The sequence below is a fragment of the Beggiatoa leptomitoformis genome (assembly GCF_001305575.3).
GTDB classification, from domain to species: Bacteria; Pseudomonadota; Gammaproteobacteria; order Beggiatoales; family Beggiatoaceae; genus Beggiatoa; species Beggiatoa leptomitoformis.
In genome coordinates this window covers 1,845,490-1,960,832 of sequence record NZ_CP012373.2, presented here as the reverse complement: position 1 = coordinate 1,960,832, position 115,343 = coordinate 1,845,490, and the positions used below count along the sequence as shown (strand labels likewise).

Annotated in this window: 98 protein-coding genes and 1 other RNA gene (2 of these 99 only partly in view); 42 read left to right on the top strand and 57 right to left on the bottom strand. The window is 41.6% G+C overall.

Annotated features, from left to right (window positions below; genetic code table 11):
- The 4 genes from AL038_RS08205 to purM form a co-directional block, all read right to left on the bottom strand.
- Positions 1 to 4,465: the 5' portion of an ExeM/NucH family extracellular endonuclease gene (locus AL038_RS08205; RefSeq protein ID WP_062151607.1), read on the bottom strand. Its footprint begins 2,003 nt before the window's first position; 4,465 of the gene's 6,468 nt are visible here — the first part of the coding sequence; it begins with the start codon at positions 4,463 to 4,465; its stop codon lies off the left edge, out of view.
- 206 nt (positions 4,466 to 4,671) lie between these two features.
- Entirely contained in the window at positions 4,672 to 5,295 is a 624-nt protein-coding gene (gene folE, locus AL038_RS08200; protein WP_083991470.1) for a GTP cyclohydrolase I FolE, read from the bottom strand.
- A 193-nt stretch (positions 5,296 to 5,488) separates the two neighbouring features.
- Positions 5,489 to 6,103, bottom strand: a complete 615-nt coding sequence (purN, locus tag AL038_RS08195) for a phosphoribosylglycinamide formyltransferase (protein ID WP_062151604.1) — start codon at positions 6,101 to 6,103, stop codon at positions 5,489 to 5,491.
- Positions 6,103 to 7,146 (bottom strand): phosphoribosylformylglycinamidine cyclo-ligase, encoded by a 1,044-nt coding sequence (gene purM, locus AL038_RS08190; RefSeq protein WP_062151601.1) that lies wholly within the window; start codon positions 7,144 to 7,146, stop codon positions 6,103 to 6,105. Before purM ends, purN begins: the two co-directional genes overlap by 1 nt.
- Before the next feature lie 524 nt (positions 7,147 to 7,670).
- On the opposite strand from purM, the gene AL038_RS08185 reads away from it, so the two are divergent.
- Entirely contained in the window at positions 7,671 to 8,990 is a 1,320-nt protein-coding gene (locus AL038_RS08185; RefSeq protein WP_062151598.1) for a hypothetical protein, read from the top strand.
- Positions 8,991 to 9,012: 22 nt separating this feature from the next.
- Here the strand turns inward: AL038_RS08185 and AL038_RS08180 are convergent, their stop codons facing one another.
- The 10 genes from AL038_RS08180 to ndk all read right to left on the bottom strand — a co-directional run bounded on the left by AL038_RS08180 (position 9,013) and on the right by ndk (position 22,726).
- Positions 9,013 to 9,933 (bottom strand): hydroxymethylglutaryl-CoA lyase, encoded by a 921-nt coding sequence (locus AL038_RS08180; RefSeq protein ID WP_062151595.1) that lies wholly within the window; start codon positions 9,931 to 9,933, stop codon positions 9,013 to 9,015.
- A gap of 10 nt (positions 9,934 to 9,943) precedes the next feature.
- Positions 9,944 to 13,732 (bottom strand): PAS domain S-box protein, encoded by a 3,789-nt coding sequence (locus AL038_RS08175; RefSeq protein ID WP_062151592.1) that lies wholly within the window; start codon positions 13,730 to 13,732, stop codon positions 9,944 to 9,946.
- 211 nt (positions 13,733 to 13,943) lie between these two features.
- Positions 13,944 to 15,092: an outer membrane protein assembly factor BamB gene (bamB, locus tag AL038_RS08170; protein ID WP_062151589.1), complete on the bottom strand. Its 1,149-nt coding sequence runs from the start codon at positions 15,090 to 15,092 to the stop codon at positions 13,944 to 13,946.
- Between the two features lie 5 nt (positions 15,093 to 15,097).
- A complete protein-coding gene (locus AL038_RS08165; protein WP_062151586.1) occupies positions 15,098 to 16,144 on the bottom strand; it encodes a tetratricopeptide repeat protein in 1,047 nt (348 codons plus the stop codon).
- Positions 16,145 to 16,244: 100 nt separating this feature from the next.
- Entirely contained in the window at positions 16,245 to 17,531 is a 1,287-nt protein-coding gene (hisS, locus tag AL038_RS08160) for a histidine--tRNA ligase (RefSeq protein ID WP_062151583.1), read from the bottom strand.
- Positions 17,532 to 17,680: 149 nt separating this feature from the next.
- Positions 17,681 to 18,808 (bottom strand): flavodoxin-dependent (E)-4-hydroxy-3-methylbut-2-enyl-diphosphate synthase, encoded by a 1,128-nt coding sequence (gene ispG, locus AL038_RS08155; protein ID WP_062151582.1) that lies wholly within the window; start codon positions 18,806 to 18,808, stop codon positions 17,681 to 17,683.
- A gap of 15 nt (positions 18,809 to 18,823) precedes the next feature.
- Entirely contained in the window at positions 18,824 to 20,209 is a 1,386-nt protein-coding gene (locus AL038_RS08150) for a RodZ domain-containing protein (RefSeq protein WP_062151579.1), read from the bottom strand.
- On the bottom strand, positions 20,206 to 20,991 hold the full coding sequence (gene pilW / locus AL038_RS08145) for a type IV pilus biogenesis/stability protein PilW (protein WP_066246110.1): 786 nt from the start codon (positions 20,989 to 20,991) through the stop codon (positions 20,206 to 20,208). Before pilW ends, AL038_RS08150 begins: the two co-directional genes overlap by 4 nt.
- A complete protein-coding gene (gene rlmN, locus AL038_RS08140; protein ID WP_062151573.1) occupies positions 20,988 to 22,115 on the bottom strand; it encodes a dual-specificity RNA methyltransferase RlmN in 1,128 nt (375 codons plus the stop codon). The genes pilW and rlmN overlap by 4 nt, the downstream gene beginning before the upstream one ends.
- Positions 22,116 to 22,291: 176 nt before the next feature.
- Entirely contained in the window at positions 22,292 to 22,726 is a 435-nt protein-coding gene (ndk, locus tag AL038_RS08135) for a nucleoside-diphosphate kinase (protein WP_062151570.1), read from the bottom strand.
- Between the two features lie 757 nt (positions 22,727 to 23,483).
- Between ndk and AL038_RS08130 the strand changes: the two genes are divergently transcribed.
- The 6 genes from AL038_RS08130 to AL038_RS08105 all read left to right on the top strand — a co-directional run bounded on the left by AL038_RS08130 (position 23,484) and on the right by AL038_RS08105 (position 28,001).
- Positions 23,484 to 23,870: a hypothetical protein gene (locus AL038_RS08130; RefSeq protein ID WP_062151567.1), complete on the top strand. Its 387-nt coding sequence runs from the start codon at positions 23,484 to 23,486 to the stop codon at positions 23,868 to 23,870.
- Between the two features lie 79 nt (positions 23,871 to 23,949).
- Entirely contained in the window at positions 23,950 to 24,162 is a 213-nt protein-coding gene (locus AL038_RS08125; protein ID WP_145917074.1) for a hypothetical protein, read from the top strand.
- 5 nt (positions 24,163 to 24,167) lie between these two features.
- Positions 24,168 to 24,914, top strand: coding sequence for a HesA/MoeB/ThiF family protein (locus AL038_RS08120; RefSeq protein ID WP_062151564.1), 747 nt, complete (start codon positions 24,168 to 24,170; stop codon positions 24,912 to 24,914).
- The gene (gene glk / locus AL038_RS08115) at positions 24,911 to 25,879 is read left to right on the top strand and encodes a glucokinase (RefSeq protein WP_062151561.1); all 969 of its coding nucleotides are present in this window, start codon (positions 24,911 to 24,913) and stop codon (positions 25,877 to 25,879) included. Before AL038_RS08120 ends, glk begins: the two co-directional genes overlap by 4 nt.
- A 9-nt stretch (positions 25,880 to 25,888) precedes the next feature.
- Positions 25,889 to 26,980, top strand: a complete 1,092-nt coding sequence (locus tag AL038_RS08110; RefSeq protein ID WP_062151558.1) for a type II secretion system minor pseudopilin — start codon at positions 25,889 to 25,891, stop codon at positions 26,978 to 26,980.
- Positions 26,931 to 28,001 carry a hypothetical protein gene (locus AL038_RS08105; RefSeq protein WP_062151556.1) on the top strand — a complete coding sequence of 357 codons (1,071 nt, stop codon included), beginning with the start codon at positions 26,931 to 26,933 and terminating at the stop codon, positions 27,999 to 28,001. The genes AL038_RS08110 and AL038_RS08105 overlap by 50 nt, the downstream gene beginning before the upstream one ends.
- A gap of 60 nt (positions 28,002 to 28,061) precedes the next feature.
- Here AL038_RS08105 and AL038_RS08100 read toward each other — a convergent pair whose 3' ends face one another.
- The 3 genes from AL038_RS08100 to glnK all read right to left on the bottom strand — a co-directional run bounded on the left by AL038_RS08100 (position 28,062) and on the right by glnK (position 31,265).
- On the bottom strand, positions 28,062 to 29,498 hold the full coding sequence (locus AL038_RS08100; RefSeq protein ID WP_062151553.1) for an ammonium transporter: 1,437 nt from the start codon (positions 29,496 to 29,498) through the stop codon (positions 28,062 to 28,064).
- 90 nt (positions 29,499 to 29,588) lie between these two features.
- Entirely contained in the window at positions 29,589 to 30,878 is a 1,290-nt protein-coding gene (locus AL038_RS08095) for an ammonium transporter (RefSeq protein WP_101539215.1), read from the bottom strand.
- A 48-nt stretch (positions 30,879 to 30,926) separates the two neighbouring features.
- On the bottom strand, positions 30,927 to 31,265 hold the full coding sequence (glnK, locus tag AL038_RS08090; protein WP_002690718.1) for a P-II family nitrogen regulator: 339 nt from the start codon (positions 31,263 to 31,265) through the stop codon (positions 30,927 to 30,929).
- A gap of 436 nt (positions 31,266 to 31,701) precedes the next feature.
- Here glnK and AL038_RS08085 point away from each other — a divergent pair, with 436 nt between their 5' ends.
- The gene (locus AL038_RS08085) at positions 31,702 to 32,313 is read left to right on the top strand and encodes a 3'-5' exonuclease (RefSeq protein ID WP_062151551.1); all 612 of its coding nucleotides are present in this window, start codon (positions 31,702 to 31,704) and stop codon (positions 32,311 to 32,313) included.
- A gap of 60 nt (positions 32,314 to 32,373) precedes the next feature.
- On the top strand, positions 32,374 to 32,718 hold the full coding sequence (locus tag AL038_RS08080; protein ID WP_062151548.1) for an FKBP-type peptidyl-prolyl cis-trans isomerase: 345 nt from the start codon (positions 32,374 to 32,376) through the stop codon (positions 32,716 to 32,718).
- Between the two features lie 129 nt (positions 32,719 to 32,847).
- On the opposite strand, the gene ssrS is transcribed toward AL038_RS08080, so the two are convergent.
- The 6 genes from ssrS to AL038_RS08050 form a co-directional block, all read right to left on the bottom strand.
- A non-coding RNA gene (gene ssrS / locus AL038_RS08075) (6S RNA) lies at positions 32,848 to 33,026 on the bottom strand.
- A 61-nt stretch (positions 33,027 to 33,087) separates the two neighbouring features.
- A complete protein-coding gene (locus AL038_RS08070) occupies positions 33,088 to 33,402 on the bottom strand; it encodes a cell division protein ZapA (protein ID WP_062151545.1) in 315 nt (104 codons plus the stop codon).
- Positions 33,399 to 33,608 carry a TIGR02449 family protein gene (locus AL038_RS08065; RefSeq protein ID WP_062151542.1) on the bottom strand — a complete coding sequence of 70 codons (210 nt, stop codon included), beginning with the start codon at positions 33,606 to 33,608 and terminating at the stop codon, positions 33,399 to 33,401. The genes AL038_RS08070 and AL038_RS08065 overlap by 4 nt, the downstream gene beginning before the upstream one ends.
- An 89-nt stretch (positions 33,609 to 33,697) precedes the next feature.
- Positions 33,698 to 34,498: an MlaA family lipoprotein gene (locus AL038_RS08060; RefSeq protein WP_062151539.1), complete on the bottom strand. Its 801-nt coding sequence runs from the start codon at positions 34,496 to 34,498 to the stop codon at positions 33,698 to 33,700.
- Positions 34,499 to 34,785: 287 nt separating this feature from the next.
- On the bottom strand, positions 34,786 to 35,184 hold the full coding sequence (locus tag AL038_RS08055) for a GFA family protein (protein WP_062151537.1): 399 nt from the start codon (positions 35,182 to 35,184) through the stop codon (positions 34,786 to 34,788).
- Between the two features lie 183 nt (positions 35,185 to 35,367).
- The gene (locus AL038_RS08050) at positions 35,368 to 36,579 is read right to left on the bottom strand and encodes a tryptophan--tRNA ligase (protein ID WP_101539216.1); all 1,212 of its coding nucleotides are present in this window, start codon (positions 36,577 to 36,579) and stop codon (positions 35,368 to 35,370) included.
- Between the two features lie 390 nt (positions 36,580 to 36,969).
- Between AL038_RS08050 and AL038_RS18790 the strand changes: the two genes are divergently transcribed.
- From AL038_RS18790 to kdpE, 7 genes are all read left to right on the top strand, one after another.
- Positions 36,970 to 37,098, top strand: coding sequence for a hypothetical protein (locus AL038_RS18790; RefSeq protein ID WP_272898045.1), 129 nt, complete (start codon positions 36,970 to 36,972; stop codon positions 37,096 to 37,098).
- 306 nt (positions 37,099 to 37,404) lie between these two features.
- Positions 37,405 to 37,494, top strand: a complete 90-nt coding sequence (gene kdpF, locus AL038_RS08045; RefSeq protein WP_062151531.1) for a K(+)-transporting ATPase subunit F — start codon at positions 37,405 to 37,407, stop codon at positions 37,492 to 37,494.
- 5 nt (positions 37,495 to 37,499) lie between these two features.
- Complete coding sequence (gene kdpA / locus AL038_RS08040; RefSeq protein WP_201800143.1) at positions 37,500 to 39,293, top strand: potassium-transporting ATPase subunit KdpA; 1,794 nt, start codon at positions 37,500 to 37,502, stop codon at positions 39,291 to 39,293.
- Positions 39,294 to 39,305: 12 nt separating this feature from the next.
- The gene (gene kdpB, locus AL038_RS08035; RefSeq protein WP_062151526.1) at positions 39,306 to 41,393 is read left to right on the top strand and encodes a potassium-transporting ATPase subunit KdpB; all 2,088 of its coding nucleotides are present in this window, start codon (positions 39,306 to 39,308) and stop codon (positions 41,391 to 41,393) included.
- Positions 41,394 to 41,455: 62 nt separating this feature from the next.
- On the top strand, positions 41,456 to 42,034 hold the full coding sequence (gene kdpC / locus AL038_RS08030) for a potassium-transporting ATPase subunit KdpC (protein WP_062151522.1): 579 nt from the start codon (positions 41,456 to 41,458) through the stop codon (positions 42,032 to 42,034).
- A gap of 13 nt (positions 42,035 to 42,047) precedes the next feature.
- Positions 42,048 to 44,789 carry a two-component system sensor histidine kinase KdpD gene (gene kdpD, locus AL038_RS08025; RefSeq protein ID WP_062151519.1) on the top strand — a complete coding sequence of 914 codons (2,742 nt, stop codon included), beginning with the start codon at positions 42,048 to 42,050 and terminating at the stop codon, positions 44,787 to 44,789.
- Positions 44,782 to 45,474, top strand: a complete 693-nt coding sequence (gene kdpE, locus AL038_RS08020; RefSeq protein ID WP_062151516.1) for a two-component system response regulator KdpE — start codon at positions 44,782 to 44,784, stop codon at positions 45,472 to 45,474. Before kdpD ends, kdpE begins: the two co-directional genes overlap by 8 nt.
- A gap of 96 nt (positions 45,475 to 45,570) precedes the next feature.
- On the opposite strand, the gene AL038_RS18785 is transcribed toward kdpE, so the two are convergent.
- A complete protein-coding gene (locus AL038_RS18785; protein WP_272898044.1) occupies positions 45,571 to 45,705 on the bottom strand; it encodes a hypothetical protein in 135 nt (44 codons plus the stop codon).
- Positions 45,706 to 46,169: 464 nt separating this feature from the next.
- Between AL038_RS18785 and ccmI the strand changes: the two genes are divergently transcribed.
- Complete coding sequence (gene ccmI, locus AL038_RS08015) at positions 46,170 to 47,390, top strand: c-type cytochrome biogenesis protein CcmI (protein WP_062151513.1); 1,221 nt, start codon at positions 46,170 to 46,172, stop codon at positions 47,388 to 47,390.
- Between the two features lie 152 nt (positions 47,391 to 47,542).
- Here the strand turns inward: ccmI and AL038_RS08010 are convergent, their stop codons facing one another.
- Entirely contained in the window at positions 47,543 to 50,560 is a 3,018-nt protein-coding gene (locus AL038_RS08010; protein WP_062151510.1) for a DEAD/DEAH box helicase, read from the bottom strand.
- 840 nt (positions 50,561 to 51,400) lie between these two features.
- Here AL038_RS08010 and dapC point away from each other — a divergent pair.
- The 4 genes from dapC (at position 51,401) to rapZ (ending at position 55,979) form a co-directional block, all read left to right on the top strand.
- Entirely contained in the window at positions 51,401 to 52,606 is a 1,206-nt protein-coding gene (gene dapC, locus AL038_RS08005; protein ID WP_062151505.1) for a succinyldiaminopimelate transaminase, read from the top strand.
- A 12-nt stretch (positions 52,607 to 52,618) separates the two neighbouring features.
- Positions 52,619 to 53,443 carry a 2,3,4,5-tetrahydropyridine-2,6-dicarboxylate N-succinyltransferase gene (gene dapD, locus AL038_RS08000; protein WP_062151502.1) on the top strand — a complete coding sequence of 275 codons (825 nt, stop codon included), beginning with the start codon at positions 52,619 to 52,621 and terminating at the stop codon, positions 53,441 to 53,443.
- Between the two features lie 253 nt (positions 53,444 to 53,696).
- A complete protein-coding gene (locus tag AL038_RS07995; protein ID WP_062151495.1) occupies positions 53,697 to 54,878 on the top strand; it encodes a phosphoglycerate kinase in 1,182 nt (393 codons plus the stop codon).
- Between the two features lie 252 nt (positions 54,879 to 55,130).
- Positions 55,131 to 55,979, top strand: coding sequence for an RNase adapter RapZ (gene rapZ / locus AL038_RS07990; protein WP_062151492.1), 849 nt, complete (start codon positions 55,131 to 55,133; stop codon positions 55,977 to 55,979).
- 3 nt (positions 55,980 to 55,982) lie between these two features.
- Here rapZ and AL038_RS07985 read toward each other — a convergent pair whose 3' ends face one another.
- The 4 genes from AL038_RS07985 to AL038_RS07970 all read right to left on the bottom strand — a co-directional run bounded on the left by AL038_RS07985 (position 55,983) and on the right by AL038_RS07970 (position 58,899).
- Positions 55,983 to 56,369, bottom strand: coding sequence for a hypothetical protein (locus tag AL038_RS07985; RefSeq protein ID WP_062151490.1), 387 nt, complete (start codon positions 56,367 to 56,369; stop codon positions 55,983 to 55,985).
- Between the two features lie 2 nt (positions 56,370 to 56,371).
- On the bottom strand, positions 56,372 to 57,307 hold the full coding sequence (locus AL038_RS07980) for a hypothetical protein (RefSeq protein WP_062151487.1): 936 nt from the start codon (positions 57,305 to 57,307) through the stop codon (positions 56,372 to 56,374).
- An 18-nt stretch (positions 57,308 to 57,325) separates the two neighbouring features.
- Complete coding sequence (locus AL038_RS07975) at positions 57,326 to 57,841, bottom strand: hypothetical protein (protein WP_062151484.1); 516 nt, start codon at positions 57,839 to 57,841, stop codon at positions 57,326 to 57,328.
- Positions 57,842 to 58,059: 218 nt separating this feature from the next.
- Positions 58,060 to 58,899, bottom strand: coding sequence for an urease accessory protein UreD (locus tag AL038_RS07970; RefSeq protein ID WP_062151480.1), 840 nt, complete (start codon positions 58,897 to 58,899; stop codon positions 58,060 to 58,062).
- Positions 58,900 to 59,210: 311 nt separating this feature from the next.
- Between AL038_RS07970 and AL038_RS07965 the strand changes: the two genes are divergently transcribed.
- Entirely contained in the window at positions 59,211 to 61,343 is a 2,133-nt protein-coding gene (locus AL038_RS07965; protein ID WP_062151477.1) for an OmpA family protein, read from the top strand.
- A 149-nt stretch (positions 61,344 to 61,492) separates the two neighbouring features.
- Here AL038_RS07965 and AL038_RS07960 read toward each other — a convergent pair whose 3' ends face one another.
- From AL038_RS07960 to AL038_RS07945, 4 genes are all read right to left on the bottom strand, one after another.
- Positions 61,493 to 62,149, bottom strand: a complete 657-nt coding sequence (locus tag AL038_RS07960; RefSeq protein ID WP_062151474.1) for a Tll0287-like domain-containing protein — start codon at positions 62,147 to 62,149, stop codon at positions 61,493 to 61,495.
- Positions 62,150 to 62,407: 258 nt separating this feature from the next.
- Positions 62,408 to 62,971, bottom strand: a complete 564-nt coding sequence (locus tag AL038_RS07955) for a YceI family protein (RefSeq protein WP_062151471.1) — start codon at positions 62,969 to 62,971, stop codon at positions 62,408 to 62,410.
- A gap of 39 nt (positions 62,972 to 63,010) precedes the next feature.
- Complete coding sequence (locus AL038_RS07950; RefSeq protein ID WP_062151468.1) at positions 63,011 to 63,574, bottom strand: YceI family protein; 564 nt, start codon at positions 63,572 to 63,574, stop codon at positions 63,011 to 63,013.
- Positions 63,575 to 63,591: 17 nt separating this feature from the next.
- The gene (locus AL038_RS07945) at positions 63,592 to 64,122 is read right to left on the bottom strand and encodes a cytochrome b (RefSeq protein WP_062151465.1); all 531 of its coding nucleotides are present in this window, start codon (positions 64,120 to 64,122) and stop codon (positions 63,592 to 63,594) included.
- Positions 64,123 to 64,549: 427 nt separating this feature from the next.
- Between AL038_RS07945 and AL038_RS07940 the strand changes: the two genes are divergently transcribed.
- Genes AL038_RS07940 through gabD form a run of 3 tightly spaced genes read left to right on the top strand, consistent with a single transcriptional unit; the run spans position 64,550 to position 67,555 of the window.
- Complete coding sequence (locus AL038_RS07940; protein ID WP_062151462.1) at positions 64,550 to 65,197, top strand: dienelactone hydrolase family protein; 648 nt, start codon at positions 64,550 to 64,552, stop codon at positions 65,195 to 65,197.
- A gap of 24 nt (positions 65,198 to 65,221) precedes the next feature.
- Complete coding sequence (locus AL038_RS07935; protein ID WP_201800142.1) at positions 65,222 to 66,079, top strand: M23 family metallopeptidase; 858 nt, start codon at positions 65,222 to 65,224, stop codon at positions 66,077 to 66,079.
- Between the two features lie 21 nt (positions 66,080 to 66,100).
- The gene (gabD, locus tag AL038_RS07930; RefSeq protein ID WP_062151459.1) at positions 66,101 to 67,555 is read left to right on the top strand and encodes an NADP-dependent succinate-semialdehyde dehydrogenase; all 1,455 of its coding nucleotides are present in this window, start codon (positions 66,101 to 66,103) and stop codon (positions 67,553 to 67,555) included.
- Positions 67,556 to 67,628: 73 nt separating this feature from the next.
- Here gabD and AL038_RS07925 read toward each other — a convergent pair whose 3' ends face one another.
- The 6 genes from AL038_RS07925 to AL038_RS07900 all read right to left on the bottom strand — a co-directional run bounded on the left by AL038_RS07925 (position 67,629) and on the right by AL038_RS07900 (position 75,656).
- On the bottom strand, positions 67,629 to 69,266 hold the full coding sequence (locus tag AL038_RS07925; RefSeq protein ID WP_083991466.1) for an adenylate/guanylate cyclase domain-containing protein: 1,638 nt from the start codon (positions 69,264 to 69,266) through the stop codon (positions 67,629 to 67,631).
- A gap of 75 nt (positions 69,267 to 69,341) precedes the next feature.
- Positions 69,342 to 69,725: a response regulator gene (locus AL038_RS07920; RefSeq protein WP_062151456.1), complete on the bottom strand. Its 384-nt coding sequence runs from the start codon at positions 69,723 to 69,725 to the stop codon at positions 69,342 to 69,344.
- Positions 69,726 to 69,903: 178 nt separating this feature from the next.
- Positions 69,904 to 71,814: a sensor histidine kinase gene (locus tag AL038_RS18525; protein WP_062151453.1), complete on the bottom strand. Its 1,911-nt coding sequence runs from the start codon at positions 71,812 to 71,814 to the stop codon at positions 69,904 to 69,906.
- Positions 71,815 to 72,240: 426 nt separating this feature from the next.
- Positions 72,241 to 73,353 carry a tRNA guanosine(34) transglycosylase Tgt gene (tgt, locus tag AL038_RS07910; RefSeq protein WP_062151450.1) on the bottom strand — a complete coding sequence of 371 codons (1,113 nt, stop codon included), beginning with the start codon at positions 73,351 to 73,353 and terminating at the stop codon, positions 72,241 to 72,243.
- Between the two features lie 179 nt (positions 73,354 to 73,532).
- Positions 73,533 to 74,987 carry a glycogen synthase GlgA gene (gene glgA, locus AL038_RS07905; RefSeq protein WP_062151447.1) on the bottom strand — a complete coding sequence of 485 codons (1,455 nt, stop codon included), beginning with the start codon at positions 74,985 to 74,987 and terminating at the stop codon, positions 73,533 to 73,535.
- Positions 74,988 to 75,098: 111 nt separating this feature from the next.
- Entirely contained in the window at positions 75,099 to 75,656 is a 558-nt protein-coding gene (locus tag AL038_RS07900; protein WP_062151445.1) for an OmpA family protein, read from the bottom strand.
- A 346-nt stretch (positions 75,657 to 76,002) separates the two neighbouring features.
- Here AL038_RS07900 and AL038_RS07895 point away from each other — a divergent pair, with 346 nt between their 5' ends.
- The 7 genes from AL038_RS07895 (at position 76,003) to AL038_RS07865 (ending at position 82,493) form a co-directional block, all read left to right on the top strand.
- The gene (locus AL038_RS07895; protein WP_062151442.1) at positions 76,003 to 77,190 is read left to right on the top strand and encodes an aspartate aminotransferase family protein; all 1,188 of its coding nucleotides are present in this window, start codon (positions 76,003 to 76,005) and stop codon (positions 77,188 to 77,190) included.
- Positions 77,191 to 77,207: 17 nt separating this feature from the next.
- On the top strand, positions 77,208 to 78,134 hold the full coding sequence (gene argF / locus AL038_RS07890; protein WP_062151439.1) for an ornithine carbamoyltransferase: 927 nt from the start codon (positions 77,208 to 77,210) through the stop codon (positions 78,132 to 78,134).
- Between the two features lie 82 nt (positions 78,135 to 78,216).
- Complete coding sequence (ppa, locus tag AL038_RS07885) at positions 78,217 to 78,765, top strand: inorganic diphosphatase (RefSeq protein WP_062151435.1); 549 nt, start codon at positions 78,217 to 78,219, stop codon at positions 78,763 to 78,765.
- 251 nt (positions 78,766 to 79,016) lie between these two features.
- A complete protein-coding gene (locus AL038_RS07880; protein ID WP_236839497.1) occupies positions 79,017 to 80,069 on the top strand; it encodes a nucleotidyltransferase family protein in 1,053 nt (350 codons plus the stop codon).
- Positions 80,062 to 81,138: an N-acetylneuraminate synthase gene (neuB, locus tag AL038_RS07875; protein WP_062151429.1), complete on the top strand. Its 1,077-nt coding sequence runs from the start codon at positions 80,062 to 80,064 to the stop codon at positions 81,136 to 81,138. Before AL038_RS07880 ends, neuB begins: the two co-directional genes overlap by 8 nt.
- Positions 81,138 to 81,776 (top strand): acetyltransferase, encoded by a 639-nt coding sequence (locus AL038_RS07870; protein ID WP_062151427.1) that lies wholly within the window; start codon positions 81,138 to 81,140, stop codon positions 81,774 to 81,776. The genes neuB and AL038_RS07870 overlap by 1 nt, the downstream gene beginning before the upstream one ends.
- 24 nt (positions 81,777 to 81,800) lie before the next feature.
- Entirely contained in the window at positions 81,801 to 82,493 is a 693-nt protein-coding gene (locus AL038_RS07865) for an acylneuraminate cytidylyltransferase family protein (RefSeq protein ID WP_062151425.1), read from the top strand.
- 482 nt (positions 82,494 to 82,975) lie between these two features.
- Here the strand turns inward: AL038_RS07865 and ychF are convergent, their stop codons facing one another.
- A complete protein-coding gene (ychF, locus tag AL038_RS07860; protein WP_062151423.1) occupies positions 82,976 to 84,067 on the bottom strand; it encodes a redox-regulated ATPase YchF in 1,092 nt (363 codons plus the stop codon).
- Between the two features lie 143 nt (positions 84,068 to 84,210).
- Positions 84,211 to 86,046 (bottom strand): response regulator, encoded by a 1,836-nt coding sequence (locus tag AL038_RS07855; protein WP_062151421.1) that lies wholly within the window; start codon positions 86,044 to 86,046, stop codon positions 84,211 to 84,213.
- Between the two features lie 395 nt (positions 86,047 to 86,441).
- Between AL038_RS07855 and AL038_RS07850 the strand changes: the two genes are divergently transcribed.
- On the top strand, positions 86,442 to 89,903 hold the full coding sequence (locus AL038_RS07850; protein WP_062151419.1) for an InlB B-repeat-containing protein: 3,462 nt from the start codon (positions 86,442 to 86,444) through the stop codon (positions 89,901 to 89,903).
- 142 nt (positions 89,904 to 90,045) lie between these two features.
- Positions 90,046 to 90,936, top strand: coding sequence for an alpha/beta hydrolase family protein (locus tag AL038_RS07845; RefSeq protein ID WP_062151414.1), 891 nt, complete (start codon positions 90,046 to 90,048; stop codon positions 90,934 to 90,936).
- 139 nt (positions 90,937 to 91,075) lie between these two features.
- On the opposite strand, the gene rluD is transcribed toward AL038_RS07845, so the two are convergent.
- Positions 91,076 to 92,083, bottom strand: coding sequence for a 23S rRNA pseudouridine(1911/1915/1917) synthase RluD (gene rluD / locus AL038_RS07840; protein ID WP_474117484.1), 1,008 nt, complete (start codon positions 92,081 to 92,083; stop codon positions 91,076 to 91,078).
- Here rluD and AL038_RS07835 point away from each other — a divergent pair.
- The 3 genes from AL038_RS07835 (at position 92,082) to AL038_RS07825 (ending at position 96,449) form a co-directional block, all read left to right on the top strand.
- Complete coding sequence (locus tag AL038_RS07835) at positions 92,082 to 92,855, top strand: outer membrane protein assembly factor BamD (RefSeq protein WP_083991465.1); 774 nt, start codon at positions 92,082 to 92,084, stop codon at positions 92,853 to 92,855. The two genes, rluD and AL038_RS07835, sit on opposite strands and share 2 nt — an antisense overlap.
- 126 nt (positions 92,856 to 92,981) lie before the next feature.
- Positions 92,982 to 94,202, top strand: a complete 1,221-nt coding sequence (locus tag AL038_RS07830; RefSeq protein ID WP_062151409.1) for a response regulator — start codon at positions 92,982 to 92,984, stop codon at positions 94,200 to 94,202.
- Positions 94,203 to 94,244: 42 nt separating this feature from the next.
- Complete coding sequence (locus tag AL038_RS07825; protein WP_062151404.1) at positions 94,245 to 96,449, top strand: primosomal protein N'; 2,205 nt, start codon at positions 94,245 to 94,247, stop codon at positions 96,447 to 96,449.
- A gap of 11 nt (positions 96,450 to 96,460) precedes the next feature.
- On the opposite strand, the gene AL038_RS07820 is transcribed toward AL038_RS07825, so the two are convergent.
- The gene (locus tag AL038_RS07820) at positions 96,461 to 97,471 is read right to left on the bottom strand and encodes a vWA domain-containing protein (protein ID WP_062151401.1); all 1,011 of its coding nucleotides are present in this window, start codon (positions 97,469 to 97,471) and stop codon (positions 96,461 to 96,463) included.
- A 134-nt stretch (positions 97,472 to 97,605) separates the two neighbouring features.
- Here AL038_RS07820 and AL038_RS07815 point away from each other — a divergent pair.
- A protein-coding gene (locus AL038_RS07815) for an IS1 family transposase (RefSeq protein ID WP_414635091.1) occupies positions 97,606 to 98,309 on the top strand; the annotation gives its coding sequence in 2 pieces (ribosomal slippage) (positions 97,606 to 97,885 and positions 97,885 to 98,309; 705 coding nt in all).
- Between the two features lie 259 nt (positions 98,310 to 98,568).
- On the opposite strand, the gene hprK is transcribed toward AL038_RS07815, so the two are convergent.
- The 12 genes from hprK to AL038_RS07755 form a co-directional block, all read right to left on the bottom strand.
- The gene (hprK, locus tag AL038_RS07810) at positions 98,569 to 99,546 is read right to left on the bottom strand and encodes an HPr(Ser) kinase/phosphatase (RefSeq protein ID WP_062151398.1); all 978 of its coding nucleotides are present in this window, start codon (positions 99,544 to 99,546) and stop codon (positions 98,569 to 98,571) included.
- Positions 99,547 to 99,555: 9 nt separating this feature from the next.
- Positions 99,556 to 100,056 carry a PTS IIA-like nitrogen regulatory protein PtsN gene (gene ptsN, locus AL038_RS07805; protein WP_062151395.1) on the bottom strand — a complete coding sequence of 167 codons (501 nt, stop codon included), beginning with the start codon at positions 100,054 to 100,056 and terminating at the stop codon, positions 99,556 to 99,558.
- Positions 100,057 to 100,238: 182 nt separating this feature from the next.
- On the bottom strand, positions 100,239 to 100,565 hold the full coding sequence (gene hpf / locus AL038_RS07800) for a ribosome hibernation-promoting factor, HPF/YfiA family (RefSeq protein WP_062151392.1): 327 nt from the start codon (positions 100,563 to 100,565) through the stop codon (positions 100,239 to 100,241).
- 24 nt (positions 100,566 to 100,589) lie between these two features.
- Complete coding sequence (locus AL038_RS07795; RefSeq protein WP_062151389.1) at positions 100,590 to 102,146, bottom strand: RNA polymerase factor sigma-54; 1,557 nt, start codon at positions 102,144 to 102,146, stop codon at positions 100,590 to 100,592.
- 114 nt (positions 102,147 to 102,260) lie between these two features.
- Complete coding sequence (gene lptB, locus AL038_RS07790; protein ID WP_062151385.1) at positions 102,261 to 102,986, bottom strand: LPS export ABC transporter ATP-binding protein; 726 nt, start codon at positions 102,984 to 102,986, stop codon at positions 102,261 to 102,263.
- A complete protein-coding gene (lptA, locus tag AL038_RS07785; RefSeq protein ID WP_066246109.1) occupies positions 102,986 to 103,489 on the bottom strand; it encodes a lipopolysaccharide transport periplasmic protein LptA in 504 nt (167 codons plus the stop codon). Before lptA ends, lptB begins: the two co-directional genes overlap by 1 nt.
- Positions 103,476 to 104,039: an LPS export ABC transporter periplasmic protein LptC gene (gene lptC / locus AL038_RS07780; protein WP_062151378.1), complete on the bottom strand. Its 564-nt coding sequence runs from the start codon at positions 104,037 to 104,039 to the stop codon at positions 103,476 to 103,478. The genes lptA and lptC overlap by 14 nt, the downstream gene beginning before the upstream one ends.
- A gap of 98 nt (positions 104,040 to 104,137) precedes the next feature.
- Positions 104,138 to 105,997, bottom strand: a complete 1,860-nt coding sequence (gene rpoD, locus AL038_RS07775; protein WP_062151375.1) for an RNA polymerase sigma factor RpoD — start codon at positions 105,995 to 105,997, stop codon at positions 104,138 to 104,140.
- A gap of 202 nt (positions 105,998 to 106,199) precedes the next feature.
- Positions 106,200 to 107,951, bottom strand: coding sequence for a DNA primase (gene dnaG, locus AL038_RS07770; RefSeq protein WP_062151372.1), 1,752 nt, complete (start codon positions 107,949 to 107,951; stop codon positions 106,200 to 106,202).
- Between the two features lie 64 nt (positions 107,952 to 108,015).
- Positions 108,016 to 108,465: a GatB/YqeY domain-containing protein gene (locus AL038_RS07765; protein WP_062151369.1), complete on the bottom strand. Its 450-nt coding sequence runs from the start codon at positions 108,463 to 108,465 to the stop codon at positions 108,016 to 108,018.
- A 178-nt stretch (positions 108,466 to 108,643) separates the two neighbouring features.
- Entirely contained in the window at positions 108,644 to 108,859 is a 216-nt protein-coding gene (gene rpsU / locus AL038_RS07760; protein WP_062151366.1) for a 30S ribosomal protein S21, read from the bottom strand.
- Between the two features lie 257 nt (positions 108,860 to 109,116).
- Entirely contained in the window at positions 109,117 to 109,860 is a 744-nt protein-coding gene (locus AL038_RS07755; protein ID WP_083991464.1) for a TVP38/TMEM64 family protein, read from the bottom strand.
- Between the two features lie 104 nt (positions 109,861 to 109,964).
- Here AL038_RS07755 and ald point away from each other — a divergent pair, with 104 nt between their 5' ends.
- Together ald and infA are read left to right on the top strand one after the other, a co-directional pair.
- Positions 109,965 to 111,080, top strand: coding sequence for an alanine dehydrogenase (gene ald / locus AL038_RS07750; RefSeq protein WP_062151360.1), 1,116 nt, complete (start codon positions 109,965 to 109,967; stop codon positions 111,078 to 111,080).
- A gap of 274 nt (positions 111,081 to 111,354) precedes the next feature.
- Entirely contained in the window at positions 111,355 to 111,573 is a 219-nt protein-coding gene (gene infA / locus AL038_RS07745; RefSeq protein ID WP_002682723.1) for a translation initiation factor IF-1, read from the top strand.
- Positions 111,574 to 111,583: 10 nt separating this feature from the next.
- On the opposite strand, the gene AL038_RS07740 is transcribed toward infA, so the two are convergent.
- A complete protein-coding gene (locus AL038_RS07740) occupies positions 111,584 to 112,063 on the bottom strand; it encodes a low molecular weight protein-tyrosine-phosphatase (protein WP_062151357.1) in 480 nt (159 codons plus the stop codon).
- A gap of 45 nt (positions 112,064 to 112,108) precedes the next feature.
- Positions 112,109 to 113,032, bottom strand: coding sequence for a DMT family transporter (locus AL038_RS07735; RefSeq protein WP_062151354.1), 924 nt, complete (start codon positions 113,030 to 113,032; stop codon positions 112,109 to 112,111).
- A 208-nt stretch (positions 113,033 to 113,240) separates the two neighbouring features.
- On the opposite strand from AL038_RS07735, the gene AL038_RS07730 reads away from it, so the two are divergent.
- Together AL038_RS07730 and AL038_RS07725 are read left to right on the top strand one after the other, a co-directional pair.
- On the top strand, positions 113,241 to 114,389 hold the full coding sequence (locus AL038_RS07730; RefSeq protein ID WP_062151351.1) for an SPFH domain-containing protein: 1,149 nt from the start codon (positions 113,241 to 113,243) through the stop codon (positions 114,387 to 114,389).
- Positions 114,390 to 114,690: 301 nt separating this feature from the next.
- Positions 114,691 to 115,343, top strand: partial view of a PilZ domain-containing protein gene (locus tag AL038_RS07725; protein ID WP_062151347.1) — the 5' portion only. It continues 10 nt past the right edge of the window; the window shows 653 of its 663 coding nt (coding positions 1-653); it begins with the start codon at positions 114,691 to 114,693; its stop codon lies off the right edge, out of view.

The following is a 115,343-nucleotide window of genomic DNA, read 5'->3' as shown; positions in this document are numbered from 1 at the left end:
AACCTGAGAAACTCGCGCCACCTGTGGGTGTTGCCTGCAAATTCACGGTGCTTGTACTGACATAGGTTAAGCAGTTTGTACCACAACTTGTTCCCGCAGGTGTGCCACTACTGCTAATTGTTCCCGTTCCTGTGCCTGTTGTTGTAAGGCTTAATTGATAGGCTACCGTGGGGGTTAAACCAATCACAACAGGGTCGTGGTCAGAAGAGCGATAACCATCAGCAGCATACAAACTGGTTAGTTGTCCTGCCGATTTGTACTCTGTGTTGTAATCTAAAGAAATAGGTTCATCTGCATTAATGTGCCAATCTGTTACGCCATTAATTTGTGGGGTTAGTGAAGCACTGCTTAACGCATGGTCTAAATAGCCCCATAAACCATCATATTGATAACCATAGGCATTAACACCACTGTGTTCGGTGACTAAATTGGTATAACCCGCTGCTTTAATTAACGTGATGGGGTCTTCTTCAGCATAAGAATTTAAATCACCAATGATTAATATATCATCATCGCCACTGTTGACTTTTACTGTGTTATCAATGAAATTCAACAGGGTTGTGGCTTGTGTTTGTCGTTTTGCATTCCAACAACTTTGTCCATCGCCACTGTCTTCATTTGCTGTATCTGTGCCTGTTGTAGGACAACTGCCTTTAGATTTAAAGTGATTGACAATAACCGTGAATTTTTCTATTCCAACTTGAAAGGTTTGTGCTAGAGGACGACGGTCAAAAATTGCATCCGTGCTAGTCATCGCTGCCCCTGCGGGGGTAACAACAGCGGATTTATAAATCAAGGCAACTTTAATTGCATCCGTTCCCATCACGTTGACTGTACTAAGTGCTGTATCAGGGTCGATAAAACTGTAGGTATCTGCTCCCATTGCACTATTTAAACCATTAACTAAATCTTGTAACGCACTGCTTGCATCATAGCCATCGTTTTCCATTTCCATAATACCCACAATATCAGCGTTAATTGCTTGAATTGCCGCAATTGTTTTTGCCCGTTGACGCGCAAATTCTGTCGCATCAGTTGCACCACGGCAATTATCATTATTCGCGGTACCGCCTACGCCTAGCGTACATGCTGTAAAGGTATTAAAGTAATTTAGGACATTGAAACTAGCCACTTTTACCGTTCCACCAACGCTTGTAGGGGTTGCCGTGCGTGGGTTACTGGCGATAAAACTGACGCTAGCGGTGGGTTGTACACGATATAAGTTGTAGTTGTAATTTAAAATTCCTGATAAACCTGTCACGGTATCGCCACCACGAATTGAATGACTGGCACTTAAGCCATGTGGTGCAGGGTCTGGGTTTTGGCTGGTTAGACCGTCATCTAAGGTAATTTGATTGAGCAGGTTTTGCGCTTGTAAGGTACTCGCGTTAACACCCGGTGTGGTGACATTCGTTGGCTGTGACAATCGCCCATTTGCGGACAGTAATATTTCACCATAACGTCCTAAAGTGTAATTACTGGAAACATACAATGTTTGCGAGAAAATCACTAACATGCCTTCAAACCGTTCTAAATAATCCACTCCTGCGATGGCTGATGGAACAGGAAGTGTAACCGTTGAGGCACTGGGTAAGCTGTTTCCTGTACTTAAAACGTTAATGCTTAGTGTGCCCCCTAATTGGGTTTGATTGCTGTATTCGCTAATCGTGCCTGTTACTCGTACTTTATCGCCAACACTCACAGCCGTTGTACATGTATTGCAATAAACAAAAATCCCTTCGGACGTTGTCACATCTGCATCAATATCGGCATCTTCTTCTTGAACATAAAAACCTTTGCCCTCAGTACTGCCTTGAAAATCACCAACAACAATCCCTTCTATTACTTGCGTTCCTGTAAGGCTGGTAGCCGCACCATTACCTTGTAACGTATGAATTTTACTGATAACAGGCGGTGTGCCTAAATTCACAATTTCGCTACGGAATTTTTTATGATTACTATTGGGTAAATCTTTCGCAATCGTCCCATCGGCGTAATAAATCATGTCTCCTGTGTCGATTAAAAATTGCACGTCTTGATTATCCCAAGCGGTTAATGTTGCACCTGTGGGTAATGCCACAATGGTTTCATAACTGCCATCGGTAATAATGGGTAAATTCGTACTGCGTTCATCAGGTGTATCCAGCGCATTGCCTGACCATGTGTAAAGTTTAAAATTGCCCGTCCCATCCGCAGAGCCTGCAATCAGTAAACATCCGGCTGTGTTGCATTCCATGCTCCGAATACCCCGTCCGCCCAATTCCAATTGAATCGGTGCGCCAAACGTGGCAGAGCCTGATACACCACCCGACGCATCGCCAAGCGTTGTAAAATTTGTTACGGGGATAATTAAGGCTTTGGTGCGTGTGTTGGTAGGAACGATAGGGGCGCGAAAAGCAAGATAAACTGTATCTGTACTATTTGGGGCAATGCTAAAACCTTCTATATTAAAACCGCCCGTTGTTTCAGGAATAACCCCTGCGGCCGCACTGGCACTAAGACCGAAGAAATTTGCACCTAATCCGTGTGCATTGCTACTGTCCCATGCGATTAAATCGTCTTCAAGATATTTATAATAATGCTCAAATGTCAGTGTGGCAGTTGTGCCTGTACCGCTTAATGTTGTTGTAAATAACCGTTCACGATTGGGTTTATCATTTCCCGAACTGTTATTACTGTGTGAACCTAACCAGTAAAGGCTATTCCCAACACGGGTGGAGGCTTCAATATCCACTTCTGAACTGCCACTTAGACCTAAACTGCTGGTGAAATCAAAGCTCGCGACAGGTAATCCTGAATTAGCACGATTGTATAAACGAATCGTTTGGTCTTCATCATCAGCAACCAGCATGTAATCCGTGTCTATGGCTATTGCGCTGGAGGCATCTGCTTTGCCACTGTGAAAACGGGTTGTGGTTGGTGTTGTTGAGGCAGCCGAAACCGCATAATTCAATACATAATCAGCCATATTTGTGCCATCACTAACGGTAACGGTAATCGTGCTATAACCAACACCAACGGGATTAATTTTTACATTGACGGCGGCTGTACCACTACCTGCAATGGTTAAATTGGTATTGGGAACAACACTGCTGTTACTACTACTCGCCGTTACGCTGGTTGTAGCAATGCCATCACTATCAGCAATAATAAAATCAATCCCTGCGTTTTTAACTGCGTCAGTGCTATCGTTCAGTGCGGCTGTAATGGCAAAAGGAGAGGCAGGCGCGATGCTGACACCACCATCAATATAATCATCTGTATTCGTACCAAAACTAATACTAGGTGCTGTACCTACAGGAGCGGCAATGGTCGTAAAACTAATTATCTGATTAGTTGCCATATTATCGGCTGTACCGTCTTTATCTGTCACTTGTCCTGCAATAACGGTTACGGTACAACTTGTTGTATTAGGTAGCGTCGTACTGGGGGTTAAGATAACCGTACTGACGTTATTGGCAGGTAACCCAGTAAAAGATTGCGCCGTTGCAGTAGGACACTCTACTGTCACCGCAGCAGCCGTTAAATCAACGGGTTCGTCAAAGTTTAAGGTGATGGTACTGCTGGTTGCGACATTGGTCGCACTGTCACTAGGGACTGATGAAATAACTGTAGGGGCGGTATCGGTTGTTGCGAGTGTAATAGCAGTTGTAATATCGCTTAGAACAGAACTTGTTGACAAAGTAATCGATGAACCTGTACGTGCCGTTGTCCATGTTGCTGTATTTGTATTGTAAACCCCTGTTAGTTTCGTAAACCCAGAACCTGCTGGGTCTGAAAAAATAAAGGTATTTGTACCATTGCCAAATGTACCTTGTGCATTATCATATAAGTCATTGGTAGGTAATGTATAACCCCCAGTTGCGGGTTTTGCAGAACCGACACCTGTTCCAAAAAAAACCGCATCTACAGGGACTGTGCTAGCAGTAATACTGCTCACTGCGACATCAAAAATAGCAATCCCATCTGCATTTCCGCCGCCATTGCCTAACACGCCACTAGATGCGGCTGTGCCGAAGCTGTTGCCTGCGGTGGTTGCGGTGTTAATTGCGTTTAGCCATGTTGCACTAGAAATATCCGTACTACCGCTGCCATTAATCAGTTTGCCAGAACCACCAACATAGACAATGTCGCCCGCGTTCAGTGTACCTGTCGTGAGGTTAAACCCATAAGTGAGCGCGCCACCTGCTACCCAGCCGTTGCTGGTTGCCGTGCCATTGTTGGTAAAAACAACGGCGTGGGGGGTGACAGAAAAATCAATGTTTTCAACAGCAATTAGTTGGACATATTCATAAGGGCTATCTGTACTTTGCGGATTAGCAAGATAGCCTGAAATCAGCAGTTTAGGCGCGGCCATTGCTGATTGGGCTAAGAATCCAAAAATAATCAGGGTGTAAATACTAAAGGAAGTGATGTATTGCCTAATTTTGATAACCCATGAATCAGGGTATTGTGTTCTACGCATGATGGAGTCTCCTACACTACAATTTAAGTCTTTGCTATCACATGATAGATATGGACTTTCGGGAGCATCGCACTATACGGATTTTCTGTGACAGGATAACGAAGTATGGATTTAACGATATTGACATTTATAAAATGATTTTTTTGATGAGATGTGTAGCGATAAAGACGTAGTCAGTCACGTCTTTATCTAACAGAAGGGGGAAATTAAAGGCTGGAATTAGAAGAGGCTATTAGGGAGAGAAACTCTGCGCGGGCGGCGGGATTTTGGCGGAAAGTCCCAAGCATTGCAGAAGTGGTGGTGCTGGAGCTTTGTTTTTCGACACCACGCATAATCATGCACATGTGGCGTGCATCCATTACCACACCAACGCCATAAGCACCTGTACATTCTTGAATCGCAAGGGCAACTTGATGGGTCAGTTGTTCTTGAATCTGTAGGCGACGGGAAAACATGTCAACAATACGTGCAACTTTAGACAGTCCTAATACCTTGCCGCAGGGTAAATAACCAACATGACATTTACCAAAAAAGGGAAGTAGGTGATGTTCACATAAACTATAAAATTCAATATCACGAACGAGTACTACTTGGTCACTGTCTGATTCAAACAATGCGTCATTGACGATAGCATTCAAATTTTGTTGATAACCACTGGTTAGCCGCAATATCGCTTTAGCAGCGCGTTCAGGGGTTTTTAACAAACCATCACGTTCAACATTTTCCCCTACGTTTACAATGATATTACGATACATTGTAGTCAGATTTTCAACAGCATTTTCGCCCACAATATATTGTGATTTTTTGTTTTCTGGCGTTTCTTGGGACATATATCACTACCTTTCAGTGGTTAGTATCAATTTAAAGCGTAGGGTGATAAAGAATACAGTAAGAAACAATAAGGGTAGTTCCTTGTATCTATTTGTGTGGTTATCACTCGTTTCACCTGTATATTTTTATGTGGTGCAATCATGTTCTTAAGGGTGGAAAACGTGTTTAATACTTTATTGCTTTGCAAGAAATCTAGTTAATCGGTTTGTTGTCTAAATAGGCTGTTTGTGCTTGCAGGTATAAGCGTTGTTCGGCAAACCAATGGATAACTTGTGGATAAATCTGATGTTCTATGTCTAATACCCGTTGGGCGAGTTGTTCTTCTGTATCATCAGGATACACAGGGACACGTCCTTGTAAAATAGGTGCGCCACTGTCCAATTCGGGGGTTACAAAATGTACGGTTGCACCATGTTCTGTAACACCTGCTTGTAAGGCTTGGCGATGTGTGTGCAAGCCTTTAAATGCGGGCAGAAGTGAAGGATGAATATTAATCAAGCGTCCTGCATAATGCTGAATAAAATCGGGGGTTAAGATACGCATAAAACCAGCTAAAACCACCAATTGTGCTTGATAGTGGTCGATACAGTTTTGTAACGCAGTATCGAAGGTGTCACGGTTGGCAAATTGTGTATGGTCTATGATTTCGCAGGGAATACCTGCTTGGGTTGCAATGTGTAGCCCTTGTGCATGAGGGCGATTGCTGATAACGGCGCGAATGTCCACTAAAGGGTCAGCCGCGTCGATTATCGCTTGTAAATTACTGCCTCGTCCTGAGATTAATACGACAATTGCAAGTTTTTCCATCATGTCCCAGCATGTAATACGATGGTTTGTTGCGGGTCTGTGACGATTTCACCAATATGCCACACGGTTTCCCCTGCATCATGTAAACATTGCATGGTTGCGTCTAAATCAGTTTGTGCGACACAAACAATCATGCCGATACCACAGTTGAACGTGCGGTACATTTCTTCGTCGGTAATATTGCCTTGTGTTTGTAACCAGTCAAAAATAGGTGGACGATGCCAGCTATTGGTATTGATTCGCGCACATAGACCTTCAGGAATAACGCGCGGCACATTTCCCGTTAAACCCCCGCCTGTAATATGGGCAAGTGCGTGAACAGGTAGTGTACGAATGAGTTGCAACAGTGGTTTAACGTAAATGCGCGTCGGTTCGAGCAAGGTTGCGCCTAGGGTTCGACCATAAAAGTCTTGATGAACATCGGCATTGCTTAAGGCAAGCAATTTGCGCACAAGAGAATAGCCATTGGAATGTACACCGCTGGAGGCAAGTCCAATCAACGCATCCCCCGCTTGTACTTGGCTACCGTCAATAATCTTAGCTTTTTCTACTACAGCAACACAAAAACCAGCTAAATCATAATCTTCTCCGTGATACATTCCCGGCATTTCCGCCGTTTCACCGCCAACTAATGCCGCCCCTGCTAATTCACAGCCTTTGCCGATGCCTGAAATCACATGGGTTGCCGTTTCTACGTCTAACGCGCCTGTCGCATAATAGTCAAGAAAAAATAGGGGTTCTGCGCCAGAAGTCAGCACATCATTAACACACATGGCGACTAAATCTATGCCAATCGTGTCATGTTTGCCTAATTGCATGGCGAGTTTTAATTTTGTACCAACGCCGTCTGTACCAGACACTAAAACAGGTTGGCGATAGCGGTCTAAGGGGATTTCAAACAACGCGCCAAAACCACCAAGCCCCCCCAGCATTTCAGGGCGATGGGTACGACGGGCGATGGGTTTAATGCGTTCAACGAGTGCGTCGCCATTATCAATGTCGACCCCTGCATCACGATAAGTTAAGGAGGTTTGATTTTTCACGGTTTTTTTTGGAGTGTGTCTATTTAAGAGTAAGGGGAATGATGAATATAGTGGTAAGTCACTTTAAACTGCTTTGTCATCACTGACAACCGTTGTGCAGGTGCAAGTTGTGTATTGCTACGTTTTTATGTTCATATTGTCTATAAGGGCAAATTTAAACGAATTGGTATCGGATTTACTCTGTCATTCGGTGAAATATTTCTTGATAGTGTTAAATAGAACAGGATAAACACCATAAACCGCTTGCAAAAGTAGTTATGGATAACATTATTTTTCGCTTAAATTTTTGCAAGCCGTCTAATATTTGTCTAAATTAGGATTGTCAGTATTAGCCCGTATAAAAAGGGTTGCATTGATAATGCTATAAATTCTGTTAATTCTGATGCGGACAATCGCGTAATCAGGAAAATGATTCACTTTTATTTTTTTAGCACTCGCTTATTTTGCAATCGCCCTTTTCATTTCCCAATAATAAGCGGGAATTTTAAGCGGTTAAATCTTATTTTGTTTGACGATATGACTATATGACGCATAAAAAACATTCTGCGGTGTTAAGCATTGCGGGTATTTTACTTTTTTCTATGATTTGTTTATCAACTATTCACGGTTTAACAGGCTTCGTAAGCCCATTAGGTGCGGGGATTTGTGCATGGTTGGCAGGGATTTTATTATTTAAACGGGTCTCTCGTCAGCAAAAATATCAAGTTTGGATTATTTTAACGATAGGCTTTATTTGTATGTTCTTTAGCTTATCACAAGGCAAGACAGCAGTTTTAGTGGCTGCGGTTTCTATTAATCAAGCGGTATTGGCAATGTTGGCTGCGGTCGGTTTTTTGCGCTTGGTAACACAACCACGCTTACATAAACATGAAACCTTGCCTACAGGAAAAGCGGCGTTGTTACGGACTTTGTATGGTGTGCATCTCTTTGGTTTTTTTATTAATATGTCTGTATTGGTTATTATGGGCGACCGTTTGGCAGCCCATCAAACTGGTTTAAGCCGTCAACAAGCTATTATTTTATCACGCGCTTTTGCAATGGCGGTTTTATGGTCGCCTTTTTTTGCAGCGATGGCGGTTATTTATCTTTATATTCCGCATATTAATTTTTTATTACTGATGGCAATGGGATTGCCCTTAGCGTTGTGTGGATTGTGGTTGACAGGACATGAGCTAGTGAGTGAAGCAGAAAGCCAGCATTTTGTTGGTTATCCTATGCACTTTGCCTCTTTGTGGGTACCGTCATTACTAGCGGTTTGTGTTGTGTTGGTGCATTTTCTTTTTCCGCAATTACCTGTTTTAACGTTGATTACGTTGTTACCCATTGTATTAGTTGTTATTGTTTTAAGTTTACAACAGGGATTACCCGCCACTTTTCATCAGATTTTTATGCACATTACCCATAATTTACCAACAATGTCAGGCGAATTATTGTTATTTCTGGCGGCGGGGGTGATGGCAGCAGGCATTAGTAGTGTTTTGCAAATAACGATGATTCAATTACCGTTGAGTCATTTTGGACTGTTAGAAGCAACGTTATTGTTGTTCGTTATTTTATTGATTGCCCTGATTGGTGTGCATCCATTAATTAGCATCACTACGTTAAGCAGTTTATTTTTACCTATTCCGCATGACCCTAATTTGTTGGGTATGACTTTTTTGATGGGCTGGGGGTTAGGGGTTTCTGGTACGCCTTTTTCTGCAATGCACTTGATGATGCAAGGGCGTTTTCATCTGAGTAGTTATTTAATAACTCGTTGGAATATTCGTTTTACGTTAAAGATGATAGCATTATCATTAGTTGTATTGTACTGCTATGATTTAGTTAGCTATTATTTTATTTAATAGTGCAGAAATAGGGTTGATGTTAAGCGTTTTGATTTGGATAATCGGTTATACACAAAGCGGTTGCGACTTTAGCGCGTGAGGGGCGTTGCAAATAATGGCTAATAAATTGTCCTGCTTGACACAAGGCGGTTAAATTTACGCCTGTTTCAATCCCTAAGCCATTGAGCATGTATAAAACATCTTCTGTTGCAACATTGCCCGATGCTCCTTTTGCATACGGACAGCCACCTAATCCTGCAACTGAGCTGTCTATAACGCTGATTCCCATGGTTAATGCGGCGTATAAATTGGCAAGGGCTTGTCCATAAGTATCATGAAAATGGGCAGCCAGTTGTGATAAGGGTATCTGTGTCGCAACGGCTTCTAGCATTTGACAGGCTTTTGTGGGCGTGCCTGTGCCTATGGTGTCGCCTAATGAGATTTCATAACAACCCATGTCATATAAGCGCGTAGCGACTTCTGCAACGGCTTGAGGGGATATGGTTCCTTCATAAGGACAGCCTAACACGCAAGAGACATAACCGCGCACCCGAATATTTTCTTGTTGGGCGCGTTGACAAAGGGGGTTAAAACGCGCGAGGCTTTCTTGAATTGAGCAGTTAATATTTTTTTGTGAAAAACTTTCAGAAGCTGCCGCAAAAATGGCGACATCGGTTGCACCCGCCGCAACAGCCATGTCAAATCCTTGTAAATTTGGGGTTAAAACAGGATAGCTGATGCCTTGTTGATGCGTTATTCCTGTTAAAACAGCGGTATTATCACGCATTTGTGGTACCCATTTGGGGGAAACAAAGCTGGTTACTTCAATAACAGATAACCCAGTCGCGCTGAGACGGTTGATAAATTCAATTTTTTGCGCAGTTGGTACAAATTGGGATTCATTTTGTAACCCATCACGCGCTCCAACCTCTACTAACTTAACAAATGTAGGTAATGACATGATATAAATCCTAGCGGGGTAGGGAATCGGGGAGTGGTGTTTTTAATACGGCTAAAACTCTTTCATATTCAAAATTATCAATGCATTCTCTTAAGACAGTTGACAGTTGCGGATGGGTGTCATTGAGCGTGGTCAGTAATGTATCTAATTGGTCTAAATCCACGCTATACAGTGCATCTTGTAAGGCGGCTTGCATCATCACGGGTAAATCGTATAGCGTTCCTAGTTGCGCAGTTGTTGCTTGATTATCCCGAGAAGGCGTAACACCTTGTTCAGCGTAGCGATATTTTACTCCCAAGTATTGGGCTAATTTTTCAAAAATAATTTCTTCCCTAAAGGGTTTGGTGACAAAATCATCACAACCTGCTTCTAACATTGCAGCACGTTCTTCTTCAAATGCCCCTGCGGTTAAGGCGATGATAATGGTTTGTTGGGCGGTTTTACGGGCTTTAATACTGCGCGTTGCTGCAACACCATCCATCACAGGCATACGAATATCCATCCAAATTAAATGCGGTTGCCATTTTGCCCAAATAGCCACGGCTTCTTGTCCATTAGCCGCTTTTTGTACGGCAAAACCCAGTGGTTCAAGTAAACGACAGATAAGTTCACGATTTTCCCAGCGGTCTTCTACCACTAGCAGACGGTAAACGGGTTGTTCGGGTGCAAGCCCTATAATACGGCGTGTGGTTTCCTTAAAGGGAACATCGCTGGCATCAATTAGGGTTACATTGATTTCAAAGGAAAATATTGTGCCTTGTCCAAGCCAGCTTTCTACGGTGATTTCCCCTTCCATCAAACGGACAAATTCTTGGCTGATACGCAGACCTAAACCCGTTCCCTCTTGTGCTTGTTGTCCTGTGCTGGTTTGTCCAAACGCCTTAAATAGGTGTGTAATTTCGTGTTTGGCAATACCCGGTCCTGTGTCTTTCACTTGAAAGTGTAAACGGGCTTTGTTGTTGGTTGCGGGTGCGTTGACATGAGAAACGGTTAGGGTAATATCCCCTTGATTGGTAAATTTAATTGCATTTCCGAGTAGGTTGATTAGCACTTGACGGAGTTTATTTTCATCGGTACGAATATAATGCGGTATGTTGTCAGCTATTTGAAATATAACGTTTAAATCTTTATTAATGGCTTGTAAATGGAATAGGTCGTGTAGTCCATCTAGCAGGTGGTATAAATCGAAGTTTTGTTCGTTTAACATCATTCGTCCTGCTTCAATCTTTGACATGGCTAGTACATCATTGATTAAAGCAAGTAGGTGTTCTCCACTGCGATTAATAATTTCTAAATTTTCTTGTAGGTTTGGGGTGATGTGGGGGTCACGTTGCATGAGTTGTGAGAAGCCGAGAATGGCATTCATGGGGGTGCGTAATTCATGGCTCATATTGGCTAAAAAGGCACTTTTTGCTCGATTTGCCGCTTCTGCTTGGTTTTTAGCTTGTCGCAGGGATTCTTCAATTTGTTTGTGTTCAGTGATGTCGGTAAAGGTGCGTACAAATCCGCCATCCACAATAGGAAAATGTCCCATTTCTATCACTCTGTCGCCAATAATGGGCATTTCTATCGTAAAACTGTCCATTTGTTGAGTGTTGAGTTCGGTATCTTGTAAGAGGTGTTCTTTTATGCCGTGGTGTTCGTTCCAGTTACGCACAATCTCGGCAAAATTTGGGCGATGTTTTAAAAATTCGGCGGGAAATTTGAGCAGTTCAATAACACGTTGATTATAAGCAACTAGTCGCCATTGCTTATCCACCATTAAAATACCTTGTCCCATGTTTTCTAAGGTCGCTTCTAAAATGGCGGTTTTTTGTGCAATGCTTTCTTCGGCGTGTTTACGAATGGTAATATCTTCTGCAATACAGAGTATATATAAGGGGTTATGCTGTTCATCAAAAATAGGAACTTTGACAGGTTGTAAAATTCGATGTCCTAAATTGGGGCTGTCTATTTGGGTTTCAGCAATTTCTAGGGCTTGACCATAATCTAGTACAATTTCATCGCTTTGTGTTAATTTGTTGGCGAGTGTGATGGGCATACAATCGTGTGCCATTTTGCCTAGCACGGTTTCTGCGTTAAATCCAAAAAATTGTTCACAGGCTTTATTCCACGCAACAAATTCAAAACCACAATCACGAATATCGCGAACAAAAACGGCGACGGGTAGGCTGTCTATTAAGGTTTGTAAAAATTGTTGATTTTTTCTTAGGGCTTCTTCGGCTCGTTGACGTTTTTGTTCGTTGTGAAAGGCTTCTATTAATTGGCTAAAGGTGCTGATAATCGGTTCTAAGCTGTCGGCGAGTTCTTCGCTGTAGTTTGTTATGCGATTGTGTAGCCCTAACATGCCGATGAGATGTTCACCGCGATAGAGGGGTAAGCCTAAAAAGTTGTGAACGGGGGGGTAATGACGTGGAAATTCATCAGCTTCTGTCGCGTATTCGTTGATAATCATCCGTTCGCCTTGTTGGATGACTAATCCTAATGGATTGTCTAACTTGCGGATTTGATGCCCGGCTAAAGCAAGCGGTTGAAAATGGGCTGATAGTTCATTTTGTTTAATCAGGTAGCCTATGGCATGGCATTTTAAATAGGGTTGTCCAATCGTGTCATAGACGACATCTGCAATAAAACCAAATTCGCTTTCTGTGAGTTCTAAAATGCGTTGGAGCATGGTTTCAAAAACCAGCGGTGATTCATTGCTGCGAATGAATAGGGAAAGTATTTGACTGATAAGGGAAAGTTCTGCCGTTCTTCTAGCAACCCTTTGTTCTAGCTCTATATTTAGTCGTTTAATCTCTGCTTCGGCTTTTTTCTGTTCGGTAATATTGACAACTTGGGTAATTAAATAAACGGGTTTGCCATTAATATCGCGTTGTAACGTGGAGCTAATTGCTGCCCAGACAATATGCCCATCCCGATGTACATAGCGTTTTTCTAGTGGGTGTGGACTGATGCTATATTCTAAGACTTGCATAACCCATTGTTGTCCACCGTTGTTGTCTTCGGCATGTGTAAAATCGGCTTCGTTTTTGCCAATAACACGGTTAGCGGGATAACCAAGCATCATACAAAAGCTGTTGTTAGCTTGTTGAATTAGACGGTCTAGCCCCGTTAGTGTCATGCCGATGGGGGCGTTTTCAAAGGCTTTACGAAAGCGGTTTTCACTTTCACGTAGGGCAACTTCGGCTTGTTTGCGTTCGGTAATATCTTGAATATGGGTGATTCTATAGCTGCTATTGGGGGGTAAAGAGGAGCTGATAGCTGCCCAAATGGTATGTCCTGTTTTATGTAAATATCGTTTTTCGCCAATAATGATAGGGTGTGGCGGGGATATGGTTTCAAAGAGTTGTCGATTGAGTTCTATATCTTCGGGATGGGTAATATCAAAAATAGTTTTGCTTAGTAGTTCTTCTCTGGAATAGCCCAGCATTTGACAAATTGCATTGTTTGCTTGTAGAAAATGGTGCGTTTTGTTGTCAACTAACGTAACGCCAATCGGCGCGTTTTCAAAAATTGCCTGAAAACGATTTTCACTTTCGAATAAGGTATCTAGGGTATCTTGTTGGATAAGTTTGAGAATATGTGTGTTGCCATGCTCTTGTCTAATCCAATATCCGAGCAAGAGGTGCAAGGCAATGACACTGCTTAGGCAGGTTATCATTAACCATTGATAGGGTTGTTCCCAGTGTATAAAGCTGAGTAACCAGCTAGTGCTTAAGAGTAAAAAAAGTAGTGTTTGAAAGGCAAGCAGATGGCGACGGGTAGGTGGTGAGGTAAAGACAGTGAAAAAAGACATGCGTGTCATCTGTTATGAAGAGGGGTTTAAATAAATAGTTATGTATATAACCCTTTGCTTATCATTCTAGTCCTGCTCGACGATAGGAGGCTGTAGGGGATTTTAACTATACGTGCTGGTTTTAAACCCTTCACTGAGAATTAAGAAGGATATAAAAACACAGATAGCATCGTTTAAAGTGATGTTATCTGTGTTGTAATCTTCAACTTAATCATTTGTTTTCTAGTAGCAGTAATTCACCACCACTGGTATAAACGATTAACTGTTTGTCGATAACGATGGGTGATGTAAGAATTCGCGCGCTACCTGTTTTATAACGTGCAACAAATTGTCCATCATCACGGCGTAAATAGTGTAGATAACCTTCTAAATCACCAACAATAACGTATTCACCCATACTAACGGGTGCGGTTAAGGCTCGGGCTTGGAGTTTTTCTTGTTTCCATAAAGAAGCACCTGTATGACGGTCTAATGCCCAGACATGACTCCGTTGGTCACTGACATAAACAGCTTTATCATCCACGCCAATGCCTGCATAAGAAGGGACTTCACGTTGCCAAACAAGTTGTCCATTGTACAAATTAATAGCAGCACTACGTCCTTGATAGCTCACTACATAGATGGTGTCATTGATAAGTTTAGGGTCGGCATCTATATCAACCATCCGTTCTAGTTCAGAACGTCCTTGTGGCATAGCAACCGCAGATTCCCACAATGGTTTGCCTGTGTTGACATCTAACGCGGCAAAATGTCCATTATCAAATCCCACTAACACAGCCTGTGCTAATAAAATAGGGTTGCTGTTCCCCCGCAAACTTAAGGTTGGCACTGTGCGTTCTTGTACCCATAAGGTTGCACCGTTTTGCGTATTTAAGTTGTAAACTTTGCCGTCTATTGTGCGTACAATTACATGGCTGTCATCTGCTTGTGGTGTGGATAATACTTCGCTGTTAAGTTGTACACGCCACTTTTCCGTACCATCTGCCATCGCTAACGCAATAACATCGCCTTTATTACTGGCGACAAATACGCTGTCCAGATTTGTTCCTACACCGCCAGAAATAACAACATCTAAGCGTTTTTCCCAGTGGTTTTGCCCTGTTTTTAAGTCAAACGCGCTGACATAACCTTTAGGCGATGCAGCAAATACTTGATTATTATAAACAGCAGGTTGGAGTTTTAAATAACGCTCGTCGGCACCACTGCCCACATTGGCTGACCAGATTTCGGAAACGGTTGTCGCGGGGGTAAAGTCTTCTAACTTGGCGGGGGTTTCTGCATTATCTTTATCACCAAAAATAGAGCAGGCATTAAGCGAGACAAGTAACGCGCATAATAGGGTTAAGCGTGTCCTTTTCATAGCAATTATTCCTGCGTCGTTGGCGTTGGTGTGGCGGATTCAGGGGTTGCAGAACTGTTTGTGTCATCGTCTGCATTATCGCCAAAAGTAGAGGAATAAATATTACCGTTGGTAATGGGAGTCGTCAGGCGTTTTTGTGCAGTATTTGTTACAGCATTACCAGTGGCTGATTCTACGTTGGGTTGTCCTTGAATCATGGGGGGTAATTTCACCTCTTCTTTGGTAATAGGGGTTACTTCTACCGCTGTATTTGAGGCAGGAATCGTTAAGACTGCCTCCGTAGATGTATTAGGTGTTGCAGTGGCAGGTTTTATTTCTAAGCTGGTTTTCGTTGCTGTATTTGGATTACCTAAATCGGATTGTAAGGCATCAGGTAATTTGGGTTCTGGTAAGGTAGGGAACGGTGCTGAGATAACTTGCTCACCTGATAAGCCTAAGTTGTCTAACTTGATTTGAATATATTGTTTAATCGTTGGGGATAAATCTTGATTTTCTAAAGCATTAGTATATGCCGTTTTTGCAGCATCCAGTTGGCCTGCTAAACTGGCAATATCACCGCGTAATTCAGCATAAGCTGCGCCAAATTGACCAACAGCTATACCATCAATGAGCTTTCTAGCGTCATCTAACTTATTTTCTGCAACAAACAATTGTGCTTTACGCAGGCGGGCAATATGAATAAAGGCGGGTAAAGTCGGTTGCGTTAAAATCCATTGTAACCGTTCATGCGCAGCAGTCAGGTTGTTTGCTTCTACTTCTTCAGCCGCAATTTGAAAAGCCCCTAAGATGGCATAAAGGCTATCACCATGTTCTTTTTGTAACCGCTCTAACGTTTCACGACTACTGTCTAATTGCTTTTTTTCTACCGCTTCAACCAGTTGTTCGTAAGTCATGGAAGACATTTCGGCGGTTTGTGCAACATAACTTTCCCAAGCACGCCAACCGAATAGTAGCCCAAAACCAATGGCAACACCAATTAAAATAGAGCTACCATTTTCTCTAAACCATTGTTTAATCGCTTCAATTTGTTCTTGTTCAGATTGATATTCCACTATGATTCCCTTTATTTTCTATTATCTCAGTGACTAATAGTGTCAGCAAAGAAGGTCGGTTGTATTTAATATGGTCAATGGATTAGATAATTTGGCTATTTTATAGCAAAGTACGCAGATGGTCAGCCAATTCTGCTTGTGCAAACGTCGCTTGTGGGCGTTCATCACGCAGGTATTTGACGGTGACTTGTTGTTGTGCCACTTCATCATCCCCCAACACTAGCGCGATTTTTGCGCCGCTTTTATCAGCGCGTTCAAATTGTTTTTTAAAATTGCCCCCACCACAATGCGCTAATAAATGTAATTGGGGTAGGTGGTCACGCAACTGTTCCGCAAAACGAATCCCGTTTTCCATCGCCGCTTGTCCCATCATGACTAAATAAACATCTGGGTTGGCATTGTCAGGGATAAAGCCGTTTTTTTCCACTAACATTAATAGGCGTTCTAACCCCATCGCAAAGCCAATGGCTGGGGTTGCACGTCCACCGATTTGTTCTACTAAGCTGTCGTAACGCCCACCCGCACAGACTGTCCCTTGTGAACCCAATGCCGTTGTAACCCATTCAAATACAGTACGATTATAGTAGTCTAGCCCGCGCACTAAGCGTGGATTAATTTGGTATTTGATATTTGCAAGGTCAAGCCGTTGTTTTAGTTGTTCAAAATGGGTGGTTGAATCGGTATCTAAATGGTCGATTAATTTTGGCGCATTTTGAATCAGGGGCTGCATTTCAGTATTTTTGCTGTCTAAAATGCGTAATGGATTGGTATGTAGTCGCCGCTGGCTGTCTTCATCGAGTTGTGCTTGGTGAGCAGAAAAATAGTTAATTAAACGTTCTCGATAAGCACTGCGGGCTTCGGCTGAGCCTAATGAGTTGAGTTGTAAGGTTAAATCTGTCAACCCTAATGCCTTGAAACAACGGGCTGACATGATAATTAATTCTGCATCTATGTCCGCGCTGGCAATGCCGTAGGCTTCTGCACCCAGTTGATGGAATTGTCGATAACGCCCTTTTTGTGGTTTTTCATGGCGAAACATTGCGCCGTTGTACCATAAACGTGGGGTTTGTCCATAAAATAGGCTATGTTCTATGCCTGCTCGCACGCAGGAGGCAGTATTTTCTGGACGTAAGCTTAGGCTTTCAACATCGCTGTCCCCTTCTTCTGCACGGTCAATAAAGGTGAACATTTCTTTTTCAACAATATCTGTTACTTCACCGATTGAGCGACTGAATAATTCAGTTTTTTCTAAAATAGGGGTACGAATTTCTTGATAACCATAGCTTTCAAACACACGGCGAATCGTTTTTTCTACGGCTTGCCAGTAGGGTGTTTGGGTGGGGAGGATGTCGTTCATCCCACGTACAGATTGAATCGACTTAGACAAGGACAACTCCTACAAAATACGTTATGAAATAAGTGGAGAATAACGCGATGGCTAATAAGTGTTTCATTATTCGCCGTTGATTAAAATACAAATGCACATAGTCTAAAAATCTATGTGCATTCGTTTGAGATTATTTGCGTTTGGTAAAATTAGGCAACACTTTTGATTGGAACGATGCGCGAGGAGGAGGCTGGTGTAGTCTCTTTTGCCAATCGTTCGCGGATAATCCTTTCTAATTCATCAACTAAATTATCATTTTTTAGTTTATGTGTCGGATTACCATCAATATAAAGTAGATGGTTGGGCATACCGCCCGCTAATCCAACATGTACCGCTTTTGATTCGCCCGGTCCATTAACGACACAGCCAATAATGGCAACATCTAGGGGGGATAAAATATCTTCTAAGCGGTTTTCTAGCTCGTTTACGGTCTTAATCACATCAAAATTTTGGCGTGAACAGGAGGGACACGCAATCAGGTTAATGCCTTTACTGCGCAAGTGTAGGCTTTTGAGAATATCAAACCCAACTTTGATTTCTTCCACAGGGTCAGCCGCGAGGGAAATGCGTATTGTATCGCCAATGCCTTCGGCAAGTAACATACCTAGCGCAATTGATGACTTGACAGTACCTGAACGCAAACCGCCCGCTTCGGTGACACCGAGGTGTAGCGGTTGGTCGATTTGTTTGGCTAGTAGGCGGTAAGCATCAACTGCCATGAAGACTTCAGAAGCTTTAACGCTGATTTTGAAGTCGTGAAAATTTAATGCGGCTAGGATTTCGGCATGACGCAATGCGGATTCAACAATTGCTTCTGCACAGGGTTCTGGGTATTTTTTCTGTAAGTCTTTTTCTAAAGAACCCGCATTAACACCAATACGAATAGGGATGCCTTTATCGCGCGCGCTTTCTACCACGGCGCGAATGCGGTCTTCTTTACCAATATTACCCGGATTAATCCGTAGGCAATCCACTCCTAACTCGGCAACACGCAAAGCGATTTTGTAGTCAAAATGAATATCCGCAACCAATGGAACAGCCACTGCTTTTTTGATTTTACCAAAGGCTTCGGCTGCATCCATGCTAGGCACGGAAACACGTACAATATCAGCCCCAACTTTTTCTAGCCGCTGTATTTGGGCGATAGTTGCATTAACATCACAGGTTTCTGTATTGGTCATACTTTGTACAGAAATGGGTGCATTACCACCAATAAGGACGTTGCCAACACGTATTTGACGAGAAATCCGACGGTTAATTTTTACTTCGCTGTGCATGTTGCTAAACCAGAATTATTCAAAAGACGGACGAGTTGTTGCTTGTTCACGACTGAGTGTGGATGTCGTATGACTGTTGCTGTTGTTAGTAGGCGCAGGTGTCGTTGTTGGGGCCGTCCCTAGACTGAAGCGACGTTGTACTTTAACAGGTGTGCTGGTGCTATTGATAGTTTCACCATTGTATTCAATAGTGATTCCGTGTGTGTTACCCACTTTAAATTTGAATGGGGGTGTCCCTGTTAATTCTTTTTCTGAACCTGATGCAGCTGTCCCACCAAACAATATTTTGTTGCTACTGTCACGAACTTCAATCCATGTGCCTTGGGCAAATTTTAATTTCATGACATTTGGATTCAATGTGGACGTGCTTGTTTCTGTAGGCGCGTTAGGTTGAATAATAATAGGTGTTGCGGGTGCAATCGCAGACGTTGGGGGCGTAATCGCTAATGGAATAGGAATTGATGTAGTTTTACCATCCGTTGCGGTAGCTGTTGTATTTTCTGTGTCACCACCTGTTTCTGAAGGCGGATTGTATTCACCACTAACGGTATCTGTTGCTGTATTGCCACTGAGGGGTACGGGAATGGGAATTGCCGTGCCGTTTGCGTCAATAACATTTGCGGGTAATGACGCATTTTCATTGTTGGTGTCAGCCTCGTTACTTGGCGAGCCAGAAGAGGGTAAGGAAATTTCTGGATATATGCGCCATAATGCCATTAGTATCATTAGGATACAAATAATAATTACGGTGCCGACAATGACCCACGAGTCACGACTGGTCATTTGTTTGCGTTGTTTAACTTGGGGTCTAAGCGGTGGTGTATTTGATAAAGAGGGTTCTGCTTGTCCAAAGGACTCTAAGAGTGGTTCAGCAGGGATTTCAAGGAGTTTAGCATAGCTGCGTATATATCCACGCACAAAAACCCGTGAAGGTAAGCGTGTGTAATCGTCTGCTTCTATGGCTTGAATCACGCTGTAATTTAAATAGAGACGGTCTGCAACGCTTTCTACACTTAAATTGTTCTGTTCGCGCATATAACGTAATTGCGCCCCAGGTTTCATTTGGCTAAAGTCAGGTATGTCCATAACCGCAGATGGTGTATCTGTTTTATTTGTTTCTGTTGTCAATGGTTGGACATCATCCATTGTTTCGACAATAGTGGGTTGAGAATCAGCTTGCGTTTCTCCACTGGTCGTCAACACTGCTGGCACATCATCAGTAAAATCGTCTTGGTCGTCTTTATTGATACTGTAAAGACGAGAGGCTTGGTTAGTCGGATTCATATCAACCTCTTGTGATAGCGGTAGTGAATGAGTTGCTGATAGTGGGCTGTCTAAATTAGTTTCATTGGTTTCTAATTTAACGGCTTGTGGAGATAAAGGATAAACCCGTCTGTTCATTGTCTTTCTGATTGGTTAAGTAGCTGTGTTTGTTCTGAATCGGGGAATTGTGAACGAAGTTGCATGGCATAGCTTGCTTCTGCATTTTTGTCTTGTAATGCACGTTCTATTTGTATCCCTAACCATAGGGTTTGTGGCGTATGTTTAGCAATTGCGAGATAGCGTTTTAAATACTCGCGGGCATTTGTGTACTGTTTTGTCTCATAATACAGGCTGGCTAGGTGATACAGAGCAAGTGGAAATTTCTTATTTATTTCTATGGTCTTACGTAAATAAGTTTCTGCTTTATCGTAGTTACGGCTGCGCGAGGCACATAATGCGGCATTAATATAAGGGATTTCAGGTGTTCTATAAACGGGGTTTTCTAGGGCTTTCATAAAAGCAGCATCTGCCTCTGCCCATCTATCTTGCTTGCAGAGAAATTGCCCATAGTTATTTTGTGCATCTGAATCTTGTGGATTTAGGGCAACGGCTTTTTCGTAGTGTATCTTCGCGTATTCTGTTTGCCCAATCCGCTCGTATAAAACGGCAATGGCATTGTGCGCATCAGGATAGTCTGGGTCAATACTCAATGCTTTTTTAAGTCGGTCTAGGGCAATGTCATAGTCCCCGCGTTGTCCGCGTTGCATGTATTGCACACCCAGTTGCAGGTAAATTTCGGCTTTTTCGTTACTTTTGTATTTTTCGCCGATGGCATTTTCTGTCGTTGTTACTTGATTACTACAGGCGTTGAGTAACAGCATGAATGTTATCAGTAATACCTTAAACGGATAGAGCCTCATCCGCAATGCTCCTGTTTAATCGGTATAATTGGAACACGTTTTAGTTGACGACGACTGCGGTCTTGTACTTTTCCAGCGAGTTGTCCACATGCCGCATCAATATCATCTCCTCGTGTCTTTCTTGTCAATGTAATCATCCCCGCTTGAATCAAAATATCACGGAAAGCATTAATTGTGGCAGGGTCTGACCGTTCAAAATGGGTTTGTGGAAAAGGATTAAAGGGAATGAGATTAACTTTTGAAGGAACATGGCTGAGTAATTTAACTAAAGCACGTGCATGTGCAGGTGTATCATTAATTCCTTTTAGCATCACGTATTCAAAGGTGACTCGACGACGGCTGTCCTCTTCTACATATAGCCGACAGGCTTCTAATAATTCGGCAATAGGATATTTTTTATTGATAGGAACGAGTGTGTCACGTAATTCGTCGTTTGTCGCGTGTAGGGAAACCGCTAAATTAACGGGGCATTCGGCTTTTAATCGCAATAATGCAGGCACAACACCTGCCGTACTGAGGGTGATGCGTCGCCATGATAATCCATAGCTAAAATCATCCATCATTAGCTGCATTGCTTTAACAACATTAGTAAAATTGGCTAAAGGTTCGCCCATTCCCATCATGACAACATTACTGATAACGCGATCGTAGTTGGTGTCAATCTGACAGCCTTCTTTACGCAAAGCATGTTCGGCTAGCCATAATTGCGCAATAATTTCGCCTACGGTTAAATTGCGGTTAAAACCTTGTTGTGCTGTTGCACAAAAACGGCAATCTAATGCACAACCTACTTGTGAGGATATACACAGTGTTCCACGGTCATCTTCAGGGATGAAAACAGACTCAATGCAGTTACCATCTGCCAGTTGAAGCAACCATTTTCGAGTGCCATCGGTAGATTTTTGCGCAGTAATGACGGTTGGTAAGGTGATATGTGCTATATCAGTTAGTCGTTGACGTAATGCCTTACTAAAATTTGTCATCTCGTCAAAATTTGTAACACCTTGCTGATGTATCCATTGCAATAGTTGTGTTGCACGAAACGGCTTTTCTCCTAATTGTTCAGTAAAAAAAGTCGTCATGTCTTGACGGTCAAAATTTAATAAATTAACAGCAGTTTCCATAAGCACTTCATCTTGCTGTGATATTGCAGATACATATCACGTAAATAAAAAACAAATAAAACGAGTATAAACAGGGGATACTGGTTATACCCGTTTGTTTTTACCCGAGAAAATTTCCTATCTTATGCTGTTTACTAGCATAGCGTTATTGGGAGTAGAATCTACGGGAGTATTACTTAGCGAGCGCGTTGTTTATAAATTTCGGTATCCGTAAAAAAATAAGCGATTTCAATTTTTGCATTGTCAGCACTATCGGAACCGTGGGCAACATTTTCATCGACTGTTTCGGCAAAATCAGCACGAATTGTGCCTGGTGTTGCCTTTTTCGGGTCGGTAGCACCCATTAAATCACGATTTTGTTGAATGGCATTTTCCCCTTCGAGAACTTGTACCATTACAGGACCAGAAATCATGAAATCAACTAAATCTTTAAAAAAGGGTCTTTCTTTATGTACTGCATAAAAACCTTCTGCTTGTTCACGGGTCAAATGCAACATTTTTGCTGCAACAATCCGTAAACCTGCTTTTTCAAAGCGAGAATAGACTTCTCCAATAATATTCTTTGCAACACCATCTGGTTTAATAATAGATAAAGTATGTTCAATTGCCATTTATAATCACTCCCATAATCTTGAAAAGGAAATTATACGCAGGTTTGAGGTGAGTTGCGACTGTTTAGAAAGACATGCGATGGGGTAAGAACAGAATCGGATTAAAATTATTTCTGCTCATAATAACATGATATAAATCATATATTATTTTTTAATACGATAATATGACACCCTAGATGAAAAAAACTTAACTCATTAAAGTAAAAGTTTAAATAATGCATTGCATAAAAACATCTATGGAGAGGGATGAATGCGTAGATATGCTTATTCAGTCATTGCGCAGAGAGGATTAAACTTGTATGGGCTGGAGATTTTTTTAGACATTTTTAGAGAGTGCCATCAAAAAATTTCCCCCATCGTATGCAAATAAAAGCATAATTTACTTGAAGTTTTATACTTTCTTTATTTACAGGGAAATTTTAAAGAGAGGTTATATCTGTTATCTAATGATGCACCTTTAAGATTAAGCAGAAATGACTAAAAAACAGCCTAACACCTAAAGATTAATGATGAATATTTTAAAAACTATAAAGTAATCAATGATATTGTTGTAACAGACACTCATAATCTTAAATTTAGTACAACCACTAAGTGCTACCTAAAGTAATCCTGATACCATGCAATAATTAACAATTTATTCACTTATAAAACAAAGTAATAACTTCTAAGTTATTATTTTGAAAACATACTACATAAATAATTAATTTATTGTGTGTTTACCTCTCAATCCCGACCAGATTATAGTGGAGATGTACTAATGCGTTATTATTCAATACTAAGTAAAGTAAGCATTCTTGTTCTGTCACTAGGATACATATCCTTCCACATATCAACTATAGAGGCAAAACCCTATAGTGAAATTGCTCAGCAACATGCTCAGGAATGTCGTAGCAATGCTTATGAGGTACAGAAAAACTTACTATTGCTTGATAGAATTACCTTACCAGAAGCAGAACTACAAGCAACCATTACAGCCCGCACAGCTATCACAGAAGACCAACTAGGCACAAGCCTTTGTTATTATGAAGTACAAGGGCGCAGTGGCAAACAGTATAACGTTTGTATGTTACATGACGGTGCAAACTGGATAAACTGTAGTCTTTATGAGGACTTGGCGTTGAATGATGCACATCTTTCATTATAGTAGGAACTTAAGTTTTACCGTTTTTATGAAGATGAGTAACACCTATACTCAATCATAAAGTGGCTTTATCAAGTATTTTGTGAACACACAACCGCTGCTATTTCGTGTTATCTTCAATCATATTAATATTAATTATTGTGGTAGTGGCGAGTTCATTGCTTGTGCGCATGGATATTGTCGGCTGATTGCATTTCTACCGCTGTATAATCAACAAATTCGCCACTACGCTCTTGCAGAAAACAAGGCGATTTTAGTCAATATTAAAATCCCACGTAAAATAGCTCAAGGTTAAACGCAATGGATGATAACCAACTACTCCGTTATAGCCGTCAAATTCTTCTGCCACAAGTAGGCATTACAGGACAAGAACGACTACAACAAAGTAAGGTGTTAATTATTGGCATGGGGGGATTAGGCTCACCCGCTGCCATGTATTTAGCCGCTGCAGGCATTGGGCAATTATATATATGTGATTTTGATACTGTTGAACTCTCTAATTTACAACGTCAAATTATTCACAACACCGCAGATATTGGACGTTTAAAAGTAGAATCGGCTAAGACTAAATTACAAGCCCTAAACCCGCTCATTCAAATTACATCCATCGCCCACCAACTGACAGAACATGCGTTACTAGAAATAGTGCAACAAATGGATGTCGTTCTTGATTGTACAGACAATCTAACCACCCGTTTTGCCATTAACGCCGCTTGTGTCAACGCCCATAAACCACTTGTATCAGGTGCGGCTATCCGTTTAGAAGGACAAATTGCTGTTTTTCACACCGATAAAAATAGCCCTTGTTACCGCTGTTTATTCAACCATGAAATAGAACCGATAGAAACCTGTAGTCAAACAGGCGTTATTGCTCCCCTCTTGGGTATATTGGGCAGTATGCAAGCACTAGAAGCAATGAAATTACTCATGAATATTGGCGAACCATTAATAGGACAAATGCTGCTATTTGACGCGATGAGCGCGGAATCCTGTTATGTAAAACTCATCAAAAATCCTCACTGTCCTCACTGTGGACAACTATCATGATTCTTGCAGGGGATATTGGTGCAACCAAAACGCTACTGGCTTTATATGATGAAAATACAATGTCTTGTCAATACCAAGCCAGTTATGTGGGACAGGCATATAATGATTTTTACAGCCTTTTAGATGACTTTTTACAACGGACACAACCAAACCTAACTGCACTTTGTTTAGGAATCGCAGGTCCTGTTATCAATGGTCACTGCCAAACCCTAAACTTGCCTTGGAGTGTCAATATTTCCCAATTACAAACGCAAACAAACTGCCAACAAATAAAGTTACTAAATGATTTAGAAGCAATGGCTTATGGCATTCAATATTTATCTGCCGACGAATACTATTCCCTAACCCCATCTCTGGTGAAACGCCAAGGTAATATTGCCTTAATTGCCGCAGGAACAGGACTAGGAGAAGCCTTTTTATATTGGGATGGTACACGACACCATGTCATTGCTAGCGAAGGCGGACATGTTGATTTTGCACCACGCAATGACTTAGAAATTGAACTGTTACGTTTTTTACAACAACGATTTAATCATGTCAGTTATGAACGCCTCCTTTCAGGTGCAGGTCTGCAAGTGATTTATGATTTTCTAAAAAATCAAGGCTACGCTCAAGAATCACCTATTATTAGTCAACAATTACAACAAGCAACTGACCCTAGCGCGTTAATCTCACACTTCGCCCTGACAAACAGCAGTACATTATGCAATAAAACCCTAGAAATTTTTACCAGCCTTTACGGCGCAGAAGCAGGCAATATGGCGTTAAAATGTCTAAGTTATGGCGGGGTTTATTTAGGCGGCGGTATTGCACCCAAAATTTTAGCAGAACTACAAAAACCTTATTTTTTAAATGCTTTTTATGAAAAAGGACGTTACCGTGTCATTAACGAACAAATTCCTATTTATATTATTTTAAATCAGCAAGTTGTTCTATTAGGTGCAGCATGGCAAGCAATGCGTTAAATCACCAACATGAAAACCTACCGTCTATTACCGCACAAACAACAAGGATTTATTCTTGTTCTAACCCTATGGATTATTGCAATTGCGACCCTTGCCGCCAGTGCTTTTGCGGTATGGACTGAACAAGCGGTGAATCTTGCGCAAAATATGCAGGCAAATATTCAAGGTGAAGTCGATATGCAAAGCACACAATCGACATTGCTATATTTGTTAAATACAAGAACATATAACATGGCGGGTTTAACAGTTCCCCCCTTAAAACCCGTTGTTACCGAAACGAAAGCAAAAGCCGATGTCAGTATTGAAGATGATTTTACTTTTAGCGAAGTTACGCATACAGAAATAACCCTAAATGACTGTGTTTATCAAGGGCTTGGTTCAGCACGCTTTGCTTTACAAGATGAAGCGGGACTCATTAATGTCAATTGGATATCAGACACGATTTTATATCGGTTTTTAGGCCTACTGGGGATTGAGGCAGAATTACGAAATCCCTTATTAGACAAGTTAAAAGACTTTACAGACTTAGATGATTTACATCGCTTAAATGGTGCAGAAAGTTATCAGTATGCAGAACAACATTTACCCCCACCGCCAAATCATCGTTTACAAACCCCCTCACAAGTGAAACAAATTTTAGGCTGGAAAGACCTCAATTACTTATGGGAATCAGGTGTATGGGAACAAAACACCTCTACTTCACAAAATGGCTTGCCCAACATTAATAATGCCCCCCCACTTGTTCTACAAGCTGTTTACGGTTTAAACACCGAAGCAGTTGCACGAATTTTAGCGGCTAGAGAAGACAAGCCTTTATCCTCTTTAAACTTGGTTACCACATTGACAGGTATTCCATTATTTATGGAAGAGGAAGATATGATATATTTCGCCAGCCCTTACTTACGCCTTACCCTGTGGCACGCACAAAGCCAACGATTACGCCAAATTCATTTATGGATGAACCCCTTTATCGAAAAAAACATGCCTTGGCAGGTACTTTATGCCGTAGAATTACCCCCTTTTGCCTCCTATAGTCAAGCTACTCCCAAGTATGTTGAAACGCCTCTTTTTGCCACAACGCTACCAGCAAACCCATCATAATGTTATTACACCAACCCTCACCAGTAACGGACGGCGTGAATGGGTGATGGGACGCAGTCTATGCCATTATCGTTTATTTGATTTACAAGAAGTTCCATCTCATCGTTGGGATGCCGTACTCACACATAAAATTCGTCAGTGGAGTCCATTTAATCAATATCAACAATATATTGCATGGCAAGGTGCGCATGTGCAAGTTTGGGTATGGGAACAAGCCCGCCACCAACAAGCCTTAGTGGATAATGCGATTAAACAAATCCACTCGCTACCCGAAACAGTGTTATACCCGCGCCCAAAAATGGATGGAATACGTCTATTATCCTGTTTAGAAGGGGTAGAAGGACAAATCTGGCAAGCGGGTTTATTGGTAGGAAGCCGTTGGTGGGAAACATCGCCGACATTGTTGGATTGGCAACGATTCCAACGCGCACACGGTCTCGCATTAAGTGATCACGTCCCTGCTGTGGAAACATTCCCTTTTTTAGACAAAACATGGGCAAAAACACATCAACTATTTTCAGGCGCGCTGTTACGACAAGAACGCCTATGGTTTTTGTTAGGCAGTGCATTACTGTTGACGCTGGCAATGTGGCAAGGAATCAGTATTTGGAAATGGCAACAAGCAACTATTTCTATTCAAACGGATATTGATGCCTTAATGGGACAATCAGCCCCCATTCTTGACGCACGAACCGCAACGCTTGCAGATAAACAACGCTTAGAACGCTTGCTTAGCTTAAATAGTCAACCTACACAATTACTGTTACTCACACAAGTTGCCGAAAAATTACCGCAAAAGGTGAAATTAGTTGATTGGTTTTATCAAACAGGCACATTAAAGTTTGCAATTGAAGCAACTTCTATAGACCCCCGCTTTTACGTAGAAACTTTTCAAAATATTCCCCTTTTTCGTGAAGTACAAACCGAATCAGGACGCACAGCGAATCAACTGATTATCAGTATGCGAGTAGAAGCTGAAAAACCTAACCTTGCACAAGCTGATAAAACGCAAGGGCAATAAAAAACCTGTCAGTTTTAAGAACCTGACAGGTTGTGTTACTACAGGACTAACTTGAAACGATTAAGTACGAGAATATGCCATCTCGCCATGTAAATTCACATCTAAACCACTTTGCTCAGATTCATCATCTACACGCAAGCCAATGGTTAATTTGATGATAAAGGCAATAATAAACGTACCTACCAATGCCATACCAATGGCAATACCAACACTGATAAACTGCGTGGTTAATACGCTCATTTCTCCGCCATACATTAACCCTTTACCCAAAGGATTGATGCTAGGATCGGCTAATACACCTGTTAAAACAGCACCCCAGACACCGCCAACACCATGAATACCAAAGGCATCTAAGGTGTCATCATAGCCCAATTTGTGCTTGAGACGAATCGCGATTAAACACACGATGGGAACGGTCACGCCTAAAATTAATGCACCCGTAACGTTTACAAAACCAGCCGCAGGTGTAATAGCAACCAAGCCAGCAACTGCACCCGATGCGAAACCCAATGCCGTTGGCTTCCCATAAACTAAAGACTCTAATAACAACCATGTTAAGGCGGCTGTACCGCAAGCAATTTGAGTGACAACAAACGCACTAACGGCTAACTCATTAGATGCAACGGCAGAACCTGCGTTAAAACCAAACCAGCCAAACCACAACAATCCCATGCCAACTAAGGTAAAGGGTAAATTGTGAGGACGGACATCGTCATTATGGTTAATTTTCCGTTTACCTAAGATAATGGCAAGCATTAAACCCGAGAAACCTGAAGAAATATGCACAACCGCGCCACCCGCGAAGTCTAATGCACCCATATCAAATAAATATCCACCTTGCCCCCAAACCATGTGTGCTAAGGGTGCATAAACAACCAAACTCCAAATACCCATAAAAATAACAAAACTGCCAAATTTCATCCGCTCAGCAACCGCGCCAGCAATCAGCGCAACGGTAATAATGGCGAACATCATTTGGAATACCATAAATAATTGATGTGGAATGCTTGTCGCGTAAAAATCATGCGGTGTTAAACCCACATTCTTTAACAACATCCAATCAATGCCACCAAAGAAGGGATTATTCGGTTGGAAGGCAATACTATAACCAATAACAACCCATAATACAGAAATAAGACCCATAGAAACAAATACTTTCATGAACATATTCAGCGCGTTTTTAGTACGCACTAAACCGCCATAAAATAAAGCAAGTCCCGGTGTCATCAATAAAACAAGGGCTGCGGATGTCATTATCCATGCAATATCGCTTTTATCCACTTTAGGGGCTTCAGCAACAGGGGCAGGTGCAGGAACGGCTGTTTCTACTGGCGTTGCAACGGTTTCTGTTGGTGTTGGTGCGGGAGTTGCTGTTGCCTCTGTTGTTACTGCTGGTGTGGTAGGAGCAGGGGCAACGGGAGGGTCATCTGCTAATGCGACATGACTAAGTAAAACAAACAAGAACATGCCTGATAGTTGTAATAACGTCTTTTTCATTAAAAAACTCTCCTTACTAAAGTCAAGATAAACTGGTCAATCATCAACTGAATATAAATAGAGGAAATAGATATTTTTTCCTACAATGACTTACTTATGCATAAACTCTGGGTAGGCTTCTAAACCACATTCTGATATATCCGCACCTTCGTATTCTTCTTCTTCTGACATACGAATACCAATGGTGAATTTTAAGATAGACCATACAATCAAACTGGTAACAAATACCCAACCAAAAATAGATAAAACCCCAATAAATTGTGCTGAGAATTTAGCACTGGTGTTTGTAATAGGGACTGCTAATAACCCCCAAACTCCCGCAATACCATGAACAGAAATTGCACCAACAGGGTCATCTACCCGCATTTTGTCTAAGGTCACAATTGAGAAGACAACCAACACCCCCCCCACTGCACCAATCATGACAGCAAAAGAAGCTGTAGGCGTTGAGGGTTCTGCGGTAATAGCAACTAAACCCGCTAAAATACCATTCAAAATCATACTCAAATCAGCTTTACCAAACAAAATACGCGCCACTAAAATTGCAGCAACCAAACCGCCACAAGCAGCCATATTTGTATTAACGATAACGGCAGCAACTGTATTTGCATCGGCAATCGTGCTGAGTTTAAGTTGTGAACCCCCATTAAAACCAAACCAACCAAACCAGAGAATCATTGTGCCTAATGTTGCAAGCGGTAAGTTTGCCCCAGGCATTGGATTAACTTGTCCATTAGCACCGTATTTACCTTTACGTGCACCTAACAACAGTACACCTGCTAATGCCGCTGTCGCACCACACAGATGCACAATCCCAGACCCTGCAAAATCTTTAAAAGAGGCATTACTTAAAAAAGGAATAGCTTCTAACCAACCGCCACCCCATTTCCAATAACCTTGAATGGGATAAATAAAGCCTGTCATGACAACGGCAAATACTAAAAATGCCCACAATTTCATCCGTTCAGCAACCGCACCTGAAACGACTGACATAGAAGTTGCCACGAAAACAACTTGGAAAAAGAAATCTGCTTTCAACGCATACGCTTTACTAGCTGTTCCCGCTAAGATACTTTCGGCGGTTTGTTCACCACCCAGTAAAAACGTAAAATGAGGCAAAATACCTGCAATAATGGTATTTTCTCCTGGATACATAAGGTTATAACCAACCAACATATACATAATGCAGGCAACGGCATATAACGTAATATTTTTAGTTAAAATCTCGGCTGTATTTTTAGCGCGGACAAGCCCTGCTTCTAACATCGCAAAGCCTGCTGCCATAAACATAACGAGAATCCCCGTCATTAACAGGTAAAAAGTATCCAGTGCATAACGTATCTCAATAGACGTGGACGCACCCGCGACTTCTAAAGGCATTATTAAACTCCCTACGGATATTCAAGAATAAATAAAGGGATATATTTGTTACAGCGCGTCGCTTCCTGTTTCGCCTGTACGAATTCGAATGGCTTGTTCTAAATCAAACACAAAAATTTTACCATCACCAATTTTGCCTGTATTTGCAGCTTTTGTAATTGCATCAATAACTTGCTCAACCAAGTCATCTTGAATAGCCGCTTCAATTTTTACTTTAGGTAGAAAATCAACGACATATTCTGCACCGCGATATAATTCAGTATGACCTTTTTGCCGTCCAAATCCTTTTACTTCTGTTACAGTAATGCCCTGTACACCGATATCTGATAAAGACTCGCGCACATCGTCAAGCTTGAAAGGTTTGATAATGGCAGTCACCATCTTCATGGGTATTTCCTCCTAACGGTAAATAAAATAAAAGAAAAATTAAATGCTCTCACATGAGCCTATTTTCACAATTGCAATTACATTTTCACAATTCTTGCATCTTTTTTGATAAAACCTGCAAAGAAAATGTGCCAATATGTTACAGCAGAAACAGCAAAACAACGAATAGTAACGTAAAAAAAGCGATTTTTTTGATAAAACCAGATACCGCTTACAATCCATAATTTTGTGCGATAAACGCAGAATACCGTTTACCTATAATTGAGGTGTTTACACAAATACAATAACTATGCCATGCTTTATTTTTATTTAAAAACATTATATTATAACTGTTTATCGTCTAAACACAGCAAATAGGCAAATATTTTTTGCACTAAATAAGTGCATAAAAACTTTTAAACTGCACTATAATAAAACACACAAACATGGTTGCATCATGCACATCATTATTATTGATTTTGAGACAACGGGTTTATCTCCACAACATGGTGCGCGCCCCACTGAAGTGGCTGCTGTACGAATTAAAAATGGTCAAATAACTGACCATTATCAAAGTTTAATGAATGCAGGTGTTTCAATTCCAGCCTTTATTGAAAACTTGACAGGCATTAATAATACAATGATTCGTACAGCCCCCCCTGTTCACCAAGTAATGCACGAATTAGCAGAATTCATCGGTGATACCCCACTCGTAGCACATAATGCGGTTTTTGATAGCAAGTTTTTAGATATTGAGTTAGCACATATTGGTTTACAGCGACGACAAGAAATGTTGTGTTCCTTGTTGTTAGCACGACGATGCTATCCACACGCGCCCACCCATAAATTAACAGATTTAATAAAATATATAGGGTTACCATCTGATGGTCACGCACATCGTGCTTTAGCCGATGTACAAATGACCGCACGTTTATGGTTGCACATGCTGGCGCATTTATGCTGTACTTATCACTTATCTCATGTTCCCCTGCCTTTGTTGGCACAAATTCAGCGGATACCTGTTCACTCTTTAACGCGTTTTATGTCCCATTACTGCAAGGGCGCATGATGAACAGGGTTGTAGAAAGTTTCTATAAACACTTATCAATTTAATCAAGGAATACATAGCATGGCTGAAATAACAACAGCAAGTGGTTTAATTTATGAAGATACTGTCGTTGGGACAGGCGCGGAAGCGGTTGCAGGTAAAAAAGTCTCTGTCCACTATTCAGGCTGGCTAACCAATGGTCAACCGTTTGATTCTAGCAAACAACGCAACGAAGCATTTCAATTTATATTAGGTGGGCGACAAGTTATTGCAGGATGGGATGAAGGTGTTCAAGGCATGAAAATTGGGGGAACACGTAAATTAACAATTCCACCACAACTAGGCTATGGCGCGCGAGGTGCGGGCGGTGTCATTCCACCTAATGCAACGTTAATTTTTGAAGTAGAATTATTAGCGATATTGTAAGAACTGTTAGGGTGCGGATACTGCGCCCTTTTTTTTAGTATTTTAATACGTTAATAAAACGAAGATTAGAGGATTGATTTAAACGGTCAACTGCAGAATGATGAAGGGATAAACAAGAGGAAAAGCATCCACCTACCTATTTTGCTACGGCGACATCTCTGAACCGGGTGGTTCAAGTGGGTACGTCGAGCGACCTTTCAGGCTTCCCATGACAAGATGGGCATGCACAACAAGATCATTTAACTCTCTATTCCCAAGATGTGAAGTTAGGTTCAAGAGTTTTTAAAGCCCTCACAACACGGGCAGGGGATGCCGAAAACGTTACATTTTGCTTTGCTTCTCAGATTGAGAGAAGCCTTGATTTCAAGACTACCGCTTTATTTCATGTAAGGCAAGATTAATTTTTTCTTGTAGCGAGTTTATCTGATTTTTTAAGCCGTTATTCTCCGTCTCATACCCTTGCTTATAGCGAAAATACTCATGAATAATATTGAGTGCGCTTACTACAACGATACGTTCCGTACTTACGACCTTGCCACCATCACGGACTTCTTTCACCTTTTTATTTAGGTAATTAGCAGATGCAATTAACGTTTCTTTTTCCTCTTCAGGACAGGCAACAACATAATCTTTATCTAAAATATGCAAGCTGACAGGAATTGTTTTGCCGCTATAACTGCTCATACATTTATTTCCAAAGTTTTTAAGCGTTCAATCATCGCCTCAACACGATTTCGCGCTAATTGGTTTTTTTCCAATAACACTGTCCGTTCTTCTAGCAAACGGTCTTGTTGTTGACGCAATTGTCGATTTTCTTCTGCCAATTGCACACAAATGGCTAATAATTCATCCAGATGGTTTTCAAATAATCGTAGATCAGCGTTTTCCATTGCGTTCTGGCTTCTTGTGATTTTTCTAATTGAGGGAATTAACCGCAATTTTATAGGCTAAAAAACACTTGTTGCCGCTAGGAGAAAAATTATTTCTTCGATGGCGGAGTGCTAGTTTTTGGTTCGTTTTTATTATCTTCTATATCACTAAACAAATCATCTAATTCCTCAGAAGACTCTTGTTTTGGTGGGTTACCATCATAAACCAAGAATCGGCGACTTTGTAAATAAGCATTACGCAAGTAGATGTATTGGTCTAATGCACCTTGGTCAACCACTTTTTCAACACCAATCAAGTCTGCTCGTTTATCAACGGCACTGACAACATTTGTTACTGCAATAAAGCCATTTGTTTTATCACCATTGCCAACATACCAGCGCGGGTCTAAGGCTAAATCACCCACCCAGCCAACTGTGTCACGGGTGGAACTAGGACCAAAAAAGGGTAAAACAATATATGAACCATCGCCAATCCCCCAATAACCCAATGTTTGCCCAAAATCTTCATAATGTTTAGGAAAACCAAACGTTGTGCCAACATCTAAAATACCAAAAATACCAATGGTTGAATTGAATAATAACCGCATGGTGTCAGAGGCTGCCTGCGGTACTTTCAGTTGCAATACATCATTAACCACAACAACGACATCACCAATATTGCTAAATACATTAGAAATGCCTTGATTTAAGGGCGTTGGTGTAATTTCCCGATAAGTCATCGCAACTGGACGTAAAACAGCATCATCAATCGCTTGGTTAAATGCATAAATTTTACGATTCATAGGTTCATAAGGATCAACATCATTGGTTGTAATACCCGTACAACCTGCAAGGCATAATGTAGCGAACGATAAGGAAAAAGATAAGGGACGTATATGAGCGGTCAGCATAAAATCAGCACTGTAAGGGAAGTAATATTAATAGGTTCTTCATGCAAAAAGCATAAAGTATTGCTTATAAATGTTCAATGCAGAGAAATTTATTCATACCTACGTGGTTTTTGAATAACGCATATTGTTTCATTTATCTTAGCGAAAATAATCACACAAGCGATGTTAAATGCAGAATACGCAAGTCATCTTATTGCAGTGTATAGACAAAATAAAATAAAAAAAGAGCCTGACATCAATTAAAACAAGCACAAGGCTTGACTTTATATTTTTGGTCAATGAAAAAATTATAAAATCTCTTCTGATTCTTGTGCTAGTCCATCATTCAGTATGATCCACGGCAGCTTATTATTAACCCAAATATGTCGATTGGGTGCATATAGTGAGGGATTATCTAAAGAAGTTACGCTAATATCCAAGGTATCAGATGCAAGACGTGTATAAAGACTTAATTGCGTACCGCAATGAGAACAAAAATAGCGTTCACATTCTGGCGCGGAGCGATACATAGCAGGTTCACCTTGTGTCCATTGAAACGCGGTTAATGGAACACTCGCCCACGTAATACTTGTTCCACCACTGACACGCCGACAAATAGAGCAATGACAAATAGCGACATCTGTCAATGTCGTTTGCTCAATGTGATAACGAATTTCTCCACAATAACAACCGCCTAATATGCTCACCTATTTACGCCTCCGCCGAAAAATAATTAAAAAAATACACTGTTTGAGCAACAACGTTTCGGTAGAAAGGACGGGTTTATTCGTCCTTACAGAATAGATTTCTTACAAACGGACAAAAAAATAAACAATGGATAATACAGCTTGAAGCGGTACTATCCATTGTTTGCAAACGGTCTCATCACCTTAACGATATGATAAACCCATTACCTGTCTTACTTCCTCTAACGTTTCACGAGCGACAGCACGGGCTTTTTCACAACCTTCCGTCATAATCGCACGAACAGTTTCAGGCGATTCTTGATAACGTTTACACTTTTCTTGAATTGGGGCAAGTTCTTTTATAATGCCTTCAATCACAGGTTGTTTACACTCAATACAGCCGATAGTTGCACTACGACAGCCCTCTTGTACCCATGCTTTCACATCATCAGGTGAATAAACTTTATGCAACTGCCAAACGGGGCACTTTTCAGGTTCACCCGCATCAGTCCGTCGGACACGGGCGGGGTCTGTTGGCATTGTGCGGACTTTTTGTTCTACGTTTACAGGCGTTTCACGTAAGGTAATCGTATTGCCATACGATTTAGACATTTTCTGTCCATCCAACCCCGGCATTTTTGACGTTTCTGTTAATAACGCCTCTGGTTCGGGTAAAATAGTTCGTGTTTCACCCTCTAAAAAGCCTAATAACCGTTTTTTATCGCCTAAGCTAATATTTTGCTGAGCGTTCACTAACACTTGTGCCGTGCTTAAGGCTTCGCCGTCACCTTGCTCCTGATAACGTTTACGTAACTCATTATATAAATTTGCATTTTTCTTACCCATTTTCCGTGTAGCCTCTTTGGCTTTTTCTTGAAAATCGGGTTCACGTCCGTAAAGAAAATTAAACCGTCGTGCCAATTCACGTGTAATTTCCACATGGGCCACTTGATCTTCGCCAACAGGAACAAGCCCTGCTTTGTAAATTAAAATATCTGCACTTTGCAACAAGGGATAGCCTAGAAAACCATAGGTTGCGAGGTCTTTATCTTTAAGCTTCTGCTGTTGGTCTTTATAAGTAGGCACTCGTTCCAACCAACTTAACGGTGTGGACATAGACAACAATAAATGCAGTTCTGCATGTTCGGGTACTTTAGATTGAATAAATAAGGTCGCTTCACTGGGGTTAATTCCAACAGAAAGCCAATCAATAAGCATATCCCATACACTTGGGGCTATTAAGCTGACATCATCATATTGCGTGGTCAATGCGTGCCAATCAGCGGCAAAGAAAAAACAGCGGTATTCATATTGCAGTTTTATCCAATTTTTCAGCACACCATGATAATGTCCTAAATGTAATTGACCTGTTGGTCGCATGCCAGACAGTACCCTTTGTGAAGTAGCTAAACTCAACCCTATTCTCCTTAAAATCAATACAACAAAATGTGAATACCCTACGCCAATTTTACCAATTAAATTATTTGTACAATCAAAGTGGATAATAAATTGATTTCCATAAGCAGCATTGTAATGGATAGTCCTTCCACTTTAAACGTGTATCCCGCTGCCAACGTATTCAGCATAATACCCATCAGCGGTTAAAGACATCAGAACCAGAACAAGAAATATACGAAAAACGGTAATACTTTAAAGAACCAGTGATATTAAAATAAGAAAACTGAAAATTACAGAATGATCGTTAAGAAGCTGATTTGTCCAAGCTGCAAAGCGACACCGTAAAATACAGAAAAACCCGCTCAGGCAGTAGAAATTAACGAGAAAATCGACGGGCGCGTCGAAAAAATGCGCTTTAACAAAGAAAAGACTACGATTAAATACAATGACAGCCTGACATTAAGCGGCATTAAATTACACAGTTATGAAAGTGCCATTGCTTATTTTGTTGTCTATGAATTAATGCGCGGTGCTTAATCTTTTCTTGTGTCTCCGCTTTGTGGAGAATCAGAACAATTCGGCATTATCTAACGCTACCATTGCACTATTTTCCCCATTCCTTAACTTCTCAGAATATTCCCGCCCAATTTTTACATTTCCTTTACACCGCCCTACCCAGTTTTTACACAATTTTTAGAGATTTTTCGATAAGCTTTTTACTGTCGAAATAACCCTGTGTAGGAGTTGAGTAATGATGGATATCGTCTTCGTGGGTGCAATCATGGCATTGCTACTGATTAGCGGCGCACTGGTGACAGGATGCGCCAAATTGGGAGAACGTCAATGAGTACCATCTATATTATCGGTGCAGTGGTCGCTGGTGGTCTGTTCGTGTATTTAATCTTCGCGCTGTTAAATGCGGAGGATTTGTAATGAGCATGTCTTCAATCCTTTTACCCTGTGTTTTACTAATAATTTTATTTGCTTGCGCCTATCCGCTGGGATTTTACCTTGCCAAAGTTGGCGAAGCGCAACCAATCACGGCTTGGACGAATGCAGTTGAACATCGCTTATATCAACTTGCAGGTATTGATGCCCATGCCAATATGAACTGGAAAAGCTATGCGATGGCGTTATTAGTTTTCAATGCAATCGGCACGCTTGCGGTTTATACCGTGCAACGGGTTCAAACATGGTTGCCGCTAAATCCCCAAGGTTTTGGTAATGTAAGCCCCGATTCCGCCTTTAATACCGCCGTGAGTTTCATCAGCAACACCAATTGGCAAGGTTACAGCGGCGAATCTAGCATGAGTTATTTAACGCAAATGCTTGTGCTGACGGGACAGAATTTTTTCTCCGCCGCCACAGGTATGGCCGTTGCCTATGCTTTGATTCGGGGCTTTTCTTCACATTCTGCCAAAACCATCGGCAATTTTTGGGTCGATGTCACCCGCTCCACCTTGTATGTGTTACTGCCTTTATCCACACTATTTGCGATTTTTTTGATGAGTCAAGGCGTGATTCAAAACTTCGCCGCGTATAAGGACATGACTTTACTTGATCCTGTCAGCTATACCCAAGCGAAAATATCCCCATCAGGTCAAGCACTGAATGATGAAAAAGGCAATCCATTAATGGAAACCGTAAGCAGCCCTATCCAAAGCCTTGCGATGGGACCTGTGGCTTCACAAGAAGCAATTAAATTATTGGGCACAAATGGCGGCGGTTTCTTCAATACCAATTCAGCCCATCCTTTTGAAAATCCCACCGCTATTTCTAACATATTTCAACTCTTGGCGATTTTGTTAATTCCAACGGCATTGTGTTTTGCCTTTGGAAAAATGGTAGGCGATATGCGGCAAGCATGGGCAATTCTTGGCGCAATGACGATAGTCTTTGTCATCATGAGCAGTGTTGTACTCATCAGCGAACAACAAGCACACCCCGTATTACAAACCCTAGGCATTGATCAAAACCGCAGCGAATTTCAAGCAGGCGGCAATATGGAAGGCAAAGAAACGCGATTTGGTATCAGTGCCTCAGCCTTATTTGCCGCAGTGACCACTGCAACTTCTTGTGGAGCGGTGAATGCAATGCACGATTCATTTATGCCCTTGGGCGGCATTGTGCCTTTAGTGCTTATGCAGTTTGGAGAAGTGATATTTGGTGGTGTCGGCTCAGGTTTATACGGCATGTTGATTTTTGCAGTGTTAGCCGTCTTTATTGCAGGGCTGATGATTGGGCGTACTCCCGAATATTTAGGCAAGAAAATTCAAGCTTTTGAAATGAAAATGACTTCCATCACGATTTTAGTCACGCCCATACTGGTCTTGAGTTTTAGCGCGCTGGCGTTAATGACCGAAGCGGGGAGAAGCAGTATTGCCAATCCCAATGCGCATGGTTTTTCTGAAATTTTATACGCGTTTACCTCAGCTGCGAATAATAACGGTAGCGCGTTTGCGGGTTTAAATGCCAATACCCCATTTTACAATGTGCTATTAGCCGTGGTGATGTGGTTTGGACGTTTTGCGATGATTATTCCTATCTTGGCGATTGCAGGTTCACTGGCAGAAAAGAAACGCTTAGCAGTCACCGCAGGCACGATGCCCACACAAGGGTTACTGTTCGTGAGCTTATTGGTCAGTATCGTGGTGTTAGTCGGGGTGCTAAATTATATTCCCGCGCTGGCATTGGGTCCAATCGTTGAACACTTACAACTGTTTACACGCTAACAGGAAAATATCATGCACGTCATAGAAACCCATAGTTCACGTAGCCGTTTAAAGCTTTTCGATACCCAATTACTCGCTTTCGCCTTGGTCAATGCGTTTAAAAAACTGCATCCGCGTACCCAATGGCGCAGCCCTGTAATGTTTGTAGTATATGTCGGCAGTATTCTCACCAGTCTGTTGTTTATACAAGCACTGCTCACTACAGGTGAAACCCGTCCAAGCTTTATTCTCGCCATTAGTCTGTGGTTATGGTTTACCGTACTGTTTGCCAACTTTGCCGAATCACTGGCAGAAAGTCGCAGTAAGGCACAAGCGGCTTCCTTACGCGCGCTGAAAAAAACTGTGATTGCAAAAAAACTCAGTGCGCCAACCCACGGGGCAACTTGGTTATCCATAATCGCCACTGAACTGCGCAAGGGCGATATCGTTTTAGTTGAAACGGGCGATGTCATTCCTGTGGATGGTGAGGTGATTGAAGGTATTGCCTCTGTGGATGAAAGCGCGATTACAGGAGAATCCGCGCCCGTGATTCGGGAATCGGGCGGTGATTTCTCAGCAGTGACGGGTGGTACGCGGGTGTTATCGGATTGGTTAATTGTCCGTATTGTGGTCAATCCCGGCGAGGCGTTTATTGACCGCATGATTGCGATGGTGGAAGGCGCAAAACGCCAAAAGACCCCTAATGAAATCGCGTTAAATATTTTATTAATTGCCCTCACCTTAGTGTTTTTGGTGGTCACTGTCAGCTTATTACCCCTGTCTTTATTCGCAGTGGAAACCGCTAAACTCGGGCAACCGATTACTATAACTGTGTTAATTGCGCTGTTGGTCTGCCTTATTCCCACCACCATCGGCGGCTTATTGTCCACCATCGGTGTAGCGGGCATGAGCCGCATGATGCAAGCCAATGTGATTGCAACCTCGGGGCGTGCTGTTGAAGCCGCAGGCGATGTTGATGTCTTATTGCTAGATAAAACGGGTACGATTACCTTGGGCAATCGCCAAGCTTCGGCATTCATTCCCGCGCCGCATGTCAGCGAAGCACAATTAGCCAATGCAGCACAATTGGCTTCTTTGGCAGATGAAACCCCAGAAGGGCGCAGCATCGTGATTTTAGCAAAACAACGCTTTAATATTCGTGAGCGTGAAATGGAAACCTTGCACGCAAGCTTTGTCGCGTTTACTGCACAAACCCGAATGAGTGGCATTGACATGGGAACTCGTGCAATTCGCAAAGGCGCTGCGGAAACCATGCGCGCTTATGTCGAATCTTTGGGACATTTGTTTCCTGAAGAAGTGAGCAAAGCGGTGGAAGATATTGCACGGCGCGGCAGCACGCCCTTGGTGGTAGTGGATGCAGAACGGGTTATGGGCACGGTGGAGTTAAAAGATATAGTCAAAGGCGGCATTAAAGAACGTTTTGCCGAATTGCGCCGTATGGGTATCAAAACCGTGATGATTACAGGAGATAATCGACTAACTGCAGCGGCGATTGCGGCGGAAGCAGGTGTAGATGATTTTCTCGCAGAAGCCACGCCTGAACAAAAGCTCAAATTGATTCGCAGTTATCAAGCCGAAGGACGTTTAGTGGCGATGACTGGTGACGGCACAAACGATGCGCCCGCGTTAGCACAAGCTGATGTTGCCGTGGCGATGAATTCGGGCACGCAAGCCGCAAAGGAAGCGGGCAATATGGTGGATTTGGATTCCAATCCCACTAAACTGTTGGAAATTGTTGAAATTGGCAAACAGATGCTGATGACGCGCGGTTCTTTGACCACGTTTTCAATTGCTAATGATATTGCCAAATATTTCGCGATAATTCCTACAGCATTTACCAGCACTTATCCCCAGTTAAATCTGCTCAATGTGATGCAATTAAACAGTCCTGCCTCTGCAATTTTGTCTGCAGTGATTTTTAATGCCCTGATTATTTTATTTTTGATTCCCTTGGCGTTAACGGGTGTGAAATATCAAGCGGTCGGTGCAGCCTTATTGTTGCAACGTAATTTATTACTATATGGACTGGGCGGCATTATCGTGCCTTTTGTGGGTATCAAGTTAATTGATATATTATTGAATATAAATAATTTTGTGTAGAACATGACGCAGTGGTTTTAAACCCAGTGACTATGATCACGCATACATTAAGGAGTTATCACATGATCGCTATGTTTCGTCCCGCATTGGTATTATTTGCCGTACTAACTTTACTGTGTGGCGTTGCCTATCCCGCATTAATTACAGGCATTGGACAAATTGCCTTTCCCGTCCAAGCAGCAGGCAGTTTAGTCACGGTCAATGGAAAAGTGCTGGGTTCTACATTAATCGGACAAGCATTCACCGCACCGCATTATTTCTGGGGTAGAGCGTCGGCAACCAGCCCCATGCCCAATAATGCGGCCGCGTCTAGCGGTTCTAATCAAGGTCCGTTAAACCCTGCATTCATTGATGCCGTAAAAGCACGTATTGACGTACTAAAAGCGGCTGATCCTCAGAATATTGCCCCGATTCCTATCGATTTGGTCACAGCCTCTGCCAGCGGTTTAGACCCTGAAATCAGCATAGCGGCGGCGTATTATCAAGAAAATCGTATTGCACAAGCACGAAAATTGAGTCGTGATCAAGTGCACAATCTTGTGCTGCAACACCGTAAATCGCAAATTTTCGGTTTTTTAGGAGAAGCACGGGTTAATGTGTTAACACTGAATCTGGCATTAGACCAAATCTCTATCCCTTAACGACAGGTGTTGTATGTACCCTCACACCCATCAACGCCCTGACCCAGATGTATTATTGGCGCAGGTTCAAGTGCAAGAACGGCGCGCAAGTCGTGGCAAACTGCGTATTTATTTTGGCGCATCCGCAGGGGTTGGCAAAACCTATGCAATGCTGACCGCCGCCCGCAAACTGTATGCTGATCAACAGGATTTAATCGTCGGTATTGTGGAAACCCATGGACGTAGTGAAACCCTTGTTTTATTGGAAGGGTTGGACGTATTACCATTAAAAAATATTGAATATCATGGGCGTATGCTCACAGAGTTTGATATTGATGCCGCACTTGTCCGTCATCCTGCCTTAATTTTAGTGGATGAACTGGCACATTCTAATGCGCCGAATTCACGCCATCCTAAACGTTGGCAAGATGTTGAAGAATTACTGAGTGTGGGCATTGATGTATTTACCACTGTTAACGTACAACACTTAGAAAGTTTAAATGACGTGGTTGGGGGGATTACTGGGGTTCGGGTTTCTGAAACCTTGCCCGATACAGTGTTCGATAAAGCCGATGAAGTGGTGCTGGTGGATATTCCAGCCGATGAACTGTTGGCGCGTCTGAAAGCAGGCAAAGTCTATCAAATACCCCAAGCAGAACGTGCGTCACACAATTTTTTCCGCCGTGGAAATTTAATTGCACTGCGTGAACTGGCTTTGCGCCGCACGGCAGATCGGATAGAAGATGATGTACAAGCTTATCGTGTTGAAAAATCCATTAATACCGTTTGGAAAACTGATACGGCATTATTGGCATGTATTGGCGCACGTTCGGGCGATGAACATGTGATTCGGAGCACCGCCCGTCTCGCCAATCAACTGAATACCGATTGGCATGTAATTTATATCGAAACTCCGCAACTGCAAGATTTAACGATTGAACAGCATGCGCGGATTTTAAAAACCTTAAAACTGGGCGAAGACTTGGGTGCACGCACCGCGATTGTATCGGGCAATCATATTGCGCAAGAAATTATTGCCTATGCCCGCAGCCATAATTTTTCAAAAATTATTTTGGGACGCAATCACCGCCCAACATTTTGGCGTAGTTCCACATTACAACAGATTGCAAGCCTTGCCCCCGATATTGATTTAATTGAATTAGGACGCGCTACAGAAACCTCAGCGACCTCTAAAACCACCACCAGCGACGCATCTAATACCCAAAGCAATGCCACAATGTTCCCGCAAAATTTTTGGCATTATCTACTCGCAGTGCTGGCAAGTTTATTCACCGCTGCTGTTGCAACGCCGCTGCTACTCTATTTAGATTTAGCCAATATCGTAATGCTGTTCTTACTCACCGTGGTATTAGTTGCGGTGCGTTTTGGGAGAGGTCCTGCGGTAACTTCTACCGTGGTTGGTGTGGCAGCCTTTGATTTCTTTTTTGTCCCGCCCCGCTTTTCCTTTGCGGTTAGCGATGTGCAATATGTAGTCACTTTTGCCGTGATGCTTGTGGTGGGGTTGATTACGGCGCACTTAACCGCAGGCTTACGCTATCAAGCACGAATTGCCTCACGGCGTGAATCTCGCTCACGTGCTTTATATGAATTTGCCCGTGAACTGTCAAGCGCGTTGCAAACTGAACAGATATTTGAAATGACCCACAAGTTCATTGTCCGTACTTTTCGCGCCCAAGCAACATTACTATTGCCTGATCAGGCAGGACGTTTACAGACCCCGCTGAATGTTGCAGAAAACACGCCTGAGGTGACGAATAACACACTGTTAGATTTGGGTATCGCACAATGGGCCTTTGATCATGCCATGCCTGCAGGTGTGGGCACAGATACCTTACCAGGTAGTTCTTTTTTCTATTTACCCTTGGTTGCACCGATGCGTACCCGTGGCGTACTCGCAGTACAAATGGAAAATCGTCCTTGGATATTAATTCCTGAACAACACCAACAATTAGACACTTTTGCTGCATTAACCGCGATAGCTTTGGAGCGGGTACATTATATTGAAGTGGCACAAGATGCTTTACTGCATATGGAATCAGAACGCCTGCGAAATTCCTTATTGTCGGCATTATCCCATGATTTACGGACTCCGCTGACGGCTCTAGTCGGACTGTCGGAATCACTGTTAAGAAGTAAACCGCTCACTGAAGTGCAGCAAACCTTGAGTGCGGCTTTACACAAGGAAGCTTTACGCATGAGTCAATTAGTGTCTAATCTGTTAGACATGGCACGCATCCAAAGTGGCGAGGTGAAACTCAATCTACAATGGCAAGCGTTAGAAGAAGTGGTAGGCAGTGCCTTACGGGCGAGCGATTCGTTTTTAGGACAGCATGAAATACAGCTTCGTATGGCGCAGGATTTACCCTTGATTCCTATTGATGCGGTGCTCATTGAACGGGTTTTGTGTAATCTGCTAGAAAACGCAAGCAAATATACTCCAGCAGGCTCACGTATCACTATCACGGCTGAAGTGGGGCATGATTTTTTAGACGTTGCCGTGAATGATAACGGACCGGGACTTCCTGTGGGTAAAGAAGAAACTATTTTTGAAAAATTCACCCGAGGTGAGCGTGAATCTGCAACTCCCGGGATTGGATTAGGTTTAGCAATTTGTCGTGCCATTATTGAAGCGCACGGTGGAACGATTCGGGCGCGGCAAGTGCTGGGTGGTGGGGCATCGATACTGTTCACCCTGCCTCTCGGCACACCGCCTGCAATGCCTGAAGTTGATGAAAGTGAGTTGTATCATGACTGATGCGCCAACCCTGATCGCGCTGCTGGTGGAAGACGAGCCGCAAATTCGGCGTTTTGTGCGGCTGGCTTTGGAAGGGGAACACTGGCAAGTATTTGAAGCCGAAACTTTAAAACGTGGTTTAATTGATGCAGGCACACGAAAACCTGATTTAATCATCCTCGATTTGGGATTACCCGACGGAGATGGTGTTGATTTTGTCCGAGATGTGCGCCAATGGTCTAGCGTGCCGATTATTGTGCTGTCAGCGCGCGCCCATGAAACTGATAAAATTAATGCGCTGGATTTGGGTGCAGATGATTATTTAACCAAACCGTTTGGTATTGGGGAATTACTGGCACGGGTGCGTTCTGCATTGCGGCGACTGCATCAACCCACTACACACGGCATTATTCAATTTGGTGAAGTGGAAATTAATACACAAGCTCGCTTAGTCACTAAAGCCCAGCATAGAGTGCATTTAACTCCGATAGAATACCGTTTGTTGATGGTTTTAGTGACACATGCGGGACGTGTTGTGAGCAATCCGCAATTATTACGCGAGGTTTGGGGGCCTTCCCATTCAGAAAGAGGTCATTATTTGCGGGTATATATGGGACATTTGCGGCACAAGTTGGAAGATGATCCCGCGCAACCCCGCTATTTACTCACAGAAACTGCGGTGGGGTATCGCTTGCTGTTGCCCTGACTCGATGTCATTTTTCCTATAAATGCCTTATAATATAGCCACTTATAGCTTATCGCTATGAATTAATTCAATGCAGAACTACTGATTGCTTATTGCTTAGCCGTTTTGCAAACGAAACGGCATAGGTAGGCGGAAGCGTAAAATGGAGTCATTACCGCCTGCAATGCCGTCGCGCATAACTAAAATGGATCGTAATTGATTTTTTTTACAATCCGCGCCCGTTTGAGGCATTGCGCTGGTTATGGTTAATGTGCCAACTTTAATTTTTTCCCATTCATCAGGTTATTACTTGTTGAATGAAAACCCAACGCTATCCTAAAAGAGCAAAAACTATTTTACGCCTTCATTTCCTGTAAAATTCCTCCAATTTGCAATTTTTAGTAGGGGGAACAGACAGCTCACAGTCAGGCTTATCCCTACGACGCTACAAAGGGGTGAGCCATTGATTTTATTTTTGAATTATCAATTCATCCCATTCTGTCCAGTATTATCTTGAAATAATCGTTATAGTTATTGCACCTTAATACAAACTTGCTTGAAAATTGGTTACCTGATTGATTGAAATTTTTCTGTGCAGTGCAAATTAACAATAATTCCGTTGAATAAACACAGACGCGCTATTTTTCCCCTTAATCCATCATTAAGCCAAACACTTTACGCTATTAACCCTCTTTAAAAAAACTAGGATTTTGTTCATGTTGATTTTTTGGATTCTCACAGGCTTGCTGGTTATGCTGGCATTCGCCTTTATTATTCCCCCTTTTTTTACAAAAACGATGGTGCAAACCGAAGCACATGATGCGATTAATATCGCTATTTATAAAGAAAAATGCACAGAAATTGAAGCAGATGACAGTCTTGATGCTGAACAAAAACAATTAGCCAAGCAAGAGTTAAAAAAAACACTGGGTCAAGAACTGACAGGAAAAACACCGATACAAGGACAAGCCCGAGCGCGTTGGGCGAGTTTGCTCGTGATGATACTTGTACCCGTTTGTGCATTGGGTTTGTATTATCGTTTTGGCGCGCCACAATTAATTGAACCACCGCCACCCGCCCCCGTAATGGATGAAAAAATGGCGGAGTTTCCTAAAATGGTGGAAAAACTAGAAAAGAAAATGCAAGAAACACCTGATGACCCCGTTGGTTGGCAAATGTTGGGGCGTTCTTACATGATTTTACAACGTTATCAAGAAGCCGTGCCTGCGTTTAATCAAGTCATTCGTCTAAAAGGGGAAAAAGATGCACCCGCTTTAGTCGATTTGGCAGAAGCCATTGCCATGAGTAGCAATGAACAATTAGCAGGACAACCCAGTATTCTCCTCAATAATGCCCTTGCCATAGACCCAAATAATATGAAAGCCTTATGGTTAGCGGGATTAGCCGCCGCACAAGCGGGAGATTATCCAACAGCAATCACACATTGGGAGCACTTACTCGCCCAATTTAAACCCGAAGATGCAGAAGACCGACAAGCGATTGAAGGACATATCGCACAGGCTCGCGAACTGATGCAAACAGCGCAAACTGGAAATACGACCAAAACCACAGAAGCGAGCCCCGCAACCGTTGTGCAACTGCCTATTACCGTTACACTTGACGAGCGGTTAAAAAACCAATTACCCGCAAATGCAACGCTGTTTATTTATGCACGACCTGCACAAGGGGCAAAAATGCCTTTAGCGATTGTACGTAAACAGGCCAGTGAATTACCTGTTAATGTTGTATTAGATGACAATGCGAGCGTTATGCCGACGATGAAATTGTCGGGTGCAAAAGAAGTGATTGTTTTTGCCCGCGTGTCCGTCAGCGGTAATGCAATGCCACAAATGGGTGATTTATTGGGCGAAAGTACGACAATCAGCCTGCCACATACAGAACAGATTCAAATCACGATTGATCAAGTTGTGCCGTAACTAAAATACAAGCCAGTATCAAGAAAACAATGGAGAACACTACGTTAAGTAGCGTTCTCCATTGTATATCTTGACTGTTTGCAAGAAAGTTATTTTGTTTTTTGAAACATCGGGTTTATAGACGAAGTAAGTCCTAAATAAACAGTATGATATCAACTAACTAAGGGTTCAAATAACGCATCTAAATCGGTTAGTGACAACTGCACTGCCCCTTGTCCCGTGCCTGCAAACAATGCATCGGCTAACTGTTTTTTCCGTTCTTGCAAAGCCTGAATTTTCTCTTCTACTGTTCCCGCTGTAATAAACTTATATACAAATACTGTTTTTTCCTGTCCAATCCGATGAGCGCGGTCAGTTGCCTGCTCTTCTACCGCAGGATTCCACCAAGGATCATAATGAATAACCGTATCCGCCGCAGTCAGGTTTAATCCTGTTCCCCCCGCTTTTAAACTGATTAAAAACACAGGGATATCGCCATCCTGAAAGCGCGCAATAATTTCAGTTCGTTTTTGTGTTTGCCCTGTCAATATGACATAAGGAATCTCCGCTTGTTGAAAGGCTTCTTCTATCAGGGCTAACATACTGGTAAATTGCGAAAAAATAAGAATTTTCCGACCTTCTTCAATCATTTCAGGGACTAAATCCATTAATAAATTGAGCTTTGCGGATTGCTTTACTTTTTTAGCCGCACTGAGTGAGACAAGACGCGGGTCACAACAGACTTGACGTAATTTAAGCAAGGCATCAAGGATAATCAGTTGACTTCTTGCCATTCCTTTTTCTGCAATTTCTTTACGAACTTTATCGTGCATCGCTAAACGAATTGTTTCATACAAATCAAGTTGCGCACCTTCCATTTCTACCATCCGAACAATTTCATTTTTTTCAGGTAATTCTGCAATAACAAGCTCCTTAGTTCGGCGTAGCATAAATGGCTTTATCCGTCTCGATAGTGCTTGATGTCGCAGTAAATTTCCCTCTTTTTCTATGGGTTTACGAAATCGTTGATGAAAATGTTTTCTTGTTCCCAATAAACCGGGCATTAAAAAATGAAATAACGACCAAATTTCCCCTAAATGATTTTCTAGCGGTGTGCCTGTTAAGCACAAACGATGATTTGCCTTGATTTGATGTGCAACTAAAGTCGATTTCGCGCTAGGATTTTTAATATTTTGCGCTTCATCTAAAATCAGTAAATGATATTCATGTTTCAGTAAAAATTCTTTATCCCGCGCTAACAAGGGATAAGTCGTTAAAATTAAATCATGTGTACTTATTTGTTCAAATTGTTCTTTACGTTGTAACCCTTGCAAAACTAATACGCTCAAATTGGTTACAAAGCGTTGTGCTTCTGCTCGCCAATTGCCCATTAAACTGGTCGGCGCGATAATTAAACAAGGTTTTGTTAAACGCCCTTGTTGCTTTTCAATGGCGATATGTCCCAGTGTTTGCACCGTTTTTCCAAGTCCCATATCGTCCGCTAAAATACCCGCTAATTGGTACTCGCGTAAAAATTGTAACCAATTAACCCCTTGTTGTTGATAGGGTCGTAATGTTGCATGAAAATTAGATGGAAGCTTTACGGTTTTTATTCCTTGAAAATATTGTAATTTTCTGCCTAATGCCAGTAATTTATCTCCACCTAACCAACGTAATTGTGTTGCACCGATACTTGCTTCTAATTCAATCAGTTGTGCGGCTTGTAAATGATTAAGTTGCAGTCGTCCCGTTGAATCTAGCGCGGTATAGTCTAATAACTCAACTAATATACTGAGTATATTACGAATTCTACTAATAGCGATGGGCAATAAACGTTTATCTTCTAAGCGGACAGAAAGCGTTGTGTCATCAGGCAAGCTCAATAATTTGTTTAAATCCTGCGTTGTAGATACTTTTTTTAAGAGTTGTACTAATAAGGGTAATAAATTGATACGTTTGCCATTTATTTTAATACCCAGCGACAGGCTAAACCAATCTATTCCCGTCGTTTCGTCAATTTCACCATACCATTCTTCAATCGCTTCAGGGTGTACGATGTTGTATTGATAATTTTTGTCGATTTCAATTTCCCAACCTTCCGCTTGTAAGGCTGGTAATGTTGTTAGGAAAAAGTTAGAAAGATGTTCTTCTAACAAAAAAGAGTCGCGTAACAGAGAAACTTTTGGTACATAATTGAGTGTATGTCGTTGAGGCGTGAAAAAAAATGATTTACTATCAGGATGTTCCATTGTAGAAACAAATTGTAAGTCGTGTAAGGTTTGTTTGGCTGCGTCTTCTTTTTGTAAATCGCGTTTAATAGTTACCCGAACTTCATTGGTTTTATCCAAGTAGGAAAAGCTTTCACCTATAGATTCTAACGCATTGATAGTTCTATTTTTATATTGAAAAGTTAAACGAGCAAAAGGGATATTTTCTTGTATCTTATTCGCCGAAGAACGCATATTGGGTATTAATGGGACTGTTTGGCTAAATAAATGTAGGTGAATCTTGGGGGTATCGTTCTCTTGACGTGTTTGATAGGAAAAAAACGGTTTAGGAATATCTAACGTTGGGGCAAGATTTTCTAATTGAGCACACACTAAGGTTGCTTCTTCCGCTTTAAGGGTGGGGGCTTTAGAAACCATTAGCGCAACAGGATTGGGTAATCCTGTGATTAATTCGCCACATTCTGCCGTTTTTGTATCGACATACCATAATGGCATTAAAGGCAATATGTGTGCTGATGTATCGCCTTGAAAAGTAAAGTGTAAAATTTGGGTTTTATTATTTTGCGCTGTCCATTTTAAAGTCGCGGTGCGAACTTTACCGTCAGTGAGTGCGGCTGTTTTAGCATTTTCCCAATGACAGCGATTAGTCTTTAACATATCTAATAAAATGCTGGTGGTAATCTGGTCGGTCGGCATTAAAGAAAATGTAGAAACAATGTCATTGGTACGAACTTGGTTAATGGCTCTTAGTTGAGAAATAATGACACTATCATCAGGCGACATTATCAAATCACGTTGTATAAACGATGCAGGATTGATATTGCTATAACTGCCTTTTTCTGAGCGTTGCGCGCTAACAACCTCTACAACCAGTGTTTTATTGGTATCACCAAACAGTTTTAAACTTAAGAGATACAGTAAACATTTTTTGGTATTGCTTGTTGCTTTTATCCGATTATTCAATGCAGTTTCCAATCTACGTAAACAAACTTAAAAATAGTAATGGTGATAAAAAAAGGCAGAATGAAAAAGCGTTTCCTTCTTTTAGTTAAAAAAGGGGAGAGAAGTTTAACGTATTTTCAAAATAAATCCTTCTCAACCCTTTTTATTTCAAAGGGTGAGGCGTTCTTTTTGTCCCTGTAATTAGCGAAAAATAGCCATCCAATCTACTCGCTGTAACGAGCGATTCTTATGCCATTATAGTGATGATTGTAGAGGGTGAGGTGTTATTGAGTCTATGACTTCTAATAGACAGTAATGGTTTTGCTGATGCAGGAAAATAGTGAATTGCCTGATTTTATTAAATTTATCTTCTTTGAAAAGGTTAAAGTAATAGGATTTAATTATCTCACTTTTGCAACAAGGAATGGATTATAAAAAATTCTTTGTTGAACAGAATCAAAATTTTATGCTTTACTATCTTAAAATACGACTAACCCGTTCATCCGCATGATAAGCCTTATCACCCAACAAGTTATTTTACCGTATCTGCTGCATTTGAATAAAATAAACTAAATAAACAATTTATTATATTTAGGAAGCATTCCGATATGTTCTTTAATATCCTAAATTTAGCGGGTTTAGCTTTGACTATTATTTATCAGCAATTCGTAGCTATCTACTTATAATACAATAATTTTTTATTATTTAATAACAAGCTTCGATGATTGTTCTGCAAAAAGTCCTCTTTTACCTTAACACCCCTATTCAAACTCACCATTACCATTAAAAAATTTTACCCCTCACACTTTTCGCTTCCTTTATACTTATTCTCCTTTTTCCACTGCCTGTTAATCGTCTGCCATGAATCCTGATTTAAGCCGTTTACAGTCTTATCCTTTTGAAAAATTAACCGCTTTAAAAGCAGGGATTACGCCACCGTCCAACCTGCGCGAAATTAATTTATCCATCGGTGAACCACAACACCCAACACCGTCTTTTATTGTTGATGCTATGCAAAAAGCACTAACAACGGATTTAGGTAAATATCCAACCACAAAGGGAATCTTGGCATTACGTCAACAAATTACCCAATGGTTAGCTAAACGATTTCCTGAACTTGCACACGTCACGTTAGACCCAGAACGGCAAGTGCTGCCTGTTAATGGCACACGCGAAGCCCTGTTTGCTTTTGCACAAACGGTTATTGACCGACGGAAAAAAAATCCTTTGGTCTTAATGCCTAATCCGTTTTATCAAATTTATGAAGGGGCTGCATTATTAGCAGGCGCAAGTCCTTATTATTTATCCTGCTTGGCAGAAAATAATTTTCAACCTGATTTCGACGCAATTCCCGCTGATGTTTGGGCGGATTGCCAACTGATTTATATTTGTTCGCCCAATAATCCCAGTGGCACGTTGCTAGATAAATTAACATTACGTAAATTGATTGAAAAATCAGATGAATTCGGTTTTATTATCGCAGCCGATGAATGTTATATGGAATTGTACGCTGATGAAAACCAAGCACCGAGCAGTTTACTTGCCGTGTGTGCCGAAATGGGGCGGACAGATTTTAAAAATTGCGTTATTTTTCACAGTTTATCAAAACGTTCGAATGCACCCGGATTGCGCTCTGGTTTTGTCGCGGGGGATACTACTGTTTTACAACAATTTTTATTATATAGAACGTATCACGGTTGCGCGATGCCCTTAGCGGTACAAACAGCAAGTGTGGTGGCATGGGCAGAACAAGCGCATGTCAAAACAAATCGTGATTTGTATCGAGAAAAATTCGCTTTAATGCGCGAGATTTTATCGCCTGTTATTCCGATAGAAATACCGCCCGCCAGTTTTTATCTTTGGCAAAAAATCCCGATTAGTGATACGCAATTTGTACAACAATTATATTTAACCCAACGGCTTACAGTGCTACCGGGTAGTTATTTATCACGCACAATAGATGGGATTAATCCGGGTGAAAATCGGGTTCGTATCGCCCTTGTTCCTGATGTTGAGGATTGTCGTGAAGCCGCCCACCGTATTCGCCACTTTTTAGAAACCCTTTAGGAGTTTAACTTAATGAGTGAATTACAAAAAACAATTGAAGAAGCCTTTAACAATCGCGCAGAATTAAGCCCACGTCACATAAATCCTGTGATTGAAGAGGCCATTCGGGAAAGTATCGATTTGCTAGACCGTGGTGTTTTACGGGTTGCAGAGAAGCTACAGGGAAAATGGGTTGTTAATGAGTGGTTGAAAAAAGCCGTATTGTTATCTTTCCGTGTGTCAGATAACGAGTTTATTAAAGGTGGTTTTACCAATTATTACGACAAAGTTATCTCCAAATATGCAGACTGTAGTTCTAAAGATTTTCGTGAGCAAGGCGTGCGTATTGTTCCCCCTGCCACAGCGCGTAAAGGGGCATATATTGCGCCTAACGTTGTGTTAATGCCTTCTTATGTCAATATTGGGGCTTATGTGGATAGCGGAACAATGGTGGATACGTGGGCAACGGTTGGTTCATGTGCGCAAATTGGGAAAAATGTGCATTTGTCGGGCGGGGTTGGAATTGGTGGGGTTTTAGAACCCTTGCAAGCCTCACCGACGATTATTGAAGATAATTGTTTTATTGGCGCACGGTCTGAAATTGTAGAAGGCGTGGTTATCGGTGAAGGCTCTGTCATTTCTATGGGCGTTTTCATCGGGCAAAGTACAAAAATTTATCATCGTGAAACGGGTGCAGTGACTTATGGTTATGTCCCGCCCTATTCTGTTGTTGTTTCAGGTAATTTACCCTCTGCTGACGGAAAGTATAGTTTGTATTGTGCGGTTATTGTGAAACAAGTTGATGAAAAAACACGCGGAAAAGTCGGATTAAATGAATTATTGCGGGATATTGAGTAGTTAAAAAATCTCTGATTATTATGGATTAAAGGATAGTCTGCATCAGAATTTACTAAGTTTTCAGCATTAACTGAATTTAAAAGCATCTTTTATTCAGACCATTTGTCATAGGTATCATTGCTTGAAGCGATGTTATCCATGTTACTTTTTGTCTTTACGCTCGATTAATTCAGCTAATTTTGCAAATCCTGATTCAGACTATTCTTTAATGCAGACTAACAAAAAAATTTGTAATAACTTTAAGGAGTTTGGCATGTCAACTTTAAAAATGACTGAGTTGAATTTAGCGGGTAAACGGGTGTTAATTCGGGAAGATTTCAACGTACCTGTTAAAAACGGTAAAGTTACCAGTGATGCACGGATTCAAGCGGCATTACCTAATGTGAAACACGCGCTACAAGCGGGTGCAAAAGTTATGTTAATGTCGCATTTAGGTCGTCCTGAAGAAGGTGTATATAACGAAGAATTTTCCATGCAACCAGTCGCTACGCATTTAGGTGAGTTACTTGGTAAACCTGTGCGCTTGATTAAAGATTGGTTAGAGGGACAATTCAGCGTTGCAGAAGGCGAAGTCGTGTTATTTGAAAACGTCCGCTTTAATAAAGGCGAGAAGAAAAATAACGATGAGCTGTCGAAAAAAATGGCAAGTTTATGTGATATTTACGTCATGGATGCCTTTGGTACGGCTCATCGTGCTGAAGCCTCTACCCATGGTGTTGCAAAATATGCCCCTGTTGCTTGTGCTGGTATTTTGTTAGCGGGCGAATTAGAAGCCTTAGGAAAAGCGTTAAAAAATCCCGCGCGTCCGTTAATTGCTATTGTCGGTGGTTCTAAAGTTTCTACCAAACTCACTGTATTAGATTCTTTGTCGGGGATTGTTGACCAACTGATTGTCGGTGGCGGTATTGCTAACACATTTATTGCTGCACAGGGTAATTCGATTGGTAAATCTTTGTTTGAAGCAGATTTAGTTGCAGAGGCGCAACGTTTAACAAGCGTAGCAAAAGCCAAAGGGGGGGATATTCCAGCCCCTGTTGATGTCGTGGTTGGAAAAGAATTTAGCGAAAATGCAACCGCGACTTTGAAGAAAGTTACTGATATTGAAGCGGATGATATGATTTTTGATATTGGCCCTGAGACATCTGCACAATTTGCTGAATTATTGAAAAAAGCAGGTACGATTGTCTGGAATGGCCCTGTTGGTGTGTTTGAGTTTGACCAGTTTGGCGCGGGTACAAAAGCCTTAGCGCAGGCAATTGCTGACAGTCCTGCGTTTTCGCTTGCGGGGGGTGGGGATACATTGGCAGCCATTGATAAATATGGTATTGCGGATAAAATTTCTTATATTTCTACAGGTGGTGGTGCATTTTTAGAGTTTTTAGAAGGGAAAAAACTGCCCGCTGTAGAAATTTTAGAACAACGCGCAGCGGTTTAAGTTTTATCACCCTGTCAATGGTGATTGATTTGATGGGGTGATATTAACAGCGTCCATAAGGAATATAGCGCGTAGCTTATGTAACCTGAGTTCGGGATAAGAAATAGGGAAAAATTAATAAATTTAATTGGTTTATCTCGTTCCCACGCTGGAGCGTGGGAACGAGAATTTCTTATCCCGAACTCAGGTTATGTAATACCAATTCGGTGATAATAAAGTGAGCTTAAAGGAATTTGGCAAACGGAATTAAATATGAAGCTATTAATTGTCAGTGGGTTATCTGGGGCAGGAAAGACCATTGCCTTGCATAGTTTGGAGGATATGGGGACGTATTGCGTGGATAATTTGCCTGTGAGTTTATTACCTGCGTTTGCAGAACAGGCGAAGCAACTGGCGAATTTACATGATTATGTTGCCGTAGGAGTTGATGCACGGACGGCCGCATTGCATGATTTACCCAGTTTGTTGCAAACTTTGAGTGATACGGATATTCCGTATTCAATTCTTTTTTTGGAAGCGGATGATGCGGTATTAATTAAGCGTTATAGCGAAACCCGTCGTAAACATCCGCTAACAACCAAACAATTACCCTTAGCGGAAGCGATTAAGTATGAACGGCAATTGCTTGCGCCGTTATCTAGTCGTGCAGACATTCGAATTAATACCAGCCAGATGCACGTTCATCAATTGCGTGACATGATACGGCTACGTACTGATTTACAAATTAATCAATCGATTTCTATTTTATTTTTATCCTTTGGATTTAAATATGGTCTTCCGCAAGAAGCAGATTTTATCTTTGATGTCCGTTGTTTGCCTAATCCGCACTGGGACCCAGAATTACGTCCTTTAACAGGTCGTGATCATGCTGTTGTGCAGTTTTTAGCATCACAACCCAAAGTGCAGCAAATGTTGGCGCATATTAGTGAGTTTTTAAGCGTTTGGATTCCACAATTTGAAGCGGATAACCGTAGTTATTTAACCGTTGCAGTGGGTTGCACGGGGGGGCAACATCGTTCCGTATATATTACAGAACAGTTGGCGCAATTGTTTAATCAAAAACGGGATGGCGTGTTACTCAGACATCGGGAATTAGTTTAAAAATTAATAATCTATCCCTAATCGCCACTGTAGGCTATGGGCTTTTAGTTGTTGCAATACATCAATAAATAATTGTAACTCAAGTAATAATTCGTCAATATGTGCAATATGGTTCGGTTGTTGCGCTATCAAGCCCATCATGGTTGAAAACCATTCAATGCCTTGCTCTGGATTAAACCATTGATTATCCATGCTAATAATTTCTTCTGACAGTTCAAATTGTTCTGCTAATGATTCATCCATCCCAACAAAATCATCAAGTAAGGGTAAATCCTGTTCCATCGCTAACTGATTAATCATCTCGGCATTTTTACCCAATAGTTTGCCGTCTATCATCGCTGACATATCAGCCGTTGATTGATTTACCACAAGATAGTAAGCCACGCTCATTATTAACGCCTTTCAAGTCGATGTGCTAGCCCTCGCTTAAAACTTGGCGATTGACTCAGTACAGGTTGGCGCGCTAAACGATAGGGAAATGTTAATCCTTGTCCGCCTGCTAAAGGATAAGTTTGTCCTTGATAATGCACGATATATTTTGTTGGTGTTGCATCAGTTGTTGTAGAAATTTTTAACAGCGGGGTTTTTATTTCCGCAATGCCATGTAATGCCGACCATGCAACAGGAAAATCAAATATTTCTTGTAACCAAGATAGTTCCTCTGTAAAACCAAGCTGTTGTAATAGCAATATAAATTGTTTACCCATTTCAATGCTCGCGGGACAATCGTAACGGCAGGGATTATGCGGAATCAAGCGCAAGCCTAAAGATTGCCAAAATAAATTGGTTTCTATACAGGATGATAATTTAATTAATTGTGATTCACTATCGGGTTGATGATGACTAGCTAATGCGCTATGCCATGTCATGTCGATAAACCCTTGTTCTGCACAGTAATGATGAAAGGCTTGATAACAACAATAAGGATATCCAACTAAGCGACTGATTTCTGCCTCATCTTGTTGATTAATCGCCCGTTGTAAAGCCTGAATTGCCGCAGGATACCCAACAGCCACACGCAATAAAAAAGGCGTATCACCCGCAACTTGTAATAAGGCTTGTGCATTTGCATATTGCGCGACTGCCTGCATTTCCAGTGGCAAACTGACTAAGCCTTGTTCTATCCACAGGCTGGCTTGCTCAATGAATTGTGTTGGCGATAAAACCAACGTACAGCAACCACGCATCCCCGTTTTTACGGATTGCCACTCCGCCGTTTGCCAGACTTGAATCAAACGAGTAAAGCGATGTTCCCATTGGCTTCGTGCTTCTTCACTCACCCAACTAATCCGCGTAAAATCAGGTAAGACAAAATCCAAACGTTCCACAACCAACCTCACTGTCTATTAATTCACACTGCGTGCATGTGAGGAAGAAAATTCTTGCCCGATTTGCAAGCGTAAATCCCACTCTGCCATTTTGACCGTTTCCGATAACATTTTGCAGAGAGAATGCAACATACTTTCACTCAAAACTAAATCTACGCCTGCCCCTTCTTTTGGATGTAAACATAATAGGTGTGAGCCATCATCACGTTTTTTGCGACTGATACGCGAGAGTAAAACCGCTTGGTCACCCAAAGGATATTGTTGATTATTCGCTTCGAACGGTTTGGAAAAATCCATCTGTTGCAACATATTTTCATGTTGAAAAGATAAAACAGCGGCTTGTACACGAGGGTCTGTATAACGATTGCCTGCTTCCACTTCTTTTAACATTTCCAGTAAGACCGCCCATAACAAGCGGACATAACGGCGTGTAAACCAAAAGCGGTATTCTGCCTTGTCGTGTGTATTCACTCGGAATTGCAAACGATCTTCCAAGGGGTCGAAGCTCAATTGCATCTGATAAAGTTGTGACATAAGAATAATGATAAAAGTGAATAAAATAGTGATTTGATTATAGCGAATTGTTGCTAAAAAGGCTTATTTATCACGGACGCGCCTAGCTTTAAATAAATCATGGGTTAAAGCCTGTCTAAAGCAGAATTTTCAGAATCAACTGAATTTTCAGAATTAAAAACACAAATAACATCGCCTGAAGCGGCATTATCCATTTTTAACAACCTGTCTAATAAAAATTAGGTTGCCCAAATACGCGGCGGACAAGCAGGACGTTGCGAAATGCTAGGACGTATTGCCGTCCAAACATCCGTAAAAAAAGCCTTTGCTTGTTCTGCATGATTCCCTAAATAACGACTAATAAGCATCCCTTCGACACTTGTTAATGCACATAAACATGAAGGTTCTGTGAACCAGTTGTGCAAGGTTTCGCGTAATTCATCCATTGCCCACGTTGTTATCGTTGGAACAGCACATAAAAAACTGCCAACAACAGGATAACCAGCCAATCCCCATGCACTGCTTAGTAATGGGCTATCACCTTGATAATACGCGCGTTCAATCCATAAGGGTGTTTTTCCTACATAAATTTCAATCGCTTGTCGCAATTGCCCCTGCATAAATCGTTCATGACTTGCAGGTCGTCCCAAACAGACAATATCCCATCCCATAAAAACACTGTCAGGCGCAAGCATAACGCGCAACTGGCTATGGCTTCGGCTGTCATTAAACGCAATCGTTTCTTGAGGCAACCACTCTAAAATACCCTGCTGTGCAACGGTTAATTGAATATTTTGTTGGGAAAAATGCGTAGGATGTGCGTATAACTTTGTTGCAGCAGGTGTCGTTATCAATGCTTGCGCATTTTTATCGACATGAATTTGAATCTGCAAATGGTCACCGCCAACAATCCCCCCCGGTGGATGCAACAAATAAACATGACAAGTGCCATTCGTTTCAGGATAAAACGGACGTTGAATTTGTAAAGGCCCTGAATGTCGTCGCTGACTCAAGACCGTACGGGTGACACGTTGTGTAAAGTACAATTGTAACTGAGCTTGCCAAGTATCCAGCATCATGGTTTAGGCATATCGTAGGCGAAAAAATGTTATTGTATCGAAAACGGTCGCATAAAACGAAAATGAATTGCCATGAAGCTAGATTGACGATTACACTTTTCTCGTTAGAGGGGCTAAAGCAGAATTCTCAATACTTCCAAACCAAACAAGACCGAATACATTAATAAGGCAATTTATAATTCATACCGTGTTTTTGTCTTGTCATTTTGTCATTATGTGTAACACATCGCGTGTGTCACAAAGTTTTTATCCTACAAAAACAACAATCAATTTCTCTCTAAAACCACTTTGAAATCTCAGGAGAAAACAATATGCAGATACCTCGCCAAGCAAAATTGACGCTCATCAACGGGATTATAATAGGGTTCGCGGCACTAACCGTAAGCAGTGGTTTTGCCGATTCCATCCCTATTCTTGCCGATGCAGTTGCAACACCAAACACAGCAACCCTTCCCGCATCAACCATGAGTAGCACTACCAATGCTACTGACGCTGAAGTTACACAAGAAACCCGCCTATTATTAGACCGTTTGCGCCTAGCAGATACAGAAACACAAGCCACACAACAAAATGTCTTCCTGCTACAACAGGCGATGGAAGAGCTACGCATTCAGTATGAAGCAGAATTAACAGAAACCCATAATTATGTAGAAGAAGTAAAACAAGCATTAGAAAAAGCCCAAGCAGATTTAGCCCGTACCCAAAGTAAAGCCGAAACGCTCATTGCTGATTTACAAAAAAATAATCTTGCAGAAAAATCCACACACAATCGTGTCATGACGCAGTTACAAGCAGAAAAACAAGCGATTGAAAAAACCTTAGCAGAAACACAACAAGCCTTAGAAAAAGTACAAACAGAATATGATGCCTTACAAACCAGCGTAGAAACGCTAAAAACCGAACGACAAACCGCAGTCACTGAATTAGAGACCTTACGCCCCCAACTCACAACCGCACAAACAGACTTAACAACATTACAAACTGAAAAACAAGCGATAAATGAACAACTAACGACGATACAAACCGCGTTAGACAAGAAAACCGCCGAATATACCCAACTGCAAGCAACCGCCACACAGTTAGAAACAGACAAGCAAGCCCTCACGACCCAAGCCACAGAGGCACAACAAACCCTGCACAAAACAGAAACCGACCTTGCAGATATTCGCGCACAATTAGCACAAGCCACTGAAGAACATAAAAAAGCCCTAGAGGCAGCACAAACTCAGATTAAAACCTTAGAGGCAAGCGTTGCAGAAGCCCAAAAAAACCTCACCGCGCAAACAGCCGAATTAACCACGCTACAAACCACCTTAGCCGAAAAAACCGATTCTTTAACCAACGCAGAACAAACCATTACCACCTTAAAAGTTGAACATGAACAACAGCTTGAAAAACTAAATCAAGATGCTGTTACCAAACTAACGGAAACGTTAGACAAAATGAAAGCCGAATACAACGCGACATTACAGAAAAAACAAGATGACTTGCAAACGCTAGAGGCAACGTTCAAAGATTTGCAAGAAAAAACTTATGCAGTACAAGCCACTTTTGTTGAAAATGTGCGTGCGGCACGCGATGCAGACATTAAAAACAAACAACAAACGGCAACGTTAGAAAGCCAACTTGAGCAAGCAGAACAAACGCAACAAAAAGCAGAAGAATCCATCCTGCAATTACGGCAAGCCATTGAAAATCTAACCGCTGAAAAAACAGAACAAGCCGCCAGTGCCGATGCGACAATCAGTCATGCGAAAGAAAATATTGACGATTTAACTCAAAAATTACAACAAGCTGAAACAACGTTAGCAACCAATCAACAAACGCAAGCAAAAATGCGTGCATTAGAAACAGAGCTAAGCACGCAATTAGAAACGACCCGCGCAACCGTGACAGAATTACGCGCAACATTAGAAAAAACGACAGCCGAAGCTAGCACAGCCCAAGCACAAGTAAAAACCCTAGAAACCAGCCTAACGGCAGAACAAGAAAAAGCAGTCATTGCAGAAACGCGTGCTTTAAAAGCAGAAACGGCAAATACAGAACTCTTAGCCACAATGGGACAAGTGACTGCATTAGGTGGTGTTTATACAGAGAAAGGTATTCTACTGATTTTACGTGATTTACCTTTCGCAAGTGGACAATCTGCACTTCCTGATGATTTGGTTTTATTAGATAAAGTTTCTGAATTAATCAAAGCATTGCCTAATAGACAAGTGCTTATTGAAGGACATACCGATTCTAGTGGAAATCCTGAGACGAATTTAACCTTATCTCAACAACGGGCAGAAACGGTTAAAACAGCGTTGATAAAACGAGGGGTAGCTGAAAATCTGTTGAGTAGCACAGGGTTGGGCAAAGAAAACCCCATTGCAGATAATGGAACAGCGACAGGGCGTAAACAAAATCGTCGTGTGGAAGTGACTATTTTACCAGCAAAATAATTGTAGCAAATGCGCCATGAAGTGATTTAAATTTAGGATTAGCGGTTCTGTCAGGACTGCTAATCCTCTGTATCGTTTTTAGTGCGTTTACTATACTTTTTAGGCAGAAAAAAGGCGAAACACTTTATTGCGCGTTTCGCCTTTTTTATTTATGGTGTTACGGCGGGTAATTTACCCTGTTTATATAATTCAATTACTTGACTAACAGGTTGGGTGATTAAAAAAGCACCGCGCAATTCACCTTCTTTAAAGCCAATTGCTTTATCATCAGGATAATAAGCTTTTATTTTGTCGTACAAGACGGCATCCACTTTCTCGCCATGACAGGTTAAACATACCGCACCTGTCGGGATAGCTTTCATAAATTGGTAATATGTTTGTCCGTCTTTTTCAATTTTGGTGAGTTGCTCAACCTTGCTTAAATCTTCCCCTTTTGCCTGACGTTCCACAAAAGACTGTAAAACCGTTGCTTCTTGGCTATCTGTCAATACACCATTGTGGGCATTACGATTTTTTAAACTAATCCGTTTAAGGCTTAGGTTATTTTCTTCTGCAAGGATTTTCGCAATTTGAGGGGCTTTTTCATTACAGACGGCAATAGTGCTGATAGCGCCATCCTGTTGCAAACTACTTTGTAACTCTTTCAGCAGTGTGCCGCCAAACTTCTTAACTGTGTCACGATAATGTGCAACTAGCTGACTTTCTAACGCTTGTTGTTCTGCCGTGTTAAGTGTGGTGGTTTCGGTTGCATTAACGCTTGATATGGTTAATAAAAAAAAGCCCGTGATAATTAAAAAACGTGTCATCGTTTCTCCCGCATAAGCAAGTAGTCTAGGTGTGTTTTATAGCATTATGTCATCGCTTAAAAAGCGAATCGTGCGGATAGTTTATCTAAAGGAGAATAAAATCAAAAGCGAGGAAAAGTATGTGATGAATCAAACGTATTTTAATCGTTTATTAAACGGACAAGGATTAGCCGTTTTTTAAATGGCTAATCCTTGAATATTGTTTCACTTCTAGCGGATTTCCCTATTTGTCAATGCTAAGGAAATTTACGCAAAAAATTAATCTTTAATGGCTTCCGCTTGAATCGTGATTTTCACCTCATCACCAACAGCGGGTACATAAGTGGCCATGCCAAATTCAGAACGTTTGATGCTAGTGCTTGCATCTATTCCACATTCAAACTTTTTATTAATCGGGTTTGTACCACAATTAAAATAATTAACCGTCAATGTCACGGGTTTGGTGGTAGCTAATAGGGTTAAGTTCCCTTCAATAAACGCGGGCTTGTCATCTTTAAAGCCGATATTGGTGGATTTAAAAGTCAACGTAGGAAACTTTTCAACATTAAAAAAGTCTTCTCCGCGCAGGTGTTCTTCTAGCTTTTCAAACCCTGTATCTATGGATTTTGCGTCGATAATGACTTCAACAGAACCTTTCTTGTTTGCGATATCCAGCGTCACTTTTCCCTTTGTGCTGTTAAACCGCCCTCGTTGAGTGGAAAACCCTAAATGGTTGATTTCAAAGCTAGGAAATGTATGAGTTGCGTCAATTGTGTAAGTATCGGCGGCAAATACAGCACTGCTTAAGCCAAACATCACTGCGGTTAAGAATGTCTTTTTCATGGTAAAACTCCAAATAATCAATAAGTAGTAAAGCCTTGCTTAAGGTTTTGCAGTCGCAAGGAGGGTAAAATTAACGGTTACCTCGTCAGCAACGGTTTCAGTATCTGCCCAAGCCCCTTCACCGATGTTGAATTGTAAGCGTTTTAAAATGAACTGCCCGCTTAATTCAACAGTAGAATCAAGCATTTTAACGGTAACAGGAATGGTAACTACCTGTGTTTTGCCTTTAATTTGTAACTCACCCGTGACTTCATAACTGTTTTCGCCCAGTGTATTGACCTTGCTACTGTTAAAAATAGCGGTTGGGAAAACGGATAAGTTAAACCAAGGTTTACGTTTAACTTCGGTGTTTGCTTCGTCACTGCCTAAATCAATGCTGTTTAGGTCAATTTCGATTTTAGTCGTCGTGTTTTCTGGTTTGCTTGGGTCAAACTGTAGTTGCGCGTTGAAGGTTTTAAATTGTCCTTCTACAGGAACATTCATCTGTTTAGAAACAAAAGTGATTTTGCTTTTTTCCACTTGCACAACACTGTATTCCAATGCGTGCGCCCAAGGGCTGAAACACAACGCCACAACCATCAGTAAGTAAACTCGTATTTTCATCGTAAACCTCTTTGTAATTAAAGAAATGACATCCGTTTTAATAGGTTATCTTTTGCAATAAATTGGTGTTTTAACGCTGCGCCAATGTGTAACACGACCAAGCCAATTAAAATGAAGTTCAATATGCCGTGTATATTGGCAAATAATTCTTTTAGTTCAGTATTTTTAGCGACTAAATCAGGTAAAGGCAACACGCCAAAGTAAACGACTTGAAACCCTGCGGCTGAACTCATTAACCAACCTGATAAGGGGATAGCAAACATTAATCCATACAATAAGATATGTGTGCCATGTGCGGCGTAGATTTCCCATGATTGCATGCCACTGAGTAAAGCGGGCGCGGGATGGGCTAGTCGCCAACTTAGGCGGAGTAAAACCAGTAAAAAGACGGTAACACCTATCCATTTATGCCATGAATATAATTGCAATTTTTGTGGGGATAAGGGTAAATCGGCCATGTAAAAACCAATCCCTAATAGACCAAATAACAGCAATGCCATTAGCCAGTGTAAAATAATCGCCGTTGTGGTGTAACGTACTACAGTCATTATGTTTATCTCCGATTGAACTAGTATTAACTGTTCTAATAAGAACTATTGTAGCAAAAAAATTAAAAATTGAAATACTTTTTTTTAATGAGAGTGTGGGGGAAGTTGTATGGCTTACTGTTAGCCTGTTGCGTTATTAAGGCGATGTTCTATCGGGGAGACTACTCGCCATATTATGATGCTTAGTTAATGGGAATTATCCTATTTAAACTCAAGTAGTAAGCTAATGTTTTTGGCAAATTTGCTAAAGTATAGATTTGCGTCTATGATTCGCTCCTTTAAGCACATGGTGAATCGTGCAAATGCCTTATTGTTAGTCACTGTAGCGTGAAATTAGCACGGTGTTTTATGTCATTTTACGTATTATTCACTGTCATCCTTGTCTTTCATTATTTTTCTATTTTTTCATGTTGCTAAGGAGTTTTTAATGGAGTTGACCACACCAGAGGGTGAAATCTTTAATACTTATGTCGCAGGCTCTAAAAAAGCGAATAAAGGATTATTGATTATTCACGACTCATTCGGCGTGTCCGACTACAATCGCGAGTGGGCGAATTACTTTGCTGAACAAGGTTATTATGTGCTGGTTGTGGATTTATATAATGGACAAACCGCATCAAATACAAAAGAAGCCAGCGAACTTTTGCGGACGTTAAATCAAGATGTTGTCAATCGTAAACTAAACACGGCATTAGAGTCTTTAAAAACGGCAAAGCGTAAAGTGGGTCTCTTAGGCTGGTCGTTTGGTGGCTTACAGGCGCAACACTTCGCTTTGCAACAGGCTGAGACAATTCGCGCGTTAGCCATTTATTATTGTCGGATAGTCATAGACCGTCATAAAGTTGAGTCTTTACACAGTGCTGTTCTTGCTATTTTTGCTGAAACTGAAAAAACATGGCCTGATAAACAAGCCGCTTTGGAACATGTGATGTCAGAAGCGGATAAAATTGTTGAATGTTATAGTTATGATGCCGATGCGGGTTTTATTAATCCTGATAGTTTGAACTATGATTCAGAAGCGGCTGAAGATACCCGTAAGAAAACATTGGCTTTTTTTAATAAAATGCTTGCTTAATTTTTCTCAACTTAGGTATAAATCATGCGACACAGTGCGATGTATAAAATGGCACTCGTTGGTCTTTGGCTCTGGTGTTATTTAACAACAGCATACGCGGATGATCTCACTGACGTATTGGCAAAAATCCGCACAACCCCTGCTGTTGCTGGGGGGATTGCATGGGTAACACTGAATAATCATAATCCTAGCATACCGCCTGATGTGCGCTATAACGGTAAACGCACGGCTGTTTGGTTTGACGGGCAAACGTGGATTGCGTTGGTCGGTATTCCATTAGCAACAGCCATCGGTTCGCAAACCCTGATTGAATCTGATACAAATACGAGCTATCCGTTTAAAGTTTTTGATAAAAAATATGCAGAGCAACGGCTTACGCTAAAAAATAAACGTCAAGTTGACCCAGAGCCAGATGATTTGCGCCGTATTGAAGCTGAAAATAAACGGGTACAAACCGCTTTAAATCCCCCTTGGCGGGCAACACGTTTTCCTTTACCGCTCTTAAAACCGGTTGATGGCAAGTTTAGTAGTCCCTTTGGCTTACGCCGCTTTTTTAATGGACAAGCACGTAAACCCCATAGTGGGTTGGATATTTCTGCGGGTGCGGGGGTTGAGATTCGTAGCCCTGCCGATGGCGTTATCGTAGAAATAGGGGATTTCTTTTTTAATGGTAATAGTGTTTTTATCGATCATGGCTATGGCATTGTTACCATGTATTGTCACATGAGTGAAATCGATGTGGCTGTTGGACAACAAGTTTATGCGGGGCAATCCATTGGTAAAGTGGGCATGACAGGACGCGCAACAGGGCCGCATTTGCATTGGGGTGTGAGTTTTAATGGTACGATGATAGACCCTATGTTAGTTATTCTCACAGAATAAATGTCGCAGGAGACTTCGCAGATGTTACCGCTTAAAGATACCCGCTTATTTCGTCAACAAGCCTACCTTAATGGACAATGGGTAAATGCCGATAGTGGCAAAACCATTGTTGTTACTAATCCCGCTACAGGGGAAATACTGGGGACTGTGCCAGAAATGGGGGCAGTGGAAACCCAGCGGGCGATTACTGCCGCTCAATGTGCGTGGGCAGCGTGGCGCGATAAAACGGCGAAGGAACGCGCGCAAGTGATGCGGGGTTGGTACAACCTGATTTTAGAAAATCAAAATGACCTTGCTATATTAATGACCGCAGAGCAAGGTAAACCACTTGCCGAATCCAAAGGCGAAATTAATTATGGCGCAGCGTTTATCGAGTGGTTTGCGGAAGAAGCTAAGCGGGTTTATGGTGATGTGATTCCTGCTAATAAACAAGGGCAACGTTTGGTTGTGTTAAAACAAGCCATAGGCATTGTTGCGGCAATTACGCCATGGAATTTTCCTATGGCAATGATTACTCGTAAATGCGCGCCTGCATTAGCTGTTGGTTGTCCTGTGGTGATTAAACCCGCGAGTCAAACACCGTTTTCTGCATTGGCGTTAGCCGAATTGGCTGACCGTGCGGGAATTCCTGCGGGAATTATTAATGTATTAACAGGCAATGCACGAGCCATTGGTGGAGAAATGACGGCTAATCCGTTGGTGCGTAAATTATCGTTTACGGGTTCAACGGAAATAGGCAAATCGCTGATGCAACAGTGTGCTGGGACGGTTAAAAAAGTTTCTTTAGAATTAGGTGGAAACGCGCCATTTATTGTGTTTGATGATGCAGATATTGATAAAGCCATTATTGGGGCAATTGCTTCAAAATATCGTAACGCAGGACAAACGTGTGTTTGTGCTAATCGCTTATTGATTCAGGAAGGTATTTACGAAACATTTGCAGAAAAATTAGCCATTGCGGTTAAACAATTAACCGTTGGCGATGGTTTACAAGCGGATATTCAGCAAGGACCATTAATTGACATGCACGCGGTAGAGAAGGTTGAAGCCCATATTCAAGATGCGGTCGCAAAAGGCGCGCGGATTGTTTGTGGTGGCAAGCGTCATGTGTTGGGGAAAACTTTTTTTGAGCCTACCATTTTGGCAGATGTTACGTCTGATATGCGCGTAGCACATGAGGAAACCTTTGGCCCTGTCGCCCCGCTGTTTCGCTTTAAAACGGAGGCAGAGGCCATTCAAATGGCAAACGATACTGAATTTGGATTAGCCGCTTATTTTTACAGTCGGGATGTAGGACGGGTTTGGCGTGTAGCGGAAGCCTTAGAATATGGCATGGTAGGCATTAATGAGGGGATTATTTCTACAGAAGTCGCGCCATTTGGTGGGATAAAAGAATCTGGTATTGGACGTGAAGGCTCTAAATATGGTGTGGATGATTTTTTAGAGATTAAGTATTTGTGTATGGGTGGAATTTAAACAGTTTTTTGTGGGTGTTTTGTTTGTTTTTGCTTGTTAATTTTGAATGGATTGCCTTTGGATAACTAACGGCTTATAACCGTTTTTTCTGCAATAAATACGTCAACATTTTGCCTTTTCCTTTGACATCGATAAAACCGCGTTCTTCAAACATAAATTGATGTTTGATGCGTTGGTAGGTGTCTTGGGAAACTTGGACTTTTCCAGGTAATCCTTGGGATTCCATACGGCTGGCAATGTTGACGGAATCTCCCCATAAATCGTAGTTAAATTTATTTTTGCCGATGACTCCCGCGACGACAGGTCCTGTGTGTATGCCTATTCTGAGTTGAAAACACGAGTGGTTGCGATAGTTTAGGGCTTGAATAGCTTCCACCATTTCTAGTGCCATATTGGCTACTGCTTCAACGTGGTCGGCGCGTGGGGTGGGTAAACCACCAACCAGCATATAAGCATCGCCAATAGTTTTAATTTTTTCTAATCCATGTTGTTCAGCCAATGTGTCAAATAGGAGGAAAATTTCATTTAAATTTTCGACGAGTTCCACAGGGGATATTTTTGCGGATAGTTCGGTAAATTTGACTAAATCGGAAAAGAGAATCGTGACATCTGGAAAGCTATCGGCAATCGTTTGGACACCGCGTTTTAAGAGGTCAGCAATGGGTTTGGGTAAAATATTGAGTAGTAATTTTTCAGATTTTTCTTGTTCGCGTTGAATTTGTTCTACATAGGCTTGTTCCATGTCACGCAGGCGTTTACGTTCAAGGGTTGCTGAAATTTTTGCATTTAAAATAACTTGATTAAAGGGTTTTTGTAGGTAATCTTCCGCGCCCATTTCTATGCAGTGAACAACGCTGTCAATTTCATCTAGGGCAGAAATCATAATGACGGGTAAATGACGCAGGGCAGGGTCGCTTTTTATCGCGCCTAAGACTTGAAAACCGTTCATTTCTGGCATGATGATGTCTAATAATACAAGGTCGTAGCGAAATTCTTGTACCTTTTGTAAGGCTTGTAAGCCGTTGACTGCAATATCAACATGAAATCCTTGACGGTCTAAACGGCGTGAGAGTAAATCGCGGTTACTTTCTTTGTCATCTACTACCAATAGTCGTGCTTCTCCCATTACAAATTCGACGGGTTGTTGTACGGCAGAGCGCATGGTGTGCAAGACGGCATCAATCGAGAGGTCTCCTTGCGAGAGAGCAGGCGATTCTAGCAGTTTGGCGGGGTCATTTCTTTGGGCAAAATGGGATAGTTCACTAATAACAATTAGTAAATGGCGTGAGGATGTGACAATTTTTTGTAGGTCTTGACAGAAGTCGAGTATCCCCTCTGTGCAAAAATCTTCTACTAGCATTTCGCTGTAGCCAATCAGTGCGTTGATAGGCGTGCGCAAATCATGACGCATGGTGGAGGTGAACAACGTGGGGTCGAACACAGGACACAATGAGTCTTGTTTGTTAAATAGGTTGGTGATTAGTCCAGCGAGTTGTTCTGCCGCGCTTTGCATTTTGTGCAAATCGGGTAGGGCTGATTGGTAGCTAGCGGTTATTTTGGCATATTGTAGAATGTCTTCAGTTAGGGTAATGATTGCACTGGTGTGTGAGAAGAAATCACGTTCTCTTTCCACCAATGCAACATCACTAGCACTGGTTGCATCCTCTACTGACGGGGTTGATAAGGAGTGACCCTCGTCTGCGGCGTTCATACTAGAACTCTTGATTGTGGTCTTCTAAGGAGCGGAAGCAAACAACGGAGTAGGCAGCAATACCAACCGCGCATCTTAACCGACTGAGGGGGTAGGTGTACCTAATAACACCTCAATTTTTCCCAATAAGCGAGGTAATTCAATGGGCTTTGTATCATAATCGTCACAGCCAGCGGCTAAGGCTTGTTCCCTATCACCAGACATTGCATGGGCGGTGAGGGCTATGACGGGAATTTTCTTGGTCGTATCATCTGCTTTTAGCTCTTTAGTTGCTGTCCAGCCATCTTTTACAGGTAGGCTCATATCCATGAGGATTAAATCAGGCTTTTCACTGTGCGCCATATCCACACCCTGTCCCCCATCCGTTGCTATCACAACATCAAATCCCTTACGAGTTAAGCGTCGGGACAGCATATCTCGATTCATTTCATTATCTTCTACTAACAAAATCTTAGGCATTCACGATCTCCTTAAAAGATATTTAGCTGATCATGTGTGTATTTGGTTATAATCAGTACTGATTCAAGCATTCTATTGTAGCGGCTTCCTATAAGTATAACGCTTTATGGTGGTAGTCAGTAGTCAGTCGATTTGTGAATTTGCATGAATCTTTTCTCTATTTACACAGTAATGTTTGCTAAGTCTGCACATTAAGTGCCATATTCTCTATCATATCGTTATTTTTTTCACTGATAATTGCAGGTAACTTTAGAATAAAAGTGCTGCCATAGCCTACTTTACTTTCTACTTGAATTTCTCCCCCCATCATTTCACAAAAGCGTTTAGTAATGGCAAGACCTAGCCCTGTTCCCCCATACTTACGGGTTGTGGAAGCGTCTGCTTGTGTGAATGCGGTAAATAATCTGCTCATTTGTTCTTCGGTCATACCAATACCGCTGTCGCAGATACGAAAAATAATCCAATCGGTTAATCCAATAGTTTCACGGGTTACAAACAAGGCAACAATACCATTTTCGGTAAATTTAAACGCATTACTAAGTAAATTAAATAGGTTTTGTCTAACTTTGGTAATATCCGCGTACATTGTACCTAAATGTTGTACGGTGTGAATTTCTAAGCGATTATTATTCTTTTTAATAAGCGGTTGTATTGTTGCTATAATCTCTCGTATCAAGGCTTCTATTGAAAATGATTCAAAATACATTTCCATTTTACCTTCTTCGATTTTTGATAAATCTAAAATATCATTAATCAGTGTAAGTAAATGGTTTGCCGCCCCGTGAATTTTTTCTAAATCGGATAATAAGGATACTTCCCCAATATCCGCTACTTCTTCTTGTAAAATCTCACTATATCCAATAATTGCATTCATGGGTGTGCGAAGCTCATGACTCATATTGGCTAAAAATTGGCTTTTTGCTCTATTGGCTGTTTCTGCTTGTTCTTTGGCTTCTAACCACGCAATTTCTGCCCGTCGACGTTCATTCAATTCTTTTTTTAGCGCATTTTGAATCAAACTTAAACGTTCATAGAGCGATTTAAAATAAACACTTGCATAAATAGCCAAGCCTAATCCAGTAATTAATAATAATAACCATGCCCAATAATGTTGTAAAAACTCGCTAAAGGTAACATCACCATATTGCTGATAGGGGGGTAAGCGTAATTGTTGTAAAACAGTATGCACAGGTTGGTAACTAGATGGAATTGTCCACCCATAATATTGTCCTGCTTTTGCGGCAGGAGAATCAGGTCTTATTAATAAGAGCGCAAAGGCAATTTTTTCAGCAATATCAACGGGAACATGTTCAAACGTTGCAAATGTCCAATTTGGGTACAATTGTGTGCTGCGTAAAAAAGGAAAGTTTGGAAAGGTGGGTTGTTCTGCTAAGACAACGATATTTTTTAAATCTATATGTTGAGCATCTGCCATACGTTCCAATGTATAGGTTGTAACCGCCCCCGCATCCACTTGTCCATTTAAGACGGCATGAACGACAGATTCATCCGATTCAACGGATAACACCTTTTTTAAAGTCGTTGCAGATAAGCCATATTGTCCCATTTCCCACCGCACAATATCCCAACTGCTAAAACTTTTCTCTTGCGCAATGGCTATCATTTTGCCTTGTAAATCACGTAATTCTTTTATGTCTAAGCGGTCTAAACGCCGAAAAATAACCGAGCCAAATCGGTGATACATTTTCCCTTGTTGTAAATATTTTAGCGTTGCGATACTCCGTGCATTATGGGTTACTTCAGCTACAACATAAGTTGCAGGGTCAGCAATAATAAAATCTGCCTTTCCTGCCATAACTGCCGCATCAACTTCATCTTGATTTAAGGGTAATAAAGCAAATTGATATTCGCGTAGATTTTGATTTAAATAGGTAACTGTCGCTTGCCATTGTTCGCTCGCAATAGATTTTCCATGTACAGCGATTACTGCAATATGTAATGTATTCTGTTTTTCTGCGGCGTTTGAAACAGGATAATCTGTCGAATCATCATCTGCTTTTATCAACATTGGAATACTGATAAACAATAAACAACAACTCACAGATAATACTTTCAATACATAACGCATATAAATCCCTAATCATGCAATAACAACAGACTAGCATGGTTTCCATTTGGATGAGGATGTTGTATTAGTGATTCTTCAACTATTATTTTTCGGCAATATTCAACGGAGAAGCCATTTTTTCTCACAAAAAACGTCTTTTCAATTTTATATCCTCGTTTTTCTAGTCCACCACTAAAATAACGATGTTTTACACATGTTAGCAATAACTATTCCTAAGCATGAATAAATATAATATATTGTTATATATAAATTTTTATAGAAAGCCTTTTTGATTGACTGACTCAAAAAAGCACATGTCTTGTTAACAGTGCTAACCAATAAAAATACAAGCGATTTATCTCTTATGTTTTTTCTTCGTTATTTTTATTATGTTAGCACTATCATGTCGTTTACACTAAATACCGAAACGCTGCGAATTTATTCCCTTTAATTATCATCTAATGTCCCCTGTGTCTCGCGGTAAAAGTCGCGAACAAACGCGGGTAAACGATGTTCTTCAATAGCCAGTCTTAACCCTTGCATGAGCTTCTGATAATAATGCAAATTATGAATTGTATTTAGATGTGAGCTGAGAATTTCGCGGGCTTTATCCAAATAGTGCAAATAGGCACGGGTATAGTTGCGGCAGGTATAGCAATCACAATTTTCATCTAAAGGGCGTGTATCGCGGCGATGACGGCTATTACGAATTTTAACCGCCCCTTTGCTGGTAAATAAATGTCCATTACGGGCGTTACGGGTAGGAATAACACAGTCAAACATATCAATGCCTTGACAAACCGCATTCACAATATCAACAGGTAAGCCAACACCCATCAAATAATGCGGTTTATTAAAGGGAAGTTTGGGTGCAACTTCTGTTAAAACCCGAATCATTTCCTCTTTAGGTTCACCAACAGATAAACCACCTAGCGCGTAGCCATCAAAACCGATTTCTGTTAATCCCGCTAAAGACTCCACACGTAATGCTTCATACATTCCCCCTTGGACAATACCAAACAGTGCAGAAGAATTATCCCCATGCGCAATTTTTGAGCGTTTTGCCCAACGCAAAGATAATTCCATTGAAGTGCGTGCTTGTGATTCTGTTGCAGGATAAGGTGTGCATTCATCAAAAATCATGACGATATCAGAACCTAATGCGCGCTGAACTGTCATAGATTCTTCAGGTCCCATAAAAACTTTTGCACCATCAATGGGGGAGCGGAACAGCACGCCTGCTTCGGTAATTTTACGAATTTTACCCAAGCTAAAAACTTGAAACCCGCCAGAATCCGTTAAAATTGGTTTGCGCCAGTGCATAAAATCATGCAAATCACCATGTAAATTAATGATTTCTGTACCGGGTCTTAGCATTAAGTGAAACGTATTACCTAAGACAATTTGCGCCCCTGTCGCCTCAACCTGTTCAGTTGTAACGGCTTTAATGGTTGCATACGTGCCTACAGGCATAAAAGCGGGTGTATCAACCACTCCGCGAGAAAAATGTAAACGGGCGCGGCGGGCGAGTCCGTCTGTAGCGAGTAATTCAAATTGCATAATAGCTTGCTGGTTGGGGAAAAGGTACTTTCCGTAAAAATGAAGGGTTATTGAACTGTTTGCAAGAATAGAGAGAGATAATAACGGATACCACTCCTTAAAGCGGTACTATCTGTGCCATTTTCTGTCTTTTAATTCCGTATGTCTTAAAAATTAGCGAATTTCGATTCAGGCAGATTTTAGGATAAAACATGCTGGTATAAGACCATATATGCTTTCGCGCTCTGTTGCCAGCTACAATCATGAAGCATTCCATTGAGTTGTAATTGTCGCCATGTTGCCTTATCGCGATAGGTTAATAATGCCCGTTGTACGCTGTGCAAAATAGCATGATGGTCCTCTGCATCAAAGACAAAACCTGTTGCGTTGCCCTTGTCTAACGTTGCGGGGGTTGTATCGGTTACTGTATCTGCTAAGCCACCCGTACGCCGAACCAGCGGAATTGTACCGTAACGCATACTATACAATTGATTTAAACCACAAGGCTCAAAGCGTGAGGGCATTAAAAATATATCTGCGCCTGCTTCTAGTTGATGTGCAAGGGTTTCATCATAACCAATCGTAATACTCAGCCGTCCTTGATACTGTTTTGCAAGGCTTTGTAATTGATACTCTAAAGATTTATCCCCACTCCCTAGCAGCGCAAGTTGTGCCCCTTCATTCAAAATATCCGCAATGGCGGGCAATACTAAATCTAATCCTTTTTGATACGTGAGGCGGGTAATCATCGCAATCAGCGGTTTTTCAGGGTGCATTAAACCCAAACGTTGACAAAGTGCTTGTTTATTTTTAGCTTTACCTGTGAAATCTTCACTAGAATAGTGGAAAGGTAAATAGCTATCGGTGCGCGGATTCCAGTCGTCAACGTCAATCCCGTTTAAAATCCCCTGTAGTTGATTATTGCGCTCACGGAGCAATCCCGCTAAACCATACCCAAAGGTAGCTGTTTGAATTTCCTTAGCATAAGTGGGGCTAACCGTAGATAGCCAATGACTATAATAAATCCCTGCTTTAAGAAAAGAAACCGCACCATAATATTCTAAACCATACATATTAAAGCTAACGGCAGGCAGTTCTAATACACTCATGATGGCGGGGTCAAATATTCCTTGATACGCCATATTATGTAAACTTTGAACCACCCGTGCATGAACAGGGTTTGCACTATACGCCAAATAAGTAGCGGTTAACCCCGTTTGCCAATCATTACAATGGATAATATCTGGTTGAAAAGTAAAATAATGTTGCCCAAACAATGCGGCTAATTTAGAAAGCGCGCCAAATCGTAAGGCATTATCCCCCCAATCATTACCGTGTTGATCTTGATACAATCCTCCTGAGCGTTGATAAAGTTGCGGACAATCCAGCGCGTACACAGGAAAGCTATTGTCTGGCATCATGCCCGCTAATACCCGTACAGGTGGGAGACTGTGTAATAAATTAACCTTATCATGTTCACAAGTTAGCGTTAATCTATCTAAAACAGGTGGATAGGCGGGTAATAATACCCGTACATCAACACCCAATTGTCGCAAGGCTTTTGGCAGTGCGTGGCTAATATCAGCGAGTCCACCCGTTTTAACCAGTGGATACACTTCAGCACTCACAAATAAAATTTTTAGGGGAGTGGACATTGTCAATGAGAACCAAAACGCTTGGAATACGATGAAAATAGGTGCGAACTGATTCGCACCTTACATTTAACTGCTTTAAATCAGATAAATAAACCCGTGCTGACCATTGATTTAATTTAAAATGGTGACTTCGACACGACGATTTTTTTGCCGTCCATTTGCCGTTTTATTGCTTGCAGCGGGGCGACCTTCTCCAAGTCCTTTAATTTGTAAACGATTAGAATCAACACCTCTACTCATCAACGCTTGTGCAACGGATTCAGCGCGACGTTCTGATAATTGTTGGTTATAACTTTTACCGCCAACATTATCCGTATGTCCCTCAACAGCAATGTATTTACCCGTATTTTGTTGAATCAGTGATGCCAATTGATCAACCGCAGACTGTGCCTCAGCATTTAACACGGATTTATTAAAATCAAATAAAACAGAATCAAGACTATACATCATACCACGTTCGGTTTGGACACCTTGTAAACCTAACATGGTTAAACCCCGTGTACTCATAGAACTCACATCAGAACGTTGTGGGGGAACCATATTAGATTTATCAGGTGTTCCCGCCGCCATCAGCGTTGAACTTTTAATTGCATCGCACGCATTTAAAAAAGCGAGAACGGTTATAACCATAAAAATTTTCAAGTAATTAAAAGAAATAATTTTTTTCATTATTAACTTTCCTGTGAGTGATTGGTATTGAAAATATAATACATTTTCTATTATATGAAATGTAAATTAATTTTTTAAGCCTATCCACAAGTTAGCAGGCTTTTTTATAGTAAATTATCACTTATTACCCGCTAACTCAATAACGCAAGCGAACTGTCCGCATTTCCTGTAAAAATTATTTGCCATACTACTGTATGTAACAGTAGTTAGATAAATTATTTCTCTCAGGATAAAAAACCTGATTTTTCCTAACTAACTCATTGCCTATTCATTATTTTCTCGTTAGAATTCGTTTTTTCTCGTAGGCAGCCTATATGGCTGCTTTTTCATTTTGGGGATACTGAACATGTCAACGACTTTAATGCCCAATTATGCACGCTTACCCGTCACCTTTGTTAAAGGCGAAGGGGCATGGCTCTGGGACACACAAGGCAAGCGTTATTTAGACGCGGTGTCGGGTATAGCCGTGTGCAGTTTAGGACACGCACACCCCGCCATTGCAAAAGCGATTTGTGAACAAGCACAAACCTTGCTACATACCTCAAATATATATGGTATTGCCCATCAACAAACCCTAGCAGATACATTAATCCGCTTAACAGGGATGGAAACAGCATTTTTTTGCAACTCAGGGGCAGAAGCGAATGAAGCCGCCATTAAAATTTCGCGTTTATATGGGCATCAACAAGGAATAGACATACCCACCGTCATCGTGATGGAAAACGCATTTCATGGACGAACTCTCGCCGCCTTAACAGCAACAGGCAACCTGAAAGCACAAGCAGGATTTGATCCACTCGTTCAAGGATTTGTCCGTGTCCCCTACAACAACATAGATGCTATTCACCAAGTTGCAGCACAAAACCCTAATATTGTTGCCATTCTGGCAGAACCTGTACAAGGGGAAGGCGGGGTTTACATCCCCGATGTTGGCTACTTGCAACAACTGCGTACTGTCTGCGACCAATACAACTGGCTACTAATGCTTGATGAAATTCAGACAGGTATCGGACGGACCGGAAAATGGATAGCCTGCCAACATGAACAAGTCTTACCCGATGTCATTACACTCGCAAAAGCACTAGGAAACGGAATGCCGATAGGGGCTTGTTTAGCACGCGGTAAAGTTGCAGGTATTTTCACTGCAGGCTCTCATGGCACTACATTCGGGGGGAATCCGCTGGCATGTCGCACGGCATTAGCCGTGTTAGAAACGATAGAAAATAACCAACTACTAAACCGTGTTGCTGAATTAGGACAACGGATTCAACAAGGGCTACATAACGCACTACAAGAAACAGAAGGGGTTATTTCTGTTCGTCATAAAGGCTTAATGATAGGGATAGAACTCGCACAACCATGTATTCCATTGGTCGCTAAAGCTTTAGAACAAGGATTATTAATCAATGTGACGGCCAACCGAGTTATCCGTTTATTACCCCCCTTTATTCTAACCAATGAACAAGCTGATGAAATTATAAATAAAGTTTCACAACTTGTACTCGATTTTCTCTCAGTGACTACCACTACCTAATCCTATAGGAGTCAGACATGCCTGTCCGTCATTTTTTGACCCTCCTTGACCTCTCAAAAGACGAACTTAATCGCCTTATTACCCGCGCTATCGAGCTCAAAGCCATGCAACGTGCAGGGCAAATTTATGAACCGCTCAAAAATCGCGTGCTAGCAATGGTGTTTGAAAAATCATCAACCCGTACTCGCGTCTCCTTTGAAACGGCGATGGCCCAATTTGGAGGAAGTTCAATTTTTCTTTCCCCCCGCGACACACAATTAGGGCGTGGTGAACCCATAGAAGACACCGCACGGGTATTGTCGAGCATGGTTGATTGCATCATGATTCGAACTTTCGCCCACCAAAATGTTGAACGCTTTGCAGAATACTCGCGCGTCCCCATTATCAATGCGTTAACGGATTTATACCATCCTTGTCAATTATTAGCAGACATTCAAACTTTTGTAGAAACCCACGGCAGCATTGCAGGGCGTAAAGTGGCATGGATAGGCGATGGTAATAATATGTGTCACAGTTATATCCATGCTGCGTTACAATTCGATTTCGAACTTGCCATCGCCTCCCCTAAAGGCTACGAACCCGATGCAAGCATCATGGCAAAAGCCCAAAACCACGTTAGTTTCAGCTATGATGCTAGCGAAGCCATTCGTGGCGCAAGCCTGATTTCTACCGACGTATGGGCAAGCATGGGGCAAGAAGAAGAACAGGAAAAGCGTGCCAAATCTTTTCAATACTATCAAGTTGACGCACCGTTAATGCGTTTAGCCACTAGCGATGCCGTTTTTATGCACTGCCTCCCTGCCCATCGTGGCGAAGAAGTGAGTGCTGATGTTATTGATGGAAATCAAAGTGTTGTCTGGGAACAAGCAGGTAATCGCCTTCACTCCCAAAAAGCACTACTCGAATTTTTATTAGTAACTGCCAAGCAATCGGATAAAATATAAGTTTTGCATAAGGGTAGAGGCGAACTGATTCGCCTTTACAAAACACTCACCTTAATCTTAACCAAACGCTTAGGAAGAAAATATGAACTTAGACAGAGTTACCTCTGGTAAAAATCCGCCATCTGATATCAACGTCATTATTGAAATTCCCGCCCATAGCGACCCTGTTAAATACGAAGTTGACAAAGAAACAGGCGCGATGTTTGTCGACCGTTTCATGAGTGCTGCCATGCACTATCCCTGCAACTACGGCTATGTTCCTCACACCCTTGCAGGCGACGGCGACCCTGTTGATGTATTGGTTATTACTCCCGTCCCCTTAATCAGCGGTTCTGTGATTCGCTGCCGTCCTGTCGCCCTGTTACGGATGACAGACGAATCAGGCGAAGATGCCAAAGTGCTGGCTGTGCCTGCTGACAAATTAAGCACCCAATATCGGCACATTCTTGACCTGAAAGATGTCCCCCAAAATATGCTCGACCAAATTGCACATTTCTTCGAACATTATAAAGATTTAGAACCAAATAAATGGGTAAAATTAGACCGTTGGGCAACCGTTGAAGAAGCAGGACAGGAAATTACACAAGGAATTGAGCGTTACAACGCTGCGTCAGAAAAACCAAAATTCTAACTTATTGCAGATTATTTAATGCACTAAGTATATAAAAATAAGACCTTCTCGACTTTTAAAACTGAGAAGGTCTTTTTATTTGACTGTAAAAATGAAAAAACTCTCAGGATTATCAATGCGGTTAATTTTTATCCTACTTAAATTCAACCATTCTGAATTCATACAATAAATAAACCATTACAAAAATAGTATTATCTAAAACAGAATTCACCAAACTTCCAGAATTATCTAAAGATGCAAAAATTGAGAAAATGATGAAAGACTGGCAAAAAACCCTTGTTCTTCCCACAGCAACCTTACGCGATACTATTCAAGCCTTAGATAACAGCGCGTTACAAATTGCTTTAGTCGTAGATGCAGAACGAAAATTATTAGGGACAGTGACCGATGGCGATATTCGACGCGCGATTTTAAAAGGATTGGCGTTAGAATCGCTGATTCAAAACGTCATGAATACAACACCTACCGTATTACGCGAAAATGCCAGTACTGCACATATTCTCAATGTGATGAAACGCGCGCGGCGGCATCATATCCCCTTATTAAACCCACAAGGAATTGTGGTTAACCTTGCGGTATTAGATGAATTAATTCAAACAGGTGAGCGACAAAATAGCGTGGTTTTAATGGCGGGTGGACTTGGAACACGCCTGCGTCCACTAACCGAGCATTGTCCAAAACCCTTATTAAAAGTGGGTAATAAACCTGTTTTACAAACAATTATTGAAGGTTTTCGTGAACAAGGATTTACCCGTTTTTACTTATCTGTCAATTATAAAGCGGAGATGATAGAAGCCTATTTTGGCGATGGCTCAGCATTTGATGTTAATATTCAATATCTACATGAAAAAGACCGTTTAGGAACAGCAGGGGCTTTAACCTTATTACCTGATTTACCAACAGAACCCCTCATCGTTATGAATGGTGATTTATTAACAAAAGTTGATTATCGCCATTTATTAGACTTTCATCTTGAACATCAAGCAATAGCGACCATGTGTGTGCGTGAATATGATTTTCAAGTACCTTATGGCGTTGTGCAAATTGATAATCATCGAATTTTAGGCATTCAGGAAAAACCGATACAACGCTTTTTTGTCAATGCGGGCATTTACGTATTACAACCCAGTCTATTAAGCCTTATACCAAAGGAAACGTTTTTTGATATGCCGACTTTATTTGAAAAAGCCTTAGCAGAAAAACGGGAAACCGTCGTTTTTCCGATTCGAGAATATTGGATTGATATTGGACAAATGGCAGATTTAGAACGTGCGAAAATCGAGTTCTTTGCTCAAGATGAATAAACCAACTTATATTATTGCAGAAGCAGGCGTGAATCATAATGGTTCACTTGAAATGGCATTGCGCTTGATTGATGTAGCGGTAGATGCTGGCGCAGATGCGGTTAAATTTCAAACCTTTAAAGCCGAAAAAATCGTTACCCAATCCGCTCCTAAAGCCGAGTATCAACAGCAAACCACTGATGCTAACGAATCCCAGTTTGCGATGATTAAAAAGTTGGAGTTAAGCGAGGCAGACCATTTACAGCTACTTCAATATTGTCAAAAAGTAGGTATTGCATTTTTATCCACACCATTTGATGAAGATAGTATTGATTTTTTAGTCAATCAATTAGGTTTGTCTAGTTTAAAAATGGCCTCGGGTGAAATTACCAACGCCCCTTTATTGCTAAAAGCCGCGAGAACACAATGCCCTGTAATTTTATCAACAGGCATGTCAACCTTGGGTGATGTAGAAACCGCCTTGAGTGTATTAGCTTTTGGTTACACACAACCAATGGGTATAGAACCTAATTTAACCCGTTTTATGCAAGCCTATCACTCGCCTACAGGACAAGCCGTATTGCAGGAAAAAGTTATCCTATTGCACTGTACAACGGAATATCCAGCACCTGTTGACCAAGTTAATTTATATGCAATGGATACATTGCAGGCTGCATTTGGATTACCTGTTGGTTTGTCTGACCATACAGAAGGCATTGTTATTCCACTGGCAGCGGTTGCACGGGGAGCGTGTGTGATTGAAAAACATTTTACGTTAGACCGACAATTACCAGGGCCAGACCATCGTGCATCGTTAGAACCTGCGGAATTAAAAGCAATGGTGCAAGGTATACGGCAAATCGAGCAAGCATTTGGACACAGCATTAAAAAACCCAGTGTATCCGAACAGGCAAACCGTGAAATTGCACGCAAAAGTTTAACTGCGACACGTAATATCAAACAAGGTGAGGCTTTTACGACGGAGAATTTAACCATTAAACGCCCCGGTACGGGTATTTCTCCCTTGTTTTATTGGAACTGGTTGCATAAAACCGCAGAGCGTGATTATGTAGCGGATGAATTGATTTAATGTCAATCCCTTGTATTGTTTTAGGGGCAGGTGGTCACGCGGGTGTGTTGTTAGCCGTTTTGGAGTTGTGTCAACAACCTGTATTAGGGATAACTGATGCTCGTGTCTCGCTGCAAGATTCGTTAATACAGGGGGTTAAGGTGTTAGGTGATGACCAGTGTGTTTTACACTATTCGCCGACTACGGTTGCTCTCGTCAATGGTTTAGGGTCAATAAAAACGACAATGAGACGGGCAGATATTTTTAAGCATTTTAAAGCCGTTGGTTATTCATTTCTCTCTGTTATCCATCCGCAAAGTATTCTCAGTGTTAATGTAATACTTGGTGAAGGTTGTCAAGTCATGGCGGGTGCGATTATTAATCCTTCTGCACAATTAGGGCAAAACGTGTTACTCAATACCCGTGCAGTTATTGAGCATGATTGTGTAATTGCTGACCATTGCCATATTGCAACAGGTGCGGTGTTGTGTGGGGGTTGTAAAGTGGGTATGGGCGCACACATTGGCGCGGGAGCAACTATTTTACAGGGCGTTGAGATTGGAGAGCAGGCGTTAATTGCAGCGGGTGCGGTGGTGACTCGTGCAGTGCCAGCGGGTGGACGGGTAGCGGGAGTGCCTGCACGAACATTGCGAAAATAGATTTACGGACGATTTAAACAAATTATGTATAAAAACTATTCTTTCCTCGCCATTATCCCCGCGCGGGGTGGTTCAAAAGGCGTTAAACGGAAAAATATTCGCCCACTTGCAGGCAAACCATTAATTGCATGGACGATTCAATCTGCCCAACAATCTGCTTATTTAGACCGTTTTATTTTAAGCAGTGAGGATGCGGAAATCATTGCAACCGCGCGGCAATGGGGTTGTGAAGTCCCTTTTATTCGTCCTGCTGAATTAGCGCAAGATGAGACAGCGGGTATAGAGCCGATTATTCATGCAATACAAACAGTCGCAGAATCTTATGATTATGTTGTGGTTTTACAGCCAACGTCGCCATTACGACTTGCGCTAGATATAGACCAAGCGATTCAACAGTGTATAGACCAACAAGCTGAATTTTGTGTGAGTGTAACAGAGCCTGATGCACATCCTTACTGGTGTTTTCAGCAAGATAGTCAAGGTTATTTACAGCCTTTAATCCAAGATATCCCCCCGCGTCGGCAAGATTTGCCTGCCATGTTTACTTTAAATGGGGCTGTTTACGTTGCAAAAACCAGCACATTATTGCAAACCCGTAAGCTATTAAATGCGCAAACACAAGGTTATGTTATGCCTAAATCTCGCGCGTTAGATATTGATACGGAAGAGGATTTATTGTTAGCGGCATTTTTTTTGAATTTGAATCAGGGTGTGTAATTAAGAGGGTGTATCTTAAGAACCAAGTGCTTATATATTGATACTTAAGAGAGAATTGTTATTAGCACATTCATAAGAAATCGTACTGATACTCAGGCTATTGTAGATCATCTTAGTGATGTTTTTCTCCGCGAGGGGGAGCTTGCTTCAGAGGCAATCCGTTGTCGTTTGGATGAGCAAACACAACTGGAGGTATTTTTGTTGATGTATGAAACACTGACACCAGCGCAGCAGGAAGAGTTGTGGACGGTGTTACAACAGATGGTGAAGGAATCCGCTTGATATATTTCCCTTTATTATTCGGTAAAATCAATGGGTAATTTTGGCAACGATAGTTTGTTTAGTTTGTATTTGGTGCTAATTTCCCATGTGGAAAGCGCATTTAGTTAGTTGATTTAAAAGGGTGTACCTACTTGTTAATAATTGTAGATGTCGGGTGTATAAACGATAGCGTCATACACCGTCTAACATCTTAATTTTACTTAAACATTAAAACGGAAGTGCATCACATCGCCATCTTGTACGATGTATTCTTTGCCTTCTAATCGCCATTTTCCTGCTTCTTTCGCGCCTTGTTCGCCTTTATAAGCGACAAAATCATTGTAAGCAATCACTTCTGCACGAATAAACCCTTTTTCAAAATCGGTATGAATTACCGCAGCCGCTTGGGGTGCGGTCGCACCAATTGCGACTGTCCATGCTCTTACTTCTTTTTCACCCGCTGTAAAATAGGTTTGTAAGCCGAGTAGGCGATAACCTGCATGGATAACACGGTTTAATCCCGGTTCGTCCATGCCCATTTCTTGTAAAAATTCTTTGCGTTCTTCTGCATCTAGGGCGACTAGTTCCGATTCAGTTTTGGCACACACAGGCACGACAACGGCGTTTTCTTGGCTGGCGAGTTCACGCACTTGGTCTAAATACGGGTTGTTGTTGAAACCATTTTCATCAACATTCGCAATGTAAACAGTGGGTTTTGCTGTCAGTAAGTGGAGTTCTCTAATCCATTGTTGTTCTTCATCGGTTAGGGATAAGCTGCGCACTGCTTTTCCTGTATCAAGTTGGGCGAAGACTCTTTCAAAAAGGCTTTTTTGTGCAAGGGCTTCTTTATTACCGCCTTTGCTATTTTTGGCAACGCGCTGTAATGCGCGCTCGACGGTATCCATGTCTGCAAGGGCTAATTCGGTGTGTATCACTTCAATGTCGGCGAGGGGATTTACTTTGCCTGCAACGTGAATAATGTCGTCATTTTCAAAGCAGCGGACAACGTGAGCAATGGCTTGGGTTTCGCGGATGTTGGCGAGAAATTTATTGCCTAAGCCTTCGCCTTTTGAAGCACCTGCAACTAGCCCTGCAATATCAACGAACTCCATGCTGGTAGGTAATATTCGTTGTGGTTTAACAATGGCGGCTAGCGCGTCTAAACGGGGGTCGGGCATGGCAACAACGCCGACGTTTGGGTCTATCGTACAAAAGGGGTAGTTTTCTGCTTGGATGTTGGCATTGGTTAACGCATTGAATAAGGTTGATTTGCCGACATTGGGTAAGCCGACAATACCGCATTTGAATCCCATAGTATGTGTTTCGCTGTGAGGTAATGAAGAAAATAGATAAAGGAGGTTATTGTAAAAAAGTTTGTTTTTATAAGTTAAGGTAAATGCGAATTTATTCGCTCGTTTTAGAACAGTTTGTCCGTTTTGTGTGAATGAATTCGCATTTACTGGGAAAGGGATTTTATCAGTTCGCGGATATGTTTGAGTTGGAAATTTTTTGCCATTTGGCGAACGCGATAGGTAAAGGGTTGTAGGGTTTTATCGCTATTTTCTAGGATGGTGATATATTCCAGAATGCCTTCAATATCACCTCTTATAGTAAGGTCTTGTAAAGTTTTGAGTTGTTCTGTTGAGGGGGTGATGAGTTGGGTATCTGCTTGTTGGGTGATTTGCGGGGATTCATACGTCCATTGTAGGTTTAAGTAGCGTTGGATTTTTCTTAGAAGTTCTTCGGCTTTTATGGGTTTTGCAATGAAGTCATTACAGCCAGAATCAAGGCTTTTTTGTTGGTCTTGACTGAAGGCACTGGCGGAGGCGGCGATAATGGTAATGGTGGAGGCAATGGGCAGTTGGCGAATATGTTCAGTGGTGGTAAAGCCATCCATTTCTGGCATGACTAGGTCCATGAGGATAACGTCGGGTTCTAGTTCTTGGGTTTTTTCTATGCCTTCTTTGCCTGTGTACGCATGGCTAATTTCAAATCCAAGGGGTTGAAGTAGGTGTTTGCAAACCATTTGGTTAAATTTTTGGTCGTCAATAATAAGGACTTTTCGGCGTTTGCCTTCGTAGCCGATGATTTTGGGGGTAATACAGGGGGTGTTGTCTAAAAAGTTTTTTACTTCAGGCAGTTTTATGGAGAACCAGAAGCGACTTCCTTGTCCAATAGTGCTGTTTAATTGGAGTTTTCCACCCATCATGCTGACAAGACGGTTGCTAATGGATAGTCCGAGTCCTGTACCTTCCATTTGTTGGTTGTACGAGCCTACTTGTTGAAAAGGTAAAAATATATCTTCTAATTTATTATTGGGAATGCCGATTCCTGTATCTTCTACGCTGAAACAAATTTCGTCTTGTTCTTTTTCTACGCGAAAAACGACTTGTCCTTTTTCGGTAAATTTAATCGCATTGCTCAGTAAGTTGATGAGAATCTGACGCAGGCGTTTCTCATCTCCTTGTACGGCATTAGGGAGTTGTCCTTTTTCTGTGCGTACAAAGGGGGAGTCGTAAATAAACCGAATGTCTTTTTGTTCTGCCCGCATACGAAATAGTTCGACAACATTGTTGATAAATTGTCCTAGATTAAAGTCGCTGGGGTATAACTCCATTCTGTCGGCTTCAATTTTGGATAAGTCTAGGATGTCGTTAATGAGTGTCAGTAGATATTCGCCACTGCGTTGGATGATGTTAATGCCTTCTTGTTGTTGTGGCGTTAAGTTACTGTCATGACGAAGAATTTGCGCATATCCTAATATACCATTCAGCGGGGTACGTAATTCATGGCTCATGTTGGCAAGAAAACGACTTTTGGCACGGTTAGCCGTTTCTGCCGATTCTTTGGCATGTTCTGCTTCTTCTTTTGCGTGTTGTAGTTGTTTTTGCAGTTGACTTATGTGTAAGTGGGTTTGAATCCGTGCTAATACTTCTTCTGGTTGAAAGGGTTTGGTAATGTAGTCCACACCACCAACGCGAAACGCATGAACTTTGTCCATTGCATCATCAAGCGCGCTGATAAATAGAACGGGTATATGTTTGGTTGTGCTTTCTGTTTTTAATCGCTGACAAACTTCATAGCCGTTCATATCGGGCATGTTGATATCAAGCAGAATGAGGTCGGGCGGTAAGAGTTGTGCAGCAGATAACGCTAACGCGCCGCTAGGAACAGGACGCACTTTATATCCGCTGTCCGTCAATAAGCTGACGAGTAGGCGCAAATTGGCGGGGTTGTCGTCAACAATCAGTAAATTGGGTTTTTGACCTGTCTCTGTTGTTATGGTTTGCATAACCGTATGGTATCGGCAGAAAATGAAGTAAGGTATTAAATCAGGATTATACTCGATATCTCATTATTCCATACGGTTGGTTTGTCATCTGTTCATGTCAATTCAATGACGCTGATTAGGTTTTGACAGGGTGTTGGGATTATCAACGTTTTCTTTGTTATCCATTGAGTCAGATGGTATGAGGGGAGAGATTAAAAAACATTAACGAAACCTTAATCAGTCACCGTTAAAATGGGGACAAATTAGGACATATTGAGACAGAACATAAAGAAAATAAAAGCTATCTTTTGATTGGTTCATTTATTGCTTATATAGAATTAACCTATTTGATGTCAGGTAGGCATGTCTAGAATAGGCATTGATGACATGTGTTTTAATTTCTTCGGAGGTTTTTTATGGGTACTTTTTTAAATAAAGACTCGTCATCTGTTCAAATGGACAGCATTCATAGACGGCGCAAGGTTTGGCTGTCGGTGATGAGCAGTTTGGTGTTGTCTGCAATTGGGCAAAATGTATGGGCGTATGATATTTCTTGTACGCCTGCTAACCCAACGGGTGCAACGGCAGTTGCTGTTGTCACAACAAATGTCCCTGCGTCTAGTCCTACCTTAAATTTAGGTACAATTTCACCGAATACGACAACGACAGCGACATGTACTTTAACAACGGCAACCGCATTGCAGATTACCGCAATCACTGTTCCATCGGGTTATACGCTATTATCCACCGTACCAACTCCTTTTCCGCTGGTGTTAGATGGTACAACAACCACGACAGCAACATTCGTTGTGCGCTTAAATGCACAAGCAACGGATACAACAGTCAGTGGTAACATTGGTATTTCCAGTAATGAAGCAGGTTTTGCTAACGTCAGCTTCCCCATTTCTGGCACTATTGCAACGCCTGCAACAGGTTCTAATGCCAGATTGCGGGTATTTGATACTACCGATTTGTCAACCTATGAAACGACTAATCAGTTATATCCCGCTGTTCCGCCTCAAACGGCTGCCCGCTGTTTAAATATAGGCTTAACGGCACCGGGGGCTGCTAGTAATCCTGTTAAGACTTTAACCGTCGGTTCTACAAACGATGGTGCTTCTTATACCCCGCTAACGGATTCTGTAACCAGTATCATCTTTTTCCCCTCACCAGATACCGCCTTTGGATTAAGTAGTACATCGGGTTCATCTGTTACCAGCGGATTGGTTGACTTAACAGGTTTAGTTGACCCAATAGCCCCCCTAACGGCTTATACCTTAACACCAGTCACAGCACCCGGTGTTGGCTCGTTCAAATTAACCTTTGACCCCACCAAATTAACCCCAACACCCACAACCTATCCCTACGTTGTGCCACAACGTAAATTACAAATATTCTCAACCGACCCTGATTCTAATCCTGCTGAAATCCCTATCAGTGCCGTTGTTGTGCCAGACTTAAATCCTAAATTACAAGTACTGGTTGATACCAGCTTAACCGTTGCAAAAGATGCCACGATTGATTTAGGCACGGCGGTTGTTGGTAATACACTCTCCAAAACATTTACCTTAAAAAATATTGGTTATAGCAATTTAACTCTTGCGACAGTTGCCCCTACGTTTACAGGTGCTGCAACCGCTGTTAGTGCAACACCGGGACCCTACACCGAGTCTGATCAAATCTTAGGGCCACGGACGCTAAACCAACCAACAAATGGTGGTTGTGCAACCTCCTTAACCCCCTCAGGCGAACAAACAACCTTTGAATTCGCCATGACCAGCACAACCGCAGGTATTTACACAGGTACGGTAACAATTACAACCAATGACCCTTTAAATCCTTCTTTTACCTTTAAAGTAAAGGGAACGTTTGAAGACGCACCTGCTGCCGCCCCCTTAAGTCCAGAAATTGCCACATTCTTTGGTACAACGGAAATTCAAACCGATGCAACCACCGCGATTGACTTTGGTACAACAGATATTGGTACGCCTATTACCAAAGAAATTATTATCAAAAACGTTGGTGTTGGTACAGAAGATTTATTAGTTACTTCAGTTAATTTCTTAGGACAAAATGGTCAACCTTCACTCAATTACAAAACGGTTGGAACGGTTGCAAATCGTGTTAGCCAATTAACAGAAACCACAATCAGCATCCAATTTAGCCCTACCACAGCGGGTACCTTTAATGAAACGGTAGAAATTTTTAACACCGACCGTGCAAATGGTGGAACACACGATGCGGGTGTTGCAGAAAACCCCTTCCGTATTCAACTAAAAGGGGTTGCAACTTCTACGACTAGTACAGGTCCTGCACTAACCATTGCACCTGTTCCTACGAATGGCATGATTACTACTGATGTAGGCGGTATTAGTTGTGGCTCAACGGGTACTGTATGCACAGCCAATTACACTAAAGATGCGATTATTCAACTGACTGCAACACCCACGACAGGCGCAACTTTTACCAGTTGGGGCGGAAATTGCTCAGGTACAACCAGCCCATTAAGCGTAACAATGGATGTGGCTAAAACATGTACAGCAACCTTTACAAGTGGCACAACAGGTACACAAGCCTTAACCGTTACTAAAACAGGTAATGGAACAGTGGCAAGTTCACCCACAGGCATTGATTGCGGAACGACCTGCTCGGCTAGTTTCAACAGTGGTACAAGCGTAACCTTAACAGCAACACCCGCAACAGGTGCGACTTTTACCAGTTGGGGCGGTGCTTGCTCTGGTACAGCAACCAGCGCAACCGTTACGATGGATGCAGCAAAATCTTGTACAGCAACCTTTACAAGTGGCACAACAGGTACACAAGCCTTAACCGTTACTAAAACAGGTAATGGAACAGTGGCAAGTTCACCCACAGGCATTGATTGTGGAACGACCTGCTCGGCTAGTTTCAATAGTGGTGAAAGCGTAACCTTAACAGCAACCCCTGCAACAGGTGCGACATTTACCAGTTGGGGCGGTGCTTGCTCTGGTACAACAACCAGCGCGACTGTTACGATGGATGCAGCAAAATCTTGTACAGCAACCTTTACAGGTGGCACAACAGGTACACAAACCTTAACCATCGTCAAAACAGGCAGTGGTTCAGTGGTTAGCTCTCCTGCGGGTATTAACTGCGGTAGCGCATGTACAGCAAGCTTTGATACAGGTGCAGTAGTCACCTTGATTGCTACCCCTGTTAGTGGTGCGAGTTTTACAGGATGGAGTGGTAGTTGCTCTGGTACTTCTACTGCAATGATTGTAACTGTTGATAGCGCGAAATCTTGCACAGCCGCCTTCACAACCACAACCTCACAAGAAGGAAGTTGTTTTGATACACAAAAAGGGATTTTACTAGATGGTGTATGCAAACCCGCACAACCAGTGTTAGCAACAGCCGTTGCTGCCAGTGGCGAAGGGGTGGCAACAACCGCAGAAATCGTTGGTGGTGTATCAGTGAATAATGGCACAACCTACCTTAACCCATCTAACACAACGATGGCTGATGATGTAGTGGTTGCAGGTCATATCAAAGTAGCGAGTGAAGATGTGGGCAAAACGGCAGACATTATCGTTGCGGGGTTATTAACCATCGGCGACCAGTTCTTCTGGTACATGTTAGACGGTAAAAATAACACATGTGATTTATGTATCGCAGCTTGGAACTTTGATAGCCGTGACATCGTGAAATCTTTAGGTCAACTCACTGCCCAAAAGACTGGCGTTAGCTTACCTGCGTACTACCCAATTAAGATTTACGCAAGCAAGTTTGCAGCCCCTGGTGTGTTACAACTCTTTATCGGTTATCGCATCACTTCAGGTACAGATACGGGTAAACTGGTATTCAATGCCGTCCCTATTGATACCACTATCAAACAGTAATCCGTTAGTATAAGTCATGTGAGGGGGAGGCAACTCCCCCTTTTCTTTTCGATACCTATGCGTAAAAATCCGACTGTGATATAAACTTACTTTCGCTCCACCGCTTGGCATATTAGCCCAATAAGAATGGCGAGGTATTATTATGCGTTACATTATCCATTCATTTTATCTCTGTTTCTTCTTATCAATATCCCTGTCCGCAGAAGTCCTGACAATTCCCCATCATCAACAAACATTAAATGCCAGTCTGACACTTGCACCGCATAAAACGCTCAATGATGGCGTTATCCTCATGACACATGGCACATTAGGCAGTCGTCAAATGGAAATTATGCAAACGTTACAAATGCTATTGGCAGAAAAAGGCTTAAATTCATTGGCGATTAATCTTAGCTATGGCATTGACAATCGACCTGCACAATTATTTGATTGCCAAACAATACATCGTCATTATCATACAGATGCCATCGACGAGATTGATGCGTGGGTACAATGGTTAAGCACACAAGGCGTGAAACAGATTGTTTTATTAGGACACTCGCGCGGCGCAAATCAAACAGCATGGTATGCCACTGAACACGATAGCGATAGGATTAAAGCGATTGTTCTAATCGCACCAATGTTATGGGTTAGTGAAAAAGTTGCCAGTTATTATCAAGCTAATTATACGGTTGCTTTAACCGATGTATTGGCCCGTGCAAACCATGAAAAGGAATTATCCGCTGTTGGGTTCTTACACTGCCATAATGCAACCGTCACCGCCGATAGTTTTCGCGCCTATTATGCGGATGACCCCCGTTTTCACACGCCAACACTCATGGCACGTTTAACAAAGCCAGCGTTATTAATAACAGGTAGTGCTGACACAACGACAGAAGGAATTGAACAAGAAATAATTCCTTTATTAGAAACGAAAAAATTACAGCAACTGCGGATTGAAGGTGCAGACCATTTTTTTCGTGATTTATATGCAGAGGATATGGCTGAAGGGATTGCTCAGTTTTTACAACCCTTGCTAGACAAGGCGAATTAGATTTTTTGCAAACGGATAACACCGCTAAAAGCAGTGGTATCCATGCAATTTTTTGTTTTTAAATTCGGGACGTTTAGTTAATCCTGAAAATTCCGATTCAAATAGTCTTTAGACAAGCAGATATAAAAATACTCTCAACCTATTGTTTTTTCGCTTCAAATAACTGCTGATCTGTTGCTAACAATTTCAACAACTGTTGCATATCTGCTGGGATTGGCACTTGCCATTCCATATATTCTTTTTGGGTTGGATGAATAAAGCCTAAACGCTCTGCATGTAAGGCTTGACGTTTAAATTGACGCAATGCCACCTGCAAATCTTCCGTACAAGCGGGCGGTAAATGCAAGCGTCCCCCATACACGGGGTCACCCACTAAAGGATAATGTGCATGGGCTAAATGGACACGAATTTGATGTGTGCGCCCTGTTTCTAAGCTTGCACGGATAAGGGTGTGAAGACGGAAACGACGGATAACCCGATAATGCGTAACCGCTGGTTTACCACGTTCTACGACAGCCATTCTTGTGCGATGAATGGGGTGACGATCCATCGGGGCATCAACGGTTCCGCCTGATATCATCATACCATTGACAATCGCTTGGTATTCACGTTTAAACTCACGCGCTTGCAACTGAGCAACTAGCGATGTGTGTGCTGGTAAACTGCGAGCAACGACAAGAATACCACTGGTATCTTTATCAATGCGGTGAATAATACCTGCACGCGGTAGCTGTACCAACTCGGGCGCGTGATTCAATAAAGCATTAACTAATGTACTATCTGGATTGCCTGCACCGGGGTGGACAACAACCCCGGCCTCTTTATCAACAACAATAATGTCGTCATCCTCATATAATATCTTTAAGATAGGCAGGTCTTGTCCTTCCCAAGTGACTTCTTCCTCTGCTTGGGCAATAATTTCTATGTCTTCTCCGCCTTGTACTTTATCTTTACCGCGAAGGGGCATAGCATTAACTAAAACGAAACCATCTTTAATCCATTTTTGTAAACGGGCGCGAGAGTAGTCAGGGAATAATTCAGCAAGCGCTTTGTCTAAACGCCAACCAGACATCTCATCGGGAATTTTCGTGCTAAAATGGGTATTCACCATCGTTGATTCATCAACTTTTTTTATGCGATCTGTCATGAAACATTCATTAGTGTGGGTTTTGCTTGTTGTACTTTCAGGGTGTAGTGCTTTTGGGTCTTCTAAAGATAAAACGGAAGATTGGACAGTTGACCAGTTATACAACAGTGCGAAAAAAGAATTAGCGGAGGGTAATTACTCGACTGCCATTGAATATTACGAAAAGCTAGAAGCACGTTTCCCTTTTGGGGTTTATGCGCAACAAGCTCAGTTAGACGTAATTTACGCTTATTATAAAGATGATCAAGCAGAATCTGCTATTATCGCCGCCGACCGATTTATCAGATTATACCCACGTCATCCTAATGTTGATTATGCCTATTATCTTAAAGGCTTAGTTAATTTTGAACGGGATAGAGGTTTTTTTGACCGCTTCTTACCCATTGATAAAGCACAACGTGATCAAAACGCAACAACCGAATCATTCCAAAATTTTTCTGAGTTATTGACCCGTTATCCCGACAGCAGCTATGTTACTGACGCACGTCAACGTATGGTATATCTGCGAAATAATTTAGCGGCGCATGAATTGTACGTTGCAAAATATTATATTGTTCGTGGTGCTTATTTAGCCGCTATCAATCGCGCAAAACGGGTTGTAGAAAACTTTCAAGAAACACCCGCTGTACCCGATGCACTCGTTTTAATGGCGAAAATTTATAAAGCCATGGGAATGCAAGATTTATCTAATACCGCGTTAGACGTGTTAAAACATAATTATCCAAATCACAAAGGGATTCAAGAAGTAGAAGCCTTGAGTGTGCAAGGATGATGTAACTATTTGATATAACAGTATTGTATGCTAGAGCAATCTGTGTTAGAAACTGATAATTCCACTTGTAAACAGTGCAACACTGTTTACAATTCACCCAATGCTAATGGATAAGTAAAACAGACCGTGCAAAACTACCATTCCTCCGCGCCACTTTCTATTCTTATTGTCGATGATACGGCTGTCAACCGTTTAGTAATAGGCAGTATTTTAAAAGAACTCGGCTGTCAAGTCACAGAAGCCGTTAATGGCAAAGCGGCGGTTGAACTGATTTTAGCAAACAACGCTTATGATATGGTATTGATGGATATTAATATGCCTATTATGAATGGGTTAGAAGCTATTCATTGCATTCGTACACAAGAAGCAGTCCAAGTACATACTAAAGTGATAGCCCTGACTGCACATGAGCGTGAAAGTACGAACTTAGCTAACGCAGGGTTTGATGATATACTGACTAAACCCATTATATTAGAACGAGTTGCTGTGTTACTGACCAAACACTTCCCCCATTTTCAGCATTCCTCGCCTAACACAGACTATCCCAATACACCGCTGCCCTCTTCTGAGCAACCTGTTAATCTTGAATCTGATAATCCAATGATTTTATTGGTTGAAGACAATCAAGTGAATTGCATTGTAGCTACCAATATGTTGAACACACTTGGTTATGAGGCAGATATCACCAATAATGGCTGTGAAGCCGTAACAGCTTGCGCAGAAAAACAATATACATTGATTTTGATGGATATTCGTATGCCAATGATGGATGGAACGGAGGCAACGCAATTAATTCGTCAATATAGTAATTATGTCAACACGCCCATTGTTGCCGTCACTGCGAATACAAGCCCTGCCGATATTATGCTTTATAAACAATCTGGCATGGATGATGTCTTAGCCAAACCGCTGACACTAGAACGCCTAAAAATGGTATTAGATAAATACCTACAAATGACCCCTGAACAAGTAAATACAGCAAAAAAAGCTTATTTAGCGGGCTTTGCCGTGTTAGACCATCTTTTTCTAAAAAAAGTAACATTGAATAACCCTAAGTTACTCGTAATGCTGCTTGAGCGTTTCATCATCGAAACGACCAAACAACTTATTGCGATGGAACATGCCGCAAAAAACCTAGACCAACATAAACTATTACATCTCTCCCACTCCCTAAAAGGTGGCGCGCGCAGTATCGGTGCAAATCGCTTGGGTGAAATTGCGGCACAAATGGAAATGGACATGGAAGCCACCAAATTGCAGACTATTTCACAATATCTACAAGACTTACAACAAGAATTTCTCAATCTACAAACGCTAATGCAACAAACCCCTTGGAATGAAGAATAAGCATATAATGCCAATAATCGATTCAACTTATTCTATTCCGCTATGTCTAACACGCCTATTTTACAAATTGCGCTACCGACTCCCTTAGATAAACTCTTTGATTATCTTGCGCCAATAGATTGGCAAATTACCGAACAGCATATCGGTTCACGAATTCAAGTTCCTTTTAGGAAACAAGTCTTAATCGGTATCTTGATTGGTGTAACAGACACCTCAAGCGTTGCCCCCAATAAACTAAAAACAGCATTAACCCTGCTCGATGAGCCGCCGCTACTGACGGCTACGGATTTGCAATTATTACACTGGGCGAGCCGTTACTACCATCATCCACTAGGACTTGTCATTGCGACCGCACTGCCCGCACTGCTCAACGCAGGACATCCCCCACACGTTGAAACCCCACCCAGTGGACATTGGTGTGTTACCCAAACGGGACAATTTATAGACCCTACAGATTTACCCCGTCAATCCCACCGTCAAGCCTATTTATTAAGCCTTTTTCAAGAAAACCCACGTGGTATTAGCGAAACAACCCTTGCACTCGACCTACCTAATCCCCGTCCAACCCTACAAGCCTTACAACGGCGCGGTTGGATTACGCCACAACCTGCCATTCGTCACGCCCAACCCATTACCACCCCTTTACAACTCAATACCGCCCAAGCTCATGCCGTTGAACAACTCACCCAACACCTGAGCCAATTTTATCCAAGCCTGCTAGATGGCGTAACAGGGAGCGGTAAAACAGAAGTCTATTTACAACTGATACAAACTATTATTACTCAAGGGAAACAGGCACTTGTTCTTGTGCCAGAAATTAACCTAACCCCACAAATGGTAAGCCGTTTTGAACAACGTTTTAGTGTACCTATTGCCGTTATTCACTCCCGCTTAAATCATAAAGAACGGCTCTATGCGTGGTTACTAGCACGTGCAGGCACCGCGCCTATTGTGATTGGTACACGTTCCGCTGTCTGGACACCGCTACCACAACTAGGCATCATCATCATCGATGAAGAACACGACCCCTCTTATAAACAACAAGATGGATTCTGCTATTCCGCCCGTGACATCGCCATGATTCGCGCACAACGCGCTAAAATTCCTATCATACTCGGCAGTGCAACCCCTTCACTCGACAGCCTCTACAACATCCAACAACAACGCTATCAACACCTAATACTGCCAGAGCGAGCAGGATTAGCCGTTCATCCAACGTTTCACCTTGTTGATATGCGTCATCAACCGCGTAAACAAATCCTTTCCCGACCCTTACAACATTACATTAATCAACATCTTGCCAAGAAACAACAAATTCTCTTATTTATCAATCGTCGTGGTTACGCGCCAACCCTCATTTGCTTACAATGTAAATGGACAGCCCACTGTCAACACTGCGATGCACGCCTGACTCACCACGAAGCCAGCCACTATTTGCGCTGTCACCACTGTGGCTTTGTACAACCAACACCTATCATCTGCCCAAATTGTCATAGCAATAACATTCATCTCCTCGGACAAGGGACTGAGCGCGTAGAAGAACAACTGCAACAAATCTTTCCTGATGCCCGCATTTTACGTATAGACAGCGACAGCACACGACGCAAACAAGCCATGTTTGACATGTTAGAACAAATTCATCGTGGCGAAGTTGACATACTCGTTGGCACACAAATGCTTGCTAAAGGACACCATTTTCCAAAAGTAACATTAGTGGGAATTATTAATATTGATGGCGGATTATTCAGTGTAGATTTTCGTGGCACAGAACGCATGGCACAATTATTTATGCAAGTTGCAGGACGTGCAGGACGCGCAGAAGATGCGGGAGAAGTGGTTATTCAAACCTACCAACCCGAACATGAATTGCTTAATTGCTTAATTAATAAAGGGTATCATGCTTTCGCTGATATCGTATTAGCCGAGCGACAACAAACCAATTACCCACCCTACACCCGTTTAATCCTGCTTCGGGCAGAATCCAAAACGGCAAAATTAGCCTTAGATTTTCTGCGTAGCGTGAAAGAAGTTGCCCGACAACTTAATATTGCTGAAGTAGAACTCTGGGGACCTGCGCCCGCCCCTATGGAAAAACGCGCTAATTACTACCGCGCACATTTACTGCTACAAGCCCAACAACGCAATGTATTACATCATTTAATTGAACAACTGTTGCCTATTTTACCCAGTCTGGTTAAAAAAGATGTCCGTTGGACTGTGGACGTTGACCCTTTAGATTTATACTAAACAAGCGATGATTAGACAGGCTGTCTGAACGCTAATAAAACAAGCAACATCATGATAATAACCAACAAATAAAATCGTTCATGCCACACTTTTTGCGTTGCCTGTTGCGCTGTAAATGTCTGCATTCGTTGATGGATTTCATTTAAAATGGCTTGCGTATCCGTTGATTGATAATTTCCGACCTGATAAATTCCCCTACCTACTTGTGCTAACTGCTTTAAAACATCGCTATGTAATTTAGAAATAACAATATTTCCATCAGCATCTATTACCCATTGATGTTCATCTGCCTGACGTGGAATATGTCCACCATTTTCCGTCCCAACAGCGAGAACGTGTAAAAAAACCTTGCTATTTTGTAATAATGCTAAACTCTGTGTAACATCTATTTTTTCAAACTCACCATCACTGATTAATAAAATATGTTGTACTGCTTCTTTACTGTTAGGTGCGTTGTTTAATAACAATAAAGCGCGTTCTAATGCGGGGGCAAATCGACTGCCTTGAATGGGTAATAAATCAGGTTTTAACTCATAAAGTAAATGTTTAACCGTATTATAATCATCTGTTAATGGGGCAACGAGATGGGGAATACCTGCAAAAACTAAGAGTCCGATATAAATATCTGCTTTTACGTCTAATAATTCAGTTATCTCTTGCATTGCTTGTTCAATACGTGCATGGGGTAAATCGCGTACTCGCATAGAATCGGATAAATCTAGGACAACCAGTAATTGCGTTTGTGGACGAAAAAGGGCTTGTAATTCATAATCCCAACGGGGTTGTGCTAACGCAAGAATTCCACACGTCCACAATAATATCCACCCCCAAAAGGTTTTATCTTGCCAAAATAGTTGTTGGGGGGATTGTTGTAATAAATACGGTAATAAATGCGCGTCAGCGTAGCGTTGTAAGCGGGAGTAGTGGGCTTTTTGGTAGAACAGCCAAACCACCCAGAAAGGTAGAATGATGAGGGCAAGCAACCAATACGGCCGCGCGAATTCAAAAGCAGTAAACTCCATTGTTGCCCCTCTGAATGTGTAGTTTTTTCGTTAATGTTAATTATTAACACATATTCAGTACAAAAATAAACGGTAGTGCTAAAGAGAAAGTGATATTAAAATAAGAAAACAGAAGAAAGAGAAGAGTCCCTAAAATGCTAACCTGCCCAAGCTGTAAAGCGACACACATCGTGAAATACGGAAAAACCCGCACAGGGACACAAAACTACAAATGTCGCGAATGCGGACGGAGATTTGTAGAACAACCCACCAAGAAATACATAAGCCAAGAGACGTGGGCACAGGTGGACAAGCTATTAAAAGAAAAACTCTCGTTAAGAGGAATAGCCCGTGTTACGGGAATCTCAGGCACATGGCTACAACATTATGTCAATGGTTTGTATGCGCAACAAAGACTAGAACAAGCGGTTAAAAAAAAGGACAGTTGCGCTTAGAATGCGATGAGATGTGGTCATTTGTTGGGCAGCGTCGCCAGAAAGTGTGGGTATGGTTAGCGTTAGATAGAGACTCACGAGAGGTTGTCGGGATTGCCTTTGGAAAGCGAGATGCGGAGGGAGCGCAAGCACTCTGGGACTCACTCCCAGCGGTATATCGGCAATGTGCAGTCTGTTACACCGACTTCTGGGAAGCGTACCAGAAAGTTCTACCGAGTAAACGGCATAAAGCGGTAGGGAAGGAGACGGGGCTGACCAATCATATAGAGCGATTTAATAATACGTTAAGACAGCGTGTCAGTCGTTTAGTGAGGAAAACCTTATCTTTCTCCAAGAAGATAGAAAATCACATCGGGGCTACTATTTTTTTCATTAATGATTATAACAAATCACTGCTTCTTTAGCACTACCAAATAAACTATTTGTGGGGTGTATTAGCGATAGCGTAATACATTATTCAGTTTAAAATCTGCTAGTTATCGTGCAAAAATAAGTGCCTAATGCTTGCCCGAACATTCTGATTCAGACAGGTTTTAATCTTTACTACGACTGTATTGGGATATGCCATGATTATTGGCTTAATGAAGTTGTGATGGCTTGTAACTTACTAATCTGTCAGGTTTTAGTTGCCTGACAGATTATCATAAACAACAGGATGTAATTCTAATAAACATCAAAACGATGTGAAACATAGCCATCATCCTTATCCATACCATACATGGCACGGGTTTGACGTTGGCAAAATTCATCAGCGGCATTGTAGCCTTGCATTTTCAAACTATGATTACGCACAGCACATTCAAGTAAAACAGCAAGATTGCGACCCGCAGCAACGGGCAAACCAACCTCAGAGATTTCTACACCCAAAATTTGGCGGGAACGATAATCCCCTTGTAAACGGTCAATTTGGCGAAGTTGATCAGGACTCATGTGTTCTAGTTTAATGATAAGACGAAGATATTTATCTCTCTTAATCGCACTATCACCAAACAATGCTTGTACATTTAAAATACCTAATCCGCGCACTTCTAAAAAAGGTGTCATCCCTTGTACAGGACAAGTTCCACGAATAACATCTTGGTCTATACGAGAAAATTCGGGTGCATCGTCTGCAACTAAACGGTGTCCACGACTGACTAGTTCTAACGCAAGTTCGCTTTTACCTGTACCACTATCTCCCGTAATTAATACACCCATCCCAAAAACGTCTAAAAATACACCATGTAAGGTTACTTTTTCACCTGACATACGCCCCAAAATACCGTGTAGGTAGTTCATTAAAGCTTCACCTGACACTTGAGCCATAAATAAGGGAACATGATAATGTTCAGCATGTCCTTTTAAATCGTCGGGTACACGTGGACTATCAACAACGATAATACAAGCGAGGTTAGCATTTTCAAATAGTTGTTTGAGTGCATCCTCATACACGTTATCCGATAAGGCTTCTAAATAGGCGAGTTCGTAGAGACTAATAACTTGAATTTGATGGGGATGAATTAAGTTGAGATAACCTACATTTCCAATCCGTTGATCTGTTTGCAATTGCAAAAAGCGGTTATTTTCTTTCCCTGCTAACCAATGAAGTCCTAAGTTATCCGCATGATTTTCATAGAGTTCAGTAACGCTTAACAGGGTCATAAAGAGTCACTATAATGGAGAAGAAAGAGAATCAGATGATACGTCTTGTGGTTGAGCCGCCTGCCATTGCACCATCAACGCATATTTTGCTTGACAATCGGGTAGGCTACGCAATTTTTCACGAAATTCATCATCGCTAAACATTTCTGCTAGCATTGCCAAAATTTGCAGGTGTTCCTCCGTACAGTTTTCAGGCACCATCAGGGCAAATAGTAAGTCAACAGGCTGCCGATCAATTGAGTCGTAATCAATACCTTTCTCTAACTGAACAAAAGCAGCAAGCGTTAATTGACAGTCGGGTACACGGGCATGAGGAATCGCTACGCCTTTACCTAAACCTGTACTCCCTAAGCGTTCGCGTGACAACAGACTTTCAAAAATTTCTCGGGTTGTCAGGCTAGACGTTTCTGTCGCAAGTAAACGGCTAAAATATTCTAATACTCGTTTCTTACTAGAGGCCTGTACATTACATAACATTCGTTCAGGCGATAGGATGTCTAAAATACGCATAATTCGGTTGACAGTGTGCAATTATTAGAAAGTAGTGAGGACGCTATGCAGTACATATTGTGACTGTTGAGTGTCTGTTTCTCCAATAAACGGTATAAACTGGAGAAACAGGGAGTTGTCTAAGCCTTCCCTTGTGAAGATTCAGGCATTACAACACTACTTCTGATAACTGCGGACTGGACTTATTCAAGGGACTGTGCTTTAACACCACCTTCGGCTTGGTGATGGTCTTTCAGTTTTTCCTTATGTTTTTTAATTTGTCTGTCCAATTTGTCGGTCAGGGCATCAATTGCTGCGTACATGTCTTCATGTTCAGCATCTGCAAATAAATTTGCACCGCTAACGTGCAAGGTTGCTTCTGCTTTTTGGCGCAATTTCTCAACACCCAAAACAACATGAATGTTAGTAACGTGATCAAAATGACGTTCCAAGCGTTCAATTTTTGATGTTACATAACTCCGTAAAGCGGGCGTGATGTCGATATGATGACCACTGAGGGTGAGTTGCATTAATGTTCTCCTTACAGATGTGTGCTAAACCAGACGCTTGCGCTCATTGGATGGTGGAATCACCATCGCTTCCCTATATTTGGCGACCGTGCGTCTGGCGACATTAATACCTCTTTCGGATAGTATATTGGCTATTTTGCTATCACTAAGGGGTTTTGCAGCATTCTCTGCTGCGATGAGTTTTTTGATGAGCGCACGAATTGCCGTAGAAGAGCATTCTCCACCCGTGTTCGTGCTGACATGGCTGGAGAAGAAATATTTTAGTTCGAAAATGCCACGAGCTGTATGAATATATTTTTGCGTAGTGACGCGAGAAATGGTGGATTCGTGCATTTCTAATTCACTGGCAATATCATGTAGTACTAGTGGTTTCATGGCTTCTTCGCCATATTCTAAAAAAGCAGTTTGCCGTTTAACAATGCAGTTTGCGACTTTTAATAAGGTTTCGTGACGACTTTTAAGACTTTTGATAAACCAACGGGCTTCTTGTAAATGATTTTTGAGGTTGCTTACGTCTGCGCGATTGCTGTCTGAGCGTGAAATTAAATCGGCATAGTAACGGTTAATTCTTAATTTTGGTGCGATTTCTGAGTTTAATTCAACGCGCCATTGCCCTTTTACTTTTTTCACATAGACATCAGGTACTACATAATTGGATTGATGTACTTCTATTTGTGAACCGGGACGTGGGTTAAGTGATTGAATAAGATTAATAACATCGCGTAAATCATCACGGCTGAATTTCATGAGTTTGGCAAGTTGTGGATAATCATGATCCGCTAATATAGTTAAGTGATTTTTAACCAGCATTTTCGCTTCTGCCAACCAAAGCGTTTGGGCGGGTAGTTCTCCTAGTTGTAATAATAAACACTCAGATAAATCGCGCGCCCCAATACCTACGGGGTCAAAGTGTTGTACACGGTGTAAAACAGCTTCTACTTCATCAGCTTCAACGATAACACCTTCGCCCAAGCTTTGCATAATGTCTTCAATCGTTGCTCGCAAATAGCCGTCACCATCAATTGCATCAATAATAGCGGTTGCAATGGCGCGGTCTTGGTCACTAAAGGGCGTAAGGTCTAATTGCCACAATAAATGATCTGATAAGGTTTGTTCTGCTGCATTTTGGTTAAATAAAAGGTCTTTACCATTTCCATCCGCATTTGCTGTTGGATAGTCGTGTAATGCGCCGTCGTAAATATCTTCCCAATCAGAATCAACGGCTAAATTTTCAGGGATGTCATTGGCGTTATCCATCACCAGTTCGCGGCTATCATCAGTAGGGCTATATTCTTCATCATTTTCATGATGGGTGACTTCGGCTTCAGCAATGAGCGCGCGTTCTACTTCTTGTTTAAAATTTTCTTCTACGTCAGGTGCAGTTGTGATGCTGTCGTCGTAATCATCAACGCCATCATCATATTCACCTTCTGCGGTTTCCAACATGATATTTGATTCTAACGCTTGTTGAATTTCTAGTTGCAAATCCAGCGTGGACAGTTGCAATAGGCGGATTGCCTGTTGCAATTGTGGTGTCATGGTAATTTGCTGACCTAAGCGTAGTTGAAGGCTTTGTTTCATAGCATGTTGTAAAGTGACTACCAATCCTGTTTATGGGGTGTGATGTATTGATCATTATCATGAATACACACACTTGATTTTAAGCTTTCCTATTAAGAAGTATAGCGTGCCAAATTATAACTGAAAGTTCTGTCCCAGATAGACTTCTCTTACTTGGGCATTGTGCAGAATACTTTCGGGTGAGCCTTCGGCAATTAATACCCCTTCATTGACAATATAAGCTCTATGACAAATATCTAACGTTTCTCTAACATTATGGTCAGTAATTAACACACCAATATCTAAACTACACAAATGTGCAATGATGCGTTGAATATCTGCAACAGATAAAGGGTCAACCCCTGCAAAGGGTTCGTCTAATAGCATAAAACGAGGTTCTGCCGCGAGCGCGCGGGCAATCTCAACACGCCGACGTTCTCCACCCGATAAACTCATGCCTACATTATCGTGTAAATGCGCAATATGCAATTCTTCTAATAATTGTGCTAGACGGGTTTTTCGTTGCGCTTTAGTCAACTGTTTTTGCACTTCCAGAATTGCCATGATGTTATCCGCAACACTCAATTTACGGAAAATTGAAGCCTCTTGTGGAAGATACCCCATGCCTAATTGCGCGCGACGGTGCATAGGTGCGTACGTTAATTCTTGTGTATCCAGAAAAATCTTTCCTTCATCACAGGGAATCAACCCAACAATCATATAAAAGCTGGTGGTTTTTCCTGCACCGTTGGGTCCTAATAAACCAACGACTTCACCACTGGTTACATGTAGGCTAACATCTTTGACGACTTGGCGAGATTTATATCGTTTCGCTAAGTGTTGTGCGGATAGTTTACTCATCAGTTGGCAGGTGTTGAAGATGATGATTGCTGACGTGGTTGAATAGTCACTTGCACTTTCTGATTGGCTTTAATGATACCACGTTCCGTATCGTAAGTAATACGTTGCCCTGTAAAGGTATCTTTTCCTTGCCAAACCTCTGCATTTTGAGTCAATTGTAAACGGTTTTCAGTGGCAAAATATTCCATTTTACTTGCTTTTGCATTTAAATCTTCTTTACTATTATCAGGACGTTGTTTAAAACGGGCGGGATTACCATCTAAGATGACTTTATCTAGGGTTTGTTTTTGCGTATAGGTCAAAGTAACTTTGTCCGCTTCTATACGAATTGTTCCTTGTGTAACAATAACATTACCCTCATAAATCGCAACGCCTTTTAAATCATCAATAGTTGCTTGTTCTGCTGTGATATTAATTGGTTGGTCTTTATCCGTTGCAAGGGCAAACACAGAATGACTTATCATCGTCATGCTTATCCCCAATAGCCACTTATTGATAGACATATCGCCCTCTTACTTGTGAACGTAATTCTAACACGTGCGTCGGTAAATAGACCTTCATGCCAACACTGTGTGTTTCCGCATTTTGCCCTAAAATCGTTGTTGGTTCAATAGTTTCTGCGGTTTGTGGCTCGACTTGTATCCACACATCTCTACTTATCAGACGTAACTGCTCTGTGGGCGCAACAGATTGTCGTTCCATGATTGTTTCTCCTAATAACCATAGGTTTTTATTATCAGGTGAAACTCGTCCTTGTTCAGCGACAATTTGCCATGCAGGTTGCCCTTTATCATAGAAAAACAGCACAGGCGCACGTAATTCAGTTTCTATTACGGGATAATGTACCATCGTTTCAGCCGTTAAACGATGTTGTAACAACCCTGTTTTATCCAATTGTGTCGCCGTAAAACGACCTAGGGTATAGTCTGGAACACGGGATAAATCTTCTTCTGACATAATGGCTGAGTCTTTTTCCATGCGATATAACCATATCGTAGAAAATCCCGCAACCAGCAATAATAAAGTCCAACCAGCCCATTGTTCTTTATCCATAAGTTATCCAATAGTTTCCAGTCTAAGCGTTGCGACTGCTATAAAACAAAACAAGGGGAGTCTATGACTATCCCCTTGTTTTGCAAAATAGGAAAAAACTAATCTAAAAAGCTCCGTAACTGCTCGGAACGGCTGGGATGGCGTAATTTACGGAGGGCTTTCGCTTCAATTTGGCGAATACGCTCGCGGGTTACGTCGAATTGCTTGCCCACTTCTTCCAATGTGTGGTCGGTGGACATGTCAATGCCAAAACGCATCCGTAATACTTTTGCTTCACGTGGGGTTAGGCTGTGTAACATTTCTTGTGTTGCACGGCGTAAGCCTTCAAATGTGGCGGATTCTAAGGGGGCAGGAATGCTGGTGTCTTCGATAAAATCGCCTAAATGCGAATCTTCATCATCACCGATAGGGGTTTCCATAGAAATGGGTTCTTTCGCAATTTTTAACACTTTGCGAATTTTATCTTCAGGCATTTCCATTTTTTCGGCTAATTCTTCAGGGGTGGCTTCACGACCTTTTTCTTGTAGAATTTGCCGTGCAACACGATTAAGTTTATTAATAGTTTCAATCATGTGAACAGGAATACGAATTGTGCGGGCTTGGTCAGCAATGGAGCGGGTAATTGCTTGGCGTATCCACCAAGTCGCATAGGTAGAGAATTTATAACCGCGCTTGTATTCAAACTTATCCACCGCTTTCATCAAGCCGATATTACCTTCTTGAATTAAATCAAGAAATTGTAACCCACGATTGGTGTATTTTTTGGCGATGGAAATAACTAGACGCAAGTTTGCCTCAATCATTTCTTTTTTTGCACGGCGGGCTTTTGCTTCCCCAATTGACATGCGACGATTAATTTCCTTGATTTCAGCAAGGTCTAAACGCGATTGTTTTTCCATCGCAATCAACTTGCTTTGGTGTTGCATCAGGTCATCAGCGTATTTTTTCAAGTTTTCTACATACGCTTTGTTACCCTTTAACAAGTTAGGAATCCATTCAGGATTCGTCATGTTGTTCTTGAAAGAGCTTAAAAACTCTTTTTTATCCATCTGCACTTTTTTGATGCAAATGTCACGGATGATATTTTCTTGCTCACGAATGGTAGCGACATCGTTTTGTAAACGCAGGCTTAAATCATCAATTAATTTTGTTACCAGTTTAAATTGTAAGAAAACATCGGTCACATCTTGGCGGGCTTGTTGGAATTCGTTGGAGCTTAAACCGTGTTTTTCTAAGGTAGCTACCATCTGTTGATGCGCTTCGCGCAAACGATTAAACCGATTAGAAGCCTCTTCCATATCTAGCGTGACTTCTTCTAACATGCCCCCTTCTTCATCTTCTTCCCCGCCCGCACCTGCGACGGTTATAATTTCATCTTCATCAATGTCTTCCGCATTATCCGCAAGTGCGGAAGCAGGGACTTCATCATCAGGATTGGTATGATCAGCAAAACCAGAAATCAAATCGGACAATTTAATTTCTTCAATAGCAACTTTATCGTAAAGACCTAGAAACTCTCCAATAATATCTGGATGGGTTGCTAATGCGGTAAGGGCTTGGGTTAAGCCTTCTTCAATCCGTTTCGCAATTTTAATTTCACCCTCGCGGGTTAATAAATCCACTGTTCCCATTTCGCGCATATACATCCGCACGGGGTCAGTTGTACGTCCAAATTCACTGTCGACATTAGCAAGGGCGGCGGCGGCTTCTTCTGCTGCATCATCATCGTCGGGTGCAACCGCATTATCACTCATTAATAGGGAATCCGCGTCTGGCACATATTCATCATGCACCATGATTCCCATATCATTGATCATGCTAATGACACCTTCAATCTGCTCAGGGTCGACGAGATCATCAGGTAAATGATCATTGACTTCATGATAAGTTAGAAAACCTTGTTCCTTACCCTTTGCAATGAGTAGTTTTAACTGAGAGTCTTCTTGTTCGTAGTTCATAGTGGTTGACGCGCACCTGTGATGAAGTTTGTGTTAAAGGTACAACAAGTTGTGTAGTTGAGTCTTTTACACAACTTTTGTTGTATTTTAGTCCGTGTAGGCAAAAAAACGCCCTTATCTTTACGCTTGCCCCCCCGTATTAAAGGGGAAAACATGTATAGAGACTTGTTTATTTTGCCCGTATTATCCCGTTTCTCCTGACTTAACGAACCCCTTTGGGGTTTACCGTTTTAAACTCTTGTTTTTCTTCTTCTGTAATTGTGCCTTTTTGAAACTTTTGTAGCAAAAACTGCCAGCGTTGTCTTTCATACTCTGCGTATAAACGCTGAATAACATCATTAAATTCTTGTTTTACATCAAAACAGCGTTGTTCTTCTAAAAAATGTGGTTGATAAATTGCGAACCGATTAACAAGCTCCGCATAATCCGTGTCTCGCCACTGTTCGCAAATACCTGCAAGCGTCAATGTTGGATTGTTTCTGACTAAAACAAGGATATGAATCAATAAATCGATATTTTCTAAGTAAAGTCCTGATAATTTTTTATTTGGGTACTCAATTTCTTGAGCAAATTGTGGGTAAAGTAGTAGATAAACAATGAGTTGTTCAACTAATGAAAGTTCTTTGAAGTTTGCTTTCTTAGGTGTTCTATTAAAAGCATTTTCTGTTTTTTTACCAATGTCCTTAAGTGTAGTCGATTTTTTTAAATCTACAGGGACTAATTTTTTCAAATTTTTTAATAATAACTCTCGATATGTGCCATCAGGTAGTTGATTAATATAGGGTCTAATGAGTTCTGTTAAACGTGCTTGTCCTTCAATGCTATCGAGTTTTACTTGTTGGGTAAGGGTGTTGAGCAAAAATTGTGATAATGGCAAGGCTTCATCCAAATAAGTGTTAAATGCGTCCGTTCCTTGCCGACGGACAAAACTATCAGGATCATCTTCCTCTGGTAAAAAGGCAAAACTGATTTGTCGTCCATCTTGTAATAAGGGTAACACCGTCTCTACCGTTCGCCATGCGGCTTTACGTCCTGCCTCGTCACCATCAAAACAAAAAACAATGTCGCTCACACTACGAAACAAGCGTTGCAAGTGGTCTGGCGTTGTCGCCGTCCCTAAGGTTGCCACCCCGTTTGTTACATGATGTTGTGTTAATGCAACAACATCCATGTAGCCTTCAACCACCACAACCCGTTTTAAAGCACGTGCTTTGCGAACTTTATCCCAATGATACAGCTCTTTTCCTTTTGAAAATAAAGGGGTTTCTGGTGAGTTTAAGTATTTTGGTTTACTGTCGTCTAATACACGTCCACCAAAAGCAATGACTTGTCCGCGTTGGTCATGAATCGGAAACATGACTCGATGACGGAAACGGTCATATTGTTTACCCGATTCGTGTTCAGTTAATAAACCCGCTTGTAATAAGGTAGCACTATCAACTTTTAAGGCTTTTAACAAACCATCCCATTCAGCGGGCGCGTAACCTATTTCAAATTCTGCAATCACTGTATCGGACAAACCGCGTCGTTGTAGGTAGGCGAGGGCTTCGCGTCCAACAGGTTGATGTAGCTGTTGTTGATAATAACGTGCAGCAGCCACCATCACGGCATATAAATCACTGTGTGTTTCTATAAAAGTGGATTTATTGTCGCTACCTTCTTCATAAATAACGTTAATTCCTAAACGGGATGATAGTTCGTGTACGGCTTCATAAAAATCCATCCGTCCATGTTCTACCAAAAAAGTCAGCACTGTTCCATGCACACCACAACCAAAACAGTGGTAAAACTGTTTTTCGGCACTGACTGAAAAAGAAGGTGTTTTTTCATTGTGAAAAGGACAACAAGCAACATAATTACGTCCTGCTTTACGTAAAGGAACGTAACTATCTATAATTTCTACAATGTCGGCACGCGCAACCAGATCATTAATAAAACTTCGAGCAATACGCATTTTGAACGACCTGTATTAATAACGGAAAATCGCTCACTCGCTAATAGCAAGGGTTGTTTTGTGCTTATCCTAAGCGTTTTTTTAATTCGGTACTGACAACGGACATGTCAGCCCGCCCTTGTACTTGGGGTTTTAATAAACCCATGACTTTGCCTAAATCTTTGATAGAAGTCGCGCCCGTTTCGGCAATGACAGCCGTTATTAAAGCGGTCAATTCGGCTTCGCTTAGTGCTTGAGGCATGTAGGATTGGAGAACTTCAATTTCGCGGGATTCTTTGTCCGCTAAATCGGTACGACCTGCGGCAGAGAATTGGCTGAATGAATCACGGCGTTGCTTAATCATTTTATCAAGCACAGCCACGATTTGTGTGTCATCTAGGGTAATGCGTTCATCAACTTCACGTTGTTTAATCGCCGCCATTAACATGCGAATCGTACCTAAACGCTCTTTTTCTTGCGCCCGCATTGCGGTTTTCATGTCTTCTTGAATACGCAGTTTGAGAGAATCAGTCATAAATGAACCACCTCTACTTCAGGTTATGAGAGTAGTATAGATTAGAAAAACAACAGTTGATGCAAAGTCTAATGATTATAATAATTAGCGGTTATAGAAAGTGTTTCCAGATAACTACCCATTTTACAATGTCGAATTATTACAACCTGACTTTGCATAAAAACGCTGGAAAGAAGGCTTAGTAAAGACGCTCTCTGCGCGTTACATCACGTTGAAGTTTCTTCATGTGACGTTTGACAGCAGCAGCAGCTTTACGCTTACGGACAGAGGTGGGTTTTTCGTAGAATTCACGGCGATGAACTTCAGCAAGAACACCTGCTTTTTCACAAGAGCGTTTGAAACGACGAATAGCGACTTCAAAAGGTTCATTTTCTTTGACGCGGACATTAGGCATTGAAAGCGACACTCCTTAATGGTTGAATAGGGTTATGAAACCGCTCATTATAGTAAGGCGTTGCAAAAAAAGCAAAACTGCCCTGCTTTATTCTAGGGCAGTTATTCGCACGGTTAGGGATGAGCGTCTAGTAAATATAGTTGTTTATATAGGGCTTTCAAGGTTAGCGCACCAAACTTGTAAATACATTTCAGCATAAAATTTTTATGTGAAATTATTGAAATTAGGTGTTGTTATTTTTAATTCTTATTTACGTGTTAGTTTTTAGGATTTAAATAGTTCATAATTTCTTTGTCAAAAAGCCAAATAATTAGAGAAATCAACATGGCAATGCTAAAGACAAGATAGGCTAATGTCATATCACTGTGTAATGCAGTTCCTACAAAAGTTAAAACCGCCATTCCCGGTAAACGCCCAATTAAACAAACGATTACTAGTTTCCAGAGTGGGAGGCGTGTGAGTCCTGCTATAAAACAAACGGCATCGTCAGGAAAAACGGGTAGGAGAAAAATAATGAAAAAGTTGAATAGTCCTCCTTGTTCGATTAAATAGTCAAATTTGTTAAAAATAGCAGGCGGAACAAATCGCTGTACGAGGGTTTCACGGAGTAAACGGCTCAGACCTATGGCCAATAGTGAGCCTATGCTTAAGCCTATCATAGTCAAGAGTAATCCATTCCAAAAACCAAAAATAACCCCGCCTAATAAACCAAATAGTTGCCCCGGTAGGGGTGCAAAAAAAACCTGCAAAATCTGTGTGCCAATAAAAACCAGCGCGCTCCATTCACCAAAAGAAAGAAAAAACTGTCGAATAGCTTCAATATCTTGTGCTTTTAGTAAGTCACGAAAGTGAATAACACTAGCAGGAAGAAACCATTGTGTGATGTAAGCAATACCCAGAAACAGTACGATGATAATGCCAGCTCCCATCAGTACCGTTAGTAAAGCCCACAGTTTTTGTTTTAAGCGTTGAATAAAGGCAATTAAATAAGCAGTCATCATTTTTTAAGTGAAAAGTTGATAAAACATCTAGGGAATTGCCTTAACAGACGTTACATTACTAACTGTCAGGTAACTCATCTTTTTACTACGGGGAGTGTGTGGCTATGTTAATAGGTGTTCCTAAAGAAATTAAAACCCATGAATATCGGGTTGGGTTAATCCCTGCAACGGTGCGCGAGTTAGTAACGCATGGGCATCGTGTCATAGTTGAGCGTCATGCGGGCGATGGCATCGGTATGGATGATGCGGCTTATCAAAAAGCAGGCGCGAGTATTGTGGATACCGCTGCTGAAATCTTTGCTAATGCTGAAATGGTGGTGAAGGTGAAAGAACCCCAGCCCGCAGAATGTGCCATGTTGCATACAGACCAAGTGTTGTTTACGTATTTGCATCTAGCCCCTGATCCTGAACAGACTAAAGCTTTATTAAATAGTGGTGCTGTCTGTATTGCTTATGAAACGGTTACATCAGCAACAGGGGGGTTACCGCTCCTTGCTCCAATGTCAGAAGTTGCAGGACGTATGTCGATTCAGGCGGGTGCTTCCTGCTTAGAAAAGGCGCATGGGGGGTTAGGTGTATTACTAGGCGGTGTCCCCGGTGTAAAACCTGCGAAAGTCGTTATTTTAGGCGGTGGCGTGGTCGGCTCTAATGCGGCATTTATTGCGGTGGGCATGGGGGCGGAAGTTGTTATTATTGATCGTTCTATCGATGTGTTACGTGGATTGTGGCGACAATTTGGGGCGAGTATTGAAACGGTTTATTCAACAACCGATGCTATAGAACAGCATGTATTAAGTGCTGATTTGGTGATTGGGGGCGTACTGATTCCGGGGGCTGCCGCCCCTAAGTTGGTTACAAAAGAGCATGTGCAAAATATGAAAGCAGGTGCTGTTATTGTTGATGTTGCTATTGATCAGGGCGGTTGTTTTGCAACGTCACATCCGACAACCCACGCTGAACCTACTTACTTGGTCAACCAAGTTATTCATTATTGTGTAGCAAATATGCCGGGTGCAGTACCGCGCACGTCCACTGTTGCTTTAAATAATGCAACCTTACCGCACGTATTAGCGTTAGCTGATAAGGGTTATCGCCAAGCGTTGTTAGATGATGTTTATTTACGTCAAGGATTAAATATTTATCAAGGAAAAGTGACTCATCATCAAGTCGCAAATGCCTTAGGTCATCATTACTTAGACGCATTAACTGCATTAGCTTGATTTGCTATAAGCGATAAAAGCCGTAAAAACCGTTGTTTTCATGAAAATTTTTTATGGTTTCTATTGCTTATTTACACCTTGGCAATCTTTGGCTTAAGCAGAATGGGATTATCTGCCTTCAAATACAGTGCTTTTTTATAGTGCTTAAGCGTCAAAAATAATTATCTTAATCTGATTACTTTGATATTAAGACCGCGTCTAATCTTGTTATTTTGCTAGAGTGGTGCATAATATACGTTTTTCTAGCAACGGATAGGACGTTTAAAGAGCAAATATGGCGAAAGAAGATAATATTGAAATGGAAGGAACGGTTATTGAAACCCTACCAAACACCATGTTTCGAGTGCAATTAGATAATGGTCATGTTGTTACTGCCCATATTTCTGGTCGGATGCGCAAAAATTACATCCGTATTTTAACGGGCGATAAAGTAACTGTGCAATTAACCCCTTACGATTTAAGCAAAGGTCGTATCGTTTACCGAGCGCGTTAACCTTCCCCGATTACTCATTCAATTTAGCGCGTAAGTGGTCTAATAGCCCCTTACTTGCCGCCTCTACTAGATTTAATACATGTTCGAACCCCGTTTGACCTTGCCCATAATAAGGGTCAGGCACTTCACTGGTCATGAGCTGTGGTGCAAAATCCAAAAATAAGTGCAAACGCTGTTTTTCACTGGGTGGACATAAAGACTGTAGAATTTTATGGTTTTGTTTATCCATCGCTAAAACATAATCAAACGTTGTAAAGTCCTGTAGATGTACTTGTCGAGCACGAATAGTGCTTAAATTAAAGCCGCGTTTTAATGCCGCCATCTGGGAACGGCTGTCAGGTTGTTCCCCCACATGATAAGCATGTGTACCCGCTGAATCGATTTTAATATCATCCGCTAATTTTGCCTGTTCCACATAATAACGGAACACGCCTTCTGCGGTGGGGGAACGACAAATATTTCCCATACAAACAAAAAGAACCTGAATCATCGTATTATCACCTGTATTGAATAATATAAACGGTCTAAAAAGAATTTAAACTTTAGCAATTAACCATCCATAACACCGCTGTAGCCGTGAATAAGTTATTTGCAATTGTGACAAAATAATTCCCGTCAACATTAAAATACAACCTATTATGCCGCGCTCCGAAAAAGTTTCACCCAAAATAAGCCACCCTGCTAACGCTGCAAAAATAGTTTCTGTACTCATAATTAATGCGGCACTGGTAGGATGTAAATGGCGTTGTCCAATAATTTGTAAAGTATAAGCAATACCAACGGATAACAAACCACCGTATAAAATTGGAATACCTGCATTCATCATACTTTGTAAAGTTATTGTTTCCACCACCACCGCCACCAAAAAACTCAATAAAGCACACACCAAAAATTGGGTAATGGCTAACAATAAGGCATCCACTTTTTGCACAAACCACGCAATTGCCAACACGTGTAATGCCCAAAAAATCGTACTAATCAGCACCAAAAAATCCCCATACGCCAAACTAAAATCTGTGCCAACACTCAACAAGTACAAACCCATCACCGCCAACATTGAACCCACCCACGTCCCTAAATCAGGATATTGTCGCCAAACTAACCCCAACAAAGGCACAAGAATTACATATAAGCCTGTGATAAAGCCTGCTTTACCCGCTGCGGTATAAATTAAACTAACCTGTTGAATCGTTGCCGCAGAAAAAAGCAGAATGCCCAAACATCCCCCACCTAATAAAGCCATTCGCTTATCAATTGCTACGACAGAGGCTATCGGCTGTCTTGCGCGCAAAAAAAGAAAAACAGGCATTAACAACAAGCCACCCAACGCAAAGCGAAGTGCGGTAAACATAAAAGGACCAATATGTCCCATGCTTATCCGTTGTGCAACAAAGGTTGTACCCCATATAAAGGATGCCAATAATAATAAAAATGTTGCTTGCAGTGGTTTATTGACCATAATTGTATGATTAACTCATTAAACGATGTGATGTTATGCACATCAAGCAGGATAAACTCGGTCGTACAGATAACGATATTGTTAGATGAAATGGGTATTACGCCTATTCCAACTGTCAAAAACCGCCATATTATGTCAAAATTAACTACCCCTAATAAAACTACCTACATAAATTATTAGGCATATCAACCCATAGGGAGAATAATAAATGTCTTTCTGGAAAAGTCTGACGGGCGAATTCATTGACATCATCGAATGGCTAGATGATTCACAAGATACCCTTGTTTACCGTTTTGAACGGCACGATAACGAAATCAAAAACGGTGCAAAACTTATTGTGCGTGAAGGACAAGAAGCTGTGTTTATTAAAGAAGGACAACATAAACGCACTATCGACATGGATATTCTTGAACCTGCCGATACCTTTACACCGGGAACGTACACCCTAGACACAAAAAACCTACCCATTCTATCAACTTTAATGGGTTGGAAATACGGTTTTGACAGCCCTTTTAAAGCCGAAGTCTATTTTGTTAATACCCGCCGTTTTCTTGACCAAAAATGGGGAACACCTAACCCTATTATTCTGCGCGACCCCGAATTTCAAATGGTACAAATTCGTGCTTTTGGTACATACTCCTATCGTATTATTAAACCTGCTTATTTTATTAAAGAAATTGTCGGCACAGCGGGTAGTTTTAAAACCGAAGACATTAACAAACAACTGCGTGATTTCATCGTCTCTCGTTTTACCGATGCGATGGGTGAAAGCCGCATGTCCGTGCTAGATATGGCGGCAAAACACGATGAACTGGGCGATTTTGTTAAAGAAAAAATCAAAGCTGAATTTGCTGAATTAGGCGTAGAACTGCTAAAAGTGGTTATCACCAATATTAACTTACCACCAGAACTTGATGCCGCCTTTAAAAAACGCAGTAGCATGGGAATTTTAGGCAACATGCAAACCTACACCCAATACCAAACCGCCGAAGCGATAGGCAAAGCCGCAGAACACGGCGGTGGTGGCATGGCAGGTACAGCAATGGATGCGGGTATGGGAATGGCAATGGGCATGAACATGGCAAATCAAATGAACAACGCCATGCAACAACCCCAACACGCAAGCCCAAGTGCGCCCCCTCCCTTACCACAAGCCCTTGCATTTCACCTTGCCATTGCAGGACAAACACAAGGACCCTTTGAATTACCTGCATTACAACACTATGTAAAGACAGGGCAATTAACCCGCGATACCCTAGTCTGGAAACAAGGGATGGCAAACTGGACAGCGGCGGGACAAATCATGGAACTAGCCAGCCTATTTTCAAGTATGCCGCCCCCCTTGCCTCCTCATTAATCATCAATACTAATTGCACTTAAAATAGTCAGAATTTAGGATACTACTGCTTTACGCGGTGGTATCCCTCTTTAAAGAACAACATATCCAAGTATTATCAATATATAACACATTGTTTAGTATTCAATAACCTGTTAATTTTCAGTATCCATAAGAATAGTGATGACATCGTCACAACATGATAGACAACAGATTTCCCCCCCCAAAAACCACTAAAATACGTTATAGTAGCGACAAAATGCACCACATCATTCACAGATAAGCACTATATATCCTATTTTATACATAAAAGGATTTCATCATGGCTGATACAAAAATAGATAGTTTCTCAATCTTTGAGGTAATAGATAAGCACAGTCGTGAGCATATAGGACAACTTGGTGATGTTTCTAAAGATGGCATTATGTTACTAACCACCAAACCATTAATTCTGAACCAAACCAGAGAAGTTATTATCCGCTTACCTGCCAGCGATGCGTTTTATCAAGAAGTTATCCCACTAGACATAGACCCTTTATGGGTAAAACCTGATGAAACACAACACGAACTCTACCGTGTTGGTTGCCAATTTGTAAAAACAGACCGTGCTGAATTAGAAATGTTAATTCGCCAATTTGGTGCAAAACGCAGTACACGTAAAAACTTATTGTTTTATCTTGATGTTCTTGAAAAAGATAGCGAAGAATTATTAGGCCATTTGGGCGACATATCGGACAGTGGCATTATGCTGATTACATCCTATACCATGCCATTAGGAGAATCGCGCGATATCATCATAAAACTACCCGATATAGAAGAATTTACAAAACAAACGATAGAAGCAGAAGTCGAAATTCGCTGGTCACGTCCTGATGCAAACCCCGAATTTAACTGCGTAGGTTGCTTATTTTTAAATCTTGCGCCTGAAAACAAACCACTCATTAAAAAAGTCCAAGAAGTATTAGGTTTTGATGA

Bases quoted from the DNA above. Each gene is read 5' to 3' on its own strand.
- AL038_RS07920 (WP_062151456.1), bottom strand. From the start codon at position 69,725: ATGCCTAAGATTTTGTTAGTAGAAGATAATGAAATGAATCGAGATATG.
- rlmN (WP_062151573.1), bottom strand. From the start codon at position 22,115: ATGGAAACTGCTGTTAATTTATTAAATTTTGACCGTCAAGACATGACG.
- rluD (WP_474117484.1), bottom strand. From the start codon at position 92,083: ATGACAGATCGCATAAAAAAAGTTGATGAATCAACGATGGTGAATACC.
- AL038_RS08105 (WP_062151556.1), top strand. From the start codon at position 26,931: ATGTTGAAACGCCTCTTTTTGCCACAACGCTACCAGCAAACCCATCAT.
- AL038_RS07740 (WP_062151357.1), bottom strand. From the start codon at position 112,063: ATGATTCAGGTTCTTTTTGTTTGTATGGGAAATATTTGTCGTTCCCCC.
- ychF (WP_062151423.1), bottom strand. From the start codon at position 84,067: ATGGGATTCAAATGCGGTATTGTCGGCTTACCCAATGTCGGCAAATCA.
- AL038_RS08110 (WP_062151558.1), top strand. From the start codon at position 25,889: ATGAAAACCTACCGTCTATTACCGCACAAACAACAAGGATTTATTCTT.
- AL038_RS08185 (WP_062151598.1), top strand. From the start codon at position 7,671: ATGACGCATAAAAAACATTCTGCGGTGTTAAGCATTGCGGGTATTTTA.
- AL038_RS07900 (WP_062151445.1), bottom strand. From the start codon at position 75,656: ATGAAAAAAATTATTTCTTTTAATTACTTGAAAATTTTTATGGTTATA.
- AL038_RS07955 (WP_062151471.1), bottom strand. From the start codon at position 62,971: ATGAAAAAGACATTCTTAACCGCAGTGATGTTTGGCTTAAGCAGTGCT.
- lptC (WP_062151378.1), bottom strand. From the start codon at position 104,039: ATGGATAAAGAACAATGGGCTGGTTGGACTTTATTATTGCTGGTTGCG.
- AL038_RS07895 (WP_062151442.1), top strand. From the start codon at position 76,003: ATGTCAACGACTTTAATGCCCAATTATGCACGCTTACCCGTCACCTTT.
- infA (WP_002682723.1), top strand. From the start codon at position 111,355: ATGGCGAAAGAAGATAATATTGAAATGGAAGGAACGGTTATTGAAACC.
- AL038_RS07925 (WP_083991466.1), bottom strand. From the start codon at position 69,266: ATGAACGCCGCAGACGAGGGTCACTCCTTATCAACCCCGTCAGTAGAG.
- AL038_RS07945 (WP_062151465.1), bottom strand. From the start codon at position 64,122: ATGACTGTAGTACGTTACACCACAACGGCGATTATTTTACACTGGCTA.
- ispG (WP_062151582.1), bottom strand. From the start codon at position 18,808: ATGCACAGCGAAGTAAAAATTAACCGTCGGATTTCTCGTCAAATACGT.
- ppa (WP_062151435.1), top strand. From the start codon at position 78,217: ATGAACTTAGACAGAGTTACCTCTGGTAAAAATCCGCCATCTGATATC.
- pilW (WP_066246110.1), bottom strand. From the start codon at position 20,991: ATGAGGCTCTATCCGTTTAAGGTATTACTGATAACATTCATGCTGTTA.
- kdpD (WP_062151519.1), top strand. From the start codon at position 42,048: ATGTACCCTCACACCCATCAACGCCCTGACCCAGATGTATTATTGGCG.
- AL038_RS07975 (WP_062151484.1), bottom strand. From the start codon at position 57,841: ATGTCACAACTTTATCAGATGCAATTGAGCTTCGACCCCTTGGAAGAT.
- glgA (WP_062151447.1), bottom strand. From the start codon at position 74,987: ATGTCCACTCCCCTAAAAATTTTATTTGTGAGTGCTGAAGTGTATCCA.
- dnaG (WP_062151372.1), bottom strand. From the start codon at position 107,951: ATGCGTATTGCTCGAAGTTTTATTAATGATCTGGTTGCGCGTGCCGAC.
- AL038_RS07825 (WP_062151404.1), top strand. From the start codon at position 94,245: ATGTCTAACACGCCTATTTTACAAATTGCGCTACCGACTCCCTTAGAT.
- lptA (WP_066246109.1), bottom strand. From the start codon at position 103,489: ATGTCTATCAATAAGTGGCTATTGGGGATAAGCATGACGATGATAAGT.
- AL038_RS07985 (WP_062151490.1), bottom strand. From the start codon at position 56,369: ATGAGCGTGGCTTACTATCTTGTGGTAAATCAATCAACGGCTGATATG.
- AL038_RS08120 (WP_062151564.1), top strand. From the start codon at position 24,168: ATGGATGATAACCAACTACTCCGTTATAGCCGTCAAATTCTTCTGCCA.
- AL038_RS07950 (WP_062151468.1), bottom strand. From the start codon at position 63,574: ATGAAAATACGAGTTTACTTACTGATGGTTGTGGCGTTGTGTTTCAGC.
- kdpE (WP_062151516.1), top strand. From the start codon at position 44,782: ATGACTGATGCGCCAACCCTGATCGCGCTGCTGGTGGAAGACGAGCCG.
- AL038_RS07880 (WP_236839497.1), top strand. From the start codon at position 79,017: ATGATGAAAGACTGGCAAAAAACCCTTGTTCTTCCCACAGCAACCTTA.
- AL038_RS08100 (WP_062151553.1), bottom strand. From the start codon at position 29,498: ATGAAAAAGACGTTATTACAACTATCAGGCATGTTCTTGTTTGTTTTA.
- AL038_RS07855 (WP_062151421.1), bottom strand. From the start codon at position 86,046: ATGCAAACCATAACAACAGAGACAGGTCAAAAACCCAATTTACTGATT.
- AL038_RS07870 (WP_062151427.1), top strand. From the start codon at position 81,138: ATGTCAATCCCTTGTATTGTTTTAGGGGCAGGTGGTCACGCGGGTGTG.
- AL038_RS07995 (WP_062151495.1), top strand. From the start codon at position 53,697: ATGTCAACTTTAAAAATGACTGAGTTGAATTTAGCGGGTAAACGGGTG.
- bamB (WP_062151589.1), bottom strand. From the start codon at position 15,092: ATGAAAAGGACACGCTTAACCCTATTATGCGCGTTACTTGTCTCGCTT.
- AL038_RS07845 (WP_062151414.1), top strand. From the start codon at position 90,046: ATGCGTTACATTATCCATTCATTTTATCTCTGTTTCTTCTTATCAATA.
- AL038_RS07765 (WP_062151369.1), bottom strand. From the start codon at position 108,465: ATGACTGATTCTCTCAAACTGCGTATTCAAGAAGACATGAAAACCGCA.
- AL038_RS08150 (WP_062151579.1), bottom strand. From the start codon at position 20,209: ATGAACAGACGGGTTTATCCTTTATCTCCACAAGCCGTTAAATTAGAA.
- ptsN (WP_062151395.1), bottom strand. From the start codon at position 100,056: ATGCGTATTTTAGACATCCTATCGCCTGAACGAATGTTATGTAATGTA.
- hprK (WP_062151398.1), bottom strand. From the start codon at position 99,546: ATGACCCTGTTAAGCGTTACTGAACTCTATGAAAATCATGCGGATAAC.
- kdpA (WP_201800143.1), top strand. From the start codon at position 37,500: ATGTCTTCAATCCTTTTACCCTGTGTTTTACTAATAATTTTATTTGCT.
- AL038_RS07935 (WP_201800142.1), top strand. From the start codon at position 65,222: ATGCGACACAGTGCGATGTATAAAATGGCACTCGTTGGTCTTTGGCTC.
- hpf (WP_062151392.1), bottom strand. From the start codon at position 100,565: ATGCAACTCACCCTCAGTGGTCATCATATCGACATCACGCCCGCTTTA.
- AL038_RS07850 (WP_062151419.1), top strand. From the start codon at position 86,442: ATGGGTACTTTTTTAAATAAAGACTCGTCATCTGTTCAAATGGACAGC.
- lptB (WP_062151385.1), bottom strand. From the start codon at position 102,986: ATGAGTAAACTATCCGCACAACACTTAGCGAAACGATATAAATCTCGC.
- kdpC (WP_062151522.1), top strand. From the start codon at position 41,456: ATGATCGCTATGTTTCGTCCCGCATTGGTATTATTTGCCGTACTAACT.
- ald (WP_062151360.1), top strand. From the start codon at position 109,965: ATGTTAATAGGTGTTCCTAAAGAAATTAAAACCCATGAATATCGGGTT.
- kdpB (WP_062151526.1), top strand. From the start codon at position 39,306: ATGCACGTCATAGAAACCCATAGTTCACGTAGCCGTTTAAAGCTTTTC.
- rapZ (WP_062151492.1), top strand. From the start codon at position 55,131: ATGAAGCTATTAATTGTCAGTGGGTTATCTGGGGCAGGAAAGACCATT.
- glnK (WP_002690718.1), bottom strand. From the start codon at position 31,265: ATGAAGATGGTGACTGCCATTATCAAACCTTTCAAGCTTGACGATGTG.
- AL038_RS07960 (WP_062151474.1), bottom strand. From the start codon at position 62,149: ATGACACGTTTTTTAATTATCACGGGCTTTTTTTTATTAACCATATCA.
- rpoD (WP_062151375.1), bottom strand. From the start codon at position 105,997: ATGAACTACGAACAAGAAGACTCTCAGTTAAAACTACTCATTGCAAAG.
- AL038_RS18785 (WP_272898044.1), bottom strand. From the start codon at position 45,705: ATGCCTCAAACGGGCGCGGATTGTAAAAAAAATCAATTACGATCCATT.
- AL038_RS08085 (WP_062151551.1), top strand. From the start codon at position 31,702: ATGCACATCATTATTATTGATTTTGAGACAACGGGTTTATCTCCACAA.
- AL038_RS08095 (WP_101539215.1), bottom strand. From the start codon at position 30,878: ATGCCTTTAGAAGTCGCGGGTGCGTCCACGTCTATTGAGATACGTTAT.
- kdpF (WP_062151531.1), top strand. From the start codon at position 37,405: ATGAGTACCATCTATATTATCGGTGCAGTGGTCGCTGGTGGTCTGTTC.
- AL038_RS08060 (WP_062151539.1), bottom strand. From the start codon at position 34,498: ATGCTGACCGCTCATATACGTCCCTTATCTTTTTCCTTATCGTTCGCT.
- AL038_RS07820 (WP_062151401.1), bottom strand. From the start codon at position 97,471: ATGGAGTTTACTGCTTTTGAATTCGCGCGGCCGTATTGGTTGCTTGCC.
- AL038_RS08080 (WP_062151548.1), top strand. From the start codon at position 32,374: ATGGCTGAAATAACAACAGCAAGTGGTTTAATTTATGAAGATACTGTC.
- AL038_RS07965 (WP_062151477.1), top strand. From the start codon at position 59,211: ATGCAGATACCTCGCCAAGCAAAATTGACGCTCATCAACGGGATTATA.
- AL038_RS18525 (WP_062151453.1), bottom strand. From the start codon at position 71,814: ATGCGTTATGTATTGAAAGTATTATCTGTGAGTTGTTGTTTATTGTTT.
- ndk (WP_062151570.1), bottom strand. From the start codon at position 22,726: ATGGCAATTGAACATACTTTATCTATTATTAAACCAGATGGTGTTGCA.
- AL038_RS18790 (WP_272898045.1), top strand. From the start codon at position 36,970: ATGCGCTTTAACAAAGAAAAGACTACGATTAAATACAATGACAGCCTG.
- AL038_RS08180 (WP_062151595.1), bottom strand. From the start codon at position 9,933: ATGTCATTACCTACATTTGTTAAGTTAGTAGAGGTTGGAGCGCGTGAT.
- AL038_RS07835 (WP_083991465.1), top strand. From the start codon at position 92,082: ATGAAACATTCATTAGTGTGGGTTTTGCTTGTTGTACTTTCAGGGTGT.
- folE (WP_083991470.1), bottom strand. From the start codon at position 5,295: ATGTCCCAAGAAACGCCAGAAAACAAAAAATCACAATATATTGTGGGC.
- dapC (WP_062151505.1), top strand. From the start codon at position 51,401: ATGAATCCTGATTTAAGCCGTTTACAGTCTTATCCTTTTGAAAAATTA.
- AL038_RS08070 (WP_062151545.1), bottom strand. From the start codon at position 33,402: ATGAGCAGTTATAGCGGCAAAACAATTCCTGTCAGCTTGCATATTTTA.
- glk (WP_062151561.1), top strand. From the start codon at position 24,911: ATGATTCTTGCAGGGGATATTGGTGCAACCAAAACGCTACTGGCTTTA.
- tgt (WP_062151450.1), bottom strand. From the start codon at position 73,353: ATGCAATTTGAATTACTCGCTACAGACGGACTCGCCCGCCGCGCCCGT.
- AL038_RS07795 (WP_062151389.1), bottom strand. From the start codon at position 102,146: ATGAAACAAAGCCTTCAACTACGCTTAGGTCAGCAAATTACCATGACA.
- AL038_RS07730 (WP_062151351.1), top strand. From the start codon at position 113,241: ATGTCTTTCTGGAAAAGTCTGACGGGCGAATTCATTGACATCATCGAA.
- AL038_RS08130 (WP_062151567.1), top strand. From the start codon at position 23,484: ATGCGTTATTATTCAATACTAAGTAAAGTAAGCATTCTTGTTCTGTCA.
- AL038_RS07865 (WP_062151425.1), top strand. From the start codon at position 81,801: ATGTATAAAAACTATTCTTTCCTCGCCATTATCCCCGCGCGGGGTGGT.
- AL038_RS08175 (WP_062151592.1), bottom strand. From the start codon at position 13,732: ATGTCTTTTTTCACTGTCTTTACCTCACCACCTACCCGTCGCCATCTG.
- ccmI (WP_062151513.1), top strand. From the start codon at position 46,170: ATGTTGATTTTTTGGATTCTCACAGGCTTGCTGGTTATGCTGGCATTC.
- rpsU (WP_062151366.1), bottom strand. From the start codon at position 108,859: ATGCCTAATGTCCGCGTCAAAGAAAATGAACCTTTTGAAGTCGCTATT.
- AL038_RS07970 (WP_062151480.1), bottom strand. From the start codon at position 58,899: ATGATGCTGGATACTTGGCAAGCTCAGTTACAATTGTACTTTACACAA.
- gabD (WP_062151459.1), top strand. From the start codon at position 66,101: ATGTTACCGCTTAAAGATACCCGCTTATTTCGTCAACAAGCCTACCTT.
- AL038_RS08065 (WP_062151542.1), bottom strand. From the start codon at position 33,608: ATGGAAAACGCTGATCTACGATTATTTGAAAACCATCTGGATGAATTA.
- neuB (WP_062151429.1), top strand. From the start codon at position 80,062: ATGAATAAACCAACTTATATTATTGCAGAAGCAGGCGTGAATCATAAT.
- purN (WP_062151604.1), bottom strand. From the start codon at position 6,103: ATGGAAAAACTTGCAATTGTCGTATTAATCTCAGGACGAGGCAGTAAT.
- dapD (WP_062151502.1), top strand. From the start codon at position 52,619: ATGAGTGAATTACAAAAAACAATTGAAGAAGCCTTTAACAATCGCGCA.
- AL038_RS07735 (WP_062151354.1), bottom strand. From the start codon at position 113,032: ATGGTCAATAAACCACTGCAAGCAACATTTTTATTATTATTGGCATCC.
- AL038_RS07755 (WP_083991464.1), bottom strand. From the start codon at position 109,860: ATGATGACTGCTTATTTAATTGCCTTTATTCAACGCTTAAAACAAAAA.
- argF (WP_062151439.1), top strand. From the start codon at position 77,208: ATGCCTGTCCGTCATTTTTTGACCCTCCTTGACCTCTCAAAAGACGAA.
- AL038_RS07940 (WP_062151462.1), top strand. From the start codon at position 64,550: ATGGAGTTGACCACACCAGAGGGTGAAATCTTTAATACTTATGTCGCA.